At 41.3% G+C, this 115,343-nt stretch carries 113 protein-coding genes and 1 other annotated feature (2 of these 114 cut by a window edge); of the genes, 27 read left to right on the top strand and 86 right to left on the bottom strand.

Going from position 1 to position 115,343, the window contains the following annotated elements; translation table 11 throughout:
• From AJGP001_RS02640 to AJGP001_RS02620, 5 genes are all read right to left on the bottom strand, one after another.
• Positions 1-525, bottom strand: partial view of a UDP-N-acetylmuramoyl-tripeptide--D-alanyl-D-alanine ligase gene (locus AJGP001_RS02640; protein WP_078080118.1) — the 5' end (the start) only. It extends 834 nt beyond the left edge of the window; the window shows 525 of its 1,359 coding nt (coding positions 1-525); the start codon lies at positions 523-525; its stop codon lies beyond the left edge, outside the window.
• Positions 526-538: 13 nt separating this feature from the next.
• Complete coding sequence (locus AJGP001_RS02635; RefSeq protein ID WP_071153529.1) at positions 539-1,609, bottom strand: D-alanine--D-alanine ligase; 1,071 nt, start codon at positions 1,607-1,609, stop codon at positions 539-541.
• A 73-nt stretch (positions 1,610-1,682) separates the two neighbouring features.
• On the bottom strand, positions 1,683-2,000 hold the full coding sequence (locus tag AJGP001_RS02630; RefSeq protein ID WP_071153544.1) for a DMT family transporter: 318 nt from the start codon (positions 1,998-2,000) through the stop codon (positions 1,683-1,685).
• The gene (gene sugE / locus AJGP001_RS02625) at positions 2,000-2,347 is read right to left on the bottom strand and encodes a quaternary ammonium compound efflux SMR transporter SugE (RefSeq protein WP_071153528.1); all 348 of its coding nucleotides are present in this window, start codon (positions 2,345-2,347) and stop codon (positions 2,000-2,002) included. Before sugE ends, AJGP001_RS02630 begins: the two co-directional genes overlap by 1 nt.
• Before the next feature lie 79 nt (positions 2,348-2,426).
• Positions 2,427-3,197: a hypothetical protein gene (locus AJGP001_RS02620; RefSeq protein WP_058386387.1), complete on the bottom strand. Its 771-nt coding sequence runs from the start codon at positions 3,195-3,197 to the stop codon at positions 2,427-2,429.
• A 160-nt stretch (positions 3,198-3,357) separates the two neighbouring features.
• Here AJGP001_RS02620 and AJGP001_RS02615 point away from each other — a divergent pair, with 160 nt between their 5' ends.
• Positions 3,358-4,539 carry an FtsW/RodA/SpoVE family cell cycle protein gene (locus tag AJGP001_RS02615; protein ID WP_078080117.1) on the top strand — a complete coding sequence of 394 codons (1,182 nt, stop codon included), beginning with the start codon at positions 3,358-3,360 and terminating at the stop codon, positions 4,537-4,539.
• Between the two features lie 27 nt (positions 4,540-4,566).
• Here AJGP001_RS02615 and AJGP001_RS17445 read toward each other — a convergent pair whose 3' ends face one another.
• Positions 4,567-4,707: an Lmo0850 family protein gene (locus AJGP001_RS17445; RefSeq protein ID WP_169793164.1), complete on the bottom strand. Its 141-nt coding sequence runs from the start codon at positions 4,705-4,707 to the stop codon at positions 4,567-4,569.
• A gap of 231 nt (positions 4,708-4,938) precedes the next feature.
• On the opposite strand from AJGP001_RS17445, the gene AJGP001_RS02610 reads away from it, so the two are divergent.
• From AJGP001_RS02610 to AJGP001_RS02595, 4 genes are all read left to right on the top strand, one after another.
• Positions 4,939-5,262, top strand: a complete 324-nt coding sequence (locus AJGP001_RS02610; protein ID WP_058386389.1) for a metal-sensitive transcriptional regulator — start codon at positions 4,939-4,941, stop codon at positions 5,260-5,262.
• Between the two features lie 16 nt (positions 5,263-5,278).
• A complete protein-coding gene (gene copZ, locus AJGP001_RS02605) occupies positions 5,279-5,500 on the top strand; it encodes a copper chaperone CopZ (protein ID WP_071153527.1) in 222 nt (73 codons plus the stop codon).
• Between the two features lie 76 nt (positions 5,501-5,576).
• Positions 5,577-7,964: a heavy metal translocating P-type ATPase gene (locus AJGP001_RS02600; RefSeq protein WP_078080116.1), complete on the top strand. Its 2,388-nt coding sequence runs from the start codon at positions 5,577-5,579 to the stop codon at positions 7,962-7,964.
• 114 nt (positions 7,965-8,078) lie between these two features.
• A complete protein-coding gene (locus AJGP001_RS02595; protein WP_078080115.1) occupies positions 8,079-9,260 on the top strand; it encodes an MFS transporter in 1,182 nt (393 codons plus the stop codon).
• A gap of 67 nt (positions 9,261-9,327) precedes the next feature.
• On the opposite strand, the gene AJGP001_RS17760 is transcribed toward AJGP001_RS02595, so the two are convergent.
• The 3 genes from AJGP001_RS17760 to AJGP001_RS02585 all read right to left on the bottom strand — a co-directional run bounded on the left by AJGP001_RS17760 (position 9,328) and on the right by AJGP001_RS02585 (position 12,552).
• Positions 9,328-9,648, bottom strand: coding sequence for a DUF5658 family protein (locus tag AJGP001_RS17760; RefSeq protein ID WP_369678758.1), 321 nt, complete (start codon positions 9,646-9,648; stop codon positions 9,328-9,330).
• 215 nt (positions 9,649-9,863) lie between these two features.
• A complete protein-coding gene (locus AJGP001_RS02590; protein ID WP_078080114.1) occupies positions 9,864-11,420 on the bottom strand; it encodes a GNAT family N-acetyltransferase in 1,557 nt (518 codons plus the stop codon).
• Positions 11,421-11,436: 16 nt separating this feature from the next.
• Positions 11,437-12,552 carry an NAD(P)/FAD-dependent oxidoreductase gene (locus AJGP001_RS02585; protein WP_078080811.1) on the bottom strand — a complete coding sequence of 372 codons (1,116 nt, stop codon included), beginning with the start codon at positions 12,550-12,552 and terminating at the stop codon, positions 11,437-11,439.
• 167 nt (positions 12,553-12,719) lie between these two features.
• Here AJGP001_RS02585 and AJGP001_RS02580 point away from each other — a divergent pair, with 167 nt between their 5' ends.
• From AJGP001_RS02580 to cls, 5 genes are all read left to right on the top strand, one after another.
• Positions 12,720-13,565 carry an MBL fold metallo-hydrolase gene (locus tag AJGP001_RS02580; RefSeq protein ID WP_078080113.1) on the top strand — a complete coding sequence of 282 codons (846 nt, stop codon included), beginning with the start codon at positions 12,720-12,722 and terminating at the stop codon, positions 13,563-13,565.
• A gap of 157 nt (positions 13,566-13,722) precedes the next feature.
• On the top strand, positions 13,723-14,985 hold the full coding sequence (locus tag AJGP001_RS02575; protein ID WP_078080112.1) for a glycosyltransferase: 1,263 nt from the start codon (positions 13,723-13,725) through the stop codon (positions 14,983-14,985).
• Positions 14,930-15,649, top strand: a complete 720-nt coding sequence (locus tag AJGP001_RS02570; protein ID WP_078080111.1) for an HAD-IIB family hydrolase — start codon at positions 14,930-14,932, stop codon at positions 15,647-15,649. The genes AJGP001_RS02575 and AJGP001_RS02570 overlap by 56 nt, the downstream gene beginning before the upstream one ends.
• A gap of 182 nt (positions 15,650-15,831) precedes the next feature.
• Complete coding sequence (locus AJGP001_RS02565; protein ID WP_078080110.1) at positions 15,832-16,662, top strand: squalene/phytoene synthase family protein; 831 nt, start codon at positions 15,832-15,834, stop codon at positions 16,660-16,662.
• A gap of 153 nt (positions 16,663-16,815) precedes the next feature.
• Positions 16,816-18,270, top strand: coding sequence for a cardiolipin synthase (gene cls, locus AJGP001_RS02560; RefSeq protein WP_058386398.1), 1,455 nt, complete (start codon positions 16,816-16,818; stop codon positions 18,268-18,270).
• Positions 18,271-18,356: 86 nt separating this feature from the next.
• Here the strand turns inward: cls and AJGP001_RS02555 are convergent, their stop codons facing one another.
• From AJGP001_RS02555 to AJGP001_RS02535, 5 genes are all read right to left on the bottom strand, one after another.
• Positions 18,357-19,154, bottom strand: coding sequence for a M15 family metallopeptidase (locus tag AJGP001_RS02555; RefSeq protein ID WP_071153526.1), 798 nt, complete (start codon positions 19,152-19,154; stop codon positions 18,357-18,359).
• A 400-nt stretch (positions 19,155-19,554) separates the two neighbouring features.
• A complete protein-coding gene (locus AJGP001_RS02550; RefSeq protein WP_058386400.1) occupies positions 19,555-19,800 on the bottom strand; it encodes a hypothetical protein in 246 nt (81 codons plus the stop codon).
• A 53-nt stretch (positions 19,801-19,853) separates the two neighbouring features.
• Positions 19,854-20,633, bottom strand: coding sequence for a membrane protein insertase YidC (gene yidC / locus AJGP001_RS02545; RefSeq protein ID WP_058386401.1), 780 nt, complete (start codon positions 20,631-20,633; stop codon positions 19,854-19,856).
• 169 nt (positions 20,634-20,802) lie between these two features.
• Positions 20,803-21,588 (bottom strand): AraC family transcriptional regulator, encoded by a 786-nt coding sequence (locus tag AJGP001_RS02540; protein WP_058386402.1) that lies wholly within the window; start codon positions 21,586-21,588, stop codon positions 20,803-20,805.
• A 339-nt stretch (positions 21,589-21,927) separates the two neighbouring features.
• On the bottom strand, positions 21,928-22,824 hold the full coding sequence (locus tag AJGP001_RS02535; protein ID WP_058386403.1) for a diacylglycerol/lipid kinase family protein: 897 nt from the start codon (positions 22,822-22,824) through the stop codon (positions 21,928-21,930).
• 103 nt (positions 22,825-22,927) lie between these two features.
• On the opposite strand from AJGP001_RS02535, the gene AJGP001_RS02530 reads away from it, so the two are divergent.
• Positions 22,928-24,055 (top strand): MFS transporter, encoded by a 1,128-nt coding sequence (locus AJGP001_RS02530; RefSeq protein WP_078080109.1) that lies wholly within the window; start codon positions 22,928-22,930, stop codon positions 24,053-24,055.
• Positions 24,056-24,207: 152 nt separating this feature from the next.
• Here the strand turns inward: AJGP001_RS02530 and AJGP001_RS02525 are convergent, their stop codons facing one another.
• Both AJGP001_RS02525 and AJGP001_RS02520 read right to left on the bottom strand, forming a co-directional pair.
• Entirely contained in the window at positions 24,208-24,600 is a 393-nt protein-coding gene (locus AJGP001_RS02525) for a hypothetical protein (protein WP_071153525.1), read from the bottom strand.
• Positions 24,601-24,693: 93 nt separating this feature from the next.
• On the bottom strand, positions 24,694-25,140 hold the full coding sequence (locus AJGP001_RS02520) for a GNAT family N-acetyltransferase (RefSeq protein WP_058386406.1): 447 nt from the start codon (positions 25,138-25,140) through the stop codon (positions 24,694-24,696).
• A gap of 97 nt (positions 25,141-25,237) precedes the next feature.
• Here AJGP001_RS02520 and AJGP001_RS02515 point away from each other — a divergent pair, with 97 nt between their 5' ends.
• Complete coding sequence (locus AJGP001_RS02515) at positions 25,238-25,729, top strand: GNAT family N-acetyltransferase (protein ID WP_078080108.1); 492 nt, start codon at positions 25,238-25,240, stop codon at positions 25,727-25,729.
• Between the two features lie 81 nt (positions 25,730-25,810).
• On the opposite strand, the gene AJGP001_RS02510 is transcribed toward AJGP001_RS02515, so the two are convergent.
• The 5 genes from AJGP001_RS02510 to mntR all read right to left on the bottom strand — a co-directional run bounded on the left by AJGP001_RS02510 (position 25,811) and on the right by mntR (position 29,651).
• A complete protein-coding gene (locus tag AJGP001_RS02510; RefSeq protein ID WP_058386408.1) occupies positions 25,811-26,368 on the bottom strand; it encodes a DUF4064 domain-containing protein in 558 nt (185 codons plus the stop codon).
• 389 nt (positions 26,369-26,757) lie between these two features.
• Positions 26,758-27,039, bottom strand: a complete 282-nt coding sequence (locus tag AJGP001_RS02505) for a GNAT family N-acetyltransferase (protein WP_071153524.1) — start codon at positions 27,037-27,039, stop codon at positions 26,758-26,760.
• A 366-nt stretch (positions 27,040-27,405) separates the two neighbouring features.
• A complete protein-coding gene (locus AJGP001_RS02500) occupies positions 27,406-28,293 on the bottom strand; it encodes a DUF1002 domain-containing protein (protein ID WP_058386410.1) in 888 nt (295 codons plus the stop codon).
• A 53-nt stretch (positions 28,294-28,346) separates the two neighbouring features.
• Complete coding sequence (locus AJGP001_RS02495; RefSeq protein ID WP_058386411.1) at positions 28,347-29,207, bottom strand: CvfB family protein; 861 nt, start codon at positions 29,205-29,207, stop codon at positions 28,347-28,349.
• A gap of 12 nt (positions 29,208-29,219) precedes the next feature.
• Entirely contained in the window at positions 29,220-29,651 is a 432-nt protein-coding gene (gene mntR / locus AJGP001_RS02490; protein ID WP_058386412.1) for a transcriptional regulator MntR, read from the bottom strand.
• 172 nt (positions 29,652-29,823) lie between these two features.
• On the opposite strand from mntR, the gene AJGP001_RS17320 reads away from it, so the two are divergent.
• On the top strand, positions 29,824-29,979 hold the full coding sequence (locus AJGP001_RS17320) for a lmo0937 family membrane protein (RefSeq protein ID WP_143039509.1): 156 nt from the start codon (positions 29,824-29,826) through the stop codon (positions 29,977-29,979).
• A 137-nt stretch (positions 29,980-30,116) separates the two neighbouring features.
• Here the strand turns inward: AJGP001_RS17320 and AJGP001_RS02485 are convergent, their stop codons facing one another.
• Genes AJGP001_RS02485 through AJGP001_RS02475 form a run of 3 tightly spaced genes read right to left on the bottom strand, consistent with a single transcriptional unit; the run spans position 30,117 to position 33,675 of the window.
• Positions 30,117-31,235: a GNAT family N-acetyltransferase gene (locus AJGP001_RS02485; RefSeq protein WP_071153521.1), complete on the bottom strand. Its 1,119-nt coding sequence runs from the start codon at positions 31,233-31,235 to the stop codon at positions 30,117-30,119.
• A gap of 21 nt (positions 31,236-31,256) precedes the next feature.
• Positions 31,257-33,326 (bottom strand): heavy metal translocating P-type ATPase, encoded by a 2,070-nt coding sequence (locus AJGP001_RS02480; RefSeq protein ID WP_071153520.1) that lies wholly within the window; start codon positions 33,324-33,326, stop codon positions 31,257-31,259.
• Positions 33,319-33,675, bottom strand: coding sequence for an ArsR/SmtB family transcription factor (locus tag AJGP001_RS02475; protein WP_058386415.1), 357 nt, complete (start codon positions 33,673-33,675; stop codon positions 33,319-33,321). The genes AJGP001_RS02480 and AJGP001_RS02475 overlap by 8 nt, the downstream gene beginning before the upstream one ends.
• Before the next feature lie 321 nt (positions 33,676-33,996).
• On the opposite strand from AJGP001_RS02475, the gene AJGP001_RS02470 reads away from it, so the two are divergent.
• Together AJGP001_RS02470 and AJGP001_RS02465 are read left to right on the top strand one after the other, a co-directional pair.
• Entirely contained in the window at positions 33,997-35,463 is a 1,467-nt protein-coding gene (locus AJGP001_RS02470; protein WP_058386416.1) for a SulP family inorganic anion transporter, read from the top strand.
• Between the two features lie 12 nt (positions 35,464-35,475).
• Positions 35,476-35,895, top strand: a complete 420-nt coding sequence (locus AJGP001_RS02465) for a universal stress protein (RefSeq protein WP_058386417.1) — start codon at positions 35,476-35,478, stop codon at positions 35,893-35,895.
• Positions 35,896-35,945: 50 nt separating this feature from the next.
• On the opposite strand, the gene AJGP001_RS02460 is transcribed toward AJGP001_RS02465, so the two are convergent.
• From AJGP001_RS02460 to murB, 4 genes are all read right to left on the bottom strand, one after another.
• Positions 35,946-36,278 carry a fluoride efflux transporter FluC gene (locus tag AJGP001_RS02460; RefSeq protein WP_071153519.1) on the bottom strand — a complete coding sequence of 111 codons (333 nt, stop codon included), beginning with the start codon at positions 36,276-36,278 and terminating at the stop codon, positions 35,946-35,948.
• Positions 36,275-36,628 (bottom strand): fluoride efflux transporter FluC, encoded by a 354-nt coding sequence (locus AJGP001_RS02455; RefSeq protein ID WP_058386419.1) that lies wholly within the window; start codon positions 36,626-36,628, stop codon positions 36,275-36,277. Before AJGP001_RS02455 ends, AJGP001_RS02460 begins: the two co-directional genes overlap by 4 nt.
• Before the next feature lie 36 nt (positions 36,629-36,664).
• Entirely contained in the window at positions 36,665-39,031 is a 2,367-nt protein-coding gene (locus AJGP001_RS02450) for a penicillin acylase family protein (protein WP_078080107.1), read from the bottom strand.
• 163 nt (positions 39,032-39,194) lie between these two features.
• On the bottom strand, positions 39,195-40,112 hold the full coding sequence (gene murB / locus AJGP001_RS02445) for a UDP-N-acetylmuramate dehydrogenase (protein WP_078080106.1): 918 nt from the start codon (positions 40,110-40,112) through the stop codon (positions 39,195-39,197).
• Between the two features lie 201 nt (positions 40,113-40,313).
• Here murB and AJGP001_RS02440 point away from each other — a divergent pair, with 201 nt between their 5' ends.
• Positions 40,314-40,835 (top strand): YceI family protein, encoded by a 522-nt coding sequence (locus AJGP001_RS02440; RefSeq protein WP_078080105.1) that lies wholly within the window; start codon positions 40,314-40,316, stop codon positions 40,833-40,835.
• 201 nt (positions 40,836-41,036) lie between these two features.
• Here the strand turns inward: AJGP001_RS02440 and AJGP001_RS02435 are convergent, their stop codons facing one another.
• The 4 genes from AJGP001_RS02435 to AJGP001_RS02420 form a co-directional block, all read right to left on the bottom strand.
• Positions 41,037-42,593, bottom strand: a complete 1,557-nt coding sequence (locus tag AJGP001_RS02435; RefSeq protein WP_425439667.1) for an FAD-dependent oxidoreductase — start codon at positions 42,591-42,593, stop codon at positions 41,037-41,039.
• Between the two features lie 232 nt (positions 42,594-42,825).
• A complete protein-coding gene (locus AJGP001_RS02430) occupies positions 42,826-43,464 on the bottom strand; it encodes an FMN-dependent NADH-azoreductase (RefSeq protein ID WP_071153518.1) in 639 nt (212 codons plus the stop codon).
• 110 nt (positions 43,465-43,574) lie between these two features.
• The gene (locus AJGP001_RS02425) at positions 43,575-44,282 is read right to left on the bottom strand and encodes a DsbA family oxidoreductase (RefSeq protein WP_071153542.1); all 708 of its coding nucleotides are present in this window, start codon (positions 44,280-44,282) and stop codon (positions 43,575-43,577) included.
• Positions 44,283-44,494: 212 nt separating this feature from the next.
• Positions 44,495-45,421, bottom strand: a complete 927-nt coding sequence (locus AJGP001_RS02420) for a manganese-dependent inorganic pyrophosphatase (protein WP_071153517.1) — start codon at positions 45,419-45,421, stop codon at positions 44,495-44,497.
• Between the two features lie 208 nt (positions 45,422-45,629).
• On the opposite strand from AJGP001_RS02420, the gene AJGP001_RS02415 reads away from it, so the two are divergent.
• Positions 45,630-46,436, top strand: a complete 807-nt coding sequence (locus AJGP001_RS02415; protein WP_237150187.1) for a GNAT family N-acetyltransferase — start codon at positions 45,630-45,632, stop codon at positions 46,434-46,436.
• 43 nt (positions 46,437-46,479) lie between these two features.
• On the opposite strand, the gene AJGP001_RS02410 is transcribed toward AJGP001_RS02415, so the two are convergent.
• From AJGP001_RS02410 to AJGP001_RS02320, 19 genes are all read right to left on the bottom strand, one after another.
• Complete coding sequence (locus tag AJGP001_RS02410; RefSeq protein ID WP_071153516.1) at positions 46,480-47,775, bottom strand: arsenic transporter; 1,296 nt, start codon at positions 47,773-47,775, stop codon at positions 46,480-46,482.
• A 465-nt stretch (positions 47,776-48,240) separates the two neighbouring features.
• On the bottom strand, positions 48,241-48,762 hold the full coding sequence (locus AJGP001_RS02405) for a type 1 glutamine amidotransferase domain-containing protein (protein ID WP_071153515.1): 522 nt from the start codon (positions 48,760-48,762) through the stop codon (positions 48,241-48,243).
• Between the two features lie 68 nt (positions 48,763-48,830).
• Positions 48,831-49,421 carry a DNA-3-methyladenine glycosylase gene (locus tag AJGP001_RS02400; protein WP_071153514.1) on the bottom strand — a complete coding sequence of 197 codons (591 nt, stop codon included), beginning with the start codon at positions 49,419-49,421 and terminating at the stop codon, positions 48,831-48,833.
• Between the two features lie 20 nt (positions 49,422-49,441).
• On the bottom strand, positions 49,442-50,212 hold the full coding sequence (trpA, locus tag AJGP001_RS02395) for a tryptophan synthase subunit alpha (protein WP_058386430.1): 771 nt from the start codon (positions 50,210-50,212) through the stop codon (positions 49,442-49,444).
• The gene (gene trpB / locus AJGP001_RS02390; RefSeq protein ID WP_078080103.1) at positions 50,209-52,005 is read right to left on the bottom strand and encodes a tryptophan synthase subunit beta; all 1,797 of its coding nucleotides are present in this window, start codon (positions 52,003-52,005) and stop codon (positions 50,209-50,211) included. The genes trpA and trpB overlap by 4 nt, the downstream gene beginning before the upstream one ends.
• On the bottom strand, positions 52,002-52,775 hold the full coding sequence (trpC, locus tag AJGP001_RS02385; protein WP_071153513.1) for an indole-3-glycerol phosphate synthase TrpC: 774 nt from the start codon (positions 52,773-52,775) through the stop codon (positions 52,002-52,004). Before trpC ends, trpB begins: the two co-directional genes overlap by 4 nt.
• Complete coding sequence (trpD, locus tag AJGP001_RS02380; RefSeq protein ID WP_078080102.1) at positions 52,772-53,764, bottom strand: anthranilate phosphoribosyltransferase; 993 nt, start codon at positions 53,762-53,764, stop codon at positions 52,772-52,774. The genes trpC and trpD overlap by 4 nt, the downstream gene beginning before the upstream one ends.
• 61 nt (positions 53,765-53,825) lie before the next feature.
• Positions 53,826-54,062: a binding site (T-box leader), on the bottom strand.
• A gap of 231 nt (positions 54,063-54,293) precedes the next feature.
• The gene (locus AJGP001_RS02375; protein ID WP_078080101.1) at positions 54,294-55,910 is read right to left on the bottom strand and encodes a long-chain fatty acid--CoA ligase; all 1,617 of its coding nucleotides are present in this window, start codon (positions 55,908-55,910) and stop codon (positions 54,294-54,296) included.
• 93 nt (positions 55,911-56,003) lie between these two features.
• Positions 56,004-57,152: an acyl-CoA dehydrogenase family protein gene (locus tag AJGP001_RS02370; protein WP_058386434.1), complete on the bottom strand. Its 1,149-nt coding sequence runs from the start codon at positions 57,150-57,152 to the stop codon at positions 56,004-56,006.
• Positions 57,153-57,166: 14 nt separating this feature from the next.
• Positions 57,167-57,937, bottom strand: a complete 771-nt coding sequence (locus AJGP001_RS02365) for an SDR family NAD(P)-dependent oxidoreductase (protein ID WP_078080100.1) — start codon at positions 57,935-57,937, stop codon at positions 57,167-57,169.
• A 27-nt stretch (positions 57,938-57,964) separates the two neighbouring features.
• Positions 57,965-59,113, bottom strand: coding sequence for a thiolase family protein (locus AJGP001_RS02360; RefSeq protein ID WP_071153512.1), 1,149 nt, complete (start codon positions 59,111-59,113; stop codon positions 57,965-57,967).
• Between the two features lie 211 nt (positions 59,114-59,324).
• A complete protein-coding gene (locus AJGP001_RS02355) occupies positions 59,325-60,227 on the bottom strand; it encodes a glycine betaine ABC transporter substrate-binding protein (RefSeq protein ID WP_071153511.1) in 903 nt (300 codons plus the stop codon).
• An 11-nt stretch (positions 60,228-60,238) separates the two neighbouring features.
• A complete protein-coding gene (locus AJGP001_RS02350; protein ID WP_071153510.1) occupies positions 60,239-60,877 on the bottom strand; it encodes an ABC transporter permease in 639 nt (212 codons plus the stop codon).
• Positions 60,874-61,842, bottom strand: coding sequence for an ABC transporter ATP-binding protein (locus AJGP001_RS02345; protein ID WP_078080099.1), 969 nt, complete (start codon positions 61,840-61,842; stop codon positions 60,874-60,876). The genes AJGP001_RS02350 and AJGP001_RS02345 overlap by 4 nt, the downstream gene beginning before the upstream one ends.
• Before the next feature lie 87 nt (positions 61,843-61,929).
• Positions 61,930-62,775, bottom strand: coding sequence for a GNAT family N-acetyltransferase (locus AJGP001_RS02340; protein ID WP_071153509.1), 846 nt, complete (start codon positions 62,773-62,775; stop codon positions 61,930-61,932).
• Between the two features lie 138 nt (positions 62,776-62,913).
• On the bottom strand, positions 62,914-64,131 hold the full coding sequence (locus AJGP001_RS02335; RefSeq protein WP_071153508.1) for an MFS transporter: 1,218 nt from the start codon (positions 64,129-64,131) through the stop codon (positions 62,914-62,916).
• Between the two features lie 149 nt (positions 64,132-64,280).
• Positions 64,281-65,228: a DUF4003 family protein gene (locus AJGP001_RS02330; protein ID WP_078080098.1), complete on the bottom strand. Its 948-nt coding sequence runs from the start codon at positions 65,226-65,228 to the stop codon at positions 64,281-64,283.
• A gap of 55 nt (positions 65,229-65,283) precedes the next feature.
• Positions 65,284-66,093 carry a zinc transporter ZupT gene (gene zupT / locus AJGP001_RS02325; RefSeq protein WP_058386443.1) on the bottom strand — a complete coding sequence of 270 codons (810 nt, stop codon included), beginning with the start codon at positions 66,091-66,093 and terminating at the stop codon, positions 65,284-65,286.
• A gap of 94 nt (positions 66,094-66,187) precedes the next feature.
• Positions 66,188-66,832 (bottom strand): uracil-DNA glycosylase, encoded by a 645-nt coding sequence (locus AJGP001_RS02320; protein ID WP_071153506.1) that lies wholly within the window; start codon positions 66,830-66,832, stop codon positions 66,188-66,190.
• Positions 66,833-66,953: 121 nt separating this feature from the next.
• Between AJGP001_RS02320 and AJGP001_RS02315 the strand changes: the two genes are divergently transcribed.
• Both AJGP001_RS02315 and AJGP001_RS02310 read left to right on the top strand, forming a co-directional pair.
• Positions 66,954-67,295 carry a P-II family nitrogen regulator gene (locus AJGP001_RS02315; RefSeq protein WP_071153505.1) on the top strand — a complete coding sequence of 114 codons (342 nt, stop codon included), beginning with the start codon at positions 66,954-66,956 and terminating at the stop codon, positions 67,293-67,295.
• A gap of 12 nt (positions 67,296-67,307) precedes the next feature.
• On the top strand, positions 67,308-68,597 hold the full coding sequence (locus AJGP001_RS02310; RefSeq protein ID WP_071153504.1) for an ammonium transporter: 1,290 nt from the start codon (positions 67,308-67,310) through the stop codon (positions 68,595-68,597).
• 135 nt (positions 68,598-68,732) lie between these two features.
• Here AJGP001_RS02310 and AJGP001_RS02305 read toward each other — a convergent pair whose 3' ends face one another.
• The 7 genes from AJGP001_RS02305 to AJGP001_RS02275 all read right to left on the bottom strand — a co-directional run bounded on the left by AJGP001_RS02305 (position 68,733) and on the right by AJGP001_RS02275 (position 75,465).
• Positions 68,733-69,401, bottom strand: a complete 669-nt coding sequence (locus tag AJGP001_RS02305) for an ABC transporter ATP-binding protein (RefSeq protein WP_058386447.1) — start codon at positions 69,399-69,401, stop codon at positions 68,733-68,735.
• Between the two features lie 3 nt (positions 69,402-69,404).
• Positions 69,405-70,469, bottom strand: a complete 1,065-nt coding sequence (locus AJGP001_RS02300; protein ID WP_071153503.1) for an ABC transporter permease — start codon at positions 70,467-70,469, stop codon at positions 69,405-69,407.
• 220 nt (positions 70,470-70,689) lie between these two features.
• Positions 70,690-71,646: a siderophore ABC transporter substrate-binding protein gene (locus AJGP001_RS02295; protein ID WP_071153502.1), complete on the bottom strand. Its 957-nt coding sequence runs from the start codon at positions 71,644-71,646 to the stop codon at positions 70,690-70,692.
• A 21-nt stretch (positions 71,647-71,667) separates the two neighbouring features.
• Positions 71,668-72,429: an iron ABC transporter ATP-binding protein gene (locus tag AJGP001_RS02290; protein WP_071153501.1), complete on the bottom strand. Its 762-nt coding sequence runs from the start codon at positions 72,427-72,429 to the stop codon at positions 71,668-71,670.
• Positions 72,426-73,376, bottom strand: a complete 951-nt coding sequence (locus AJGP001_RS02285) for an iron chelate uptake ABC transporter family permease subunit (protein ID WP_071153500.1) — start codon at positions 73,374-73,376, stop codon at positions 72,426-72,428. Before AJGP001_RS02285 ends, AJGP001_RS02290 begins: the two co-directional genes overlap by 4 nt.
• Entirely contained in the window at positions 73,369-74,319 is a 951-nt protein-coding gene (locus AJGP001_RS02280) for an ABC transporter permease (RefSeq protein WP_078080097.1), read from the bottom strand. Before AJGP001_RS02280 ends, AJGP001_RS02285 begins: the two co-directional genes overlap by 8 nt.
• A gap of 282 nt (positions 74,320-74,601) precedes the next feature.
• Positions 74,602-75,465 carry a DUF6612 family protein gene (locus AJGP001_RS02275; protein ID WP_078080096.1) on the bottom strand — a complete coding sequence of 288 codons (864 nt, stop codon included), beginning with the start codon at positions 75,463-75,465 and terminating at the stop codon, positions 74,602-74,604.
• Positions 75,466-75,658: 193 nt separating this feature from the next.
• On the opposite strand from AJGP001_RS02275, the gene AJGP001_RS02270 reads away from it, so the two are divergent.
• Positions 75,659-77,377, top strand: a complete 1,719-nt coding sequence (locus AJGP001_RS02270) for an ABC transporter ATP-binding protein (RefSeq protein ID WP_071153498.1) — start codon at positions 75,659-75,661, stop codon at positions 77,375-77,377.
• A gap of 273 nt (positions 77,378-77,650) precedes the next feature.
• Here the strand turns inward: AJGP001_RS02270 and AJGP001_RS02265 are convergent, their stop codons facing one another.
• From AJGP001_RS02265 to putP, 4 genes are all read right to left on the bottom strand, one after another.
• Complete coding sequence (locus AJGP001_RS02265; protein ID WP_071153497.1) at positions 77,651-78,097, bottom strand: hypothetical protein; 447 nt, start codon at positions 78,095-78,097, stop codon at positions 77,651-77,653.
• A gap of 1,176 nt (positions 78,098-79,273) precedes the next feature.
• Positions 79,274-80,545 carry a GTPase HflX gene (gene hflX, locus AJGP001_RS02260; protein ID WP_078080095.1) on the bottom strand — a complete coding sequence of 424 codons (1,272 nt, stop codon included), beginning with the start codon at positions 80,543-80,545 and terminating at the stop codon, positions 79,274-79,276.
• Positions 80,546-80,623: 78 nt separating this feature from the next.
• Positions 80,624-81,337, bottom strand: coding sequence for a VOC family protein (locus AJGP001_RS02255; protein ID WP_071153496.1), 714 nt, complete (start codon positions 81,335-81,337; stop codon positions 80,624-80,626).
• A 218-nt stretch (positions 81,338-81,555) separates the two neighbouring features.
• On the bottom strand, positions 81,556-83,076 hold the full coding sequence (gene putP, locus AJGP001_RS02250; protein ID WP_078080094.1) for a sodium/proline symporter PutP: 1,521 nt from the start codon (positions 83,074-83,076) through the stop codon (positions 81,556-81,558).
• A gap of 112 nt (positions 83,077-83,188) precedes the next feature.
• Between putP and AJGP001_RS02245 the strand changes: the two genes are divergently transcribed.
• Positions 83,189-83,557, top strand: coding sequence for a DUF2188 domain-containing protein (locus AJGP001_RS02245; protein ID WP_071153495.1), 369 nt, complete (start codon positions 83,189-83,191; stop codon positions 83,555-83,557).
• Positions 83,558-83,593: 36 nt separating this feature from the next.
• Here AJGP001_RS02245 and AJGP001_RS02240 read toward each other — a convergent pair whose 3' ends face one another.
• From AJGP001_RS02240 to desA, 3 genes are all read right to left on the bottom strand, one after another.
• Positions 83,594-84,193, bottom strand: a complete 600-nt coding sequence (locus tag AJGP001_RS02240; RefSeq protein WP_058386459.1) for a response regulator transcription factor — start codon at positions 84,191-84,193, stop codon at positions 83,594-83,596.
• A complete protein-coding gene (locus tag AJGP001_RS02235) occupies positions 84,190-85,326 on the bottom strand; it encodes a sensor histidine kinase (RefSeq protein WP_058386460.1) in 1,137 nt (378 codons plus the stop codon). The genes AJGP001_RS02240 and AJGP001_RS02235 overlap by 4 nt, the downstream gene beginning before the upstream one ends.
• A 98-nt stretch (positions 85,327-85,424) precedes the next feature.
• Positions 85,425-86,444 carry a Delta(5) desaturase DesA gene (desA, locus tag AJGP001_RS02230; RefSeq protein ID WP_058386461.1) on the bottom strand — a complete coding sequence of 340 codons (1,020 nt, stop codon included), beginning with the start codon at positions 86,442-86,444 and terminating at the stop codon, positions 85,425-85,427.
• Between the two features lie 207 nt (positions 86,445-86,651).
• Here desA and AJGP001_RS02225 point away from each other — a divergent pair, with 207 nt between their 5' ends.
• Positions 86,652-86,882: a hypothetical protein gene (locus AJGP001_RS02225; RefSeq protein WP_071153494.1), complete on the top strand. Its 231-nt coding sequence runs from the start codon at positions 86,652-86,654 to the stop codon at positions 86,880-86,882.
• Between the two features lie 595 nt (positions 86,883-87,477).
• Here AJGP001_RS02225 and cydC read toward each other — a convergent pair.
• The 4 genes from cydC to AJGP001_RS02210 all read right to left on the bottom strand — a co-directional run bounded on the left by cydC (position 87,478) and on the right by AJGP001_RS02210 (position 93,180).
• A complete protein-coding gene (cydC, locus tag AJGP001_RS02220; RefSeq protein ID WP_078080093.1) occupies positions 87,478-89,184 on the bottom strand; it encodes a thiol reductant ABC exporter subunit CydC in 1,707 nt (568 codons plus the stop codon).
• Entirely contained in the window at positions 89,181-90,905 is a 1,725-nt protein-coding gene (gene cydD, locus AJGP001_RS02215; protein WP_071153492.1) for a thiol reductant ABC exporter subunit CydD, read from the bottom strand. Before cydD ends, cydC begins: the two co-directional genes overlap by 4 nt.
• Positions 90,906-91,078: 173 nt before the next feature.
• Entirely contained in the window at positions 91,079-91,252 is a 174-nt protein-coding gene (locus AJGP001_RS17440) for a hypothetical protein (RefSeq protein WP_169835251.1), read from the bottom strand.
• A 284-nt stretch (positions 91,253-91,536) separates the two neighbouring features.
• Positions 91,537-93,180, bottom strand: coding sequence for an AMP-binding protein (locus AJGP001_RS02210; protein WP_071153491.1), 1,644 nt, complete (start codon positions 93,178-93,180; stop codon positions 91,537-91,539).
• Positions 93,181-93,342: 162 nt separating this feature from the next.
• Here AJGP001_RS02210 and AJGP001_RS02205 point away from each other — a divergent pair, with 162 nt between their 5' ends.
• Positions 93,343-94,500, top strand: coding sequence for a class I SAM-dependent methyltransferase (locus tag AJGP001_RS02205; RefSeq protein ID WP_071153490.1), 1,158 nt, complete (start codon positions 93,343-93,345; stop codon positions 94,498-94,500).
• On the top strand, positions 94,497-94,751 hold the full coding sequence (locus AJGP001_RS02200; RefSeq protein WP_071153489.1) for a hypothetical protein: 255 nt from the start codon (positions 94,497-94,499) through the stop codon (positions 94,749-94,751). The genes AJGP001_RS02205 and AJGP001_RS02200 overlap by 4 nt, the downstream gene beginning before the upstream one ends.
• Before the next feature lie 46 nt (positions 94,752-94,797).
• On the opposite strand, the gene AJGP001_RS02195 is transcribed toward AJGP001_RS02200, so the two are convergent.
• Genes AJGP001_RS02195 through AJGP001_RS02185 form a run of 3 tightly spaced genes read right to left on the bottom strand, consistent with a single transcriptional unit; the run spans position 94,798 to position 96,939 of the window.
• On the bottom strand, positions 94,798-95,526 hold the full coding sequence (locus AJGP001_RS02195) for an alpha/beta hydrolase (protein WP_071153488.1): 729 nt from the start codon (positions 95,524-95,526) through the stop codon (positions 94,798-94,800).
• Between the two features lie 24 nt (positions 95,527-95,550).
• On the bottom strand, positions 95,551-96,165 hold the full coding sequence (locus tag AJGP001_RS02190) for an NAD(P)-dependent oxidoreductase (protein WP_071153487.1): 615 nt from the start codon (positions 96,163-96,165) through the stop codon (positions 95,551-95,553).
• A gap of 42 nt (positions 96,166-96,207) precedes the next feature.
• Positions 96,208-96,939: an NADPH-dependent oxidoreductase gene (locus AJGP001_RS02185; protein ID WP_071153486.1), complete on the bottom strand. Its 732-nt coding sequence runs from the start codon at positions 96,937-96,939 to the stop codon at positions 96,208-96,210.
• A 103-nt stretch (positions 96,940-97,042) separates the two neighbouring features.
• On the opposite strand from AJGP001_RS02185, the gene AJGP001_RS02180 reads away from it, so the two are divergent.
• Positions 97,043-97,597, top strand: coding sequence for a M15 family metallopeptidase (locus AJGP001_RS02180; RefSeq protein ID WP_071153485.1), 555 nt, complete (start codon positions 97,043-97,045; stop codon positions 97,595-97,597).
• 115 nt (positions 97,598-97,712) lie between these two features.
• Here AJGP001_RS02180 and AJGP001_RS02175 read toward each other — a convergent pair whose 3' ends face one another.
• Both AJGP001_RS02175 and AJGP001_RS02170 read right to left on the bottom strand, forming a co-directional pair.
• On the bottom strand, positions 97,713-98,708 hold the full coding sequence (locus tag AJGP001_RS02175; RefSeq protein WP_071153484.1) for a GNAT family N-acetyltransferase: 996 nt from the start codon (positions 98,706-98,708) through the stop codon (positions 97,713-97,715).
• A gap of 6 nt (positions 98,709-98,714) precedes the next feature.
• Positions 98,715-99,377, bottom strand: coding sequence for a Dph6-related ATP pyrophosphatase (locus tag AJGP001_RS02170; protein ID WP_071153483.1), 663 nt, complete (start codon positions 99,375-99,377; stop codon positions 98,715-98,717).
• Between the two features lie 226 nt (positions 99,378-99,603).
• On the opposite strand from AJGP001_RS02170, the gene aldA reads away from it, so the two are divergent.
• The gene (aldA, locus tag AJGP001_RS02165) at positions 99,604-101,052 is read left to right on the top strand and encodes an aldehyde dehydrogenase (RefSeq protein ID WP_071153482.1); all 1,449 of its coding nucleotides are present in this window, start codon (positions 99,604-99,606) and stop codon (positions 101,050-101,052) included.
• Positions 101,053-101,104: 52 nt separating this feature from the next.
• On the opposite strand, the gene fumC is transcribed toward aldA, so the two are convergent.
• The 6 genes from fumC to AJGP001_RS02135 form a co-directional block, all read right to left on the bottom strand.
• Positions 101,105-102,487 (bottom strand): class II fumarate hydratase, encoded by a 1,383-nt coding sequence (gene fumC, locus AJGP001_RS02160; RefSeq protein WP_071153481.1) that lies wholly within the window; start codon positions 102,485-102,487, stop codon positions 101,105-101,107.
• An 82-nt stretch (positions 102,488-102,569) separates the two neighbouring features.
• Complete coding sequence (locus AJGP001_RS02155) at positions 102,570-104,069, bottom strand: UDP-N-acetylmuramoyl-L-alanyl-D-glutamate--2,6-diaminopimelate ligase (protein ID WP_078080092.1); 1,500 nt, start codon at positions 104,067-104,069, stop codon at positions 102,570-102,572.
• 195 nt (positions 104,070-104,264) lie between these two features.
• Positions 104,265-105,794, bottom strand: coding sequence for a flotillin lipid rafts scaffold protein FloT (locus tag AJGP001_RS02150; RefSeq protein WP_058386477.1), 1,530 nt, complete (start codon positions 105,792-105,794; stop codon positions 104,265-104,267).
• 1 nt (position 105,795) lies between these two features.
• The gene (locus AJGP001_RS02145) at positions 105,796-106,353 is read right to left on the bottom strand and encodes an NfeD family membrane protein (protein ID WP_071153480.1); all 558 of its coding nucleotides are present in this window, start codon (positions 106,351-106,353) and stop codon (positions 105,796-105,798) included.
• Positions 106,354-106,461: 108 nt separating this feature from the next.
• Entirely contained in the window at positions 106,462-107,175 is a 714-nt protein-coding gene (locus AJGP001_RS02140) for a hypothetical protein (RefSeq protein WP_071153479.1), read from the bottom strand.
• A 99-nt stretch (positions 107,176-107,274) separates the two neighbouring features.
• Positions 107,275-107,814 (bottom strand): P-loop NTPase family protein, encoded by a 540-nt coding sequence (locus AJGP001_RS02135; RefSeq protein ID WP_071153478.1) that lies wholly within the window; start codon positions 107,812-107,814, stop codon positions 107,275-107,277.
• A 235-nt stretch (positions 107,815-108,049) separates the two neighbouring features.
• Here AJGP001_RS02135 and AJGP001_RS02130 point away from each other — a divergent pair, with 235 nt between their 5' ends.
• Positions 108,050-108,250 (top strand): cold-shock protein, encoded by a 201-nt coding sequence (locus AJGP001_RS02130; protein WP_006830093.1) that lies wholly within the window; start codon positions 108,050-108,052, stop codon positions 108,248-108,250.
• A gap of 297 nt (positions 108,251-108,547) precedes the next feature.
• Here AJGP001_RS02130 and AJGP001_RS02125 read toward each other — a convergent pair whose 3' ends face one another.
• The 6 genes from AJGP001_RS02125 to AJGP001_RS02100 form a co-directional block, all read right to left on the bottom strand.
• On the bottom strand, positions 108,548-110,197 hold the full coding sequence (locus AJGP001_RS02125) for a serine hydrolase (RefSeq protein WP_078080091.1): 1,650 nt from the start codon (positions 110,195-110,197) through the stop codon (positions 108,548-108,550).
• A 117-nt stretch (positions 110,198-110,314) separates the two neighbouring features.
• Positions 110,315-110,773, bottom strand: coding sequence for a GNAT family N-acetyltransferase (locus AJGP001_RS02120; RefSeq protein WP_071153476.1), 459 nt, complete (start codon positions 110,771-110,773; stop codon positions 110,315-110,317).
• On the bottom strand, positions 110,773-111,225 hold the full coding sequence (locus tag AJGP001_RS02115) for a hypothetical protein (protein WP_078080090.1): 453 nt from the start codon (positions 111,223-111,225) through the stop codon (positions 110,773-110,775). Before AJGP001_RS02115 ends, AJGP001_RS02120 begins: the two co-directional genes overlap by 1 nt.
• A 220-nt stretch (positions 111,226-111,445) precedes the next feature.
• Positions 111,446-114,064: an MMPL family transporter gene (locus tag AJGP001_RS02110; protein WP_071153474.1), complete on the bottom strand. Its 2,619-nt coding sequence runs from the start codon at positions 114,062-114,064 to the stop codon at positions 111,446-111,448.
• A gap of 3 nt (positions 114,065-114,067) precedes the next feature.
• Positions 114,068-114,511 (bottom strand): MarR family winged helix-turn-helix transcriptional regulator, encoded by a 444-nt coding sequence (locus AJGP001_RS02105; protein WP_058386484.1) that lies wholly within the window; start codon positions 114,509-114,511, stop codon positions 114,068-114,070.
• 112 nt (positions 114,512-114,623) lie between these two features.
• Positions 114,624-115,343 carry the 3' portion of an AI-2E family transporter gene (locus AJGP001_RS02100; protein ID WP_071153473.1) on the bottom strand. Its footprint extends 363 nt past the window's final position, so only the last 720 of its 1,083 coding nucleotides appear in the window; its start codon lies off the right edge, out of view; its stop codon occupies positions 114,624-114,626.

Genomic DNA, 115,343 nt, shown 5'->3' with positions numbered 1-115,343 from the left:
TAATTCTGACAAAAACTCAATTTGTCCTTTGCCGCTCATTCCCATTTCGAGGACAGCAACTTTCGTATCTTCTTCTAGAGACAAAATGGTTAGAGGCAAACCTAGCTGATTATTAAAGTTACCTGGCGTTTTCTGCACTTTAAAATAAGGCTTTAAGACACTTGCTACCAGATCCTTTGTCGAAGTTTTACCATTTGAACCGGTGATTCCAATCACAATCGCTGACAATTCATCGCGGTACGTACGAGCCATCTCTTGCAAAGCTACTTCGCAATCCTCCACAAATAGCAACGGTAAATCTTCTGGTGCTCCTGGCTCATCGCGCTGCCATAAAGAAGCTACCGCACCTAATTCGATAGCTGAACGGACGTACTTATGTCCATTTACTTTTTCTCCACGAAAAGGGATGAACAAATCACCCGGCTCGAGCGTTCTCGTGTTAATTGAGACCCCTGTAACGTCGAAGCCCTTTAAATTAGTTTTGATGTCTAGCCATTTGGCTACTTGTTCAATCTTTTTTTTCATTTGGTTTCTCCACTCAGTCTATTTTAACTTGCAGTAATTGTTTTTCTTCGTGCCGTTCGATTGCTAAAGCGATAAGGCGTTCAATTAACTTCGGATAAGGCAAACCAGTATGTTCCCACAGTAACGGGAACATACTGTAAGGTGTAAAGCCTGGTAATGTATTCACTTCGTTAATTAGAATTTCACTATCCACTGTGACAAAAAAATCTGCTCGGACAAGCCCAGAACAGTCCAGTATTTTAAAGGCTTTCTTAGCATCTGTTTCTAGTCTTGCATAAACCGATTCGTCTAATTCAGCCGGAATAATCATGGCTGTATTGCCGTCTTTGTACTTCGCCTGGTAATCATAAAAAGCTTTTAATGGCTTAATTTCACCTGCTACTGAACAAGCTGGTTCGTCATTTCCGAGAACGCCAACTTCGATTTCACGAGCTTCCACTCCTTGTTCAATGACGATTTTGCGATCAAATTTCAATGCTTCTTTTACGGCTAAAATTAGTTCTTCGCGATTGTCAGCCTTGCTGATTCCTACACTTGATCCTAAATTAGCAGGTTTCACAAAAAGCGGCCATACAAGTTCTGATTCTATTTTATCCAACCAAAAACCTTGGTTCTGATCCCAGTCTCTTCTTATAAAATACACATAAGGCGTTTGTTTTAAACCTGCCTGCTCAAATAATTGCTTCATTACGACTTTGTCCATACCTGCAGAAGATGCCAGTACACCATTCCCAACATATGGGATATTCATCACTTCAAGAAGACCTTGAACCGTTCCATCTTCGCCATTTGGTCCATGCAACAAGGGAATAATAACGTCCAGCACGTCACTACTTTGTGATGGAAGAAATCCAGAAATATCATTGGGTTTCGAAGATTCTCCAGGCAATTGAAGCTGTTCAATTGTTTTTACTGCGCCTTCAAGACGATCCCCTTTTCTCCACTCGCCGTCTTGCGTGATATAAATTGGGTAAATTTCATATGCTTCAAAATCTATTGCATTTGTAACTGCTAAGGCTGTAGACAGAGAAACTTCATGCTCTGCCGATTTGCCTCCATATAATAAACCGACTCGTTTTTTCATCCAAGAGACCTCATTTCGTTATCCATATTTCTTAGTTTATCACGAACCTGCAGTGACTAATATTTTTTTCATGTCAGCCACCGAAAATTTTCAGGCCAATGACTCCTGCTAAAATACAGGATAGAAAAAATATTTTTGCTAGTTGCTTGCTTTCTTTGAAAAATAGCATACCGACTAGAACGCTTCCTGCAGCACCGATGCCTGTCCATACAGCATAGCCTGTTCCAAGCGCAATTGTTGTTAACGCCAGTGACAGCAAATAAAAGCTAAGCGCGCCGCACAAAATCGTTAGCGCTGTGTACCGTTTTATCTTAAAGCCGTTGGATAGTTTCATAGTAGTGACAAACGCCACTTCAAACAATCCCGCAATTATTAATATCAGCCAATCCATCATGACTGCACGCCCTTACTCGAAGTTTCTTTCCCGTCTAAAACTTTTAACCCAATTATCCCAACTAGCAATAAACTTAAAAAGAACAGCTTTTCTAAACTAGCGTTTTCATTAAATAAAACGATACCTAAAATGGCTGTACCTGCAGCACCAATACCAGTAAATACTGCATAAGCCGTACCGATTGGAATTGTTTTCATCGCAATCGCAAACAACATAAAGCTGATGACGATAAAAACAAATGTTATAAGTGAAGGAACTAAGTTCGTAAAGCCTTCAGCAAACTTCAAGCCGATTGCCCATAAAATTTCTGTAATTCCCGCAATCATGAGATAAATCCAGGCCATGTAATTCCCTTCTTTCTTTTTACACTTGCTCAGTTGGAGTAGAGCATCGATTCAAAAAAATGATACCTGCTGACAGGTATCATTTCCACGTTTTTTGTTTTCTATCGTAGATAATCTTACGTGAAACCCCTTGTTTTGTATATTCTTCAATGTCGGACCAAAATTCATCCAAAAATGAAATCTCTTCTACTGGACGAATGTGCAATTCAATCGTGTTTTTCGTTTTTTCGGGGTCTGCCAATGAAATGAGTACGCCTTCACGATAATTCTTTTTCAAGGATTGAAGAATTTCAGCAGGCAACTCTGGGATTAAGTCTTTTGCTTTACGTCGCCAAAAGTTCTGTCCGTTCTCTTCTCGCCGAATTAAATACGTAAAGTAATTTCCGACCAGCTCATTCAGGCGCTCTAATTTGCGGAAGTAAATTTTTGTGGTTTCTTCTTCTTCACTCGATAAATAGACAAATTCATTTTGAAGAGTTGAATAAAACGGTGTCTTGAGCGGCTCTTTTTTGTGGCCAATATACAGCAATTCGGCTTGTTCTTGAGGCGTCAAAGAATTTAATTGCTTTTCACTCCTAAAATCAATCCAACAAAATTCACTTTTCTTATTTGCACGCGCTCTTCTCAACTGACCAAACTCTTCTTGTGTAGCAAACTCCATATGGGTATGCATATTAAAAGATGCATCTTCATAGGGATGCTTTAATAATAGAAGATTTTTAGGCAATTTCATAGCATCCAAAAAATGGGCAAAAGTCAGTCCGCTGAATAAGGCAAATTGATCAGATTCGTTCAAGTATATATATAAATGCTGTATGTAGACGTCCGCGTTCAACGGTTTTCTCTCCATTTCCTCCACTCCATTCCGTTTCTTATTATACGTTCAAAAAGAAGAAATATGAAACATACCTGCTTCGAAAGCGTCATTACTTTTATCATGCGCATATTGCAGTTATATACGTTATAATAGTTTTCGACTCACAATAATAAAAAGTACAGGTGAAAATACCATGCAAACTAACAAAAGCTTTACCGATCGAATCGACTGGTCGCTAGCTTTCATCTTATTTCTATTCTTCATCATCAGTCTAGTGGCCATTTCTTCTGCTCAGACTTCTGGTCAGTATTTAACGAACTTTGTTCCAAGACAAGCTTTATTTTATGTTGTTTCTGTCGTAATGATTGGGGTTTTGATGTATTTTGATCCTGAACAATACAAGAAGATGGCTTATTACTTATATGGTTTCGGTATTTTCTTGCTGATTCTACTTATGATTTCGCCTGATGGTGTTGGTCAGATAGCTGAGCCAGTCAACGGTGCCAAAGCTTGGTTTCACACACCATTTGTCAACATTCAGCCCGCTGAGTTTATGAAAACTTTCTATATATTAGCGCTGGCAAAAATGATTTCTACTCACCACGAACAAAATTTGATAAAATCCATCAAATCCGATTTTTTTCTTCTCGGAAAAATTGGTCTTTGTCTGGCTATCCCTCTTGGCTTTATCCTGCTTCAACCTGATTTAGGAACTGCTCTTGTTTTTATTGCTATCACTTTAGCCGTTGTGGTTGTGTCAGGAATTTCTTGGAAGATTATTGCGCCGAGTTTTGGTGGTGTCGCTGTTGTTGGCAGCATTTTACTATGGATGACTATTAATGCCCAAGATTTTCTGTCTAGCGCTTTTGGATTAAAACCATATATGTTCGAACGTATTTATACGTGGCTTGACCCGTATTCCTACGCAGAATCTGGCGGATATAATTTAATTGCTGCATTGAATGCTATCGGATCAGGAGAAGTATTCGGCAAAGGTTATCAAGGACGACAGGTTTACGTGCCAGAAAATCATACAGATTTTATCTTTACTGTGATCTCAGAAGATTTCGGATTTGTCGGAGCGAGTACTGTTATCATCTTGTTTTTCATGCTTATCTATCATTTGACCAAGATAACACTGCAATTCAAAGATATGTTCAGCACTTATGTGTGTGCAGGAATTATTGCGATGATTACATTTCACGTATTCCAGAACATCGGCATGACGATTCAACTTTTGCCAATTACGGGGATTCCGCTTCCCTTCATTAGTTACGGAGGTAGTTCGTTGATCGGGAATATGCTAGCACTCGGAATTGTCTTTAGTATGAAATTTCATCACAAGAACTATATGTTCGATAAAAACAAAAAATAAAAACTCCGGCGCAGTGCGCCGGAGTTTTTATTGTTGAGATTGCGCTTGGATTGGTTGCGGCAAGGCAATTGCTTTTATTAACTCGACTCGGGATTTTGTGATTTTTGCTTGGATTCCTAGTTTCGATAAATTTGAAACAATGTTGCGAACGTCTACGTTTTTCGCCATCCAGATCACCTCTTTGTATTTTTCGTTACCTATAAGGACGTATGTAAACTTGCTACGTTTCATAAGCAAGATGCAAATCGTTGACTTTTCTGTGTCTATGTATATAATACCATCATTTCAGAATTTTAAACTTATCATTTTGATGACAATTGCGAAGAAAATGTAAATCCTTTGATTTACATACCCCATAGAGGTATAATATAAGCAGATTCAGGAGAGGAGAATCTTCAGATGAGCGAATTAATTGAAAAACCCTTTGCACTGGATAACTCTTGTCGAAAAAGCCACCATCCCCTCTCTGTTAAAAGGGATTTGACCAACCGACTGAACCGCGTGGAAGGACAAGTCCGGGGTATAAAAGGTATGGTGGAGAAAGATGTTTATTGCGATGACATCATCACACAACTTGCGGCTACTCAGTCTGCACTAAACAGCGTTACTAAAGTTTTGTTAGAAGGCCATTTAAAAGGGTGCGTTAAAGATCGTCTCGAAAATGGTGAAGAAGAAGTATTAGATGAACTACTTATAACCATCCAAAAAATGATGCGGAAATAATAAGGAGGAAATTACGATGAAAGAACAAATTAATTTACAAGTAGGCGGCATGTCGTGCCAACATTGTGTGAAATCTGTAACAGAAAGTGTTATGGCTTTACCAGGAGTTGACAAAGTAAAGGTCTCTTTAGAAAACGCTACGGTTGATGTAGCTTATGACGCCTCAGCTATTGATGTGGCTCAAATTGCGGAAGCCATTGAAGATCAAGGATACGATGTTGCAGCTTTAAGTGAGTAACTGCGGAAACGCAGTTATTTTTTTCAAAACATTATACCCCCAATAGGTATATAATTTCAGGAAAGGTGGGAGAATCATGAGTACAAAAAAAACTGAAGTGGCGATTACTGGAATGACCTGTGCAGCGTGTGCAAATCGCGTCGAAAAAGGTCTTCAAAAATTGCCCGGCGTTTCACAAGCTACAGTCAACTTTGCCACCGAAAAAGCTTCGGTCGTCTATGACGATGAGCAAGCCTCTGCATCGGCAATGCAACATAAGATAGAACAATTAGGATACGGAGTGCGACAAGAAGAAATCGACTTTTCTATCCAAGGGATGACGTGTGCCAATTGTTCGGCGCGTATTGAAAAAGTATTGGGTAAAATGGAAGGTGTTCAATTAGCCAATGTCAATCTAGCCATGGAAACGGGACACATTTCGTATAATCCCAACGCTGTCAAGCCTGAGGATTTTGTCAAACGGATTCAATCACTCGGTTATGATGCGATTCTTAATCAGGAAAGCGATGAAGCCACCGACTACAAACAACAGGAGATCAAAAAGAAAACTCGTTTGTTCTGGATATCAGCCGCATTTTCCTTCCCTTTGCTGTGGACTATGTTTAGCCACTTCTCTTTCACGTCCTGGATGTATGTACCTGATATTTTGATGAATCCACTCGTCCAGTGGGGACTCGCAACGCCTGTTCAATTTTGGATTGGCGCTTCTTTCTATAAAGGTGCCTATTTTTCTTTGAAAAACAAATCAGCTAATATGGACGTTTTGGTCGCACTCGGCACATCGGCCGCTTACTTTTACAGTGTCTATTTAGTTCTTGCCAATTGGAATATGAGCCATAATATGGGGTTATACTTCGAAACGAGTGCGGTCTTAATCACGCTGATTATTTTAGGAAAAGTATTTGAAGCAAGAGCCAAGGGTCGTTCTTCAGATGCAATAAAAAAACTGATGAAGCTTCAGCCTCAACATGCATTGGTCGAGCGCGGAGACAAATTCGTCAGCTTGCCCATCTTAGAAGTTAAAACAGGCGATATTCTATTGATTAAACCAGGAGCATCGATTCCTGTCGATGCTGCTGTTCTTTCGGGCAATTCGGCCGTTGATGAATCCATGCTAACGGGTGAAAGTTTGCCGGTTGATAAAGAAACAGGCGACGCTGTGTTTGCGGCGACCGTCAATTCTAACGGCTCACTTCGCGTGCAGGCTGACAAGATTGGTAAAGATACCGTCTTATCGAATATTATTCGTGTCGTCGAACAAGCACAAGGATCTAAGGCGCCGATTCAGCGACTCGCTGACCAAATTTCCAGTATTTTTGTTCCTGTTGTCGTAGGAATCGCAGTCATTACGTTTATCATCTGGTATTTCCTAGTGTCACCAGGAAATTTTCCAGCTGCTCTCGAAAGTACCATTGCAGTACTCGTTATTGCCTGCCCTTGCGCACTTGGTCTGGCTACACCGACTTCCATTATGGCAGGGTCTGGACGTGCTGCTGAACAAGGTGTTCTTTTTAAAACAGCTGAGTCGCTAGAAAACACCAAACATATCGATACGATTGTCTTGGATAAAACAGGAACGATCACCAATGGGCGTCCTGTTGTAACAGACTTTATTCCAGTAGCTAATTTTGACTTAACGGATTTGAAAAATTTGGCGGCTAGCGCAGAAAGTCAATCTGAACACCCTGTGGCGCAAGCCATCTCTGATTTTGGTGACGCTAACCTAAACGTTAGTTCGTTTAAAGCGATACCAGGACACGGCATCCGCGCAATAGTAGCAAATCGCCAAGTCGTAATGGGCAATCGACGCTTGATGGAAGGAATCGCAATTGACGAATCTCAAGCAGAAATCTTTGAACGAGACGGCAAAACCGTTATGTTCATCGCAGTCGATGGCCAGTATGTTGGACTTGTTGCAGTAGCTGACACGGTTAAAGAAAATGCCAAACAGGCAATTCAGGAAATGCGCGGTATGGGTCTACATGTCGTCATGCTAACCGGAGATCAAGAACAAACAGCAATGGCGATTGCTAAACAAGTCGGCATTGATGAAGTATTTGCAGGCGTTTTACCTGCCGAAAAAGCAGATGTTATTTTAAAACTTCAAGAACAAGGCCGACGCGTTGCGATGGCTGGAGATGGATTGAACGATGCACCTGCTTTAGCTACTGCTGATGTTGGTATGGCAATGGGCACTGGAACAGCGATTGCGATGGAAGCTGCCGACATCACATTAATGCAAGGTGATTTGCTGAGAGTGGTCGACGCGATTCGAATGAGTCGCTTAACTGTCCGCAATATTAAACAGAATCTGTTTTGGGCACTCGCTTATAACACAATCGGCATTCCAATTGCAGCAGCTGGCTTCTTAGCTCCTTGGCTTGCTGGTGCAGCGATGGCTTTCAGTTCCGTATCAGTTGTGATGAATGCGTTGCGACTTCAACGTGTAAAACTAAATAAATAATTATTCATTTTTGAGAGAGTCATTTCTGGCTCTCTTTTTTTCGATCATTGTTCTATAGAAGAAACCAGGGTAAAATAAGGACACATTCTTTTCAGAAAGCGGGAATTTCTTATTATGAAAAAAACCATCTTACTATTGATGTCCGTTCAGTTTTTTGTTTACTTAGGTTTCGGCATTATTATCCCAATTTTACCCGAAGTAATCGTTCAACAAGGTTATTCAGAAATCCATGTCGGTGGACTCATCACAATCTATGCCCTATCTTCTTTTTTCACTGCACCACTATGGGGAAGACTTTCTGATCGAACCGGGCGCAAGAAACTGATCCTTGTCGGTTTAGCCGGCTTTAGCTTGAGTTTTTTCTTATTTTCACTATTTCTAGATCATTTAATGTTATTGTACTTTTCACGTATTGTCGGTGGTCTATTCTCTGGTGCACTTTATACGGCTGTCACAGGCTATGTAGCAGATATCACCACAAATGAAGATCGCAATAAATACATGGGCTTTCTTGGCATGTCGATCGGTCTTGGGTTTATTTTTGGACCTGCAATCGGAGGCTTGCTCGGTTCTGTGTCTCTTTCGTTACCGTTCACGGTTTCTGCAGTACTGGTTCTGCTATTGATGGGCTATGCAAGCCTCGTCTTAAAAGAGCCTGTTCGTAAAGGTGAAGCAACAAAACGCGCACTTTTGCCAAAAGGCTCTAGCACACTCTGGCAATTCCGTATCCGCTATTTATTTTTAATGTCCTTTATGGTTACCATTTTACTAGCGGGGTTAGAATCAACTTTTCAATTGTTTCAAATTGACCAAATTAGCATTACTCCACTTCAGCTTGGTTATTTGTTCATCGCTAGCGGACTGGTTGATGCCGCGATTCAAGGTGGCGTCGTCCGCCGCATAAAAGATGGTGCTGAAACAAAATGGATCATTGGTGCACAAGTCGTTACAGCTCTCGGCTTGGTTCTTCTCCCCTTTACCAACAATTTGATTTTCGCAGGTGTTGCACTAAGTATCTTTACTGCTGGGAATGCCCTTTCTCGTACTGCATTGGTATCACTGACATCAAAAGAATCAGGGGGTAAGTACGGTACAGCTGCTGGATTGACTTATTCAATGGACAACCTAGGTCGCATTATTGGTCCTTTGGCATTTACGTGGCTGCTCACCATGCAAGCAGGGGGAATTTATTATTTATCTGCAGCGTTGGCACTAGCTAGCATCTTGCTCATCCTACTGTTTAAAGCTTCTACTAAATCTTTAGCCACAACAAACAAAGCCAATGCTTCTGCGTAATTGGCGTTTCTACTTAGCATAAGCATCGCTGCTAGCGGTGCTTTTTTCGTAGTCGAATTTCTTCTAGCTACACAAACAAAATGATTAGCCACATTAAATGAAGTAGGAGAACGCCTGAATAAAGCAAGTTTGCGAAAAAAAGTGTATAACGCCATGTGCGGGATTGAATCTCGATGAATGGTGTAAAGAGAAAGCTGAAGAGACAACAAGACAATAAGATTTTGATGCCGAGGAGAGCTAAGGGAGATAATGACACTAACAATGGATTGGCTTCGTTTATAACACCAAATGAGAGACCTATATAGGTCAACATCCCATCAAAAAAATTCAAAATGACTAAGCACCAGACATATTTTTTTAACGGGTTACTTTGCTGATCAGAGCTCATGCTTTACACCCCATTTACTAGAAATACATGACCTTAGTAATGGGTTACCCTTATTTTTTAATTTTCAGACAATAAAAACAGGTATTTGTTCATATATTTTTTATACACTTAGGAATAACCGGTCGATTCTATTAAAACCAAGAAAGTTACTATGCATGCCCCATGTCATTGATTTACCAAGAACTTGGCGACAACAAACTCGCAAAAAAAGCCCATCACTCTTCATGATAGGCTTTTTCTTTTGTATGATAGCGCTGATAGACGTCGTGAAACTCGAGAAAATGCTGCCAATCCTTTTCGAACTCGGGTTGGATGCAAGAAACTTGGAACAACTGACGCACTTTCAAATAATTGCTGGCACAATGTAACTCAAATCCTGAAAGATGAGCATCTTCGACTAAAAATCGAGTCTCTTCTATTATTTTAAATGTGCGAGACGTCGGGTAGCCAGTAGCCAAGTTTGGCCAGTCTTTCGTATCTTCTTTCATTTGTATAAACCGTTGTTTTAAGCGTTCATAACGCGCAGGATACGCTTTTAATGCGCGATGCATGCTTTCTAATAAACTTGCAGAAAACGTAAACGGTACATCTGTTGCATAAAGCCCCAAATCCAAATAACTTGGCAAGTTGTCGTCTGGATCAATTTTGTGGCTACTAAAAACGATAGCGACTCCACTTAATGTTCCAAGTGCTTTGCCACTCGTTGCTGTCGCAAGCCACACATTTTCCAATGACAACGGTACGGCACCAAAACTGCTAATGCAATCTAAACACAATTTCACATTTCGCTGTTTACATGTATCAGCGAGTATACGAAAATCATTTAATTGACCGGTAGACGTTTCGCCATGAGCCATCAAAACCCAACTGACATTCTCTTGCTCCAGCTGACGCGCTATTTTTTCCATTTGAAAAGCTTGACCCCACGCTTCTTCAATTACTTCAAATTCCATGCTTAATCGCTGTGCTTGTTGAACTAACCGTTTGCCAAATTCACCATTTACTAAAATCAGCCCTTTGGAGTTTAGCCGCTTGATTTGCCCAAGCATTGCTTCGTTTGCTAAAGTACCACTCCCTGAAAGCAGATGTGGAGTCATTTCCGTCATTTCTTCGAGCATGCGGTCTACTTCTTGTCGAACTTCACGGAAAGCCGCGGACCTGTGAGAAATAGGTGGTTCTTGAAAAGGAGTAGCGAGTTCCGCAGTTAACGCCACAGGACCAGGTAAAAATAAGCGGCGCTTTGCTTGTAACCTCGCTGCGACAGAATCATTGTACTGATGACGTGTCGTGACCATTGGAACAAAGACAGCTGCGCCTGTCCCCATTGGTTCCGCAAATGCTCGAAAGCCCAGCTGTCCATACAGTTTCATCTGACGGACTGTTCCGGAAATCACTGCCGAGTCAAACCCTTGCTCGAGACAATAATCGGACAGGGCGCGTGCTAAAAGGAAAAAAACACGCCCATTACGATGTTCTTTTCGAACGGCCAGCAAACGGATTTCACAAACCTTACCGGCATCTGGTAGGAACTCTTCAATAGATCCAATTTTGAGATCCAACGAAAAAGGACGTTCAGAACGTAGCGCAATCATTCCAACTACCTCCACTCCTGACAACACAATCAAGTAGGTATTCTGTTTATGAAATAGATCCGTGCGCGTCCCACTGTCATTTGCTTGGTGTTGAGGAATTTCTTCCACAAAGGTTTCGTAGTTTAAACGCGCAATGTCCTTAAATTCCGCCTCGGTTCGAGCAACTTTGCACCAATACATGATCTTCCGCCTCCCTTCAGCTTCTAAATGCATCTTCTACTTGGTAAAGACTTAAATCGATATCAACAAGTTCCCCAAGTGCGAGTTTTGCTAGTTGCCCTCCCAAATAAGGACCTGCAGTCAGACCTGAAGCGCCAAGTCCGTTTGCCACATAGAAGTTTTCGTAGCCCGGAACTTGACCAATAAACGGCAATGCACTTGTGGTAGCTGGACGAAATCCGGTAGCAGCACCCGCCATTTCCGTTTGCCCAAGCCCAGGTGCTGCTTCTAATGTTTTATCTAGAATGTGATGAATACCGCCCGCCGTTAATTTGTCATCAAAGCCCACTCCGTTTTCATGGGTAGCTCCAGCGACAATTCTACCGTTCGCAAAAGGCACAATGTATTGACCATAAGGAACCATAGCAACTGGCCAATCGCCTGTACTCTGTTCATCTGCTTGCAACTGAAGAATTTGCGCTTTTTGTGGCACAATATCTAAATCTAATTCCAAGGGTTTGAACAAATCTGCAGCCCATGCGCCTCCTGTCGAGATGACTCGGTCTGCATAGATTTTTTGTCCTTCTACTAGAACGCCAACCACTTGTGAGTTTTCTACAAACAATTCAGCATCGCCGGTTAAACGCTCTGCTCCAAGTTTTACAGCCGAAGAAATCAAAGCGTCTCGAATGGCTTTTCCATCCACTCGAGCCGCTCCGCTGACCCAAAGCGCTCCATATTCCTCTGTCGCATACGGAAAAAGGGCTATTGTTTCTTTTGATGACAGTCTCTTGATGTCTCCCATTTCAGGTGCATCCACTCTTCGTTCATATGCTTTTTGCTCCATCTTATCTAGTTTGCTCTCTTCATGGATGCTAACGATGCCGACTTGTTTGTAACCCGTATCGGTTTCACCTAAAGCTTCAAGCTCACGAATCAATTCAGGATAATACTTGGCACCGCTTTTCGCTAGTCCGTACCATGCTTTGTTTCTCCGCTGCGAAATCCATGGACAAACGATACCCGCTGCCGCTCCCGTTGCTTGTCCTTTATCGCCTCTATCTATTAAAGTGACTGACGCTCCAGCTTTGGCTGCATGGTAGGCCGTAGAGGCTCCTAAAATTCCTGAACCAATAATAAGTAATGATTTCATATAAACACCCAGTTTCCAAAAGTCTTGTGTCTTCATTCTAATCCAGTCAGCCAAGAGACTCAAATCCATCTCATAGATTTAGCCTGATACGGATTCAAATTTAGAATTTCGGGTAAAGCTATTAGTAGTAATGTCAGCAGAAGTTTACCAGAGGAGGAACTATTCTTATGGAAAGAAGTCGATCAACTGAAAATCTATTGCCCATAACTTCTATTCAGAGCGGGTCTGGAGTCGAGATAGCTCCCGATGTATACTGCTATACGGTTCAAGTAGCGAATGTCTTCTTTATCGGCAATCCCACTACTAGTAACGAGTGGGTATTAATTGATGCAGGCATGCCACATGCTGCGAATAAAATCCTCGAGGCCGCAGAAAAACGCTTTGGACCTGAGCATCAGCTCAAAGCCATCATTCTAACACATGGTCATTTTGATCATGTGGGTAGTCTCATTGATATTTTAGAACAATACAAAGTGCCGGTTTATGCGCACCCCCTTGAATTCTCTTACTTAAAAGGCATCACTGATTATCCAAAGCCTGATACGACAGTCGAAGGCGGACTGTTGGCAAAAATGTCAGGCATTTTCCCAGTCAAAGCAATTGACATTTCTGCGCATCTTCATGAACTACCGTCAGATGGCAGCGTCCCAACAATGCCGGGGTGGCAATCGATTCATACACCAGGACATTCAGCGGGTCATGTCTCACTGTTCCGCGAACAAGATCGTCTTCTCATTGCGGGCGATGCTTTTGTTACGGTGAAACAAGATTCATTGTATAAAGTTCTGCGACAGAAAAAAGAAATACATGGTCCACCTGTTTATTTCACAACAGATTGGCGTGCCGCTTGGGAGTCTGTCTGTAAACTGGCTGACCTTAAGCCTTCAATCGCTGCAACAGGTCACGGCAAACCAATGACTGGTGCAGCTCTCGCTAAAGGATTGGTTGATTTGGCAGAGAATTTTCAAAAAACCGCGGTGCCTGCTCACGGTAAATACGTCCACACAAAATAACTACCATTTATCAGCAGAAACAGCTTTCTCGTTCCTGCTGATTCCCAAAAAGAATGACAATTCAAAATACAATGTTTAGAATTTTGTAGTGTGGGTAAATAACTATGATAACCTATTTTACTAAACGACCAATAACACGAAAAGGAGTTGAGTTTTTATGAGTAAGAAAGCATTATTTATTTCGGATCATGGCGATCCATTAGCTGAACTCGGTGGCAAACAAGCGGGTGGCCAAAATAATTACGTAAAGCAATTAGCACTCGCATTAGAAAACAAAGGATGGCAAGTAGACGTCGCAACTCATTGGTGCGATTCTTCAGCACCTCAAATAGAAACGTTTGGGGCAGCATGTCGAGTAATCAGACTGGAATCTGGACATAAAGGATTCGTGTCAAAAGATGAGATGTACACAATGCTTCCTGCCTTTTATGAAGAGCTAAAAAGCACAGTAAATCTGGAATCCTATGATATTGTCCATACTCATTATTGGTTATCTGGTTTAATCGGTAAAAAATTGAAGAAAGACTTTGGATTGCCTTATGTACACACCGCTCACTCACTCGCATGGGCAAAAGAAAAAGCAACAGGAGTTCATGATCAGCGCCGGATAAATGCAGAAGGAGCTATTTTAAAAAATGCAGACTATGTACTTGCTACTACTAATAACGAAAAACAATTGATCCAAACTTTTGTCAACTCTCCTTCTCCCATCAAAGTTATCCCCATCGGTGTAGACCAAGCATTTAAAGTACGTGGAAACCGATCACATTTACGTAAAAAATTCGGTTACCACAACCCTCTCTTTGTTTTTGCCGGAAGACTGGAAGTAACTAAAGGAATTTTTACGCTGCTAAAAGCTTTTCAATTACTAGTAGAAAAAACGGGTCCTACCGATACACCTTATTTGATTATTGCTGGTGGAGATGCTGAATCTATCGATTTGGAAACAAATTTACCTAAAGACAAAAAACTGCGTGAAGCCGTTCGCGGGATTGAACATCGCATCGAGTTCTTAGGTTCGCAGTCTCAAGAAGAGCTGGCATTATTATTTAACTCAGCTACAGCTACAATTGTACCAAGCTTTTATGAATCATTCGGAATGGTCGCCGCAGAAGCCCAGGCCTGTGGCAGTCCCGTTATTGCTTCAGATATTGGCGGATTGAAAAACGTTGTTCAAGACGGTATTACCGGTCTGTTAGTCGAAACAAAAAATGAAATTGACTTGGCGATTGCGATGGAGGTCTTGTCAGCAAACGCATTATTAACTGAACGATTAAGTCGTCAAGCCGTGCAAATTGCGCGCAAAGATTTTGACTGGGACTCTATTTCCAAACGCATAAATACATTGTACGAGGTGATTATCGATGAACAGAGCAACGCATTTGTTGGCAACAGATTTAGACGGAACGCTCGTCGGTGATCGCAATAGTTTAAAAAAATTGTTGGATTTTTATAATGCCCAAACTTATACAGTTTCGTTAATCTATATTACCGGGCGTCATTACCAATCTGCCCTATCTCTCATGTCAGAACAAAATTTACCGGTTCCCCACGTGCTTATTACAGACGTGGGAACCGGCATTTACATAGGCGATTCATTAAAGCCAGACCTTGAATGGTCTGCATTCTTGGAAAAGTCTTGGATGCCCCAACAAATAGATGCGATTGCAAGAGTGATTCCAGGTTTGGTTTCGCAAAATTTGCCAATTACTACACGCTGTTCTTACTTCGCTTCAGATTTAGCCATTGTAGAAGCTTTTCGTTCACAACTAAATAAAGCCGGCATTCCTCACAAGCTCATTTACAGTGGCGGTCGTGATGTCGATATACTTCCAGCTGGTAGCGGCAAAGGACAGGCTCTTCAATACATTTTGGATAAGTACAAGCTAAATACAGCTAAAGTGTTGGTTGCCGGCGATTCTGGAAATGATGTGGAGATGCTGACGCTGGGTTTTCCTTCAGTCATTGTTGGCAATGCACAGCCTGAACTACTCAAACAAACTGAGCACCCGTCTATTTACCGGGCCAAACAAGAATTTGCAGGCGGCATTCATGAAGCTTGGCGCTATTTTTATACAGATTGACCTTTTCCCTTTGAGCAGAAATTTGTTTGAAGGGGTTTTTTCTTCGAAATTTAAGGTTCTAGGGTAAAGGTTTGTTTTTTTATCTATATGGTTTATATTTAGTAGGAGATCATTTTGTAATCAGAAGGTTTGCCATATTTAAAGTCTGTGAATGTCAAACCACACAACAGGAGGAAATTGAGATGAGCAAAGTTTCGAATTTACAAAAAGAGTCCTTGGCTATGCTAAAAGAAACAAGCCGGACCTTTTTCATCCCAATCAGCTTTTTAGAACCTACGTTGAAGAAAACTGTTGGCTCAGCCTACCTTTGTATGCGCGCGATTGATGAAATTGAGGATCATCCCGAACTAGAAGATCAGATTAAAATTCAGTTACTGAGCACCATTCAACAAATGCTGGAAACAGATTTTAATGAGTCCCAATACTTGGAGCTTGTTGCTCCCTATGAAAATTTTCTTCCTCCCGTTACTATGCGTTTAGCTGACTGGATTAGTGTTTGTCCTGAGGAGATACGAGGGAAAGTAATGGAATCTACAGCCATTATGGCTGGTGGCATGTCCAAATGGGTAGAAAAAGATTGGGTCATTAAAACAAAAGAAGATTTAGATGAGTATACGTACTATGTGGCTGGACTCGTTGGCACAATGCTTTCAGACATCTGGTACTGGCATGATGGAACAATAACAGACCCAGATCACGCTATCGCTTTTGGCCGAGGATTACAGGCCGTCAACATGTTGCGAAATTACGATGAAGATTTCGAACGAGGTGTGACGTTTGTGCCGGAAGGTTGGACACGTGAAGACATGTTCAATTACGCCAAAAATAACTTGGCTAAAGCTGACCAGTATGTCAAACCCATAAAAAACAAGCGAATTCTCATGTTCTGCAAAGTTCCGTTAGCTTTAGCACATAGTACGCTAAAAGCGTTGAAGTCCGGAAAAGAAAAGATGAGCCGGATGGAAGTCGAAGGCATTGTAGAACAGTTAAAACAAGAAGAACATTTAAGCTAGCCTGCTCCAGCCTGCTGTTCCTAAAGAGGCTGGATTTTTTGAATCCGCGGCTATGGAAAAGCCTGTTTTTCTTTTAATTGCGTATTTTTAGACACAGGGATTAAAAAATTGTTGCATTTACTTGTGCAAGTTTTTAAAGTTAGGAGAATTCCAATGACAGTAACCATTATTAGTGTTCTCACGGCAGCCATTTTTGTATTAAACATTATGCTTGCAGCAGCGCTCGTATTTCTTGAACGACGAGATGCCTCTTCTACATGGGCTTGGCTACTGGTCTTATTTTTTATTCCGATTTTTGGTTTCTTCATTTATTTGTTTTTGGGCAGACGCTTGAGAAAAAAGACACTTTTCAAGTGGGAAGGCAACAAACGAATCGGTATCGAAAGCCTAATTGCTCATCAAATGAACGAATTGCACGATCACGAGTTTGAATTTAAAGATCCCAACACAAAAAAGTATTCCGATTTAATTTACTTACATTTAAGAAATAATGGTGCTTTGCTGACTCAAGACAACAGTGTTCAAATTTTTAATGATGGTCGTGAAAAATTTGATTCACTACTCAAGGACATCGCAACTGCCAAAAATCATATTCATATCCAATACTACATTTTCAGATTAGATGAACTAGGCACTCGGATTGTCGATGCTTTAACTGCTAAAGCAAAAGAAGGCGTGAAAGTGCGTTTACTTTATGACGATATGGGTTCACGTAGTTTAAGAAAACGGCATTTCAAAGAATTATTAGCAGCTGGAGGAGAAGTCGAAACTTTCTTCCCTTCAATTTTACCTATCATCAATCCGCGGTTAAATTATCGCAATCACCGAAAAATTGTCGTAATCGATGGCCAAGTTGGATATCTCGGTGGCTTTAACGTGGGCGATGAGTACATTGGATTAAGCCGAAAATTTGGGTACTGGCGTGACACTCATTTGCGTATTGAAGGCAGTGCCCTGCACCCTTTGCAAACACGCTTTATCCGTGATTGGAATCAGGCATCTGTACATCATGACATTGCATACGATGAATTTTTCTTTCCTGTTAAACCAGCGCAAGGAAATACGTCTATGCAAATCGTTTCTAGTGGTCCTGACGAAGATTGGGAACAGATAAAAGACGGGTACGTAAAGTTAATCAACTTGGCTAAAGATTATGTTTACGTACAAACACCTTATTTTATACCCGATGCTACTTTCTACGATGCGATTCGCATCGCAGCTTTATCAGGTATCGATGTCCGCATTATGATTCCAAATAAACCAGATCATCCATTTGTTTACTGGGCAACTTACTCTTATGTTGGACAAATGCTAAGAGCTGGCGCACGTGTTTTCACTTACGATAATGGCTTTTTGCATACAAAAATGATTGTCACAGACAATAAGGCGTCTACTGTTGGCACCGCCAATATTGATGTCCGAAGCTTTAAATTGAATTTTGAAGTAAATGCTTTTATTTACGACGAAAAGATATCGACTGACCTTGCGGAACTCTTCCATCGTGATATGAAGCTCTCGACTGAATTGACTTATGAAATGTATTTGGATCGTACACGAATGATTAAAACCAAAGAATCGATTGCCCGCCTGTTAGCACCTATTTTGTGATAAAAGTGATTCTTTTTATAACTTTTACGAATCTAAATTGGCTCATAAAAAAACGTCTCCGAAAAAAGGAGACGTTTTTTACTTTCTTAAATTCCTAAATATTCTTCTAATGTAATGTCTTGTTGATAGATTTCAGTCGCAATGTCTTTACCCACATATCGGAAATGCCAAGATTCATGCATATAGCCCGTGATGTGTTCGCTGCCTTCTGGATAGCGCAGAATAAATCCATACTGATGTGCGTTACTCGCTAGCCACTTGCCGCCTTCCGTATCACCAAACGATGCCGAAGCCCAGTGCTGTTCTTTTCCAGCTTCTCCAATATCAAACGTCAGACCTGTTTGATGCTCCGAATAGCCGGGACGTGCACTGTATCGATCTGCTGCTTGTTGACCATCCTTCGCTACATAGCTATCGTACAATTGCTTTTGTCGCGCAAAATCACGATATGTACTAAATCCGTGCAGATTGAGACCCGCTTCAGCCGCTGCTGCTTTCATTGTCTCAAAAGCCGATCGTGCTTCTGGTACTTCTCCAGGTGCATAAGTTTCGGGTAACGGATGCTGCTTGTTTGCCAATAGCACACCGTTAATAATGGTTGGCGCTTTCGGTAATTCAATGTCTTCTGGATAAACCGTAGCATCTGGCGCTTCTTCAGGTTTTTCAGGTTCAGTTGGTTTTGCAACTTCATCTTTCGGTGTTTCTACAGCAGACTCTTCCGTCGACACAGCGTCTGTCAATGCTTTCATGCTTTGCTCGACATCTAAGTCGTGCATATATAACCATACTGCCGCTAATGCAGCCATAATTGCTGACACACCAATCACCACCCATTTGATAGAGAACTTTTTATTTTTTTGATTTACGCGATTGATAAATTTCATACTAAGCCTTCCTTCTGTCGATTTCTATTTTATTCTATCATTCTTACTGACGAAATTCTTCGTTAACAAGTCGCTTTTTCTCTTTGTTTTTTAAAAATAACGATTTACTTCCAGAAGATGTGACAATGTCTTCTGAAAACTTTACTTTACTTGAGTTTCAAATGGATTTATTAGACAAAAAAAGACCTCATTAATATCAACAAAAAGACCCCCTTAAGTTTTTATCTCTTTTCGAATAACTATTTATAAACACTTAAGGAGCTGGAAGCATTGGATCAACTATCAGAACATGATATCCAGGCATTGATGAATCAATTAGATACACTACTTGAAGAACGCATGAAAGAAAAATATGATTATACAAAAAAAGCACAATCTCGTTAGTGAGATTGTGCTTTTTTTATAATAAGATCGTCCCTAGAACGACAAAGAACAATAGGCCGAACACGACGGACATGCCAAGCATCCATTTAGCTTCCCGGTGCATTCCTTGCGCTTTCATATGACGATAGCGAAAGCTGTTTGTTAGAACGAAGAGCAAAGTCATGAACAGCACAGCTACTTCTAAATAGCCGAACAGGAGAAAAGTCAATGCCGTGACACTCAAAAGTCCAATTGCTATTCCTTGTACAAGTTTCATATTCATATAAGTATCTCCCAAAAAAGAAAGCCGACAATAGTTGCCGGCTCTCTTTATTATTATTTTTTCTCTTCTACTGCTTCCAGTGCTTTTTCTGGATGATTCGAGTAGAACTTACGACCAATAAAGGTTTGGATAATCAGGAGAATCCCGCCGACTGTCCAGTATACCGGTAAAGCTGCCATCGATGTGAATGAAATGAACATAATCATAATTGGAGAAATGTAGACGAACAATTTCATTTGTTTTTGTTGTTGTTCAGGCATAGTCCATAAAGATACTTTTGCCTGGAAGAAATAGACCGCTCCGGCAATCAAAGTCATAATAACGTCCGGCGAACCTAGACTAAACCATAAGAATTCGTGGGCTTGAACATCCGGCGAATGCAGAATAGCAAAGTACAGACCCATGATGATTGGCATTTGGATAACGACAGGCAAGCATCCCATGTTTAACGGGTTTACTTCGTGTTTTTTGTAAAGCCCCATCATTTCCTGTTGCAATTTCATCTGTTCTTCCTTGTCTTTCGTTTCTTTCAAGCGCTTTTGAATGTCTTCCATTTCAGGACGCATAGCATCCATTTTCACTTTCATTCCCTGCTGGCGTTTGTATGTCCGCAGCATAAACGGCATTAATACTAAACGAATGATAACCGTAATCACAACAATTGCCAACCCGTAACTTCCACCAAACAAGTCACCCAAATAATTCAACGACACGTCAAACGGTTTAACAAAAACCGTATAAAACATACCTTCTTTGTTTTCTACCGCCGAACATCCACTCAATAAAACAACAGCGAACGCCATCATCATTAATAATGTAATTTTCTTTTTCAAATTAGTCACCTTCACCTTTTTTAACTACCTTGAAGTATAACGATAAGCACAACAAAATTCAATCCATGAACAGAACACGCGTGTAATTTTTAATTTTTGTGACAAAATTACGGCATTCTATTTGCTAAATTCATTTTAATGGCAAGAAAAAAAGGAGAATTTCTTCTCCTTACTTGGCATTTGGCAATGTATAGCGGAAATATGGAATGTGCTGGCTATCACGAAATTGCTTTGGTGTAACTTCCGTGTACTTCTTAAAAATTCGCGTGAAGTAACTTTGATTGCAAAAATGAAACTGCTTAGAAATTTCTGAAATGCCTTTATCGGAGTGACGAAGATAGTATTGAGACTCTTCTACACGACGAACGTTCAAATATTCAACTAATGTAATACCCGCATGTTCTCTAAATATACGTGACAAATGGCTTGTTGAAATACTAAAGTGTTTGGCAATGTCTTCAACCGATAAATCGCGTTCTACTTCATCATTAATGTAAATAACAACTTTGTTGACTGTTTGATGGCCAAAAGAAGGCTGTTTGCGCTCAGAGATAATGGATACAAAAAACTCAATTAACTCATCAGCTACGAACATGAACTCTGAATCATTCATATGTTTGTCGACCAATTCCACACAAGCAGAGTTAAATGCAAATGCTTTTTTAGGCGGCACACGCATTTCATACAGTTTTCGTGCCATAACAGAAGACAGGATAATGTAATAATTACGGATCGATCGGATAATATCTTTTTCGGAACGAAGTGAAAGCATGTCAATTAATTCTCTTAATGTTTCTTTAGCACGCTCTTTTTCAAGGTGGTGAATTTCATACATTAGCTGTGTTTCAATCTCAAAAAATTTATCCAATCCATCAATTTGGTTTAAACTTTCTGTTTCATTCATAAAGATCTTTGAAATAGTTTCTTGAATGGATGGTGCTGTGATAATATTCATCGTTTCCCCGTCTTTCTTTGTACAAGTTTTTGCGGCATTATCTCAACTATATACTGAAATAAACTAAAATAATAGAGTGAAGCTGCTATTTTTGTATTTTTTTTATGTAATTTGCTCTATATGTGAATTCTTTCTCTTATGCCTTCAGTAATGCTTTAATACAATTTTTATACTATATAAGACGATTTTACTCTTAATAAGTTTCATTTTTACTCACAAAACTTAATTTTAACAGGAATCCAGAGTAATCTATAGAAATCAGACTTACTGTAAATTCCTGTGTGGTCGTCATATCTGTTGTGCCATTACATTTTAACTAGCAGAATACAAATTCCGCTGTTATTCATCCTCGTTTGGTGGAATTAACGCACGGATATGGCGCGGTAATACTTCAATGATAAATGGAGTTGCGCAGCCTTCATCTCCATCAATATTACTAGATAACGGTTCATTTGTTTTAATCGATACTTTTGTTGTATGAATGACTTCTACTGCTGGATCTTCTTCTAACTTTCCTCTAAGTACTGAAGTTGCAATGCGGACAAAAGCTGGCAAAGCAGCATTTTTCACAATATATAGATGCAGTAGACCATCATCTGTTAAGGCGTCAGGCGCTAGTTTTTCAAATCCACCTACTGAATTCGTTAAAGCGACGAGCACTAATTTCGCTTCTCCAGACCATAGCCCATTATCATGTTCAACTTCGAAATAGGTTTCTGAGTCAGCCGCAATGGCCTTTACCCCTTCAATAAAATAGGCCAACGCCCCCAATTTGGTTTTTTTTGCTGGATCGATATCATAAGTGGACTCGGCAATGGCACCAATTGCCAGTATATTCATAAAGAACTGTTCTCCGACTTTAGCAATATCTACACGCTTTTCGTAACCCGTTTTAAGCGCTTCAATAGCGGACGGTGGGTCCAAGGAAATTCCCAAAGCTCGCGCAAAATCGTTGACCGTACCAAGTGGAATCAGCGAAAAAAGTGGCTCATGAGACTGTTCAGCTATTCCTGATACCGCCTCGTTAATCGTACCATCTCCGCCCATCGCCACGATGAAATCGTATTCTTTCTCACAGGCTTCTGCTGCAAAATGGGTAGCATCTTTTGCTTTTTTAGTTTCTCTTGTATCTACTTCGTATCCCATTGAGACGAGTGTCTTTTCAACTTGGTCGCGGTATTCAGAAGCTTGTTCTTTTCCGGAAGATGGATTTAATATAAACATTGCTTTTTTCATCATCAGACCTCCAATGGTATAATACACTTATAGTTGTCATGTGCCTTATGTCTGGGCAGACAAATTCTGAAAACTGTAATTGTTAAGGAAAGTAGGAACCGTCTTGCGTATTTTCATTTATGTGATTATCTTTTTTTCTTTCTTCGACTTGTTCGCCCAGCTACCTATCATGAGTACGTATGCGGTATCTCTAGGCGCTAGTCCTTTTATCGCCGGATTAGCAGTTGGTATGTATTCGTTATCGAATACGTTCGGAAATATTATTTCGGGCATTTTTTCCGATCGAAAAGGCCCATTTGCAATTTTAGTCGTTGGACTCTTGTCGACAAGTACCACATTATTCACCTACTCCTTAATTGGCGGGCCCTATAGTTTACTCGCCGTGCGATTTCTGCACGGCTTAGCAGCTGGACTTGTAGTTCCCGCGGCCTTCACGTACTTAGCCAATCGAACAGAAACAGCTAAGCGTGGAAAAGGAGCAGCCATATCAGGCGCCTTTATCGGTTTAGCTGCGATTGTCGGGCCAGCTTACGGCGCTGTCTATACAAGTCGAAACAATGTTCCTGAAACGATGCTTCTAACCGGAACGATGATTTTCCTTGTTGGCGTAGCGGCCTTTTTAGCCTTGCGTCGAACCGCCGTAACAAAACACAAAACTATCAAAAACTCTGCGTCTTTGATAGATATTCTAAAAAATATCGGATTGATTCGTTCTTTTTCAGGTGCCTTTTTCCTGATGTTCTCACAAGGTGTGCTGGCTTATATGTTGCCACTTAAAGTTGATAGCCTTGGATTCGATTCTCAACTTAGCGGCTTGTTGTTGAGCACCTTCGGAATTTCTGCAATCTTAGTATTTCTGCTCCCAACCAACCGAATTTTTGACATCGTTAAACCCATTTATACGTTAATCGCTGGATTTACCATCATGGGAGTTTCATTATTCTTTGTAAGTTTGGTGTCAACCGAACTGTTGCTTTATGTGGGTATGTGTTTTTATGGACTTGGATTTGCTTTGCTGTTTCCGTCCATCAATTCCATTTTAATCGATTCGACCAGCACTTCGTCTCGTGGAAGATCCTATGGTTACTTTTACGCCTTTTTCTCCGCTGGTGTCGTTGTCGGTTCTGGTATTACAGGGGCTTTAGCCCTCAATCCCAATCAAGGATTTATTGTCAGTGGCTCTTTATTAGTTGCTTCTGCTTTACTTAATGTGCTGACTTTAAAGAAATAATCGGTAGTAAAAGGGGCTGTCCCAAAAAGTCATGAAACATGACTTTTGACGACAGCCCTTTTGTCTTTTTGTTGCAAGAACAGCTGGAGAAGATTAGGTATGTTTTCTCCACTAATTTTGGTTTCAGAAACGTACGTGAAAGCCTCTTATCTTTATAAATTATCTGTATTAATTTTGGTTTCTGGAGTAGCTGACTTCGTGTTTTCAGCCTTTTCGCTACCAGCGTCGTTTGATGACAACTTCACATCACTAGTTTCGTTGTCTTTCTTTTTTTGTTGTTGTTCGTTGTAGTACTGGATGCTTGCGGCTGCTCCACCTTCTGCAACCATTTTTTCTTCTCGATCTTCTGTAGTGTCTGAGACATTATCATCATTTGCAGTTGAATGATCGTTTTTGTTCAAATTTTGTGATTCCATGTAAGAATTCACCTTCACTTTCGTATCATTAAAAGCCTTAGTGGCTTTTTCACGATTTTCAGGATTTTTAAAATATGCATATGCTCCAGCAGCTAAACCTGCTAATAAGAGACCTCTTCCTCTTGCCATTTACAGCACTCCTTTATCCGTTTTTTTCATTACTTACTATTTACCCCGCTTTTCACAAAGCTAATCCTAAATTAGATGTCAAAAGTATTACAGTTAATTACGCGTCCACTTCATGTCAACGTGCGGAATTCCATCTTCATCATAGCTTTCTGAAGTAGGCTGGAATCCAAAAGATTGATAAAACTCTTGCAAGTATACTTGTCCTTGCAATTGAATTGCCTGCGCCTGCCATTGTTCCGAAATATAGTCGATGCTCTTCTCGATCAATTGTTTGGCTAACCCGCGTCCTCTTGCCTCTTTGTGAACGATAACTCGACCAATTGACGGAAACTCATACTTGAGACCAGCCGGAACTAATCGCGCATAGGCCAATATCGCGTCATTTTCACTGTAAAGTAAATGAATAGCTTGCTGGTCCAAACCATCTATTTCTGGATAAGGACAGTTTTGTTCAACTACAAATACATCAACTCGCAACTTTAGCACATCATATAATGTGCGTGCTGATAAATCATCAAACTGATAGATTTTAAAATCCATATCTTAATAGTCACCCCTTTACTTCTATTATTCCACATTAGTGGCTATTCACCTTTATTTTTGATATGATTGCAGAAAGAATTTCAGAGGTGATTACATGATTCGTACCGGTACATCTGCAGATATCTCATCTGTTCAAGAGATCGCCAAAGTGAGTTGGAATGATACGTATGCAGGAATCATTCCCTCTACTGTTCAAGAAAGTTTTCTCGATAAATCCTATTCTACTCCGATGATGGAGATGCGTTTAAAAAGAACCATTTTATTACTGGCAGAACACGAAGGGCAGCCTGTCGGTTTTGCCAACTTCACGAAAGTCGATGAGGATGGCGATGCTGAGCTAATCGCTATTTACATGAAACCAGAATTTCAACGTTCCGGTTACGGTAAGCAATTATTTGACAGTGGCTTAAGTCATCTTGCCAATGGCCATCAGTTATTTGTCTACGTTGAAAGTGAAAATACAAAGGGTCGCAACTTCTATGAAACGAACGGCTTTAAGTTTTTGGAGGAATTCGAAGAATTATTCGAAGGACATCCTTTGCAAACTGCCAAATACGTTTACTACTTAAAAACAGCCGCCTTGTAGAGGTGGCTGTTTTTATAAATTCAATAAAAAAGACGTTCAGGCGATTTCAGCCTGAACGTCTTTTTTATTTGTGGAACACTCCTATAGCGGACGGTAAGGGGTGTCATCATCATTACGTATTTTTGTATCGTCGTTACGTAATGAATCTTCTTTGCGGTGCAACTGATCTTCTTGGTATTTAAAATCATCACCACGTAAATTCTGATTTGACTCTATCCGAGGTTTTCGGACAAAACACATAATGGCAGCGATGTAAAACAGAATAGACGTTAATGACAACAATCCTGCAAACAATCCTGCAATAATAAAGAATACGCCAGCAATCGATGCTTTCCCTTTTTTACGAAGATTGATTAGCGCCACAATCGCCAAAATTGTACTTAGCGCCAATAATGCAATCGTTACCCATCCCACAACATTAAAACCTGAAGACATCATATCTAGCATTAACTGTACATCCTCTGGATTTGTTATTGTCGGATCTGCTAACATTTCCTCTTCCATGAATTGTCGCATCTCTGGCATAGTCGAATAACTGACCATCGCAAAACCGATTAAAGCCATTGCTAAAATGTTAAAAACAATTCCAATAATACCCAATACTTTTTCACCCGCTCGATTCACGGTGTTCTGAATCATGCGATTCACCTCTTTCTTTTGAGTTCTTAAGCTAGTATACGTAATAATTGCAGAGTTTAGTTGCTTACTTTATGCTTTTCCCTTAATTAAATTAATAAAACCTGTTTAAACAGCTCTCTTCTGGGTATTTTATTAATAACAAAGATTTGAAAGGGGTTCTAAAAAATGGAAAAAAATCTAATTTTTAGTCAAGCAGATTTTATGTACGGAGTTGGTGGAGCATCAATTTTGACAGCCATTGTTCTTTTTATAACCAGCATTTAAATGGAGGTAATGAATGGAAAACTACATAGCAGACTATTAACAAAAAGCAATCCACTCATTTGAAAGAGGATTGCTTTTTGTATGCCTTTTTTGTTGGTATAGCTAATAGAACAGGGTATAATTTTTTATATTTTCACATCGTCGTATTCTTTGTAACGATCAAAAGCAGTTACTGCATAAGAACAAACGGGCTCTACTTTAAAATTATTTTCGCGAGCAAAGTTCACCGCCTGGTCTAATAATTTTTTAGCCAGACCTTTGTTGCGCATTGATTCATCGACAAAAGTATGTTCAATCACCATCACGTCAGCTAACTTCGTCCACGCAATTTCTGCTTTCATAACGCCTTCTACTTCCAGACGGTAAGCAAATTCATCACTGCCTAATTCAACCAATTTAAAATCCATTTTTCAGTCTCCTCCTATTCACTAATTCCTCTTCAACAGATAAAAACACGTCAATTTCAATATGTTCTGTTACTAAAATATCGAAAGTTACGAACGTTTGTTTATATGTATTTCGCCAAGCACACCTTTATCTCCTGTTAAAAACACCTAAATAGCTTGCTCTTCTTTACAGAGTAGCTATTCTTTGATTTTTTTCACTTGCGTTAGAAACCCAAATTAACGGCATATACCCCGATTTATGAAATTGTTCTTATCTCGAATTCAAGATAACAAACTTATCCTATCATTCACTTTTATTTCCTGCAAACCATTTGATTCAACAAAAAAACAGACACATTCTCGAAAGGAGAGTATGCCTGCTTCAAATTAGTTTATCCAACCGCTAACTGTATCGGCTATTTTTTTAAAGAAAGATTTCACACTTTCCCAGAAGCCTTCGTCATTAACGATTGTCGTAAGCTTATCCTCAATCGTCTTACTCAAGTCTTCCAATTGCGTTGACCACTTTGAAAAGTCAATATCCAATTGACGAATGCGGTCCATCAAATCTACTAATAATTGACGGTCTTCCGGACTCAACTCAATTTGAAGTTTGCTCAATTGTTCTTCAACAATTTGTTCTACTTCTTCGCGAGATGCAGGATTTTTTTCAGCAATTTGTTTTTTGATTTCAGTTAATAACTCACTGACTTTAGCATCTTCTATCCCGCCATCTGCAAGTTCAGTTGCCACAGTTAACTCATCATTGGCGACGTCTGTCCGTTCTGGATCCAACTTTTCACCATTTACTTCATAGGCTTTGTAGATTCCGACAAGTGCCGAATGGCCAGTTACCGCTTTTGGTGCCGCAACTTCTACTGTAGCGTTTTCGATACCCGCTGTCAGCATAGCATTTCCATACATTTCAGAAGTCACTTGTGTGATGTTTTCTGGTGTCACGATGTTAATGACTAATCCTGCGCCTTCATCTTTACGAGTAATTTTAGCAGATGAATACATATTGGCACGGGAATCTCCGTCTTTAATGTACTTGATCAAATCTTCACCGGTCACTTCAATTTCTTCTACATCTACTTCTTCTGCGACATCTAGGCTGTCAGCTACAGATGCTTTTTCATCAGCTGATAAATTCCCTCCATAGACGACGATTGGCAGACCGAATTTCTCGTTAATGCCGACATTTGCCGAACTGTATGACGGCAATACGACAGACAGTGTAAACAGTAATGCTATGACAGTCATTATTTTTTTCATGTTAACTTGCCCCTTTCTTCAAATTAATACGAAATTAACTTGAAAAGGTTCCTTTACTTAGTTGACTTAGTCCATCCTTCTTCTTGGATGATCTGCCGATTTTTATACAATTTACCAATAGCACGCTTAAAAGCAGCTTTGCTCATGCCGAAAATTTCTTGAATTTCGTCTGGAGAAGACTTGTCGGTAAATGGCATTTGTCCGCCTGACTCTTCTAGATAACGCATAATTTGTTCAGAATCGTCCAGTAAGCGTTCTTGTTTGCGCGGCAATAAAGAACCATTCAATGTTCCATCATCTTTTACGCCAATAATACGAACTGTTTTTTCTTCTCCTAAACGCGGCTCTTCTTGACGTTCAGTTTCATGGATGAAAATTCGGTGCATATCAGGTACAGATAGCATAAACGTACCGACTGGCAATAATCGATAAGCACGTGCCTGTAAGTTTTGGTTGAAAACTGTTTCCGGAGCTGGTTGCATCAATTCTAGTACTTTTTCTTCGGTTGCTAGACGTCCGTACAAATCACCGTGACGATCTGTTCGAAGTGTCATAAAAATATGATCACCTTGTTTTGGCCACAACTCCAAAATTTGTGGAAGGTCCGCAGGCAACAAATACACTTCACGTGTCGTGCCAATATCCACTACTGCACCTTCACGCTGAGATACTTTTAATACTTTAGCCCAGCCATACTCACTTGGCAGAATATGCGGAATCATCGGAGTTGCTGAAACGCCACCTTGTCGATTGCGGTAAAGAAAAACTTCAATTTCTTCTCCAATTTCCTGGCCTTCTTCTATTTCTGATTCGTTCATCATTACTTCATCGCCTGAGCCATCTGATAAAATCCATTGCGATGTCGAACGATCTTTCACTTGTAGTAATGCTTTTAATCCTGGGTGTAACGCCATAATTAGCTCCTCCTATTTCTGTTCACTATCTTTTCCTTCTTTTTTTAACTGTTCCAGTTTGTCCCTAAAATCCGGGCTTTCTTCAAGTAGTTGGACCAAATCGGTAATCCGATCGATTGAATTCCAGCTCAAGTGGTGTTCAATACCTTCAACATCTTCATAGATTCGTTCTTCATCTACACCGATCAATTGGAGAAATTGCTCGAGCAAGCCATGTCGTTCCAATAACCGTTTGCCAAGTTTCTGGCCTCTAGGCGTTAACACAAGGCCTCTATAGCGTTCGTATATCAAGTAGCCATCTTTATCCAGCTTCTGTACCATCTTAGTTACAGATGAAGGTAACACGGATAAGGCCTCCGCGATATCCGATACACGCGCATAGCCTTTTTGCTCAATTAAAGAATAAATGATTTCAATGTGGTCTTCCATACTTGGAGTAGGCAAAATTCTTTCCTCCCTCACGTAGCTATGTTCAGTTTACTATACCGCCATCATTGAAACAACTGGACTGAGTTCACCGTAAAACAATTCATTTTTCAGAAAGGTTTAAGGCAATTATCTTAGGGGTAAGTACTTAGTATAATAAATATTTAAGTAGAAAGGTTAGGTGAAAAAAATGGCACGTATTCTTTGGATTATTCTTGCAGTTATTATTGTAGTATGGCTTATCGGATTCTTAATGCAAGTTGGTGGCGGACTCATACACATTCTTTTAGTTATTGCTGCAATTATTCTAGTTATCAACTTAATTACCGGACGTAAGGGCTTATAACTGCCTTATTTATCACAAACAAAAGAGTTGTCTCAAAAGTCATCTTACCTGACTTTTGGTGGCAACTCTTTTTTGTTTATTCGTCTAATAGCAAAAGCAGGAGGAGAGAACATTCTCCTTACCTGCTTTTTTAAAGCTTATTGGTGGATTTTAGCATAAACACACGTATCGCGAAGTTTGTTTCCTACACGGGAAATCGTATCGTTGCGCAAAATGCCTTCTAACTCGAAATTTAACCGGTGTGCTACTGCACGGCTGCGAACATTGTCAGGATCACAGCGAATTTCGACACGATTAGCGCCCAGTTCCTCAAAAGCAAATCGCGTAATGCGCTCTACTGCCTCTGTAACAAACCCTTTCCCCTCAAAACGGCTATCGACCCAATAGCCAATTTCAAATTTCCGCACTTCCCAGTCAATCCGGTGAAGTCCCGTAGAGCCAATAAATTGCCCAGTTTCCTTCAAGAAAAAATGCAATCGCAAATCTTTACGCAATTTAAAATCTGCGGCAGCTTCAATTAACGTCGCTTCGGTTTGTGCCAGGTCGGGCTTTTGTTGCGCAAATGGCAGCCAAGGTCGGAATGCTTCTAGAGAATGCATAACAGCTTCGTAACTAGCTTGTGCATCTTCTCTTCTAGGTGCCCGTATGAGCAATCGCTCCGACTCAAACTCGTCGGGAAAAGCGAGTAGAACCGGATTGAAAGGTGATTCTTGCGTCTCGATTACGGTATCGTCCCACAAGACCGGCGTGGTAATTCCTGCCTGCCAGTCTTCACGGGTCATGCCATAAGTCACTGCATCGTAATAGCGGTTTTCCCGTGGAGAAAACCACGCTTGCCGCAAATGAGCTTCTTTGACAAAGCCTGTTCGTTCAAAAGCTTTACGCATCGCAAAATTATCGTGGCGCGTATTACCTTCTAGACGAATTTTCTTTTCTGATAATGAAAAAACAAAATCTGCAATCATTTTTAATGCTTTTGGACCATAGCCCTTGTTACGATAAGGATCCGCAATTCGCAAATCAAAAAGAGGAATGTCGTCTTGCAAATCAAATATTTTCACTAAGCCGACTTGTTGGTTTTCTTCGTCTTCAATCCAAAACGTCGTTACTTGATCTGACTTATAACCGCCTTCTTCAATTGTTTTCTCAATCAAAGCTCGGACTGGATGTTCATGACCATGAAAAGGCCACGAATTTGTTGTCATAAAATGAATTAGCTGTTCCTGCTCTTCCATTGTCCACTCAGTTAACTTCAATACAAAACCTCCAAACGTACCTCACTTCTGAACTTTCACAAGACGTAACGCATTCAAAATAACCAATAGCGTGGCACCCATGTCTGCAAAAATAGCAATCCATAAAGTTAACCAGCCTGGAATAATTAACAGCAATGCAATAATCTTGAGTCCTAACGCAAAGACGATGTTTTCTTTTATTATACGCAATGTCTTTCGGCTGAGTCGAATCGTGTAAGGAAGTTTTTCCAAATCGTCCGCCATCAATGCGATGTCCGCTGTTTCAAGTGCGGCATCTGTTCCTGCTCCGCCCATTGCAATACCAATACTTGAAGCCGCTAAAGCCGGTGCATCGTTAATGCCATCTCCGACCATTGCTACTCGCCTATACTGTTTTTGCAGTTCTTTAATTGCTGATAATTTATCTTCTGGCATTAATCCTGCTCGGACATCTGTGACGCCGATTTCTGCTGCAATGGCTGTTGCTGTTGCTGGATGATCTCCAGTCAACATGATAATTTGGTTGATGCCCATTCCTTTTAGTTTTTCGATAATCGAAGGGCTTTCTGTACGAATAGCGTCGGCTACCGCGATAATGCCGAGCAATACCGTTTCTGAAAATACAGCTGTCACAGATTTTCCACTCTCTTGCAGTTTACGCGCTTTTTCAGGAATACGTAAGCCTTTTTCTTCAGCCCAATTTAAACTACCGACGTAAAGAACTGTTTCATTAACAGTGGCATATGCACCTTTACCTGTAACGGAATTGAAGTTTTCAGAAGGATATGTGCTTGCTGCTTGTTTTGTGATAGCTCTAGCTAAGGGATGCTGCGACATTGCTTCTACGGATGCTGCAAGATTCAACAACTCTTGTCGTTCAATTGCGTCTTGCACTAAAACATCCGTCACTTCAGGATATCCTTTCGTTAACGTTCCCGTTTTGTCAAAAGCAACGGCATTAATCCGTCCGGTTTCCTCTAAATGAATACCGCCTTTAATGAGTACTCCTTGGCGTGCAGCATTGCCGATAGCTGTCACTATCGCAACGGGCGTAGAGACAACCAATGCGCACGGACATCCTACTACAAGTACGGCTAATCCTTGATACACCCAAATTTCCCAGTTACCCGTTAGAAATCCTGGAACTAATGCGACTAAAAAAGCGATGACAATGACTGCTGGTGTGTAGTACTTTGCAAACTGATCGATAAATTTCTGAGTCGGTGCTTTTTCAGCTTGTGCTTCTTCGACAAGATGAATGATTTTGGCGATGGTAGTATCTTCGACACGTTTTGTAACCGTGACTTCAAGTGCTCCTTCTTCATTCATCGTGCCTGCAAAAACTTCATCTCCGACTGTTTTGACTGCAGGAATTGACTCTCCTGTAATCGCTGCCTGATTAACGGCGGATTGTCCGCGTAGAACAGTTCCATCCATGGCGATCTTTTGTCCCGGTTTAACAATTAGCACGTCTCCTATGCGAATATCTTCTGTATCCAACTCCATCAGTTCGCCGCCGCGTTGAATGAATGCACGCGCTGGCGCTAAATCCATTAAGCTGCGAATCGACTGACGGGCTTTGTTCATAGAGAACGATTCTAACGCTTCACTGACAGCGAACAAAAAGACCACTACAGCACCTTCACGCCATTCGCCAATAATGACGGCACCAATGATTGCAATCGTCATTAAGGTTTTCATATCGAACTGGAAGCCACTGAGATTTTTCAGCCCAGTCCAAAACATATGATAACCACCTATTGCCATAGAACCCGCAAATAACGCAATCGACCAAGGATGCGTTTCGTCTAGTTGAAACGATACGATAATTCCAGCGATCAATAGCAGTAGTGATAGAACGGTCTCTATCGTCTGGCGTCGTTGGTAGAAAGGAACATGCTTGATCTTTTGTTTTTCAGGATAGACACGGATATGATCGAAAGCACCTGCTTTTTCAAGCGCTTCGATCGTTACATTCCCATCAATCGTTAGTTTAGACGCACCAAAATTCAAATTAACATTTTTGATTTCAGGCAAATTCAAGACGTTTTTTTCAAATTTAGCTGCACAGCTAGTACACGATAAATTTTCCAAACGATAGGTTTTAACCAATCTCCACACCTTCTTTCGTGTGTTCGTGAGCAATTGTCACCAATTGACGAACATGATCATCAGACAAGGAATAGTAAATTTGTTTTCCTTTGCGCTCAGATTTCGCCAATGCTCTTTCTCTTAAGTAACGCAAATGATGGGAAGCTGTTGCTGTAGAGGACCCAATGACCGCTGCAATATCACAGACGCACATTTCCTCTTCTATTGTTAAGGCGTATGCGATACTCAGTCTTGTTTCATCCGCCAGCGCTTTAAATAAGTTCGCTACATCGCTCAGGTCGGTCATACTTTCTTGTACACGATCAACAACTTCTGGATGGACCTTCGTCACTTCACACAATTCTTTCATACGGCACCTCTTTCATTCAAATAAATGTTTGATTGTTTCTTTCAGTATATTCGCTCTAGCAGCGACAGTCAAACGTCCATTTGAATGAATTGTATTTACATACTAAAAAAAAGGTGATACAGTTTTATAGCCTGTTAGTGAACAAATTCACTAACTAATACGTTGCTACCCGTTCTAAAGCTGTTAGACAATGAGTGATTTCTCATTAGTTTTCATAAAAAAGATGAGGTATGGAGTCAACCCACTAAGACTTTTAATAGAAACAGTTGATTTTCAACAGCCTGGATCAAGGAAAATTATAATAGAAGGAAGTGAACATTTTTGAATACACTATCTTATAAAGAACAATGGTTCGGCAATATCCGCGGAGACGTTTTGGCCGGAATTGTTGTCGCACTTGCACTTATTCCGGAAGCGATTGCTTTCTCAATCATCGCGGGTGTCGATCCGATGGTTGGTTTATACGCTTCGTTTTCAATTTCCGTCATCATCGCTTTTGTCGGTGGACGGCCAGGTATGATTTCGGCAGCAACGGGAGCTATGGCACTCGCTATGGTCTTGCTAGTTCGTGATCATGGTCTGGACTATTTACTAGCCGCCACCGTGCTAACGGGTGTGTTGCAGTTAATTTTTGGTCTTTTAAAAGTTGCCCGTTTTATGAAATTTATCCCACGGGCTGTCATGATTGGTTTTGTCAACTCGTTAGCGATTTTGATTTTCATGGCACAAGTACCGTTTATTTTCGGCATTAATGCGTTGACTTACGTTTTTGTTGGCGTTACGTTGGCGATTGTTTATATTTTGCCTCGTTTTTTCACAGCTATTCCAGCACCTTTGATTGCAATTCTTGTCTTGACAGGTGTTGTTATATACAGTGGAATCGATATGCAAAATGTCGGTAGTCTTGGTACCATTTCACAAACATTGCCAAGCTTCTTTATCCCGAGCGTACCATTTAATTTCGAAACTTTACAAATTATTTTCCCAACTGCCTTGGCACTTTCCGTTATCGGTTTGCTCGAGTCTTTATTAACTGCGTCGATTATTGATGATGCAACAGAAACTGGATCCGATAAAAACCAAGAAGCGCGGGGACAAGGCATTGCAAACATTATTACTGGCTTTTTCGGTGGAATGGCAGGTTGTGCGATGATCGGACAATCAGGCATTAACGTTCAGTCTGGAGGACGTGGACGATTGTCAAGCTTTGTTGCTGGGGCCTTCCTAATGTTCCTCATTATCGTTTTGGGCAATTGGGTTGTCCAAATTCCAATGCCTGTTCTAGCTGGCATTATGGTAATGGTTTGCATCGGTACTTTTGACTGGAGTTCGTTCAAGTATTTAGCGACAGCTCCAAAAGCTGATGCCATCGTTATGTTGTTAACAGTTGTAGTTGTTGTTTATACACATGATTTATCAAAAGGTGTATTTGCCGGTGTTATTTTAAGCGCTATGTTGTTTGCCGCTAAAATTTCTAAGGTCGAAGTGCGTAAAGAAGGATTAGAATCCAATGTGTCGAATAGATATACCATACATGGACAATTATTTTTCGCTTCTTCACAAGATTTTGTTTCTGCATTCGACAAAGTTGAAGCTTCTGAACAAGTTGTATTGGACTTTTCAGATGCAACGGTATGGGACGACTCAGGCGTTGGAGCAATCGACCGGGTCATGAACAAACTGCAAGCACAAGGACAGTCTGTTGAGATTGTCGGGTTAAATGCTTCAAGTCAAAAGCTTGTAGACAAACTAGCAACCTTCAGTACTGCAAGTAAAGGCACATCATAAGGAGGATGCTTTATGTATGAGAAAATTTTAGTGGCAGCAGATGGCTCGGATCATTCAAAACGAGCTGCTCATGAAGCCGTCAGAATGGCCAAAACTAATCCACAGGCTTTTGTCACTTTGCTTTATGTCATCGATTACGAAAAAGCACGGACAGAAATTCTTCATGGCCAAAGTAGCGACGAAGTTCATTTGGAACGTCGTAAGCATCTAGTACCACTCGAAGAAATCTTCCGGTCTGCTGGTATTAACTTTGAAACGAAGACGCTTCACGGTGTTCCTGGACCAACCATCGTCAAACATGCTAATGAGACTGGTTACGATGTCGTCTTGATCGGCAGCCGCGGATTAAACACATTGCAAGAAATGGTACTTGGCAGCGTCAGCCATAAAGTGGCTAAACGCGTTGAGGCACCCGTTATTATCGTCAAATAAATTTAGCTACTTAATAAAAGATCCCTTTGCGATTTTCGCAAAGGGATCTTTTAAAGCATGTAACCATAGCCTAAGCTAAACAGCACAACTCCACTGACTACAGTGAGTAAAACGTAGCCGCCGCCTGTTAACCATTTGCCGTCCTCTAAATCTTTTACAACATCCAAAGCCATCGTTGAAAACGTTGTAAAAGCTCCAAGAAATCCAGTAATCCAAAAAACCGACAAATTGCCGCTGCCTATAAATAGACCAAGTACCAATGAACCAATACTGTTAACTAGCCAAGTTGCAACTTTTGGCTGCCATAATCGACTTTCAACCAATAAGTAAAATACGTAACGCGTGATTGCTCCTAAAAATCCACCAATTGCGATACCGATCATGACGGTACTCCTTTTCGACCAGTCCACAGACCTGCTCCTGCTGCTGCAATGCACGCAACTGTCATCGTCATAGCAAAAACCAAGCCCCACCAGATAGACGACTCTAGCTGGTGGAACCAGTCAGCTGAAAATGCTGAAAACGTCGTAAACGACCCTAACAACCCGGTTGATATCAATAACCTCAGCTCTGCCGATTTCCGAGTTAATCGAACAGCCGCTAGTCCAATTAAAAAGCTACCCGCTATATTGACAAGCCAAAGACCCAATCCTTCTGCGACCGCCATGTATATGCTTGCACGCAAAAGCGATCCGATCATTCCGCCAAGCCCTACCGCCAGTATTCTTTTCATTTCAACCGCCTCGCATCTGTTTTCTTCCAGTATAACTTATTCAGCTTTTAATATTAATATCGATCCTTCCACGTCATCGATGATTTCGGTTTCGTGGAAATCCCCTTCAGCCCAATCGTCCACTTGGTTATGGAAGTAATCCGATTTCAAATGCCCACTCAGTCCAGGACCCACAATATGATAAGCGCTCGATAAATCCGCAAGATCTGCTACAAAACGCCACGATGCTCCGTGATCAACATTACCTTCTGGCGTAGATGCCGCAGCTTGCACGGTAATGTTAGAACCTCCAATTGGCACGGGATCTGGATTAAGAAATTCAGCGAAAATTGGAGATGCACTTGCTAGTGGATGTGGGAAAGTTAATTGATGTTGCTCTCCCCAGTTCCACTCAGCCAAGTCCGTCCCTTGTTCACCTTCAATTTCAGTAACCGCTGTCTCTAGTGAATCCACAAGCCATTTTTCCACACCACCGTATTCCGTTACCCAAACGCCTTCTTTCCCAGCAAATGCATTGCGCATCATTTCATCCGTGATGTGATTTTTTCCATCCAACATTTTAAAAACGTCTTTCGGAAACTCTTCGGCAAGCAAAGTCTCCGGTAATTGCTTAATCCATTTATGGAACACTAAAGGCGCAGCCTGTTCTTTACTATCAACTTGGTCCCACTCTTCGAGCATTGTCAATACTTCATCGTAGTCATCCGTTTTACTACGTACCGTAGCAATCATATCCACTAAAAATTCAGCGGCGTATAAATTCTTCTGATCCATCTGCAAATCCATCATATCCTGCGCTGTCAATTCATCTGATGCTTCTAGCACCTCCGCAATCCGTTCATAACGATACGGTTGCGCCCAGAAATCAGTAATGTGATAAGGATAAGCATTGTCAATCACTTCATTATTCGCTGTCGCAATAAACCCTTCTTCTGGATTGACCGATCGTGGCAGCTCATCAAAAGGTATATAGCCTTCCCAGCCGTAGTCAGCTGAATCTCCCGGAACTGGTAATTGTCCATCTCCTGATTTTCGGATAGGAATCCGACCATTTGCTTTATAGGCGATTGTTCCATCTGTGGAAGCGAAGACAAAGTTTTGCGCAGGTGCTTGAAAATCTTCTAGCGCCAGTTCGAATTCTTCCCAATTGGATGCTTTATTGAAATTTAGTACTGCTTGTAATTCAAGTGTCGGCTCAAGAGCTGTCCACTGCATGGAAAAGACCGCTCCTGCCTGTTCTTTGTCGTACAGTATATTCGAAACAACAGGACCATGCCTTGTCACCAACACTTCAAAGTCTTCCGTTTCTCCGTCTTTCACCTTGATGGGCTCTTTCCTTACTTCTGCTTGTTCCCATGCTCCTTCATAACGAAACTGTGTCGGATCTTCAGGATTGGGTGTTTCGATATAAAGGTCCTGAACATCCGGTCCAACATTAGTAACACCCCAAGCAATTTCTTCATTGTGACCAAGAATAATTCCAGGAATACCAGCAAAAATAACTCCACTTACATTTTGTTTAGGTGATTCTAAATGCATCTGGTACCAAATAGACGGAGTACTAAGACCAAGATGCGGATCATCTGCGAGCAAAGGTTTACCACTCGCTGTTTTGTCACCTGACACCACCCAGTTGTTGCTGCCGTTAAATTCAGGTGGAATCACAGAAGTGTCGAATTCACCTGCTACTTTGACTGACTGTTGTTTATTTGCCGCCAAAATTGCCGGTGCGTTTTCAGGGTATTGGATAAATAACTCGCGCGCTTTGTCTTCTGGAAATTCGTTCAATGCCCAGTGGCGAACAGCAAGTGTGTTCCAATGTCCTCCAAGATCATAAGCCATGAATTTGCCGATTGTCAGCGAATCTACTGTTGTCCACTCGGTAGGTTCATAACCGAGAAGCGCAAATTCAAAACTCAAATCACCATTTTCTTTTGCCTCTTCCATATAAGCATTGACGCCTTCTGTATACCATTCTAGTACTTGCTTAGCTTCTGCATCGTAGCCTTCCCAAGATTTTTCAGCAGCATCTCGCAAACTAAAAGTTCGGAAAAACTTATCAGTATCGACTGCATCTGCTCCGATTACTTCTGCCAATTGCCCACTCGCTTGTCTGCGCGATAAATCCATTTGGAACATCCGGTCCTGCGCCTGCACATACCCTTGCGCCCGGTAAAGATCTGCGTCTGTGTCTGCCTGTATATGAGGAACTCCAATTTCATCGCGTGTAACTGTTGCATCGGTATCCAATATAGCTACTGCCACTTGTCCTTCAATAACAGGCTTAGACTTGGTTATGTAAACGTTTACAAATATGAGTGCTGCTACCGCCACTGTGACAAGAACACCCAGAACACCTAAAAGCCATTTAAGCCACGTCTTTTTTTTCACTTTTTTCTCCATTAACTTTCCTCCTCTTTCTTATCGTACTTCATTCGACTAGCGAAGGAAAAATACCTTTTTTCTAAAAAATCCTGCGCTCAGTTACCCACTCTAAAGAGGCTGCGAAGTCTTTCTTGTATTTTACACCTAAAAAAAATGCCCCTTTTAAGGGACATCCGACAAATCAAGTTCGATCTTCTCCTACAATCTTCACTTCAAGTTCTAAATCAATACCGAATTTTTCCATAACAGTTGCTTTAACCATCTCAATTGTCTGGATATAATCGTTGGCTGAGGCATTGTCTTTATTAACAATAAACCCTGCATGTTTAGTAGAAACTTCCGCACCGCCAAACCCTCGTCCTTGCAAGCCGCTATCTTGAATTAACTTTCCTGCAAAATTACCAGGCGGTCGTTTAAAGACACTGCCTGCGGAAGGAAATTCCAACGGTTGTTTCGTTTCACGCTGATACGTCAATTCACTCATTTTGGCATCAATAACCGTTTGTTTACCCACCTCTAATTCAAACTCAGCAGACAACACGTAAAATCCTTCTTTTGTAATAATGCTCTTTCGATAACCAAGACCTAAATCGTCCTTAGACAACACCCGTTTTTCTCCTTCTTTCGAAAGAACTGTTGCTTGAACGATAATATCTTTAATTTCTCCGCCATAAGCACCGGCATTCATCGCCATGGCTCCACCGATAGAACCTGGGATTCCACAAGCAAATTCAAATCCTGTCAGTTGTTTTGCTGCAGCGGTTTTTGATACCTGTTTAATATTTGCTCCACCTTGAGCATAAACTTTCGTACCTTCTATATGGATCGTTTGTAAACTCTTTAAAGTTAGAACGATGCCACGAAACCCTCCATCTCGAACGACCATATTCGATCCATTTCCAAGAAGTAATAAAGGGATATTGTTTGTATATGCGTATTTCACTGTAAATGCAGTTTCATCTTCAGTCGTTGGTGCCACAAAGATATCAGCTGGCCCACCCATTTTAGTTAATGTATGAAGGTGTAGCGGTTCATCCATTTTAACGTGATCATCTGCTAAAAAAACACGCAAATCTACCAACCATTGTTCTTTCGTCATCTAAAGCAAATCCCTTCTAAACTTATAGCTTCTACTAGTATCTAATTTTCAGCCTGATTTGACAAGCAATATAACAAAGTTCAGGTCAAAAGTCCAATTAAACATTCTCTCGAATCTGAGACTTGTTCATCAAAAACGATTGACTTTGAAATTTGATGAGGCTATATTTAGGGTTGTAAGTCGGACCAGGAGGTAGTTGATTTGAAAAAGTGGACGATCGACGCAACACATTCAGAAATTAGCTTTTCTGTAAAACATATGATGATCTCGAATATAAAAGGTTCTTTCACTTCTTATGAAGCAAACGTTGAAGCCAATGAAGAAAATTTGCAGGGTGCATCAATCGACTTTAAAATCGATGTCACCAGCATCAACACCAATAACTCAGACCGCGACCAACATCTTCTTTCCGCTGACTTTTTCAACGCTGAGCAATTTCCATACATCACATTTACCGCTAATGACATTGTAAAAAAAGACAACAATTATGAATTAACTGGTGACTTCACCATGAAAAACATCACACGACCAACTACTTTCAAAGTAGCGTACGGCGGCAAAGGTACCAACTTATGGGGCAACGAAATAGTAGCATTTACCGTAGCCGGAAAAATAAATCGTCAAGACTTCGGTCTAACGTGGAACCAGGCGCTTGAAGCAGGTGGCGTGATGGTCGGTGAAGACATCAAAATCACACTGGAATTACAAGGCACTCCCGCTTAAAAAGCCCAGTAAAAAGCAGTGAGAGGATTTTTCCTCTCACTGCTTTTTACGTATTGGTGCTACACGGGCGCTTGCGCTTTTTTTGTCCAGACTCCTGCGCCCAACACCTCGGGTCATAAGTCATCCCGGCTGTGCGGCAAAATGCGCCGCTCTGCCAGTCTGTCTTATGCCTGTCGGTGCTACACGGGCGCTTGCGCTTTTCTATACTTCTTCGATCTTTTTCAATGGTTTAACCGCGGGTCCGTTTAGTACGTCTCCGGTATAGGAGAACCGCGAACCGTGACATGGGCAGTCCCAAGAACGCTCGGCGTCATTCCAAGCAACATCACATCCCATGTGGGTACATGCGGTATCGACGAGATGGACTTGACCGAATTCGTCCCGGTAACCGCCTGCTTTTTTCTTGCCGACTTTCACTAATGCCCCTTCGTCTTTGCCTAAGTCTTCAACTTTTCTTGATGGTCTTTTCAGCTTACCTGTAACCAATGCCTTAGCAACGGATGCGTTATCTTTCGCAAAATTCTTGGCGTCTTCTGTTTTGACTTTTGTGCGGGTTGGATTAAACAAAGCAGCATACCGATTTTCGATACCGAGCACTTGATCTGACAGCATCATACCTGCTAATGCGCCGTTCGACATGCCCCACTTATGAAAACCAGTCGCTACTAGAATATTGTCATAGCCCGCAGTAATTGTTCCGATGTAAGGGATTTTGTCGAGCGTCGTCATATCTTGAGACGACCAGCGATACGGAATCTCTTGAATTCCGAAATGCTCGTCGCCAAACTTCTCAAGATTATGATAATGCTCCATCGTCTGACTTGAGCTTTTACCTGTCGTATGGCCATCGCCACCAATTAGCAATAGTTTTTCGCCATTTTCATCTATTGCATAACGCAGAGAACGCGAAGGCAAATCTCCGCTAATGTACATATCATTTGGAACATTGCCGCTTACTTTAGCTGCAATGGCATACGAACGATTGACGGATAAACGCGAAAAATACAAACCGTCAAAATCATTGAATGGGTAATGGCTAGCAACAATCACTTTATTGCATGATAAATGTGAAAGATTTTCAGTTTGAATGACCGGATCGTTTTTGCTCAAAATTTTTATTGCACGTGTCTGTTCGTAAATTTTCCCGCCTAGTCGCTCAATTTCTTTCACCAGGCCTGCCAAAAATTTTACTGGATGAAACTGTGCTTGATTGCGCATGACTACCGCTTCTGTAATAGGAAACGGCAACTCCGCCTCTTCTTTTGCCAATTCGCCGTCAATGCCTAGTTGCCGATAGGCTTCCGCTTCTTTTTCAATCAGTTTTGCACCTGTAGCTGTATGCGCATAAACAAACGCATTGTGATGAGAAAAATCACAATCGATATCAAGTTCATGGGCAGTTCCTTCTATAAATTTCAACCCTTCCATGTTCGCCTGATAATAGAGTTTTGCTTGTTCTTGTCCGACTATGTTAATCAACGAATCATAATACAGGCCATGCTGCGCTGTTATTTTCGCCGTCGTACGCCCTGTTACGCCATCGACTAATTTCCCAGCTTCAATCAATGTCACTTTTCTACCAGCTTTTGCCAGCAAATAAGCACTAATGATCCCCACCATTCCTCCCCCTACAACCGCTATATCTGTAGACTCATTTTCTTGCAAAGCGGGGTAGTTTGGAATATCTTTGTATTCTCTCCAATAAGACTTTTGCTCTTCCGGAACTCGACTCTCGCCATTACTCTGCACTTGCGTCATTCCTCCTTAGAAAGCTTTTTATAGATGTCTACCCCTATTACAAATTCTTAATCAGCTTAGCTATTCGAAAAGCATCATTCTCCAATTATTTGGATATACTGTCGGAAAGAGCTCGAATACTGTCCAGATTTCAGAAATACTGTCCATTTCATCTCCTTTACTGTCCAATTCGCTGGATTTACTGTCTAAATTAAAAAATACGACCCGTTAAGGTCGTCTTTATCACTTTATATTATGCATTTACTTTAACTAATGAATTGGCAACTTGTTCTACACGCTGCATTCCCTCAGCTTTGATTTCTTCCGCGCGATCAGGGTACATATTGTGTCCCTCAATGATCACTTCTTCAATGTCAGTGATTCCGAAGAAGTCCATAATCAACCGAATGTAGTTGACACTCATTTCAGCTGGGGCCATTTCTGGTGTTGAATAAACTCCTCCACGTGCGTTCAAGATAATGACTTTCTTATTAGGCACAAGACCGACTGGGCCTTCAGCCGTATATTTGAATGTCACACCTGCACGGTAAACGTAGTCGATGAACGTCTGCAATGGCGCAGGAATTGTTTTATTCCATAATGGGAATGCAAAAACAACCACATCAGCTTCCATAAATGCATCCATTGCTTTGTTAGCCGCTGTCAAAATGCGCTGTTCTAGCTCAGTCATTTCTTCGGCCTTTGCTGATTTTTGCATTGCATCAAAAAAGTCCTGGCCGAAATACGGCATATCTTCTTTGAAAACGTCGAACGTATTGATATCAAGTTCTGTATCTGTGCCGATCGAATCCATAAACACTTCATACATTTTGCTCGATACCCCTTCAGATGATGGGCGATTATTTGCTTTTACTACTAAAACGTTTGTCATTAGTTTAAAACTCCTCTTGTCATCATATAAAAACTAGTACTATCGATTTGAAAATCTCATTAATTTTAATAAAAAAACAGAGTAAAAGTCAATTACTCTGCTCAGGTATTTTATAAGCCATCACACGAATCTCCTGTGCAATAGCTGGTTTTCTTACCAAGCGGTTTTAATTTAGGACGAATTCCTTCTTCTTCAGCAATTTGCTCTAACGCTTCCACAAAAGCTTCTACTGGCTGGGCTCCGGAAATGGCATACTTACGATTGACCACAAAAAATGGTACGCCTTGCACGCCGATTTGACCAGCTTCTGCAATGTCCAACTGGACCTGTCCCATAAACTGGTCCGATTCCAACACTTTTTCTGCTTCTTCACGCGGCAAATCAATCGTTTCTGCGAGTGTCAATAAAACCTCATAATTGCTGACATTTTTTGCTTCCACAAAATAATGATGCATTAGCTGTTCAGTCAGCTCTGCATCTTTCCCTTGTGTTTCAGCCCATTTCACTAAACGATGAGCAGCTAACGTGTTCGCTTCTACCATATTATCAAAATTGTATTCCAAACCAACAGAGCGGGCATGCTGCGCCACGCCTTCAGTCATTTCTTTCGCTTGTTCTATAGTCTGTCCATATTTTTTCGCTAAACTTTCATAAGTTGGAGTAGTGGAATTGATTGGCGCATCTGGATTCAATTGATAAGCCTTAAACGTAACTTCCGCCTGACTTTCAAAACCCGATTGAACCAGCGCTTTCTCTAAAGTCCTCTTGCCTATATAACAGAATGGGCACACATAATCTGACCAAACTTCAATTTTCATATCGTTCACCTCGACATTAACTATAGCAACGAAAACAACAGCACTCAATTTTTTTGCCTGTGACAAAGAAAAGCGCAAGCGATCGTACTAAACCTGACGGGCATAAGGCGCGGTGGCGAAGTGGTATCTTTTCAGCCACATAGAGAACAAGGAAAGTAGCTGAAGAGATTCTCAATTCTAGCTCAACTAAAAAACTGATCCCCATAAGGGAATCAGCTTAACGCTTCTGTAATTACAGGAACAATTTGCTTTTTGCGTGACACAACGCCCGGTAATAAGACACGGTGATCAACCACACTTGACTTAAATGCACTTTCGATGATGTCTGCTCTTTTACCAAGCACGATAGCCACTGAATTATTATTAAGGATATCCGTGACAACAAACATGAATAAATTTAATTTTTTTGTTAGAATAGCATTTGTCATTAATACTTCTAGTTCTTTTTGGCGAACCATAACTTCTTCTACATCAATTGCGTTAACTTGAGCAACTTCAAAACGGTGGTCGCCTGCTTCGAATTCTTTTGAATCCAATGAGATTAAGTCTTCTAACGTTTTATTGCTCAAATCAGCTCCAGCTTTCAATAAATCCAGACCATAGCTTTGTGCATCGACGCCAGCAATTTCTGCGAGTTCTGCAGCAGCCTTGACGTCTTGCTCAGTACAAGTCGGCGATTTAAAAAGAAGCGAGTCCGAAATAATGGCGGATAGCATCAAACCTGCTATATTAGAAGGGACTTCCACATTATTTTCTTTAAATAGTTTTAAGATGATGGTAGTTGTACAACCAACTGGCTCTGCACGGAAATAAAGAGGATCCATCGTTTCAAAATTGGCGATGCGGTGATGGTCCACCACTTCGATCACTTGAACATCTCCGATATCATCAGCACTTTGCTGACGTTCGTTGTGATCCACTAAAATTACTTGTGTAGCTTCCTTCGCAACTTGTGTCACCAATCTTGGCTCATCAAACTTAAAAGTGTTTAAAGCAAATAAAGTTTCGTTGTTTACTTCACCTAAACGAACTGGTTCAGCAAGCATGCCCATTTCATTTTTTAAATACGCATATGAAATAGCCGAACAAATTGAATCTGTGTCCGGATTTTTATGACCTAATACTAAAACGTTTGACATGAATAGTAGCCTCCTGAAATACTTAGTTTCTGTTTTTATTCTATCATATTAACAGCAATTGAAAAAATTAGACTTTATAAATAGTAAATACAACTAACAAACCATTAAGTTTATAGAATTATCAGTATTTTTAAAATTTATTATGTACTTTAGCATATGCCAATGGTATAATATGACTAACTAATCTAAAGTTAGGTGGAAGGAAGAGATGCCTGTGACTATTTTACTGGAAAAGAAATACATTCCTCTGGCTAATTATTTTTCCGGAGTGACAAATTCTTCAATACGATTAACATTTTCTGAAATCGAGCAAATTATGGGACAGAATTTACCTAATGCCGCCTACTTGAATAAAAGCTGGTGGAAAAAAGTAAAAGCACCAGCTAAACATTTTCATGCATGGGCAGATGCTGGTTATTTTGTTAGCGACGTCGAGCCAGATCGCTTTGTCGTCTTTGAAAGAATCGACTCTACAAATGGAACAGGCACAGACGATGATGAAGATCAGGATATTCTATTGATTCGAACAGCAGAGCATGGGGATGCGCGGTCTCTTGCCGCTCTACAAAAAGTTGTAGAATCTGAATCTGATTTCATGCTCTACGCTAAAGACGAACGTACACAATCCACACAAAAAGTTCGCAAACAAATTATCGAGTGGAAACAAAGTGGCTATTCGACTATTATCATTGCCATTCTCAATGGACAGCATGTGGGCTATTTGATGATTGTGGGCAATGACGCAAAACGTGCTGCACACCGCGCCTTCATCGATCTTGGTCTACAAAAAGATGCACAAGGGAAAGGAATCGCTAAATCCTTGCTTAAAAAAGCTGAAGAATGGTCTAAAGAAAAAGGCATTAGCCGGCTAGAAGTGACGGTCGTCGAAGAAAATGAATCGGCCCGTAACTTATATGAAAAAGCTGGTTTTAAATCTGAAGGCATTCGACAAAAATCCATGATAATAAACAACAAACCCCATAACGAAATTTATTTAGCTAAGTTTTTAGACTAGAAAAAAGGAGCAAGTCATTGGCATGCTCCTTTTTTCTATAAACTTAATTTAAAATCGTCAACCATAAGTACAGGCCAGTCAATGTGATAAACAAAGTCGGAACCGTCAAAATGATGCCGATTTTAAAATAATAACCCCAACTAATCTCTACCCCTTTTGTTTTTAATACATGAAGCCATAATAATGTTGCCAGTGAACCAATCGGTGTAATTTTTGGCCCTAAATCTGATCCAATCACATTCGCATAGATTAAAGCTTCTCTAACAACTCCAGTTGTCTCTGTTTCAGCAATTGCCAATGCATCAATCATAACAGTCGGCATATTATTCATAACCGATGACAAAATAGCAGCGATAAAGCCCATGCCAATTGTCGCTGCATACAGACCGTGACTCGCTGTCCACTCGATTGCGGTAGCCAACACCGATGTGAGACCCACATTTTTCAAGCCGTACACAACGACATACATACCGATTGAGAAAAAGACAACCGCCCAAGGAGCCCCTTTTAAAACTTTCATCGTTTCAACTGATTTACTCTTCCTCGCAATGGCTAGAAAAATAATAGCAATCGCTCCTGCAATAAAGGATACCGGAATATTTAAAGCCTCGCTACTGAAATAGCCAATTAGTAAAATTGCTAGCACTACCCAAGATAAACGGAAAATTCTCAAATCTTTTATTGCTGAAGCTGGTGTTTTTAATGCACTGTCATCAAAATGTTTTGGAATATCTTTTCGGAAATATAAATACAAGACCAACATACTTGCAGCTATGCTGAATAAGTTCGGTACAAGCATCCGGATTGCATATTCGGTAAAGCCAATATTAAAAAAATCAGCCGATACGATGTTGACTAAGTTGCTGACAACAAATGGCAAAGAGGCAGTATCAGCGATAAAGCCACTCGCCATAATAAATGGCAAGATCATTGCATCTTTGAATTTCAATGCACGAACCATTGCCAACACGATAGGTGTCAAAATTAGCGCTGCTCCGTCATTCGCAAACAACGCTGCGACAACCGCCCCTAGCATGGTAACTAAGAAAAACATCCGCAAGCCACTGCCTTTGGCAAAACGTGCCATATGTAAAGCTGCCCATTCGAAAAAACCAATTTCATCAAGAATCAACGAAATGATAATCAATGCAACAAACGTTAAGGTCGCATTCCAAACAATTCCCGTTACGTCCCAGACATCCCCAAAATCAACTACGCCAAACAGCAAGGCAACAATTGCCCCAGCAATAGCAGACCAGCCGATTGACAAGCCTTTTGGCTGCCAAATCACAAAAATCAATGTAACGATAAATATAAAACTTGCTAACCAAACATCCACTTTCACACAACTCCTTATTCACAATTTGCTGCTCTTTTTTCTACAATCAATAAACCACTGGCGCAAACTCTAACTAATCGAGTCATCATTAAATTCACACTGCACTTGCTCTATTTATCGCTACAGCACCCCCTCATTATATAAGCATTTACTTATGTATTCAAGAGACAATCTTAAAAGCTAATTTGGTTTATGTAATCTGTATGTTAGATTTTCCCTACATAAAAAGCCAAAGCAGTGTTTACAGATGAATCCATAGCGCAAATCTAGGACCGGTACACAATTGCCCTAGCAAGTGTCTTCCGTCCTATCAAGGGCAATCGTGCGCTTTAGAGATTTCACCTCCGAACCTCGAAAAAGTGCATATCAAGTTTGGCATTATGAGCCGCAATTTAAAAAAACAGACGGAGAAAAAGAGTTTCTTTTTCTCTGTCTGTTTTATGTTAGAGGGGCATTGACAGCTTTTTAAGCTAATTGCTCCAGTACACGTAATGATTCTCGGTTGAATGCCGGAATGTCATCAGGTTGACGACTAGTGACCAATTGATCTTGGCACACGACTACTTCTTCATCAAGGACCGTCGCACCTGCGTATTCCATATCGACTTGAATCGACTTATAACCTGTAGCTTTACGACCTTCTAACGCTTTGGCCGTAATTAATAATTGAGGTCCATGACAAATTGCGAAGACCGGTTTTTTCGCATCCATGAAAGTTTTTGCAAACTCCACAAATCGGCTATCTTCACGTAACAGATCCGGTGAAAATCCGCCAGGCAAGAACAAGGCATCAAAGTCATCTGGGCTAACATCATCAATGCTTTTATCAATGGTGACAACAGCCTCACCTTGTTTGCCAGTTACTTTTTTCCCCACTTCTTTTTCGATTGTGAAAACTTCATGACCTGCATCATTAAACGCTTTTGATGGATCTGTATATTCCACATCTTCAAACATATCTGTCAGTAAAGTTGCAATTTTCGCCACTATCTTTCACTCCTTCTGTCTATTCATTCTCTTTCAGTATTCCACCAAAAGATGAAGATAAACAACAATTAGCGAAATTTCGAGACGAAAGGGTTTCCTGTTTCCCAAAAGCGATAAGGATAGTCGACCGCTTCTAGTGAATTGCCGATACCTACACGAGGTCCAACCGATATTTCTTGAACCGGTTCTCCTTGAGCGATGTAAAGTGGCTTTTCCGAAAAATGATGACCGTAATAATCCATTGTAATCGCCATTGCTTTAGTCAATTTTCCCGGTCCACTAGTCCACTGTTTGATCGGCATGTGTCTGCCGCGCAGTTCTGCCATCAGTTCGATGCCTTCGACCGGTTCGACTGCACGTATCAAAATAGCTCGCGGTGTGTCTTCCGGTCCCGCGACGACATTGATCAATGTGTGAGTATGCATTTGATACGTATAGACAAGGCCAGGTTTACCAAACATGATTTCCGTACGTTTAGTCCGACGATTCCCGAAGCTATGTGCAGCGCGATCTTCTGCTCCCATATAAGCTTCAGTTTCAATAATCCGTCCAGCAACAATGCCTTCTGGCAATTCATGGACCAACATTTGACCAATCAAACTACGCGTAAGTTCCAATGTCGGCGCGTCAAAAAAATCTTCAGCCACTGGCGTAAACATAACATCTCCTCCTACCCATATTATACTGAGTGGGTGGCCGTCACTGCATGGATAAGCGGTTCGATTTCCTGAATTCGATCTTCGTTAAAGGCATCCACAATGGCACTTCCCACAATAAATCCATCCACATCGTCGCGCAACATATCGACATGGCTACTCTTCGAAATTCCGAATCCAGCATAAACCGGAACCGGGCTTTTCTCACGAACTTTGCGCATAAATGCTTTTACATCCTCTGACATCTCATCACGAGATCCCGTTATTCCTTTAACCGTAACCGCGTAAACAAAACCTTGTGCCTCCCGAAGAATACCGTCCAAGCGAACGTCCGTTGTCGTCAGTGTCACCAGTTGAATCAACTTAATGCCTTCTTTATCGACATAAGGTTGCACTAATTGTTTGTGTTCATATGGCAGGTCTGGAATGATGACGCCTGAAATTCCAGCTTTGCTGCATTCAGTAGCAAAGCGTTCTACACCAAACCTCATCACGGGATTTAAATAAGTCATTACGAGCAAAGGAATTGTAACCTCAAAGGTCCAACTTTTTAGTTCTTCCAATACTTTTTGCAGTGTGACACCATGCTTTAAAGCACGATTTCCAGCCGCTTCAATCGTCGGACCATCTGCGACCGGATCTGAAAAAGGAATGCCAATTTCGATAGCAGTTACTCCTGCCCCTTGCAAATACTGTACTTGATTTTTCAGACGGTCAAGACCGCCATCTCCAGCCATAATATAAGCAACAAAGGCTTTGTTTCCCGTTTTTTTTAGTTGCTCTAATCGATTCATGATAGCCCCTCCAGGTTCTCTGCGTATGTCGCCATATCTTTATCTCCACGACCGGACACACAAATAATCAGTATCTGGTCTTTGGTCATAGACTTTGCTTGTTTTTCTGCTTCTGCAATAGCATGCGCCGTTTCAAGTGCTGGAATAATTCCTTCAAGACGAGACATGCTGACAACTGCAGCCAGTGCTTCATCATCGGTAATTGACCGGTATTCAACACGACCAATATCTGCTAAATAAGCATGCTCTGGTCCAATGCCTGGATAATCAAGCCCCGCAGAAATCGAATGCGCTTCCTGCACTTGGCCTGCATCATCTTGCAATAACTTCATTAAGGCGCCGTGGAGCACACCTTCTGTTCCTTTCGTTAAGGTTGCAGCGTGTTTATCTGTATCCACACCTTGACCAGCTGCTTCAACGCCAATCAACTTGACTTCTTTATCTTGAATAAACGGATAAAACATACCGATCGCATTGCTGCCACCACCTACACACGCCAAAATAGCGTCAGGCAAACGCCCTTCTTTTTCAAGAATTTGACGTCTTGTTTCTACGCCAATCACACTTTGAAAATCACGGACCATCGTTGGAAACGGATGTGGACCGAGAGCCGAACCGATTAAGTAATGCGTATCTTCTACATTGGCAACCCAGTAACGCAAAGCTTCATTGACCGCATCTTTTAAGGTCGCACTGCCTTTTGTGACACTTTCCACACGTGCCCCTAAAAGCTTCATACGGAAAACGTTCAATTGCTGACGCTTAATGTCTTCTTCACCCATGAAAATAACACAATCCAAATCGAACAGTGCACAAATTGTCGCAGTCGCCACACCGTGCTGACCTGCTCCTGTTTCTGCTACAATTTTACGTTTTCCCATTCGCATCGCAAGTAGCGCCTGACCAATCGCGTTGTTTACTTTGTGCGCACCGGTATGATTCAAGTCTTCTCGTTTTAAGTAGATTTTTGGTCCACCATATGCTTCAGTCATGCGTTTTGCGAAGGTCAATGGCTGTTCACGACCCACATACTCCGATAAATAATGATGGTATTCCTTATGAAATTCCGGATCTTCTTTTACTTCATTATAAGCATCTTCTAATTCCTTAACGGCTTTCATTAATGTTTCTGGCACAAATTGCCCCCCGTATTTACCGAAAAAACCTACTTTTTCTATCGTCTGTTCCATCGAATCATCCTTTACCTGTTTAATAAATTTTTGTATTTTCGCTACATCTTTCTGGCGCTCTGTTTCAACTCCGCTAGAGACGTCTACCATGTAAGGTGTTGTTTGTTCGATTGCCGCACGGACATTTTCCGGTGTTAACCCACCCGCCACAATTAGGCGAGATGGATCGATGCCGGCTCCGTCTAGTAACGACCAATCAAACACATTACCGCTACCTCCGCGGTATTCCGTACCCGGAGCGTCCACTAAAATATAATTAGCTAAAGAATTTTTCAACTGCTCTACATCTTCTTTTGTGCGAATTGAGAAAGCCTGAATAACAGGGACACGAATAGCTTTCACCAACTCATCGGGTTCATCGCCGTGAAGCTGAACCATCGTTAGCGGAACACCTGCAACAGCGTCTTCAATTTCCTCTAATGAAGCATTAACAAAAACACCGATTTTATCGGTATCTGCTGGAATGTGTTTAGCCAGTTCAGCAGCTTGCGCAATTGTCACTTGACGTCTGCTCGGAGCAAATACGAAGCCGATAGCATCCGCACGACTTGCTGCGTCAACATGTCGCTGTTCTTGCAAGCCGCAAATTTTCACTTTTGTCATTTTACTGCCTCCTCGCTAGTCGCCTGACGAATCCAATTTCCTGGATTTTCAGATCGCATTAACGCTTCTCCCACTAAAATTCCAGAAGCTCCATTTGCGTAAGCAAATTGCGCATCTTCTTTTGTCTGCATGCCACTTTCGCTTATTAACACGCGCCCTTCGTCAAATGGGAAGTTTTTAGCTAATTGTGCTGTGCGTTCAATTGATACTTCAAAAGTTTTTAAATTACGATTATTGATACCAATTAGTTTTGCATCTAGCTCTAGTGCTATTTGCAGTTCCTGTTCATCATGAACTTCGATTAAAACTTCAAGTCCTTTTGAGAGCGCATAGTCGTTAAGACGTTTCAGCTGCTGCTTTTCCAGTGCAGCTACGATCAATAGAATAATGGTAGCTCCTGCATGTTGAGCACGATCAATTTGAATCTCACTAACCATAAAATCTTTGCACAAGACGGGAATCGATACGACTTTCGCTACTTCACACAAGTCATCAATTGATCCTTTAAAATACACTTCATCCGTAAGTACCGAAATTGCAGCCGCTCCAGCTTCTTCGTATTTTTTAGCTTGTGCAACAATATCTACTTCCACTTTGATGTCGCCTTTTGATGGAGAAGCGCGTTTAATCTCTGAGATGACGCCATTTCGTTCTTGTAGATGCCCCAGTAACGTTGTTTTTTCTGGAAAATCAATTGTATTTGGCCCAACTGGTTTATACATTTTTACCTCTTCGTATTTAGTCGCAATGATGTCATCCAATATTGTCATACAAATACCCCCGCCGCTAACCGATGCAAGTCAAAGACACGCGCGGTTTCGCCTGATTTGATTGAGGCTTTCGCCTGCTTTACGCCTTCTGTCACGTTTTCAGCTTTACCACTGACATACAGTACTACTCCTGCATTTAATGCGACTGTATCTAAATAAGGGCTATCTGTTCCGGATAAGACATCCATAAAAATTTCAGCGTTGCGCTTTGGATTGCCTCCGCGGATCGCTTCAATTGAGGCCACTTCTAAACCAACTTCATTTGGGTGAATGGTCATTTTTCGCTTACCTTGCTCATTGAAGATGATTAATTCATTCGCGCCTGCAAGTGACAGTTCATCCAAGCCACCTGCTCCGTGAACAAGCGCTCCTTTTTTTCGACCCAATCGAATTAACGCATCCGCCATTGGTTCTAGCATGTCACGACGGTAAACACCGGTCATTTGAATCGTAATTGGCAATGGATTCGCTAAAGGTCCTACTAAGTTAAAAATGGTTGGAGTTCCGATGTCTTTACGAATTTGGCGTAAGCCACCGAGTGCTGGATGGATAGCTGGTGCAAACAATAACGCAATCCCCGTCTGGTCAAGCATCATAGGAATCGAGGCAATATTCGTTTCCGTTGAAATACCAAGTGCCTCTAGCACATCGGAACTGCCTGTTTTGCTAGAAACACTGCGATTGCCATGCTTGGCAACTGTCATACCGCATCCTGCTAACACAAAAGCCGTCAACGTACTAATGTTAAAACTGTAAGAACGGTCACCACCGGTTCCACAAACATCAACAAGTTGTCCTTCGACTGTTGGAAGCGCTACTGCTTTTTCACGCATCGCTTTGACTAGTCCTACTAACTCGTCTGCCGTCTCTCCTTTTTCATGTAAATCGGACAAAAAATTCTTGATTTGTTGTTCATTTATATCGCCGTTCAACATTGCTAATGATTTTTCGTACATTCCTTGTTCACTCAAATTCTCTACTCTGCTCATACTCATCTCTCCTCGTCTCATTTTAAATACAAAAATCCCCGCAATCAGATTGTTATCTGATTGCGGGGACGGGTTAAAAACCGCGGTACCACCACGCATTAGCGCACCAAATTTCTGCGCTCACTTAAACAGGCTCTTCGCCTTTCCCTTTAACGCAGGGCTTACGTCTCCCTTACTCGCTTCCGCTTTCAGGCAAGCTCTCCTAAGTCCATTCGCGCAGATCACCTAATCAGCTCTCACCAGCCGCTGACTCTCTAAATAGATTTCCCTGCCTACTCGTCTCAATCCTCGATTTATACACTCTTCTATTCTCGTCTTCTCTAGGCTCTTCTCTCAAACAGACTTGCTTCCGTACAACAAGTTGTTCCCTATACTAAAAGGTTTTGTTTATTCTGTCAAGTAAAAGGAAAAGCGTAGGCAGCCATGTAGATTCGACGGGCATAAGATGCTCTGGCGAAGCGGCACTCTCTACTCAAAAAAAAGCGCAAGTGTCTATAGAACTCTAGACACTTACACCCGAAAATAAGACTTACTGATAATAGCCATCTAACTCTTTTCTTAAAGCAGCTTTAAGGAATTTACCAACCGACGTTTTTGGCACTTCTTTCAAAAATACCACGTCGTCTGGAACCCACCACTTGGCAAATTGGCTCTCCAAGTACGTCAGTAATATCGCTTTCGTGGCGTCGTCTTCCGCATGACCTTCTTTTAACACGACACAAGCAAGTGGACGCTCCATCCATTTCTCATGTGGAATGGCGACAACCGCCGCTTCGAACACAGCTTCATGCGTCATCAATGCATTTTCCAGATCAACAGAAGAAATCCATTCGCCACCGCTTTTAATTAAATCTTTCGTCCGGTCCATCAGTTTGATATAGCCATCGGACTCGATTACAGCAATATCTCCTGTATAAAGCCAACCCTCTTTAAACGCTTCTTCCGTACGCTCGTCTTTATAGTATTCATCAGCGATCCAGGCACCTTTAACGTTCAGCTCACCCATCGTTTCCCCATCCCACGGTGCTTCGCCGTTTTCATTGACGATTCGTACTTCGAGGCCCGGCATCGGTAAACCTGCCATTGAACGGCGTTCGATGCGCTCATCCATCGTCATATCGGTCATTGCAGAAGTAGTAATAGCCAAACTGACAAGCGGCGCAGTTTCCGTCATGCCATACCCTGTCACAAATGGCACATTGTATTTCTCTTCAAATGCGCGGATTAATCCTTTTGGTGATGCTGATCCCCCGCAAATAATCATCCGCAGCGTGTCGATATTGCGTGGATTTGCTTCTAATTCTTTCAACACACCCATCCAAATTGTCGGGACGCCTGCAGTTAACGTAACTTTTTCTGATTCAATTAAATCTAACAACATGCCAGGAGCAAAACCGGGTCCCGGCAACACTTGTGTAGTCCCAAACAAAACTCCAGCAAATGGCAGCCCCCAAGCATTGGCATGAAACATTGGCACAATCGATAAGGCAATATCTTGTTCTGACAAGCCCATTGCATCCGACATGCCGAGCGCGTAACTATGGAGCACAAGTCCTCTGTGCGTATAGACAACGCCTTTAGGATTGCCCGTTGTTGCGGAAGTGTAACACATGCCCGCTGGTGTATTTTCGTCCAGATCTTCAGGAAATTCGAAACTGTCATCTTCAGCAGCGAGTAATTGTTCATAAGAATAAACATTGCCAAGTGTCGTTTCTGGTAAATCCACTCCATCTTTCATGATGATAAAATGCTTAACGGATTTTAGCATAGGTGCTAATTTTTCAATCAATGGAAATAGATCGTGATCGACTACCAAAATTTCATCTTCGGCATGGTTGATGACATAGGCGATGTGCTCATGTGACAAGCGAATATTAATCATGTGTAAAATAGCACCAGCACCCGGCACACCAAAATACAACTCCAAGTGACGGTGATGGTTCCAGGCGAAACTTCCCACCTTTGTGCCACGCTTCATACCAAGTCCAGTTAAAGCAGCCGCTAGTTTGCGCGAACGTACCGCAAATTCTTTATAAGGAATCCGGTGAATCATATTTTCTCCGGTACGTGAAATGATCAGTTTTTCCGGAAAATAGCGCTCCGCTCTTTTTACGAAAGATGATAATAATAATGGCGAATCCATCATGTCACATCCGACTCCTTTTTCACTCTAATTTTATTATTATGAATGGGTGTCCCTATCAGGCAAGATTCGCCTTCTTTTCCGCTCGCCTTTCACTTACAGTCCCATTCGTTTGGCAACGATGGTTTTCATGATTTCGTTGGAACCGGCATATATCGCCGCCACTGGAATGTCCCTGTAGCGACGTGCAATTTTGTATTCTTCCATATAGCCATATCCACCGTGTAATTGCATGCACTCACCGGATATTTTCTTGGCGGTATCTGTCAGCCAAAATTTCGCCATCGATACTTTGGAAACAATGTCTTTTCCAGCCATATGATCTTCAATGAGCGATTCTAAAAACGAATGACCCAGTTCAATTTCTGTCGCCATCTCCACTAGTTTAAACTGAGAATTTTGGAACGAACCGATCGGCTTGCCAAAGGCTTTTCTTGATTTCACGTATTCCAACGTCATTTCTAACATATCTTCTGAAGCTACTTGCGCTGCCATTGCGACGACTAGTCGCTCTTGCTGCAGTTTTTCCATCAGATAAGTAAAGCCTTTATTTTCTTCGCCAATTAAGTTCGTTGCAGGGACGATGCAATCCTCAAAATACAGTTCGGATGTATCTTGAGCATGGAGACCTACCTTGTCGAGCTTACGCCCTTTCTGAAAACCTGGTGTCCCCTCTTCTACCATTAATAGCGAAATCCCACGATGCTTCGGTTGTGCTTTCGGATCGGTTTTTACAACAACTAACACCAATGTCGAGTTAATGCCATTCGTAATAAAAGTTTTCTGCCCATTAACAATATAATTGTCGCCGTCTCGAACTGCTGTAGTTGATATATTCGCAAGATCTGATCCTGCTCCAGGCTCTGTCATCGCAATCGCTGTAATATGATCTCCCGAAATACAACCCGGTAGCCAACGCTGTTTTTGTTCTTCATTTCCGTACGCTTCGATGTAAGGAACCGTAATGTCATTATGTAGGCCTACCCCCGTCAAACTGGCTCCTACGCGTTCCATTTCTTCTCCGATAACGACCGCATAACGAAAATCTAGACCAAGCCCCCCGTATTGTTCTTCTATTTGAGGACTCAGAAAACCCATATCTCCGAGCTTTTTCCAAAAAGATTTCGGAATAAGGCGATCTTTTTCCCATTGATCATAGTTTGGAACCGCTTCTTTTTCTAAAAACTTCCGCAAGGACTTCCGGAACATCACGTGTTCATCTTCTTCGAAACGGTATCTCCCCATCTTTTCCATCTCCCTTATTTCGGTTGCATGCGGATTGCTCCGTCGAGTCGTATCGTCTCCCCATTTAACATCGAATTTGTCGTAATGCTTTCTACTAGGTGTGCAAATTCAGCGGGTTTTCCAAGACGTGCTGGAAATGGTACGGCTGCAGATAATGAAGCAATTGCAGCATCTGGCAATCCTTCTACCATTGGTGTTTCCATTAATCCAGGCGCAATTGCCATAACTCGAATTCCATCTCTCGCTAATTCTCTAGCAATTGGCAACGTCATCGCGACAACTCCGCCTTTAGATGCGCTGTAAGCTGCTTGTCCAATTTGCCCTTCATAAGCCGCGACCGATGCTGTTGAAATAATCACCCCTCGCTCACCATCTTCAGTTGGTTCGTTTTTTTGCATAGCTGCTGCTGCAACACGAATAACATTAAAGCTACCAACCAAATTTACTTTGATGACTTTTTCAAATTGGTCTAGCGCAATTGGTTCGCCTTTGGATACTACTTTCCCTGGAGTACCAATCCCCGCACAATTGACTACTAAATTAATACCACCGAACTGTTCAAGCGTGTCGTTTATATTTTGTTCAACTTGTGATGCGTTAGTAACATCCGTCTCTTTATAAATGACCGAGCCTTCACCCAATTCTTCAATAAGCACTTTTGCACGTTCTGCATTCAAATCAAAAATAGCTGCTTTCCCGCCACTTTTTGCTATACGGCGTACTGTCGCTTCACCAAGCCCAGACGCTCCACCCGTGACTACTGCTTTTACTTGTGAAAATTCCATCTTCTTCCTCCTTAGTTTTCAATCCTGCTATAGCTTTTCAATAATAGTGGCGTTGGCCATTCCCATTCCTTCACAAATGGCTAACAATCCGTAACGGCCATCTGTTCGCTCTAATTCATGTAGTAACGACACTAATAATTTAGTACCTGTCGCACCAAGCGGATGACCAAGCGCAATTGCGCCTCCGTTAACATTCAGTTTTTCAGGATCTCCACCAATATCATGTAACCAAGCTAGCGGGACTGGCGCAAATGCTTCATTGACTTCGTAACGGTCCATCTCACTGATTTCAAGTCCTGCTTTGGCGAGAACTTTTTTAGTTGCTGCGATTGGCCCAGTCAGCATCAATGTCGGATCCGAACCGACTACTACACGTGCCACTATGCGCGCTTTCGGTTTCAATCCAAGCTCTTTCGCCTTGTCAGTAGACATTAAGAGAACAGCAGAAGCACCATCACTCATTTGACTCGCATTGCCTGCAGTAATCACACCCTTTTCATCAAAAGCTGTTTTTAATCCAGCTAGCACTTCTTCCGTCGTACCCGGACGCGGCCCTTCGTCTTCATCAATCATTCGCGTTTCGCCGTCTGGACCTTGTGTGCGAATCGGAATAATTTCACGTTTATAATGGCCTGCCCCAATAGCATGTTGTGCGCGTTCATGACTTTGTACTGCAAACGCGTCAAGCTGTTGCCGCGTAAATCCCCATTTCTTTGCGATACGTTCTGCCGATAACCCTTGATTGATAATTTCGTATTGATCTGTCAGTTTTTCGCTCAGCGCTGCACCTTGCATATTGGAAAACATCGGTACGCGTGTCATGCTTTCCACACCACCCGCAATGACAATATCCATATCTCCGGCCAGAATTGCTTGAGCACCGAAGTGCACAGCCTGCTGACTCGAACCGCATTGGCGATCAATTGTGACACCCGGTACATAATCTGGAAAACCTGCAATTAACGATGCTGTACGCGCAATATTGCCGCCTTGTTCTCCAGCCTGTGAAACACAACCTAAAATAATATCTTCTACTTCACTTTTGTCTACACCTGCACGCGAGACTAACTCTTCTAATACTAAAGCTGCTAATTCATCCGGACGCTGATCTGCAAACTGCCCTTTTCTTCTCCCAACAGCTGACCGTACACCTTCTATAATGACAACTTCTCTCATGCCCTTCACCCCACCGTGTATTATTTTTATGAGAACGTTCTCACTTAACTGAATTGAATGACTATTCACTCATTATTTACATTGTACAAGAATCCCTACTCAAATGCTACAAGAAAAGCGTATATTCATAGGCGAGTTAGACAGCTAGAAAAGCGCCAGATTCTCTGACTAAAATAAAAATGATTCCGCAGTCGAAACCGCGGAATCATTTTTATTCTTCAATTAATCCTTTGTCAATTAGGAATTCGCGAGCGACATCAGCTGCAATTTCTTGGTCAACATCAATGCGAGAATTCATTGCTAACATTTCTTCCTCGCTGATTTGTCCAGCCAGCCCGCTCAGTACTTCTTCAAGTTCCGGGTACTCTTCGAGTGTTTCCATCCGCACAACAGGAGCTGCGTCGTATTTCGGGAAAAACGACAGATCGTCTTCTGTCGTTTCAAGATCAAATAATTCAATGCGGCTATCTGTAGTGAACGCTGGAATAACTTCTACTTCTCCACTCTTAACAGCTTCATACATAATTGCTGGGTCAAAACTTTCAGTTGCTGAAAACTTAAATGGATACGTGGCGATCAAGTCCTCGTAGCCATCTCCTTTGCGTTCATAGAAAGGATGTGGTGCTCCGAAACGCATTTCTTCTGATTGCGAAATTTCCGCTAAATCTGAATAGGTTTTTGCATCATAGCCGCTATCTTTTGAATACGCCAACGTATAACCATTCTCAAAGCCAAGTGGTTCTAGCCAAGTCGCACCCAGTGTATCTTCGTAACCTATTCTTACAATATCTAATACCTCTTCCGAAGATTGACCCGGAACAGACTCTTTCTTCAATACGTCCTTCATGCCGGTACCGGTATACTCCACGTACATATCAATATCGCCTTTTTCTAAAGCAGGAGTTAAAATCGACACTTCTCCTAATCCCTCTTCATATTCCACAGTATAGTCCGAATTGGCTTCAATATACTGACCGAGAATATGTGGCAGGATATATTGTTCTGTCCACGGCTTACCACCAATGACGATTGGATCTAATTCATCTCCACCTGATCCGCATCCTGCAATGACTGTAGTTGCAGCCAAAAAAACTCCTAATGTCGTTTTTTTCATCTTGTTCCCCCCTATGGTTTCAAACCTTTTGGTGTCGCTCTTTTTTCAATCCATTTTAAAATTTGATCAAAACCAATTGCCAGTAGAGCAACTGGCAAGGCACCAGCCAAGACTAATGAATTGTTATAAGACTGCAATCCTCGGTAGATGATATCACCCAAACCACCAGCTCCAACAAATGTCGCAAGTGTGGCGATACCTACAGTTAATACAGTAGCCGTACGTATACCCGCCATGATAAACGGTAACGCTAGCGGCAATTCAATTTGTCGTAAAATCTGTGTCCGCGTCATTCCCATGCCACGTCCTGCTTCGATCGTGGAACTATCGACTCCTACAATTCCTGCATACGTATTTCGCAAAATCGGTAATAAAGCATAGATAATAAGTGCAATTAATGCAGTAGGTGAACCAATTCCTAAAATAGGTACCAAAAAGCCGAATAGCGCTAGACTTGGAATCGTTTGAAAAACAGCCGTTACCCCAATAATTGATTCAGCGTAGCGCCGATAGCGTGTAATGAGAATTCCTAGTGGCAGCGCAATTGCGATACCAATTGCGACGGCTACAAATGATAAATACATATGTTCTAAAAGCGCACCAATAATCATATCCTGACGGCTAACGAGGGTGTCTAGGAAGTTTTTCATGCCGTTGCCCCCGTTTCTTTAGCAAGTGCCGCTTTCAATAAGTCTCGGTCATTAGCATAAGCCACGACCTGCGCCCCTTGAACGATTGCCAAGTAATTTTTTGTGCTTTTATCCAGTTGCAAAAAAGCGTTCTCGATCGTTTGTTCAGCAGAAATTTCCTCAGTATCCCCAGCCCATTCTTCTGTAAAAAGATCCAGAAATTCGAGCAATTTTCTGTCTCCAAATGTGCGCTTTTGATTGATGCGCTCTATACCAATAAAGCTGCGAACAAATTCGTTTGCAGGGTTATCAATAAGTTGCTGGGGGGTGCCTACTTGTTCAACTTGCCCATCGCGCATAAGAATAACAGAATCAGCAATTTTCAACGCCTCATCCATATCATGGGTAACAAAAACGATGGTTTTATTGATGGTTTGTTGAAGGTTTCGAAGTTCGTCTTGCAACTGTTCTCGACTAATAGGATCAAGTGCTGAAAAGGGTTCGTCCATTAAAACAATATTGGGATCTCCCGCTAACGCCCGAACCACTCCTACACGCTGCTGCTGTCCCCCACTCAACTCGAGTGGGTAACGCTCCATATAAACTTCAGGATCTAAACCAACAAGCTGAAGCAATTCACGTACACGTTGTTCTTTTTTGTCTTTTGTCCAGTCCAGCAATTTAGGTACAAGCGCCACATTATCTGAAATGGTCATATGAGGAAATAATCCAATACGTTGAATCACATAACCAATTGAACGTCTTAATTGGACTTCATCCATTCCATTGATGGGTTTTTCATCAATGAAAATACTTCCTTCAGTTGGTTTTTCTAGTTTATTAATCATTTTCATTAATGTCGTTTTACCACAGCCACTAGGACCGATGATGGCAGTCAATTCATTTGTCGGTAGAACGAGTGAAATGTCTTTTAATGCTTCCGTTCCATCTGGAAAGCGTTTTGTAACATTTTCAAATCGAATCATAGACTTTCCTCCCCGCTGCTTCTTTCAACCTACCTTTTTATACCCTCTAGAGTTGCTCTTTACTCCTACAGCCTGTTTAGCTAAAAATTATTTTTCCACAAAAATTAAGTGAACGGGATTGGCGATTTGCTCATAGCCAATTTCTCTATAAATTTTGTTTGAAGTCGGATTTGTAAGGTCTGTATAAAGCATAACAAAATCATACTCCAGCAGTAATTCGTTCGTGACTTCTGCTACCAGTGTTTGAGCATATCCATTTCTTCGCTGAGCATTTGGCGTAAAGACAAAAGATACGGTAATTCCGTTTTTTGAAGGGCGTTTTTTTTGCATACAAGAGACCACTCGCTCATCTACTTCCCAGACGTAAACTTCTTTTCTTTCTAGAAATCCAGCGATTTTATGCGAAATTTGTGTTTGAGTAGAGCGGCCAATTCCTGTTTCTTCTTCAAAAAGCCGATACCATTCTTCCAATATTATCGCATCTTTCTTACTAGCAATCCGCCAAGAACCCCGGCTCTTTCGTAAGCCTTTATTGACTGCTTCAATTCGGTAAAGACCTTGATCCATTAGTATATTTACTTGTTCTCCCGTCCGCTCTATCCAAGCCTCTGCAAACAAGCGCGAAGTGGTTTGTTCACCGACTATTCCACTCACCTCAATTCCTAAATTTTGCAGATGTCCAACAATCTCTCGTTCAATTTGAGGAAAGGTTTGAAAAACTATCAATTGCAAAGCATGTGGCGGTGTCATTAAACAAGCTGCTACAATTTCATCATCCGTTTCGACGAGTGCTAAAAAATAGCCTTCGTATTGATTCGCATGTATTTGTCCGAGAACACCTAGGAATAAACTATGAATGTCCTCTTTTTTATACAGTAGAGGTGATACTTTTTCTAAGAACACGGCTGAGTCCGAATAAATAATCATTTCCATTTCTTCACTTCCACTCCCGTCTTAACTTTTTCTATTACTACAGTATTGGCTATATTATGGAAAAAACCCTTTATTTATCCTTCAGGTTGCTAAAAAACGCATCCTGAAGAGTCAGGATACGTTTTTCATTGAGTTATACTATTCCAACTCCAATTGTTTTGTTTCCTTGCCGAGAAATGCTACAGCCAGCGCTCCAATAAGGATGGAGACACAGAAAATCCCGAAGATTACATTGAGATTCGCACCAGCTGTTAACAGCGTACCGACTAGAAGCGGCCCAAGAACTCCACCTATACGACCAAAAGCAGCCGCCATTCCTGTACCTGTACCGCGAATAACTGTTGGGTATTGCTCTGGGGAATAGGCATATAACGCACCCCAAGCACCCAAGTTAAAGAACGATAAGAAAGCACCCGAAACGATTAACAACGTAATAGTGTCCGCATTACCAAAAGCCAACGCACTAATTGCTGTACCGATTAAGTAAGTGACCAACACAAATTTCCGACCTGCCCGTTCGATAAGCCAAGCAGCTGAAAAGTAGCCTGGCAATTGGGCCAAAGTCATAATTAATACATATTGGAAGCTTTTGATTAACGTAAATCCTTTTAACACCATGACACTTGGGAGCCACAAGAACATGCCGTAATATGAAAATACTACTGTGAACCAGACAATCCATAGCATTAAAGTTGGACGTCTGTATTTCTCTGACCAAACGTCTTTAATATTCGTCGAAATTGATCGCAACACATCTTTTTTCGCAGAAAACTGTGGTGAATCTGGTAGATTGATACGCAAATATAAGGCATAAACTGCTGGCAACGCAGTCAATAACAGCGCAACCCGCCAACCAAAAGATGGAATGATGAAATACGAAATAACAGCAGCGACTAGCCAACCTGCGGCCCAAAAACTTTCTAATAGAACGATCACACGTCCCCGCTCTTTTGCTGGTACACTTTCAGACACCAGAGTAGAAGCTACCGGTAGCTCACCACCTAATCCCATTCCCACAAAAAACCGTAAAATCATAAATGCCGCGAGTGTTGTTGCAAAAGCAGAAATTCCGCTAGCAATTGAAAACAACAGCAAGGTAATAATGAATATTTTCTTTCGGCCTACACGATCTGCATAAATCCCGAAAACAAATGCACCAACCGCCATTCCAATTGAGTTGACGCTACCAATCCACCCCATCTGACTGGACGTCAATCCCCAATCTTCATGCAATGCCGCAATAACGAAAGCCAAAATACCGACGTCCATTGCGTCAAAAAGCCACCCCAGTCCCGCAATTCCTAACAATCTATTTCTTGAAATAGGACCTGTTTTTTTCTCAGCTATCGTCGCCATTGTCATTCTCCTGTCTTTACACATGCATAGTAACATCTTTACACAACTATACGCTTTAGACAGATTAGTGACAAGCACAATAAAAAAGTCTCTCTTTTCAGATAATTACACTTTTATAAATCTCTTCAGTCCATACGTTATCTCCACTTTCAACTAGAAGAAGTGTTTGATGACGAGATAATGGCTGCATTAATACTGACCATCATCGCTGCCTGCTGTGCTTGCATTAAAGTTTCCAATGAAGTAGCAAAAGTCATAGTCGCGACATCTCGTACTTCTATATTGTCAGCCATTGCCTGTTGGACAGCTGTTGAAAAAGCCATATCTTTGTACCAACGAAAGATTTTATTTTTTTCTAATTCACGTGTATTTTCCACAACTCCCTCTAAAGCTTTACCGTCGATTTCTGTCACCGCTAAAAATCCAAGAATAGGATATTGCGCTAGGCTGATATTGATTTTTTCTTCTTTGAAAAATTGGTGAATCGCCAAAACCTTACCGACTATTTTCGCGTCGTAAACAGGTGAATCAAAGGTCATAATTTGAGACAGCCATTGAAGATTATTCCCCATAGTGAAGCCTTGTTCGCGGAGGTCACGGTAATACCTATTCATCGTTGCCGCTCGTTCTTCAAGCGACCCTTCCCGGCTACCCAATAAAGCGGCATATGGAATATCTTCATTCGACGTTAGAAATTTATGATGCTTTTTCATTTCTTTGTACAACGCTCTTGCCTGTTCTGCTTCCTCCGGTTTTTTCATTAGCAATGCAGCTAAATAGGTATAGGAAGTTTTCCAAAAACCTACATCGTTAAGTGCTTTTTGATTTTGATTGGCTAGCTTTAATGAACTTTCTACAGCCTCTTCTTTCATAACCATAAAAGCTGCTGCTACATGAAGCAGATGCGAGCGCAAAGGTGAAGTCCACCCCTCATTCTTTTTAATCACTTCGACAGCCGCTTCATGCTTTTCTGCATCAAAAGCCTGGTCCTGAGACAAATATACGTTAGTGACAGCTAACGCAATCCGCTTGTCTACAGCCCACCCTGTTGTTTTTGACACGTCCAAGAAAGTTTGTTCAATGCGTTTAATATCCATAGAAAAAGCCTCCTTTTCTCTTTACTACGAGAAGAGGAGGCAGAAAGTTTCAAAATCAGACGATCAATACCAGACTGACAGCCATAACGGCCATGCCAGCTACTAACCCGTAGATGGATAGATGGGCTTCGTCATAGCGTTTTGCAGCAGGCAATAACTCGTCAAGCGAAATAAAGACCATAATACCCGCTACACCCGCAAATATAATGCCAAACAACGTGTCGCTGAGAAATGGCATTAAGAAGAGCCACGCTGCAATCGCTCCAACAGGTTCTGAAATACCCGATAAAAAGCTGTATTTAAGTGCTTTTTTTCGACTTCCAGTTGCATAGTAAATTGGTACTGAGACGGCAATCCCCTCCGGAATATTATGAATGGCTACTGCAATTGCGATAGCGATTCCAAGAGCCGGATCTTGTATTGCCGACATAAACGTGGCAATCCCCTCCGGAAAATTATGAATGCCGATTGCTAATGCTGTAAAAATACCCATTTTCCGTAGCCGAGCATATTCGTCGTTGGTCGGTCCATCGTCCATGTCCTCTACCGTTTTGACTTCATGTGGATTTCCCAATTGCGGAAGAATACGATCTACTAATGCCATAAAAACCATTCCGCCGAAAAAGCCAGCGAGTGTCAGCCAGTAGCCAGTAACCTCTCCCTGTGCGTTTGTTAAAGCATCTTTTGCTTTAAAAAAGATTTCAATCATCGAAACGTAAATCATCACTCCTGCTGAAAACCCTAATGAAATTGATAGAAATTTTGTATTCGTACGGGATGCAAAAAATGCGATCAAACTGCCAATCCCTGTGGCCAGTCCAGCAAAAAGAGTCAATCCAAGCGCAAATAAAACTGTATTATCCATAACCATGCCTCGCTTCTAAATTCCAGTGAATAAAGTTATTATACGTTAAAAACGCTCAAAATGAGGAGTTTTTCAACCAAGTAAAATCCATCTTTCATTTCGCTCCCCCGAGAAGTTCTTTTAACTTCTGCCAATCTGCATCTTTCAACAGACGAACTGACGGATTATAAAAAACACTGGCTGGATGAAATGTAGGGAAAATATGATAGACCTCTGTTGTTTCTTTAAAGCAACTCTCTTCTTCGTTCCAATAGAGAATCGGTGTTTCCATTAGCACACCGTGAAGTTCCGTGACCTTCGCCTTCGAACCGACCAACCGTTGCAATCCGACATTTCCCAATGTCACAATTATCGGCGGCTGAACAGCTTGAATCTCCGTATCCAATATCGGCGCATGCGCAATGATTTCTTTTTTCGTCGGTGCCCGGTTGTATTTTCTGTCGATGGTTTCTCCGTTACGTTTCTTTTTAGTTCCCCATTTATAAGGTCTACTTCGAACCGCACTCGTAATATAAACATCTTCTCTAGCTAAACCTACACTCTCAAGAGAAGCCATCAATTCTTTTCCTGCTCTTCCCGTAAACGGTATTCCCGTTTCTAACTCGTTCTCTCCAGGTGCTTCTCCCACCAGCATAATCACTGGATTTTCAGGTCCACTTCCCCATACAAAACCTTCAACCGGAAACCCCTCTATCCTTTGCATTCCCAGTTCAGCCAGTTTTTCCGAAATTCTATACATACGAATCCACTCCCATTTATTCTCATGTAACTAAAACTAACATCAAATAAAATAAACTCTTGATTTATCAGAAAATATAAACTATTATGTTAACAAACCTAACATAAAGGAGGAGAAATTGATGAAAAAAATTGAAACGATTATTCGATCTTCCGTTTTTGCAGATGTGCGACAGGCTTTAGCACTTGAAGGAATAGACGGTTTGAGTGTAACTGAAATTGCTGGAATCGGAAAGCAAGAAGGACGAGTGGGCTTATTTCGCGGGAACGCCTATACAATGGAATTTTCTCCAAAACTGAAATTGGAGATGGTTGTGGATGATCATAAAGTTGAAGATATCATCCAAGCTTTACTGGAATACGCTTCAACCGGCCAAGTCGGGGATGGTAAAATTTTCATTTTCTCTGTCGAAGAAGCGATACGAATCAGAACCAAAGAACGCGGCACAGTCGCAATTGGATAAGGAGGAGATTGGATGGAAGCAGTTCAAAGTTCAGTAGATATGATATGGGTCATGCTCGGAGCAATGTTGGTATTTTTTATGCACGCAGGATTCGCTATGGTGGAATCCGGTTTTACACGATCTAAAAACACCTTGAATATTTTAATGAAGAACATGATCACTGTTTCACTCGGCTCCATTCTTTACTTTATCGTTGGATACGCCCTTATGTTTGGCCCTTCATCTTTCGGCTTGATCGGCACACAAGGATTTGCATTAACTGGCGTTGAAGATATCGGATTCTTTGTATTCCAAGCTGTTTTTGCCGCAACTTGCGCAACCATCATTTCTGGGGCTGTAGCAGAACGAATGAACTTATCTGCCTATATTCTATTGACTATCGCCATGACTGCAGTCATTTATCCGGTCGTAGGGCACTGGGTATGGGGCGGCGGTTGGTTGTCACAAATCGGCTTTATTGATTTTGCAGGCTCAACGGTCGTTCACTTAACTGGGGCAGTAGCTGCATTTATCGCCGCTTGGAAAATAGGTCCTCGCATCGGCAAGTATAGCGGAAAATCAGTTAACACGATTCCAGGGCATAGTTTACCACTAGGTGCATTAGGTGTTTTTATCCTATGGCTTGGGTGGTTCGGCTTTAACGGGGGCAGTACTTTGGCAGCGGACCCGACTCTCGTGCCGCCAGTAATTGCCAATACATTACTAGCAGCTTCCGCTGGGATTATTGCGACTGCTGGATACACCCGCTTTCGCTATGGACGCATTGACGCTTCTTTAACAATGAACGGTGCTCTTGCCGGTCTTGTCGGCATTACTGCAGGTGCAGCAAACGTATCATTTTTTGGCGCTATGATGATCGGGTTACTGGCCGGGGTTATTATGACTGAAGCTATTCGCTTACTGGATTCAAAAATTCGGGTTGACGATCCCGTTGGCGCGATTTCCGTCCACGGAATTGCAGGCATTTGGGGGACGCTCGCAGTCGGTTTGTTTGACACTACTAATGGTTTGTTTTACGGAGGTGGAACAGAAATTCTTGGCCTCCAGGCTGTCGGCGTGCTAGCGGTAATTGCATGGGCTTCTCTATCAACTGGTATCGTCTTATTCGCTATCGGCAGGATCGTGCCACTCCGAGTTACCGCTGAAGACGAAGAAGCTGGCCTAGACTTTTCAGAGCATGGCTCACAAGCTTACTCAATGCAAGACGTCCTTCACGGTTCGCCGTTCGGTCGCAATGATTCATTTGCACAGCGACTAAACCAACTAGGTGAGGAACCCTCTCCGCAAAAAACCATTTCCTGATTTAACCGAAAAGAAGAGGAATCCCTCGATATTCTAGGGATTCCTCTTCTTTTAATGTGGCATTTGCTTCTTCACAGTCGAAACAAATGATTACGTCGAATTACTGATGCACGTGCAGTTCGAACATCGTTTAGTTTACTGCAGCTCTAGCACACCATCGACCATTTTATACACCTTGTCGCAATAATCAACGAGTCGAATATCATGGGTCACTACAATGGTTGTCGTTTTCTTATTTTTTGTTTCCGCCTTCAATAACTCCATCACTTCATAAGCACGATCAGAGTCTAGAGAAGCTGTCGGCTCATCCGCCAAAATGATGGACGGATTACTGTATAAGGCTTTTGCAATGGCCACTCGTTGACGTTCTCCTCCCGACAAATCTGAAGGATACTTACTACGAAGGTCACCAATTCCCAAATCTTTGTAAAGCTGCTCAAGTTGTTCTTTGTTCATATTGTCTTTTTTAACTTTGTCTAATAGCTTTAATTGTTTTTCCACTGTTAGAAACGGCACCAAGTTTGAAGCTTGCAAAATAAAACCTATTTCCTTTAAACGAATTTTGGAAAGCTGTTTTTCATTTAACGAGGAGATATTCGTATCGTTGATTAGAATATCTCCTCCTGTTGGAGATAAAAGACCACCAGCAATCGTCAGAAACGTACTTTTTCCGGAACCCGAAGGCCCAATTACCGCAATCAGTTCTCCTTGTTCTGCTTGAAAATTCGTTTCTTTTAACGCATCCACTTTCTTATGACCTGTACCAAATGATTTTTTTACTCGATTCAATTCTAATACTGCCATGACTCAACCTCCAATCGCTTTTAATGGATCAATTTTCACTATCGTCAACACAGAGAATACAGCTCCTAAAATAGCGACCGCAATGAGTACCACTCCGTAAATCAGCATCGTCGGAATATCAAATGCTACCGGAACGGCACTTGGTAGAAAAGCTCCAGTGAAGAGCGTCAAACCAAGTCCTACCGCAACACCAATCGCTGCCAAAATCGCTGTTTGCGCAACAACTGAACGCGCCAGATAGCCACTCGGAATTCCTTGCGCTTTCATAACACCGAACATACTAATTTTTTGAACCGTCAAGACATAAAGGAATATCGCGACGATTACTGACGAAATGACAAATAAGAAGTAAATCATAAAATTCAACGTTAGACTTTGTTCAGTATATCCAGGAAGACTTTCAATAAAAGTTTCTGTTTCGATTGTTGCCAAGCCGTTCTCATCTGTAGTGGCGGAAACATCTTCTGTCCGTACAACAATCGCACTAATTTGACTGTCGTTTTCTGCTGTTTCACCGAACTTTACAAGCTGAAGTGTTTCTAGGGTGGTATAAAGAACTGGCGCCGCGTTAAAACGCGCCTGGTCTGTAAAACCGACTATCTTCAAAGTTTCTTTTGTTGAAGATAAACTGAGCGTGTCACCCAATTTAAAGCCTTCATCTTTCAGTGCATCTCCTGCAATTACTTCATTAGCATCAGTAAATTCTTCGCCTTCTATCACTTCCGGCATAATAAATTCGTCGCTGTTGATTCCAAAAATAGAGACGCCTGCTTTTAAATCTCCGGTTTGTGCAATGGCATTAAGTTGACCTAAAACAGCTGTCTCATCCGCCTGAATTTCGTCAACTGCATCAATTGAAAGAGACGATTGTGTCAAACTTTGATCCGATTCCTCAGTCAGCACGATAGCGTCCGCATCCCACTTATCGACAGCTTCCCTATTCAAACTTGCTAAGCCATTCGCCAATCCTGATAAGAAAAACACCAAGTATGCAACCAGCATCAAGACACCGATGATCAGTGTAAAGCGCAATTTGTTTTTGATAATTTCGTTCCATGCTAAAAACATGCAATCACTTCCATCTCTTCAATATGTATTCGTCGCTAACCTGACTATCTCACTATATCAACTATACAAAACCTATACAAACATCATATACTATGATCCATTTTTTCACTCTTACTTATTCAACAAAAAAAGGCGAACCCGTGACAGGCCCACCTTTTTCTTACCGCAACAATATAATAGGTATTTTGCAGAGACTCTACTAATGATTTCGTTTCTTCAGTTAGTTTTGTTCAAATGCAGACTGCACGTCAGTTACCATTTGAGTAACAGACTGTAATCCCCCACCTGACAAGTACCAGAAATCTGGATCCAAGTAGATGATTTTATCATTTTGATAAGCATTCGTTTTTTGAACCAATTCGTTTTCAAGAGAATCTGCTGCATTGGTTCCATTTCCAACAACTGCATTACGGTCAACAACGAACATCATATCCGGATTTGTTTCTAAAATATATTCGTAAGAAATACTTTGTCCGTGAGTCGAAGCTTCAATGCCTTCATCTGCTTGTTTAACACCGAATACGTCATGGATCAAACCAAAACGTGAAGCTGCGCCATATGCACTTACTTTGCCTTCATTGGCAAGAATGATTAATGCTTTTTCAGCAGAACCACTTACCGTTTCTTTTACTTCTTCTATTTTTGTATCAATCGCTGCAAGTTCTTCAGTGATTTGATCTTCTTTTCCAAAGATTTCTCCAAGAGTCGTCATGTTTTCTTTAAATGATCCCATATAATCTTCTGTATCTACAGCCATATGAATTGTTGGCGCGATTTCAGAAAATTCATCGTACATATCTGCTTGACGACCTGAAATAATGATTAAGTCCGGCTTCATTGCGTTAATCGCTTCAAAATCCGCTTCTTTTAAAGTGCCCACATTTTCGTATTTCTCGGCATCCTCATACTTCTCAAGGTACGCCGGAATATTAGCTTGTGGAACACCTGCAACAGCTTCAATACCTAGTTTGTCCATTGAATCTAGAACACCAAAATCGAATACTACTACTTTTTCAGGATTTTTGTTAAAAGTCGTTTCACCAAGTTCATGAGTCACTGTCATTTCTTCTGATTCTGCAGTCGCTGTGTCAGACTCCGTCGTTTTTTCAGTTGACCCACACGCGGCTAAAAACGCGACCATCATTAATGTTACTGCTGCTACTATCCATTTTTTCATTCTATTTCGAACTCCTCTTTTTTAAGAATTAAAGTACACACAAATCCGGCAATCATTCATCTGCTGAATCGGAATATCCATATCGTAGATTTCTTTTAATGCAGCACTTTGGATAATTTCTTCGGTCGTTCCGTCTTTTACGACACGACCGTTTTTCAGTGCCACGATGCGATCTGAATACACAGAAGCAAAGTTAATATCATGCAACACAATGACCACTGTTTTGCCAAGATCATCGACTAAGCGACGCAAGATTTTCATAATTTGAACAGAGTGTTTCATATCCAAGTTATTTAACGGTTCGTCCAATAAGACATAGTCAGTGTCTTGCGCAATCACCATCGCAATAAATGCACGCTGACGCTGACCACCTGACAGTTCGTCTAGATAAGAGTTTTCCATTTCTTTCAAATCCATGTAATCAATAGATTGATCAACCATTTTTTCATCCTCATCGTTGAGGCGACCTTTTGAGTAAGGAAAGCGCCCAAAAGAAACAAGCTCGCGAATGGTCAAACGGACATTCATAAAGTTAGATTGCTTTAAGATTGATACACGTTTCGAGAACTCATTGGATTTCAACTTCTTGGTATTGGTTGAATCAATAAGCACCTCACCGGTATCCGCATCCAACAGGCGACTGACCATTGACAATAACGTGGACTTACCCGCGCCGTTCGGTCCGATAAAGGACGTAATCTGACCGCGTTGGATATTAACAGTGACGTTTTCCACGACCGTTTTTTTCCCGTATAACTTTGTCAATTCGCGAACTTGGATCATTTAGATCGACTCTCCTTTAATAGTAGATAGATGAAATATATTCCACCGATAAAATTGATAATAACGCTCAATGTTGTATTAAAAGTGAAAATCCGCTCCACTACCCACTGGCCACTAACCAAGGCCACTACACTGATGACAATGGATCCGGTTAACAAGACCGAATGTTTATAGGACGTAAAGAATTGATACGATAAATTTGCGACAATTAAACCAAAAAAGGTAATCGGTCCAACAAGCGCTGTAGCAACCGCAATCAAAACAGCAGACAACACGAGCATTTGCTTTACTAATGCATCGTAATTCACACCCAGATTGATGGCTGTATCACGCCCTAAAGTTAGAACATCTAAAGACGAATTTTGTTTCCAAGCAAAGGCAATCAACAGCGTGATGATGACGAGGGAGGTCCACACCAAATCTGAATTGACGTTATTAAAGCTCGCAAACATTCGGTCTTGGATGATTGAAAATTCATTCGGATCAATTAAGACTTGCAGGAATGTCGTGATACTGCCGAAAAACGTTCCACAAATGATTCCGACCAACAGGAGAAAGTAAATCGGTCGATCATTCTTTTTAAAAAGTAAGCGGTAGAACAACAAGGCGAAGATGACCATGACGGCAATCGACAACAAAAAGTTCACTTGCTTATTGACGATTGTGACATGATCTGAACCAAGGAAAAAGATCAGCACCGTCTGAAGCAGCATATACAGTGAATCCAAGCCCATAATACTCGGTGTCAATATCCGGTTATGGGTAATGGTCTGAAAGACAACTGTTGCATAAGCTATCGCGACTCCTGTTAAGACCATGGCAAACACTTTAACACCACGTCTTGGCAGCGCATAATCGAAACTGCCATTCAAGTCTTGAAATAAATATAAACTACAAGCCGCTAAAGCCAAGCCGACAAGTATAAGCATTTTATGTAGATCACGCATACGTTTTCCTCCTAAACAACAAGAAGAGGAAAATAAAGCTTCCGATAACGCCGACCATCAAGCTGATGGAAATCTCATACGGGTAAATCATCACTCTTCCCAAGATATCGCACACCAGCAAGAAAATAGCGCCAAGCATCGCTGTATGCGGCAATGTTTTTTGTAGATGATCTCCTTTGAAGATCGATACGATGTTCGGAATGATCAACCCAAGAAATGGGATAACCCCTACCGTCAAGACAACCGTCGCTGTAATTAAGGCCACGAGCACCAAACCGATGTTGACGACGCTCCGGTATTTCATTCCCAAATTTTTAGAGAAGTCTTCACCCATACCCGCGACCGTAAACCGGTTGGCGTACAGATAGGCGATGACAAAGACCGGAACGCTGATGTAGAGGAGTTCATAACTCCCCTTCATAACCATCGAAAAGTCACCTTGCAGCCAAGCGGACATATTCTGGATAACATCCGCCCGGTAAGCGAAAAACGTTGTGATGGAAGACAGGATGTTCCCGAACATCAAACCGACCAAAGGAATGAATATGGCATCTTTAAATTTGATGCGGTTTAGAATTTGCATGAAAAGGAAGGTACCGGCAAGCGCAAATGCGAAAGCCACTGCCATTTTTTCCAGCATCGATGCGTTTGCGAACATCAGCATCGACACCAGAATCCCAAGCCGTGTGGCGTCTAATGTACCTGCCGTTGTCGGAGACACGAACTTATTGCGGCTTAACTGCTGCATGATGAGTCCTGCCATACTCATCCCTGCACCTGCCAGCAAAATCGCGACCAACCTTGGCAGTCGGCTGATCAAGAATATCTGTGTCTCTTCCGATTGGAAATCAAGCAAATCAGCTACACTGATACTGCTCACTCCGACAAACAAGGAAATGATCGACAGTATGATTAATGTTGGTATTAAGTAACGCTTCTTCACGACTGTCCCTCATCTGTCTTCAATAACTAATTATTGATTATTCGGTAGTGATAATCATTATCACTGACTTACGTATTTTAGTATAGCATGCTAGAAAGACGAGTCAATAGTTAATTGAGAATAATTTTCATTTACATAACACAGTATCGAATTATAAAAAATTGTAATTCGGGCAAATATAAAAAGAGCATGCCACTTCGGCACGCTCTTCTGTACTTACAGAAAATCTTATTGACAGACTGTGTTCTTCTCTAGTAACTTGAAATTTTTGATTTTATTCGATTAACCTGCGATTTCCTGCGCTTGCTCTACTACTTCAGCTGGTACAGTAATGGCTTGAATTTCATTGAATCTGCTGTAGTCAGCTTGCATATCAGATTTGATGTTCATCATTTCATCTTCAATATTCATGTCCATATCCATTTTCATATCTATTCCTGTCGTTAAAAAGGATTCTTTATCTACATAGATCACATAATTAACAGCATGAATTGTCATGTCTTCTAGTGCCATTTGTGCTTCAAGTTCCATTTGCCCTAACGTTTTCTCTAGTTGTTGATCCATTAATTCGTTAAATTTCTCGCCAGAGGCATCAAGCGTTAAAATGTACTCAGCTTCAGTTTGTTTAAATGTGAAATCATCTTTAAACTCCGCTAGTTCTTCAAGCTGTTGAGAAGGATTGGCCGTTTGCTGATCAGCGAGTGCTTTTAAATCTTCAATGCTTGCATCCGGCATCTTTAACCAAGTCGCCATCGTTTCTTCGTACATGTACATGCCTTGCTCGGTGAAGTACATTTCCATGCTCATCGGATTGCTGTTGTCGATGTCCTCAGACACAACGGAAGTTTCTGCTTTTTGGTAGAACGCTACCGGATCAATGGTCATATCCATAGAAGAACTCACTGTCATATCCATTTCCATGCCATCGCCCTGCATCGCGATTGTTTGATCGGTTACAATATCTGCATGTACACTCGTAATGTCTTCAGATGCCTCTACTGACTTCTCATAGACCTCTTGTACGGTTAACTTGCTGTCTTCTCCTTTTGTCGTTTCATCACCAGATGCCGGTTCTGCAGTTTCGCTGCATGCAGAAAGGCCGATAGCTAAAGTAGCTGTACTCATAAATAAGATCCATTTTTTCAAAATAATCTTCCCCTCTCAAATTATCGTAAGCTTCTCTTTGATTCACTGACAAACTTCGCTAAATTGTATCTGTTTGTATTTACGAATTAAACTAAAAATAGTTTCATATTTCTTGTTTATCCAATTTCCAGTCGTTTATTTCTTCGACTTCGACTATACTTTTCATTATGAGAAAAAGAAGAGGTGGGATTTTTTGAGATTAAAACAATTTTTCACATATTATAGACCTCATAAGCGGCTGTTTATCATTGATTTTTCTAGCGCTGTTTTTGTTGCTATTTTAGAACTCGCATTTCCAGTGGCTGTTCAGTGGTTTATCGATGACTTGCTGCCGAGTGGTAATTGGGGAACCATCACTACAGTTAGCTTCTTGCTACTTGCGATCTTTTTGTTAAGTACGTTCTTACAGTATATCGTTAGCTATCTCGGTCACAAATTAGGAATCAATATCGAAACAGATATGAGAGAAGAGCTGTTCACTCATGTCCAGCGACAATCCTTCCGCTTTTTTGACAATACCAAAACTGGTCATATTATGAGCCGTGTCACGAATGATTTGTTCGACATTGGTGAACTTGCCCATCATGGACCTGAAGACTTCTTTATTGCCATCATGACGTTTTTCGGAGCATTTGGTATTATGTTTTGGATTAACCCAAAACTAGCGCTAGTTACACTCATTGTGATTCCGTTTCTAGTCTGGCTTATCACGTTTTGTAACATCAAAATGAACCAAGCTTGGGGCAGTATGTATGGCAAAATCGCGGATGTTAATGGACGTGTAGAAGACAGCGTTTCAGGAGCACGCGTCGTTCAATCTTTTACGAATGAAGAGTTTGAAATCGAACGCTTTAAAACGGATAACGACCGTTTCCGTCTAGCAAAAATGGTTGCTTATAAAGTCATGGCGGCAACACATTCCAGTATATATATGATGACCCGTCTATTAACTTTAGTCGTACTGGTTTACGGGGCATGGCTCAACTTCCAAGGTGAATTATCGTACGGAGAACTTGTCAGTTTCGTGTTGTTCTTGAACGTTTTGATTAAACCTATTGATAAAATTAGCGCATTGTTAGAACTTTATCCGAAAGGCATGGCTGGCTTTAGCCGTTTCCGGGATTTAATTGAACAAGCACCTGACATCAACGACCGGAAAGACGCCGTAGCTGTCGAAAAATTAACTGGAGATATCCGATTCGAAAATGTCTCTTTTGGCTATGACGATCATAAATTGGTCTTGTCAGGAATCGATTTGAACTTACGTGCAGGTGAAACGATTGCATTCGTCGGTCCATCAGGTGCTGGAAAAACGACGATTTGTTCGTTAATCCCTCGTTTCTATGATATCCAACATGGGTCGATTTCGATTGATGGTCTCGATATTCGCGACATGACCAAGCATTCATTGCGTTCACAAATTGGGATTGTTCAACAAGATGTCTTCCTGTTTACTGGAACGATTCGCGAGAACATCGCTTACGGCAAACGTCATGCCAGTGAAGAAGAAATTTTAATCGCTGCAAAAAAAGCGCATTTAGAAGACTTTGTTCGAAAATTACCTCAGGGCTACGATACACAAATCGGAGAACGCGGACTCAAATTATCAGGTGGGCAAAAACAACGTTTAGCCATTGCTCGAATGTTCCTGAAAAATCCACCTATCCTCATCTTGGATGAAGCTACCTCTGCACTTGATACGCAAACAGAGCGCGTTATTCAAGAGGCCTTGACTGAACTAGCAGAAAACCGCACAACGTTGATTATCGCCCATCGCCTCGCGACAATACGTGACGCTGATCGGGTCATTGTCGTAACGGAAGACGGTATCGCAGAACAAGGTGAATACGACGAATTGCTCCAAGCTGAGGGCATCTTCGCGAACCTTCACCGCATTCAGTTTCAACAATAAAAAAGATATTAAATAAGCCATAACCTTTACACAAAAAATTTAGACTATCAGGTTTTTGCATATTCAGTTGATTATCCTTTAAATTCATCGATTTGAAATGAGCATATAATGGTTTTCTTCACCTAATTCAAATTGCTTTGACAGTATTCGCACAAAGTAAAAAACTATCCACAAAATGATACAGAGATAATTTTTTCCATCCTAAAAGACCATAGACGAACTCGAATTATCCGAGCTCGTCTATGGTCTAAAAATTATTCATCATCCACTATATTATTGAGATTTCACACTTACAACCTGGTATAGATGGTACGTATCTTTATTGTTCAATTGTCTATGTTTTACAATAGTTACACCTTTCCCACTACTGTTGGCTGATTTAATTGATTTAGCCAAATTCTTTTGCCCTGTTGTATTTAATTTAAATATAATTTGAAAAGGTGCTTTAAGTAATTTAGGTACTTTCGTCTTATTAATTATTTGTTCTATTTTTTTAGATGTAAGAGCATTTTTTTCTATAGACGTTTGTAATTCTTTTGCGGTACATGAATCTAACTTAAGTGTCACTATCTCTGTAAGCATCCCATTAATTCTTTTGTTAACACTGCTTGATGTATTTGTCCCTTTACAAGTTGCTGCTTCAACTGAATTGTCATGTGTTGCAAAAGTAATAACTGACAAAGTCAAAATAAAAGCTAAAAATAATTTGAATCTTTTCATCTTTTCTCCTCCTTCTTCTACTATCTATATACTCCTATTTCTTATAAAAAATGTCAACCATAATATTTTGAACTTTCATGTTAATTAATTAAAATTATTTTTCTGACTAATTAAAAAACAATATTTTATATGTATACTATATTCGTGACTCACTAACTATAAAAAGAGCTGCTTATACGGAACAAAACACCTCTTATCAAAACATCTTCTAAAATTTTGAGGTATATAAGCTACACACGTAAAATTTCTAATAGTGGAATACAAATAGAAGGACTGACATCACAACGATGACGTTTAAGTTTTAATGAATTCGATGGAAATTCAAAGTACGAAAAAATTAGACTATCTGCTGTTGAAACAAATCTTTGACTTGTCTACCAATAAAAGCAGTCAAACAGTAGTCAACTTCAAGTTGGCTATGGGTAGATTCCTTAATTTTCAAAAGCTAAGTTATGCCTAATAGGATAAAATGCACAGTTGTTAGCTTGGCAAAAAATGTAATCCAGAATGTACTTGCCGAAATTCATATGTCGGAAGATGGTATTGCATTTTTCCTAGCACATGTCAATCAGTTCGAAGAATATTTTCGTATCTTCTTGATCGATTGTAGTAACCAACTTTGACTGAATGTCATAGAAGGAAATCACATAGTTCCTTTTAAGGTTCAATCAGATCTTGAATTATACTACGCCCTTTAAGGTATACATGAGATACTTTCTGCTTTAGATTAAATTGAAAATTCTCATAGTATAACTCTGTTCAGATTCCACCTATAGAAGCAACGAAACGTCCTACTTCTTTATATAGGACTTTCACCTGTTCATACATAAACTAAAAGTCAAGTTTAGCTTTCATTTTAAGGATGGATAGCTCCATGGTATTAAATGATCTAAGATCACTATCCTAATTTGATGTCTATGAGTATGTTTCTTTACCATTTTCCTTACCTCATATTTTTTGCGCATCTATTGCTATTGGAAATATCTTGAGTAAGAGAATATTTTTATATTCATCGAAATCTTTAACAAACCTCTATCGAAGATACTTCTCCTTCTAGGAGTCATTTCAAAGCGATTGTGGCAGCTATACTCCACAAATAAAAGAAGACTGCAGACAAACTCAAATGGTTTGAGATTGTCTACAGTCTTTGCGCATTTCTAACTTGAGATACTTTTTTTAATTTCCGACAACAAACTGCTGGTAGCGGTCATAGTCTGCATGACTTAACTCCACTTTAAGTAACGTGCCTTCTTCTTCGTATACGGTTTCATGAATACTGGCATGCTCATTAAGATATGCGACGATGTCACCGCGGTCGAACGGAATAACCATTCGACAAGTAACATAATCTGCAAAAATTAGTTTTTTAATAACTTCTAGCAACTCATCTAGACCTTTGCCTTCTTTTGCTGAAATCCATAAACCGTCGCCGTTTGCATTAGGGTAATGAACTCCTGCTAAATCTGCTTTGTTGTAAATATAAAGCGTAGGTACATTTTCTACCCCAACAGCTTGCAGAGTTAAATTCGTTACTTCCATCATATAATGGTGTTCTTCGTTAGAAACATCGACTACGTGCAGCAACAAGTCTGCATTACGGGCTTCCTCCAATGTAGAACGGAACGCTTTTACCAGATGATGTGGCAATTTGCTGACAAAACCAACTGTATCTGTCAGTAAGAAGCTTTTGTTGTCTTCCAAGCGAATTTGCCGAACAGACGTCTCCAACGTAGCGAAAAGCATGTCTTTTTCAAACACTTGCTTTTCTTCGTTTTGTCCCGTTTTTGCTAGCAGTCCATTCATCACTGTTGATTTTCCGGCGTTCGTATAACCGACTAATGAGACGACAGGCACACCTTTTTTGGTGCGCTGCTTGCGTTGTGTCACGCGCTGGTCTCTAATATGCTCGAGTTCTTTATGAAGCTTTGAAATTTGCTCTTCAATTTTCCGGCGATCCAGTTCAAGTTTGGTTTCTCCAGCTCCGCGGTTAGCTACGCCACCACTACTACCGCCACCTTGTCGACCAAGCGACGCACGCAGTCCTACTAAGCGCGGTAGCATGTACTGAAGTTGCGCAAGTTCTACTTGAACCTGTGCTTCACGTGTTTTTGCGCGTCGTGAAAAGATATCCAAAATCAGCATAGTACGATCAATCACTTTGCATTCCAAATCCTCTTCTAGGTTTCGGATTTGCGAAGGTGATAGCTCGTCATTGAAGATGACCAAATTGGCATCTGCCTCATCATAAAAAGCTTTAATTTCCTCTACCTTTCCGCTTCCGACATAGTGAGAAGGGTTGATACGATCTAAGTTTTGTGTGATTTCCCCGACCACTTCCACATTGCAAGCTTCTGCTAAATTATGAAGCTCGTCCATTCCGTAAACGAAATGAAGATCTTTTTGAAGTTGCACACCAACGATGACTGCTTTTTCTTGTAACTCATCCATTTATATTGTCCTCCTATTTCAGGAAAGGAAAATTCCCATTCGATATCTCTATTTTACCACAGTTTCTTTGCTATCCTCTTACAAGCGAGGTAGCCTGTACTGCCCTTGTTCAAATTCAAACTTATTTATACCCTCTTCAAAACAAACTTTTTCCAGACGTTCTTTTGGATGACTTGTTTTTCTGAATTCAATCAGACAATTATCTAATTGTAAGCTGCCACCTAAAATCGTCTTCCATGCAGTGGTCGCTTTTTCTATATCCCGAACCCCAAATACACAACGTTCGATCGTCAAGGTTTCGTTTAACGCTTGTATAGCGCCGTTATCTCTTAGCTTTTGATAGCGCTGAGCGTCTGTTTTTTGCCATTCGATAAAAAATGGAGCAGGCAATTTATCCGAGACTTGTTCTTTGATGAATAGCATTTTCCATTTGATCAGCTCTCCACTTTCAGTTTGACGTTTGGCTGTCAACACTCCAGAAGTATCCATTCCCTGTTTTCTCAAATCGTCATTTAAAACCTGAATATTATCCGTGCGCAAACAAATTGTTCCAAAACCAACTTGGTCATAGAGCAGTTGGTGCGTAAGCGGATGATCCGCTTGCAGAGCCACTTCTTCTTTTTCGATTGACAGCCACTCAATGTAACAATCTTTCAAATACAAGAGGACATTTTCCGTTCCCCAGTTTAAATGTCGCCCACCTTTTGCTGCATGAATTCCTTTTTCCTGCCAATAGGTTACGGTTTCTTGTGGATTTTCACGAACAAAATGAACAATATGATCTAACTTCATAAAGCACCTCACTTTTTCTGTCATGCTACCTCGTTCGCCATGGGTGTCCTAATTTCCTTTAAGTGCTAAAAAGTTAAATTACGGTATATCAAATTAAGTGGCCCGGTTACGAATTTAATTTCATATTAAGCTATCAATAATTTACATGCAGTAGCATTAAATCAAAAAAGACGTACAGCTTTTCCCGTAAGGAAATGCTGTACGCCTTTTGATTTTTCTTACTTGTCTTCGTTGATTAATCGAACCGTTTCATCAAACTCTTTCTCAATCTCTGCATCTGGTTTGTAAGTAACGAGACTCACAAGCCATGTCACGAGTAAGCACAAGAAGAAACCAGGAATGATTTCATAAACACTGCCTATGAAATTCGTCATTTCAGTAGCTCCAGGATCTTCTGGTTTTGTACCAACTAATTTCCAAACGATAACTGTTACAGCGCCGACAATCATTCCTGCCAATGCACCTTTTGAAGTTAGCTTGCGCCAGAATAGTGACAACAAAATGATTGGTCCAAAAGCAGCACCAAACCCTGCCCATGCGTAAGCAACTAGATCTAAAATAGTATTATTTTGTTTCCATGCTAGAGCGGCTGCAATGATGGCAATCGCTGCAACAGCCATTCTGCCAAGTGATACATATCCTTTAGCTGATGCTTCTTTTTTAAAGAAAACTTTGTATAAATCTTCAATAAGCGCTGAAGAACTTACAATAAGCTGAGAAGAAATCGTACTCATAATAGCTGCTAAAACTGCAGCCAATACAAATCCAGCCACTAATGGATGAAACAAAATTTGGCTCAAGTCGAGAAACACAGATTCAGGATCTACTAACGTCGCTGAAGGATTTTGTTGGAAATAAGCAATCCCGATAAGCGCTGTTGCAGTTGCTCCGAGAAGACTGAAAATCATCCAACTCATCCCAATGCGGCGCGCTACACGAACTTCCTTCAACGTTTTAATCGCCATAAAACGAACAATGATATGGGGTTGGCCGAAGTAACCAAGGCCCCAAGCAACTGCAGAAATAACGCCGATTGTCGAAGCGCCAGAAACCAAGCTCAACATATTCGGATCTACCTCGCGAATACTTGCAGCGGTTTCACCAAATCCACCTGTAGCAAAGATACCTACTACTGGTACGGCAATTAGCGCCAGAACCATCATAATTCCTTGTACAAAGTCTGTGTAGCTGACTGCCAGAAATCCGCCAAACAAGGTATAGGCGACCACGACAATCGAACCTAAGACAAGCCCTAAATGATAGTCCATTCCGAATGAACTCTGGAAAAATAAGCCTGAAGCTACCATTCCGGACGAAACGTAAAATGTGAAAAAGATCAAAATAATAATACCCGAAGCAATTCGTAACAACCGTGATTTGTCTTTCAGACGATTTTCCAAGAAACTTGGAATCGTGATGGAGTCGTTTGTGACAAACGAATAGATTCGCAGTCGCGGCGCAACAAAATACCAGTTCAAAAAGGCACCGATTGTCAATCCAATCGCGATCCAAACCTTAACCAGTCCACCTACATAAATGGCACCCGGTAAGCCAAGTAACAGCCATCCAGACATATCCGATGCACCGGCACTAAGTGCGGCTACTGCTGGTCCAAGACCCCTGCCACCAAGCATATAGTCGGATAAGTTGGCAGTTTTTCGGTAAGCATACCAGCCAATGTATAGCATGGCACCTAGATAAACAGATAAAGCAATGATTTGATAAGTTGCATCTGTCATTTTATCCCCTCCTTATTTAACAGTGTAACATTATTGTCACTTATTAAAAGTCCTCTTTTTCGGTTTTGCAGCAAATTCAAGGGGGAATTACAAGGACAAGGAGGCGATTTTAATGCCATGGAACGAAGATAATTATCCAGAATCATTTAAAAATCTTGATAGTGCTGTTCGTCATAAAGCAATAGAAATTGCCAATGCACTGCTTCGCGATGGTTACACAGAAAGTCGCGCGATTCCAATTGCCTTAGACCAAGCCCAAAAAACTGAAATGGGCGCTGAAGAACGACCTGTCTACGAAATCAGAAAACATGAAGATGGTTGGCAATTAAAGAAAAAAGACAGTAAAAGAGCGATTCTGATTGAAGAAACGAAAGATAGTCTAATGGGAGAAGCAAAGCGCTATGTTACAAAAAATCACGGAGAACTTCACATCTATGCAGCAGACGGATCACTGTCTGAAACTCTGTACGAATCATCCTAAAACAGTAAAAAGCCGCTGTCGACTGACAGCAGCTTTTTACTTGAACCAGCCTTTCTCTTTAAGCCGTGAAATGGCTTCAATTCGATTTCCTACTTCTAACTTGTCCAATATTGTTGAAATGTAATTCCGTACAGTACCTGTTGTAATGAACAGCTCTTTAGCAATTTCTTTTGTACTACGTCCTTCAGCAATCAATTCCATCACCTGTTTTTCCCGATCAGTCAATGGGTTTTCGTCAGCATAAGCTAAGTCCACTAGTTCAGGAGCATAAATTCTGCGGCCATCCATAATTGTTCGAATGGATGTGGCCAAGTCTTCACTTGGACTATCTTTTAGCAAATAACCGCTAACTCCAGCTTTTCTAGCACGTTCAAAATAGCCTGAACGTGCAAATGTAGTCAAAATAATAATTTTACACGGCTTGTCTTTTAAAATTTCCGCTGCATCCAATCCGCTTTTCAATGGCATTTCAATATCCATGATGCAAATTTCTGGTTGCAGTTTTTCCACAAGCTCGATTGCCTCTTCTCCATTCGATGCTTTACCGACCACTTCCATGTCCTCTTCTAAATCCAACAGTGACCCTAAAGCCCCGAGCATCATTCGCTGATCTTCAGCTAATACGATTCGAATCATTTTACTGCCTCCTTTGAACTATAAAGAATTACGTTCGGCACCCGGATGTTCAAGGTCGTGCCTTCCATCACTTTAATTCCTACCGAACCATTTACAAACTCCAATCGTTCGCGCATACCAGCCAATCCGTTTCCTTGCAGAGAAGTATTTCCTTCTGGAAATCCTTGTCCGTCATCTTGCACTTGCACCAGAATTTCTTCGGGATTTTGCTTGATCAATACGCTGCAACGCGCTGCACCACTATGCTTCACGACATTCGTCACTGCTTCTTTTAAGCACATACTTAGAACATTTTCTACTAACAAGGGGGTGTTCGTCAGCTGCGGTGAACCGTAGAACACAAAATCAATTTCAGCAGCTTTTAAAATTTGCTGCACCCGCAAAATTTCTTCATCCAGTTTGGTGCCCCGCATATTAGACACTAACTCACGCACTTCTTTTAAAGCTGTACGTGCTGTTTGTCGAACATCGTTTATTTCATTTAAAGCAGACTCTGGATTCCGGTAAATCAATTTACCTGCTAAATCACTTTTTAAGCCAATTAAAGATAATTTTTGCCCCAACGTATCATGCAAATCACGAGCAATTCGTTCACGTTCTTCGATAATCACCAGTTGAGAAATTCGTTTGTTCGCATCTTCTAGCTGACCTTCTAATTTTTCTCGTTTGTTTCGGTTATACGTATTAAACGGCAATAAAATAACACCTAGTACACTAAGCACAATAAATGGTAGCTGAGAGATATACAATTCACTATGGTCAAAAAAGCCAAATACAATAGCTGCAATGGTCATGCCAATATGAAGGCCATAAATAATGAAAAATCCTACTTTATTGCGTAAATTACCGATAAAAAAGGCCACAAAAATAGACAGATATACATACCCAAACAAGAAAATCATTCCAATATTAATCGCCATTTCAAAACTTACCCAAACATACACAAAGCCAGTTCTTGAATTAAAAGACAACCGGTACGCAAGGAAAAACAACAACAAGAGCAAAATACCGAAAATAATTTCAGGTAATGAGGAAGATCGAAAGATAAAGAAGAATGGCAAAATACAAAAGATCACCCAAGCATAGAGACTCAGCCAAGGATTTTTAGGGAATATTTGATACCAGCTTTGCATAAGGGCCTCCTGTTCATTTCTATGTGATTTCATCATAGCAAATAATAAGCAAAAGAAAAAACCATTCCGCTAAGAATGGTTTTTTTCTAATTACTTTCTTATTGTTCAGCCGTTTTCGAATCAGCTAACAAGTGCTTGATTTCACCAAATGTAACGAATGTTTTATTTGGTGCATCGTATAATTTGTAGCTCAATGATTTAAGACTAGATTTAATATCAATTGTTGTTGCCTGTTGAAGTGGCGGTGTCGATTCATGTGCTTTTTCCAAGTTATAGTTTGGAACTCGAGGGCTCAAGTGATGCACATGGTGGAAGCCGATGTTGCCAGTTACCCACTGCAATACTTTTGGAAGTTGGTAATACGAACTTCCTTCGATGGCTGCTTTTACGTAATCCCACTCATTTTCGTCTTCAAAGTATGAATCCTCAAATGTGTGTTGAACATAGAATAACCAAATTCCAAGTGCTCCTGCGATGAACATCGTTGTTCCTTGCACGATTACAAATGCCTGCCAACCAATTGCTAAGATTAACAGCGTGTAAATGACCACAAGTGAAATATTGATCAAATACGTATTGTTGCGTTCTTTTTTGCGTGCATCTTTACGATTAAAACGACTTGAAATTAAGACTAGGAATAATGGTCCAAATCCGAACATAACCAAAGGATTACGATACATACGGTATTTAAAACGTTCCCATTTTGAAGCTTCTACATATTCTTCAATCGTCATAACCCAAATGTCGCCGACTCCGCGCTTATCAAGATTACCACTTGAAGCATGGTGAATCGAATGTTCTCGTTTCCACTTTTCATAAGCGAAAAGCGTCATGATCCCTGTTAGCGTACCAACAACGGCATTTGCTTTTTTGTTTTTGAAGAACGATCCGTGTGTGCAATCATGGAAAATGATAAACGTACGGATGACAAATGCTGCAGCTACTGCTGACAATGCAATTGTTAGCCAAATTGAGACATCAAGTGCTTGGTAAGCCAAGAACCATGCCAAGATAAAAGGTGGAATTGTATTTAATAATTGTCTAACACTCGATTTTACATCTGCTTTTTCGAAAGGGGCAACAAATTTGCGTAACTGTGCTGTTTTTTCTCTGCTCATGTTTTCAAATTCCTCCTTAAACGGACTTTTTCGGTCCGGATAACTTATTAATCATATCTTAACTGGAAATCCTCGGGCGAATAAGACACAAACGTCTATATTTCTATATGACAGTTGTCATGTATTTTAAGAAATCTACTCTTTTAAAATTACAAGCGATATGTGTATACTATAAATAGACAGAAAAATCAGAACGGAGTGAAGCATATGACTGGACTAGTCGCCGTCATTATGGTCTTTTCGATTCCACTGGCAGGTATTATTACTTCTCACCTTCAAACACAAACGAAGCTTAAAGGGAAAATGATCAGTGAGCAATTAGAGTTAGAAAAACTAAAGCATGAAAACTTCGTTATTGAAACACAGAAAATGCGCCTTGAGTTAGAGCAGTTAAAATTAGAGGATGCTAAAAAAGATAATAACCTGTTATTAAAATAGCAAGCGTGAAAAAGACGAAGCTTTTTCATTAGCCTCTAAAAAATGCAAGCTTCGGAACGCTCGATTGCACTCGAGAGAACCAAACACATTTTCTCCGTTAATTTTGCATGTGCCGTGGATTTGCGTCATCGTTTCATCTTAAAGAACTGCTTTAACCTTGCTTTCATTTTAGAGCCACGGACGATTTTTTGTATTTTTTCAGATTCAAAATGGCTGATGACAATGGAGACGGCTGTGCCCGCAGAAAGCGTTCGTCTGGATGGAGGACATCAGCCTGTTCTTTAACATGCAAAAAAAGGCTACACTCAATAGGTCGTTTTGATGACCTGTTGAGTGTAGCCTTTTTTGTTCGTCTCTATTAAAACTCCAGCGCCCAGATTCTCGGGTCATAAGCCTACCCGACTGTGTGGCAAAAAGCGCCACACTGCCGGTCTGTCTTATGCCCGTCGAATCTACATGGGCGCTTGCGCTTTTCTATGTCTAGGCTCCAGCGCCCAGATTCTCGGGTCATAAGCCTACCCGGCTGTGTGGCAAAGAGCGCCACACTGCCGGTCTGTCTTATGCCCGTCGAATCTACATGGGCGCTTGCGCTTTTCTATGCAAATACGCTGTTTTCTATTTGTTTTAATTGATAGAAATAAGCTTTTCTTTCCATCAGTTCTTGGTAGGTTCCACTTTCCTGGATACGCCCATTTTCCATAACGATAATCTGATCCATTTGTTCGAGTCCCGCTAAGTCATGACTAATAATGACGAACAAATCTTTGTCCCCTTGTCGGAATAGTTCTTGGTAAATGGCGTGAGCTGTTAAGTTATCGACGGAAGAAACTGGTTCATCAAGAAGCCACAGCGATTTGCCTCTTAGGATTGCCCGCGCAATAGCCAGTCGTTGCTTTTGTCCACCAGACAAATTCTGTCCCTTTTCTTCCACTGTCGTTGTCAAAGGAAACAATTCTAACTGAACTCTAGCCAATGCTTTTTTCATCTGCTCATCGCTTGCCAATGGATTGGCAAGCAATAAGTTGCTACGAATTGTACCGTAAAAAAAATGATTTTCCTGCAATACGATATTCATTTCCTGCCAAACAGCTTCTTGTTCAAGCATCTCTACTGGCTTTCCACCGATTGACAATTGACCTTGTTCAACAGGAAAAACATTCAGTAGTAATTGCAAAAGCGTTGACTTACCTGAACCACTTGGTCCGACAATCGCTGTTTTCGTGCCTGGCTTTAAATGGAGTGAGACATCATCAATCGCTAAGCTTTTTTCCCCAGGATAGCTAAAAGAAGCTCCCGTAAGTTTAATATCAAGCGGTCCGCTCGGAATTCCCTCTGCTCCTTGTAACACGGCGTCCTCAGAAACAACTTCTTGTAATCTTACTGCGGCTTTTCGGCTTTCTTCAAAATAAGTAGGAAACGCGGCCATAGGTGCTACGTTTTCAAAAGCGGCAATGGAAATCATCACGAGCATGGCCAAGTACAAGCCATTTAATTCACCTGCTGCTACAAAATACGCACCAACAGCTAACACAAAAAACGACACTAGTAATGCCACAAGCGCATTACTAGACTGCGCTAGGTTTTCCTCTAAGCCTTCTCTCCGCTGACCTTCGTTATATTGAGCCGCATCACTTTTCAACTGTTGCTCTTTTACACCAAGCTGCTGATAGATTTTCAGATCACGAAACCCATAAAGAAACTCCGTAGCTTCGATGGCTAAATTTCCTCGTTGTACTCTGACTTGTCCATCTGTACGACGCTTTCTACTAGAGAAAAGCGCTGGCACTGCCACAATTGTTAGCAGCATTCCGACCACCATCACGCTAGCAATTCCCATAGAGAAAAACGCACTAAAGAAAATGGTGCTTAAAAAGACGATGCCTAATACGACTGGCGGATAAAAAACGCGCAGCAGAAAGTTCTGTAGGCTTTCAACATCTCCAACAATTCGGGACAGCAAATCCCCACTCCGGTACTTACCGAATATTCCGGGAGCGAGTGGCGACAAACGTTCAAAAAATGACACTCTTAAGTGGCTCAGCATGGTAAAGGTTGCTCGGTGAGAATACAAACGCTCCCCGTAACGGCTCAACGCTGAAGCAAAGCCGAACAGTTTCAGACATGCTGCCATAACAACGAGTGTCGTCATCTGCGAGGTCAATGCCGCCTTCGAAATCAAATACCCACTTGAACCCATCAATGCTACGCTAGCAATTCCTGCTAAAAATCCGAAGGAAATCGCAATCGAGACATCCTTCTTCTCGATAAATGTTAGTTTTAGAATATGTTTTAATTCATTCATCGCTGGCTACCTCCCTGCTGCGCTGCGAGCATCTCTTCGTAAGGGCTATAGTTTTGCAGCAGTTCGTCGTGGCTTCCTGCAGCATCCAGATTTCCATTATCTAAGAAGAAAATCAGATCGGCTTGTTTAATCGTATGGAGTCGGTGCGCAACTGTAATAACGGTTGACGTCTTTTGCAACTCGCGAAGCGACTCTTGCAAAATTTGTTCCGTACGCAAATCCAGACCAGTCGTCGGCTCATCAAATAAAATAAGAGACGGTTTTTTTAGAAAGGCACGAGCCAGCGCAATCCGCTGTTTCTCTCCTCCCGACAAGCCACGTCCTGCTTCTCCGATTAACGTTTCAAAGCCCTGCTCAAGTGCGAAAATCATCTCTGCGATTCCAGCCTTTTTAGCTGCTGCGCGTACTTCTTCGTCGCTGACTTTCCGATTGGCTCCTATCTCCATGTTCTCTCGGATTGTCCCCGCAAAAAGATACGGATTTTGCGAGATATAACTTAATTGATCAAACCATGATTTTTCGCTAATAGCCTCTCTTGGAATGCCGTTAACAATCAGTTCGCCTTCGGTTTGCGGCAACAATCCAGCAAGTAACTGCATGAGTGTCGTTTTTCCTGAACCGCTCTTGCCGACAATCGCAACTTGGCTATAAGGCGGAATTTCTGCGCGCAGTGGATTCAAAGCAAAGCCCTCTCCGTATTGAAAAGACAATCCCTCTAATGACAAATGAGGCGGTTCTTGTGCCAGAACTTCATCTCCCCATATCAATACAGAATGTTTTTTCTCAAGCTCAGCACTTAATTGATTGGCTGCTGATACACTGCCACGTGCTGTATGAAAAGCACTACCAAAATCCTTTAACAAATTAAAAAAATCTGGCACTAAAATTAAGATAAAGAACGCTGTGAAAAAGCTAATACTGTCAAACACAACAAGACGCAAGCCAATTTCTAATGCGATTATGCCAATACTCAACATCGAAATATACTCCAGCATTAAAGAAGAAAGAAATGCAGACTTCAACACGTCCATCGTGGAGTCACGGAAACTCAGGCTACTTTTTCGAATTTCTTGCTGTTGTTTTTCAGCTTGACCAAATAACTTAAGCGTCGAAAGACCTTGCAGAATATCCAAAAAAGTACCAGAAAATCGGTTAAGCTGTTCCATTTTTTCGTCGGCTTTCTTCTTCGTTCCTTTTCCGACCATTGCCATGAACACAGGAATAAACGGTGCCGTAATTAAAATGATGATACCTGTTGTCCAGTTTTGAGTAAAAATAACCCCTAACAACAGTAAGGGAATGATATATGTTTGCACGAGTTGCGGAATGTATTTACTGAAAAAGCCATCTACTTCGTCTACTGAGTCCATTAGCAAGCTAACTTTTTGACCAGACTGACCTTGAGCCGCAGACAATAACGGATTTTCAGCAAAAGACTTTATCAGATCTTTTCGAAATTCACTTTTTACATCAGCAGCGAGATCGACTCCTGCCCTGCCAATTGCATAACCCGCTCCTGCACGCAATAAAATCGCCACAAACAAGCCACCAAACAATGGAAATAAACTCTCAAAAGCAGCATTTTGAAGAAAAACACGATCTGCAATGAAAACGAAAAAGAAAGCTTGTCCAATTGTAGCAATGCCTTTTAAAAGCGATGCCACTACCAGAAAAACCATTTTATTTTTTCGTTGAAATGCCAGTCGTTTTAAATCATTCATGCCATTCGCCCCTCTACTTTATCTCCTTCTATTATAAGGCATCCTTACCCGAAACCCCCGTCAGTTGCCCATAATAACTGGATTTCTGAAGACCTTTGTTACAGTGCTGTTCACAAATTTAGTGTTTTTGGGCAGATAAAAACCTCCAGGCAACCTTCCCTGCAGGTTTCGAGTTACTCGTTTTCAATTGTTTGCGTGCAAGGGTCCTCAGCAACGATGGCCATCTTTAACCAAGTCACGTCTGCTTGTATTTTTAGTTTCAAGGATTGATCAACGCATCTTCGGGATTCATTTGTGAGTTTGGTCAGTTCAGACTTAAAAACGGATAATTCTTCTGCTGTAATCACTGGAAACACCCTCTAAGTAAGGCTTTGATAACTTATGCTCGTTCAATGCAATAAAACATTATTCTCAAGCAAATCATCCATCCCCTCCTTTTACTGTACGAATGCTGAGCAGCAAATTTTCACTCAGCTATAACTACTATTTCAACTTAAATAATCCTTCTTTTTACTTATGTCCCCTTAGTTGCAGAAGTGTAAACTAAGGGGATAATTCATGAGTAGTTCTTCAGTAGCCCACGCAAAAAAGCGCCTCGAAAGACGCCTTGTATCTACATGATTTTATCTCTTTAAACTTCTGCTTTTTGGCTATTTAGAATGGATAATTCACGCAGCTTAAATTTTTGTATTTTTCCTGAAGCTGTCATCGGGTATTCTTTCGTAAACTCGATGTACCGCGGAATTTTATGATGAGAAATTTTGTCCTTGCAGTACGTTTTCAGTTCCGCCACAGTTAATTGCTCATCTTCTTTCAAGATAACCCAAGCCATCAATTCTTCTCCGTATTTCGGATCTGGCACACCAACCACTTGAACATCTTGAATAGCAGGATGCTGATAAAGAAATTCTTCAATTTCACGCGGATAAATATTTTCGCCTCCACGAATCACCATGTCTTTAATGCGTCCTGTGATGGCGATATAACCAGCTTCATCTTCCACCGCGATGTCCCCGGTGTGAAGCCAGCCTTCTCGATCAATGGCCACTTTTGTTGCTTCTTCATTATTATAATAGCCTTTCATAACATGATAGCCCCTCGTACAAAGTTCTCCAGGCATACCTGTCACGACTCCTTCTCCAGTCGCTGGATCAATAATTTTCACTTCTACTCCGGTATGTGGCTTACCGACTGTTGATACTCTTTTTTCAATATCATCATCCGCCCGTGTTTGCGTAATTACTGGAGATGACTCTGTTTGTCCGTAAGCAATGGTAATTTCAGACGCTCCCATATCCGTGATCACTTTCTTCATCACTTCAATCGGACAAGAGGATCCTGCCATAATACCTGTCCGCAGTGTAGAAGTATCGAATGATGAGAACTCAGGATGATTTAATTCTGCGATAAACATCGTGGGCACTCCGTGAAGCCCCGTACATTTCTCATCTTGCACCATCTGCAGCACGCGTTTGGCTTCAAACTGCTCTGCAATGACCATCGTCGTAGAATGGGTCACTGCCGCCATTGTCCCAAGAACACAGCCAAAGCAGTGGAAAAATGGCACTGGAATACATAGCCGATCGTTTTCCGTAAGACTCATCGTGTCGCCCACTAACTTGCCATTATTGACAACATTGAGATGTGTCAGCATGACTCCTTTTGGAAATCCGGTCGTGCCGGATGTGTATTGAATATTAATAACGTCATCAGGGTCCATCGAGTGGAAGCGCTCTTCAAGTTCCGAGTCGCTAACTTTTTTAGCAAAAGCCTCAAACTCTTGCCACGTGTAAATTCCCGGATACTTGTTATTGCTCATGACAATAACTCGTTTGAAATGAGGCAACTTAGCGTTTGTGATGTGTCCTTTATCAGCTGTTTTCAACTCCGGGCAAATCTTGTTTAATATATCTATATAACTCGTTCCTTTAAATTCTTCGCCCACTATTAAAGTTGTTGCGTCCGACTGCTCTAATAAATATTCAAGCTCACTCGACTGATAGCTCGTATTAACCGTCACTAAAACACCGCCCATTTTGCCGGTAGCAAATTGGCTTAAAAGCCATTCACGTTTATTGTCTGACCAAATGGCAACGTGCTCTCCTTTTTCAATGCCAATCCCGATAAATGCCTTTGCAAGAAGATCTGTTTCTTCATCAAACTCCTTGTAAGTTTTTCGGATTCCATGCTCTGGATAAACATACGCCTCAGTTTCCGGATTTCGTGCGGCTTGTTCTTTAACTATTTGACCAACCGTTTTTTGTAAAACAACCATTTTCCATCCTCCTAATTGAAAACGTTTTCAGTCTACTCTATATTATCACAAAATTCCAAAATAACAGAAGGGGCCTGCGCCTTAAACTAAAACGGACAGTTCGCCCTTTTTATACGCTGCATGATAAACTAAACCTATTACATGCAACGGAAGGGACTCATTATGGAATTACAAACCATGCAAGACCAACTCACTGAACGTCTGTTACAGCAACAACTGGTTTCAGCGACGATTAGCCAACCTAGACTAAAATCAAACGATATTAAGCGCATTAAACTAAAACCCGTTGAAATAAAAAAGGAATACTTGATTCAATTTGAATTTCAGCACGAACACGTCTTAAAGCATGAAAATTTACCAGTAGAAAAAGCTGCTGAGAAATTGGCTTTTCTTTTTACTGACTTTCGTCAGGCGCTGTTCCAATTTACAGATGAGCAAGTACAAATCCAGCTTTCTAAGAAGTTCAAAGTCAACTGGAAAGCCCAACAAACCGGCGAAAAGAAAGCTGAGCTATCCCATAATCGCAAAAAGCAGTATTTATTAGAAGACGGCATTGTCTATCCGTTTCTCGTACGCCTGGGTGTGCAAAGTCCAGATGGCAAAGTTAAAAAGCAGAAATACGATAAATTCCGGCAAATCAATCGCTTTATCGAATTTATTGATGATACGCTCGCTTACTTGCCACAAGACCGCACTGTTCGCATCCTCGACTTTGGTTCTGGAAAATCGTATTTAACCTTTGCGTTATATCATTATTTGCGTATTGAAAAAGGGTTAGACCTTCGCGTTACCGGACTTGATTTGAAAAAAGAAGTCATCGAAGAATGTCAGCAAATTGCGGCAGATCTTCGCTATGAACAACTTGAGTTTCTAGTCGGTGACATTAACGATTACAATAATGAAACGGCAGTGGATATGGTCGTTACGTTACACGCTTGTGACGTGGCAACCGACATGGCTTTAGCGCGTGCTGTTAAATGGGATGCCAAAGTGATTTTAAGTGTTCCGTGTTGCCAACACGAATTAAATAGCCAAATCGGTGCACCTGAACTCGGCATCATGCTGCAACACGGCTTGATTAAAGAGCGCTTCAGTGCTTTAGCGACAGATGCTATTCGAGCTGAATTGCTATCTCTTGTTGGGTACGAAACACAATTAATGGAATTTATTGATATGGAGCATACGCCTAAGAACATCTTGATTCGCGCTTATAAAACCGGTAAAAAACCAGTTGCTGGTCAATTTGATCGCTACCGCCAATTCACTAGCCTGTTATCGGCTAAACCATTTTTAGAAAACGAATTAAAGGAGTATCTATGAAACAAAAAAACTTGGTAAACGGCATCATTTTAGCTTTTTCGGTCGTATTGATCCGATTTATCGATGTCCAGATTTATGACATGAACTTGGTTGTGACATTGCTTATCTTAGTCGCTCTTATCTACGGTGCTATGCGATTTGTTGAACGCTTCCCGTCGCTTGATCAACCTGTTAGTAAACGTGCAGCCTTCACTGTTAATACGCTGGTGATTGTCGCTATCTTCTTGACGTTCTTTATTTTTAAACTATGACGAGCAAAAAAACGGTAGCTGAATAGCAGCTACCGTTTTTTGTCGATTAAGGAGAATTTTTGTTTATCCACTCTGTTAACGCTTTTACTACTTGGTCTTGTTGCTCAATCGCAGGTATTTCGGCTGCATTGTCACCTTTTTGCTCTCCGTATAAACCAAATTGTGCGTGGTTGCCACCTTTGATTTCCACAAAGACACTGTCATCAGAGAACAGCTTACGACTTTCTTCAATATCAGTAACTGTAGATAAGCCATCGCGTTCCGCATAAATCGACAACATGGGCAATCTGCTGTCCGAAAAGTCACCCGCTGGATAAGCACCCAGAAAATAAAGTCCGGAAAGTTTCGCTGATGAGTCTTCTGCATAAAAAGAAGCAGCTACGCCACCTAGAGAATGTCCTCCAAGAAACCATTCTTCGACTTCCGAATGCTCTTCGATGATGTCATGTGCTGTTCCAGAACCAAGAATCCCAAAATTCAAGGGCAGTTGAGGAATCGACACGACAAAGCCTTGTTCACTTAAGGATTGGCCAAGATAGGCATAAGCTTCCTTTTCAACTTTAGCCCCTTGATAGAGAATCACGCCTTTACCATTCGGCGTTGCTGGCTGAAAAATTAGTCCTTCTGCGTCACTTTCAAGTGCAGACAAATCTACTTTTTCAGTTAAGATTTCACTAGGTCCATAATCGAACTGAGCGTAAACAACAAAACCTGCAACTGCAATCACCAATAGCACAAAGACTGCTACTGCACTACGCAACAACCACTTTTTCATCGGAACACCTTCTATCTGAGTCTATTAATAAGCCAAGCCTACACGTCGCTGAACAAATTCTGTTGATTCAAGCTGATGATAAGCAAATTCTGCCGTATCGCCAACTGTAATTTCTTTGCCTTCTTCGGGCAGCAGATCCTTTTCTGCCCGGTAGTTCCCGCGTACCTCACCATCTGGTAAGTATGTAGGACAAACAATCGTCCACTCAAGCTCAGTCTTTTCGAATAAGCGATAAACCGCTTCATGCTCTTCAGCAGCAAAAGTCAGCTTGCGCTTAGAATCTCCACCCTCGTAACGAAGCAGTCCAGGGCTCAGTCGGCTATCTAAAATTCCAGCTGTACCAATTGTTATCACTCGTTTGATGTGATGACTTTCCATAGATTTTACAATCAAAGGTGCCGCTTCAGACAAAGTTGTCGTTCGATCTGTACCCACAGCGCTGAAAACTACTGTAGTTTCTGCGATTGTTTTTTCAATATCTTCTGCGTTTCGTATATCCCCTAGAATAATTTCCAAATTCGGATGGGTTTCTAATTTTTCTGAACGAACCAAAGCTTTCACGTGATGACCATCAGCGAGAGCTCGCTTGAGAATTTCGCCTCCAACGCGGCCTGTCGCTCCGAATAGCGCTAGCTTCATAGCTTTTCCTCCTAGTAGTTAACTTCAATATCAGTCTAATTTTTATTTAAAATGATAGCCTTTTTTCGCCAATACTTCTTTTAAATCTTGGCGATGTGGCTTACCTAGAAAATCAGCCATCTGCTTTGTCCACGTCGCGCTTTTTTGATTTGAATCGCGGCTTGCGTAATAGGCTTGAATTGTGCTGTCGTATTCCGGCAGGAGGATTTCGTATTTTGCTTCATCGTAGTTATTTTCATGCAAAATAGCATGAACTGGCAAACGTGGCTTTACGCCATTCGCTTCGTTCGGAACACCAATCGTCAAACCGTAAACTGGGAAGACGCCTTCTGGTAAACCGATCAACTCGCTAATTGCTTCCATATTGTTGCGGACACCACCGATATAACAAATACCATAGCCTTTTGACTCGGCTGCGAGTACAAGATTTTGCGCGAGTAACCCAACATCGGTTACAGCCACAATCATATTTTCAGCACGATCAAAGACGATTTCTTGTTGATGCAATTTCCCGGCATGTTGCAAGCGGTTATAATCGGCACACATTAAGAAAACAGCTCCTGCACCTTCCATTTGCTTAGCATTTTTAGATAACTCGCCTAGCTTTTTACGTTTCTCAGGATCTGTCACCCAAACAATCGAGTAAGCTTGGACGAAATGGGAAGTAGCCGCATATTGTGCAGCTTCAATCAGTTCGCTAACTTCCTCCCGTGATAATTGCTTTTCTTTATAGTCCCGAACAGATGCATGTGCTTTCATTAATTCGATAACCATTAATTAGCTCCCCTCTCTGACTGTTTCTCTTATCGTACCAAATTCTTTGTCGTGTTACTGTTTTCGTGATTTTGCTACAATAGAATGGATAGAGGTGAAAGATTTGAAACACACAAAAACTGCTTTCTCAATTTTTTCCTTATTAATTCTTGGTAGTTTTTTATTTATATGGCTCGAAAACGAATTAGCCTTTCGAGAACAATTAAAAGAACGTTCTTTACCTTCCGGGCTGCATCCTATCGTCGAAGAAAAGCGAGATTTATTGGTCAATCAAGCTGCTGAAATTGGGATTAACATTTTAATTACAGACGGTTACCGTTCGCCCGAAGAACAGGATGGATTGCACAGTCAAGGTCGCAATACCCCTGGTTCTGTCGTTACCCATGCACAAGCTGGAGAATCCTATCACAACTATGGATTAGCTATCGATTACGCATTACGCCTTGATGATGGTTCAGTCGTGTGGGATACGACACGTGATGGCAATGGCAACGGGGAAAGTGATTGGTTTGAAGTTGCCGCCATCGGAAAAGGGCTAGGCTTTGACTGGGGAGGCGACTGGCAGCGCTTTAAAGACTACCCTCACCTCGAAATGACTTTCGGCTTGTCGATTCGCGAGTTGCAACAAGGATGGCGGCCAGAAGATAAAATGGAGTAAACAAGGGAACTTCAGAAACCCCTATAAACAACGAATGAAAATCAATTTAAAAACACACAAATCAAAAAGCCGATGACTCTCTATCTCGAGAGTCATCGGCTTTTTAACTCTTTTTCTATAACTCCCCGTGTGCCCAAGCAATACGGGGATCAATCTTTCTCGTCATCCTCACCATGATTGGTTGAAAGCCCATTCGCGGCCAGAAATAAGAAGCCAGTTGATTTGCGGTGTTCCAGTCCGCAACAAGATAGTCAAATCCTTGCTTTTTCATTTCACTGAAACAATGATTGGCTAATGCTTTTCCGACCCCTCGTCCGCGAAGATCCGGATTTGTCGAGGCAGCAGGAAGTTCTGCACAGTTCTCAGGTGTCACTAAACTCATCGGCTCTTCTTTCCTGAAATATACATGGAATCCAGCGATTCGATTGCCTTGCTCGGCCATCCATAAATAGGCATCTTCATTTTCCGTCAAAGCTTCATAGTTTTCCTTAACATCTTCCAATGTTTCTCGTGTGATGGGTAACCAAGAAGGAGCAGTTGCTTGGTGAATGCTATTCCACATAGCCATTTTCTTTAGTAGCGGCGAGTCTTCTCGATCCCCTTTTCGAAACTCTAGCTTGGGAATAGAGCCAGTTTTCGGTTTGAAATCATCAAGTGACAGAACTCCATATTTTTGATCAAAGCTAAACGATTGGTCTAGCCATTGATCAATGACCAGCTCGTTGCCAAGAGGCGCTAACAACATATGATGGAAATAACCGTTCTTTATCCATTCAGCTCCTGCGTTTGCATATAATAGCCTCAACAACCGGGGATGTTCATGTCCACTGATTGCGATAGATTCATAATCCATCCAGACGAAACGTCCATTTTTAGCATCTTCTTTAAATTCATAAAGCAAGTAGCCAATAACGTCAATTCCCCTCACTGCAACAATGCCATTGATAAATGGCCGTTCTAATAGCTTTCGCAGGACTGTTTCTGCATCATCGATTTCTTCAAATCGTTCAGGTAGAAAATTAAAGATTTTACGTTCTTGTTCATGCCGTTTTGACAACAGCGTAGACATTTGGCGAATATGCTTTTCTTCCATCCCTGTAATTTGAATCATCCACAATCACTCCTCTGAATGAAGTTTCACTTCTAGTATCCCATAATTACCAGCTTTCACCTTGTCACCAAACTGAACAGGAATCGGTTCTACAAAGATTGGGCCATCCACAATCATCGTATGGAATTCTCCTTCTTCTCCGCAGGCATCAATCCCCGCAGCTTCTAGTTCATCAATTAACTCATGTGTAAATTCACGTCCTAAAAAGCGTTCATCCAGCCGTGTCGTATCTACAACTGTAATAACAGCCCGAAATCCTTCATCCACCAATTCTTTCAACAGGTTTTTTCGCGGCTCTTGCCATAGTGGATGATGAACATCAATTTGTGCTTCGGCGCTAACTTTTTGCACCCACTCTAAATGATCTTGCAAATCAATATCGCCATAGACCCCCATATTGATACCTTGTGCTTTGAACTTTTTTAAGTGTTCGATAAATTCTTTTTCATATCCAGACCAACTAGCTTTTCCAATGACCAACGGCAAGCCCATACGTTCAGCTTGTGCTTCCATCACTTCAATCGGCAGGCCATGCGATCGTGATTTGGTACCATCTTCTTCGAACATAGTAAATAATGCGAGTGGCATATGCCCCTCTAGCACTGCGCGATAATAGGCAAGTGCGGAATCTTTTCCGCCACTCCACGACATAATAAATGATTTTTGCATAACACACCTCTTCTTTGTAATTCTTTGTTAGTGTAACTAATTCGCCACAGTTTGGTTAAAACCCTTCTGCATAGAGTCTTTTGAAGTTCTAAAATAATAAAAAAATGAGTAATACGCAGGGAAAAGATTGTCTTCATCTCGGCAATTTACCATTAGACATCGCTCTTTCTGTTTAGCACAGTAAAGCACAGGGAAAACTTTAAGCAGAGACAAAGGAGGCATACACATGCAACAGCATAAAATATATATAAATGGGGAGTACAAAGAATCTACAGGAACCGAGTGGATCGATATCATAAATCCTTCGACTGAAGAAATCATTTCACAAACACCTAAAGGAACTAAAGAAGATGTGGATCGTGCAGTAGAAGCCGCTTTTCAAGCACAAAAAGCATGGGAACTCACACCTAACATCGAGCGCGGCAAAATCGTTCGCAAGCTTGGCGACAAAATTGCTGAAAAACGTGATACATTTATCGATTTATTGCAGGAAGAACAAGGAAAAAGCTATGAATTGGCCAGCGGCGAAGTTGATCTCGCCATTGATTATTTCCACTATATGTCTGAATGGGCACGACGCATCGAAGGAGAGATTCTACCAAGCGATCGTCCAAATGAAAACATTTTTATCTATAAAAAACCAATTGGTGTTGTAGCTGGCATTATTCCTTGGAATTTCCCAGTCTTCATACTTGCCAGAAAAGTAGCAACAGCGCTTGTAACCGGCTGTACAATTGTTATCAAACCCAGCCAACAAACACCAAACACTGCCATGGAATTCACAAAAATCATCCATGCGATGGATGAGGTTCCAGCAGGTGTCTACAATGTTGTAACCGGAACTGGCTCTGAAATCGGCAACGCCTTGGCGTCACATGAAAAAGTGCAACTGGTTACCTTAACCGGTAGTGTTCCAGCAGGCACCAAAGTAATGGAGGCAGCTGCCAAAAATATCACAAAAGTCAATTTGGAATTAGGCGGTAAGGCACCAGCAATCGTCACTCAAAACGCAGATCTCGACTTGGCAGCTGAAGCGATCGCCACTTCTCGTTTAGCCAATAATGGACAAGCCTGCACAAACGCTGAACGTGTTTATGTGCATGACAGTGTTGCAGATGAATTCACAAACAAAATTATTTCACTGTTCGAATCGAAAGTTATGGGGGACCCGCGCCAGAATAAAGAAGCTGACATGGGACCACTTGTCAGCCAGGAGCGTCTCGACACCGTAGACGACATGGTCAAACAAGCAGTAACAGAAGGTGCCACTGTGGCAATTGGCGGAGCACGTGACAGTAGCCGCTCTGGCTTTTTCTACAAACCCACCATCTTGACAAATGTTGAACACGATTCAGCTATTATCCGAGATGAAATTTTTGGTCCAGTGTTGCCAATCACCACTTACAGCACCTTAGAAGAAGCGATTGAAAAAGCCAACGATACAGAATTCGGCTTGTCTTCTTCCATCTACACAGACGATATAAACGAAGCTATGCAAGTTATCAATGAACTGAAGTTCGGTGAAACCTACGTAAACCGCGAAAATTTTGAAGCAATCCAAGGCTATCACGCCGGTATGCGTAAATCTGGACTTGGCGGAGCAGACGGCAAACATGGCATGGAAGATTTTCTAGTCACACAAGTCGTTTACATGCAGTATAAAAATAGTAAATAACTAAAAGCAACAAAAAAAGCGGCTGGGATTTTCCCAGCCGCTTTTCATCTTGTTATTTTCCTACCATGTTCTCTGGTTTTACCCATTCGTCAAACTGATCAGCAGTCAAATGTCCACTGTTTACGGCAGATTCTTTTAATGTCGTACCGTCTTTATGTGCTTGTTTAGCAATGGCAGCTGCATTTTCATAACCGATATGCGGGTTCAATGCTGTCACCAACATCAATGAATTGCTGACGTGGTTTTGGATAACATCCAAATTAGCTTCGATGCCTACTGCACAATGATCATTAAAGCTGATCAAGCTGTCCGTTAGAAGACGCACAGACTGCAAGAAGTTGTAAGCGATAACTGGCTTGAAAACATTCAATTCAAAGTTCCCTTGACTTGCCGAAAAGCCGATGGTTGCATCATTACCCATGACTTGAGCTGCAACCATGGTTAATGCTTCACTTTGTGTTGGGTTTACTTTACCTGGCATAATCGAACTACCCGGCTCGTTTGCAGGAATCGTGATTTCGCCGATTCCGCTACGTGGACCGCTTGCCAACCAACGTACGTCGTTGGCAATTTTCATTGCGTCTGCAGCTAATGCTTTAATCGCCCCGTGCGTGTAAACCATTTCGTCATGGCTTGTTAATGCATGGAATTTGTTTTCTGCAGAAGTAAAGTTAGTACCTACTGCTTCGCTAATGAATTCAGCAACTGAAGGGCCAAATGTTGGATCAGCGTTAATGCCTGTCCCTACTGCAGTTCCTCCGATTGCCAATTCGCGCATATACTCAACACTTTCGCGAATCATGCGTTCGCTTTTCTCAAGCATGTGTCTCCAACCGCTGATTTCTTGCCCAAGCGTTAGTGGTGTGGCATCCTGTAAATGAGTGCGTCCGATTTTGATCACTTCGTCAAACTTCTTCGCTTTTTCATCCAATGTTGCTTTCAGCTTTTGAACAGCTGGTACAAGGTTTTCTGTTACAGCTAAAACGCCTGCAACGTGCATAGCCGTTGGATACGTATCGTTAGAGCTTTGAGACATGTTCACATCATCATTGGGATGAAGTTTTTCAGCTGAATTTTGTTCTGCTAAAATTTCATTTCCGCGACGAGCAAGAACTTCGTTCATGTTCATATTCGACTGCGTACCGCTGCCTGTCTGCCATACCACTAATGGGAAATGCTCGTTCCACTTGCCTTCAATGACTTCGTTTGCAGCAAGTTCAACAGCTTTCATCTTAGCTTCTGACAATTTCCCAAGTTTATGGTTTGCTTTAGCTGTCGCTTTTTTCAACTGGGCAAAAGCCATAACCACTTCATGCGGCATACGCTCTGTACCGATTGCAAAGTTTTGTACACTGCGCTGCGTTTGCGCGCCCCACATTTTATCTGCTTCAACTTGAATTTCACCAATGGTATCTTTTTCTGTACGATATTGCATTCCATTCACTCCAATTCTGTTGTCTATGACTTCTTCTCTTCTATTATAACCACATTTGGCCGCCAAAAAGCGACCTTTCGAGTTAAAAGTCGCTGGTTTTGCTACTGAAAAATTCTTCTATAATTGCTTCATCAGAATGCGGAATATATTTTCCTTTGACGATTTGCGCTCCGTTGATTGAGCCACTGGATAGCAGTACTAAATCATCCGGTCCACTTTCTTGAAGAGCTGCTAGAACCGCCTCACGCCTCGACTCCGCTGTCACTACGCGTTGCTTGTAAGGTACTGTAAAGCCTTTTAACACCGCATCAATTACTAAGCTGGGCTCATGAGAACCAGGATGATCCACAGTTACCACAAGAACATCCGCTTTGCCTTCAGCTGCTTTGGCCATCTTCGGCATTTTCGAAAAATCCCGTATACCAATACCTGCGATAAGTGCAATCAGTCGATTATGCGATAATTTCTTAACTTCTTGCAAGACGGCCGACAAGGCGACAGGTGTATGGGCATAATCCAAGATGATTTTCCGATTTTCAGGACCTTGGATTACTTGAAAGCGCCCTTCCACTTGAGACATCTTCGGCAAAACCGCCAAAATCTCTTCTATACGGACGCCCGATAAAAGAGCCGCACCAATCGCCGCCGTTAAATTGGCCGCATTGTATTCGCCGAAAAGAGGTACGTGAATTGGCCAACACTCCTCTTCGTAATATAAATCAAATTTCAAGCCCGTGTCTGAAGATTCACAAGCCGTCCAAATCAAATCGGCACTAGAATCCATTTGGTTGCTGTATGTTAAATGAGGATAGTGAACAACCTCCAAAATCTCTTTAGCCATGCCTTCGTCATCCATGTTGATTACAGCCGCTTTAGACTGTTTAAACAACATTAATTTGGATTGAAGGTAATGATCAAATGTCTTATGATATTCCAAATGCTCTTCCGAAATGTTGGTATGAATCGCTACATCAAAACGAATCCCTTCGACGCGTTTTTGATCTAATGCAATAGAAGTGACTTCCATTGCTACTGCACGATCTTTTTCCAATACAAAACGCGCAAAAATTTTATGGAGATCAGAAGAAATTGGCGTCGTGGGAGTGCTTTTAAAAAAAGGAATCTTGCCATCCGTTCTTAAAATTCCGGTCGTCCCGATAAATCCACTGGAAATGCCAAGAAGATTGAACAAATCGTAGACATAAGTAGCTGTAGTTGTTTTACCATTAGTTCCCGTAACAGCAACCTTGATTAAATCTTCTTGAGGCGAGTGATAAAAAAAATCAGACATATAGGCAAGTGCCATCCGAACGTCCGCAACTACCGCGAAAGATAGATTGGGTTGTTTTTTTGCATGTTCAGTTAGTAACAGTTTATCGGATCCTATAATTGTTGTGGCTCCTCCAGCAATGGCCTCGTTGATATATAAATGTCCATCTGTGTGTTCGCCAAGCACGCAAAAGAAAGCACAACCTGGAGTAACTAATGTGGAATTGTACTCAATCGAGCTGATTGTTGATTTTTCAGGTCCAAATTGCATAAGGATCGGAAAAGAAGGAATTGTGCAAAGTTGTATATCCATTAAAAGGCTCCTCAAGGAAAATTCAAGTCAAATACCTATGGTTTCACAGGGATATGTATCATTATTCTATCATTTCCGTCTTGCATCGCAAACAGTTTTAATTTAACTTTTCTGAAATGAAGTTATTTTCTATCATTTCACAGAAATCAAAAAAGCCTTTACTCAAAACAATTCGAGTAAAGGTTTTTCTGCTTTTTACACTTCTATTTTCTTTGCAGGTTGCTCTTTTTCAGCCAGTTCATACCGTAGCTGTTCAATTGTTTGTGCATATTCCGATTTCCCTGTTAAGTTCTCCAACATTTCTCGCACATCAATTCCGGAAGATTCTTTTAGCGTTTCTTGCAATGTGGACATTAAGTTGGTTGCATACGAAGTTACTTTATTGGCACCGCCACCTTCACCGCTACCCGTATCCACAACCGTAATCTTATCAATATTGGCGAGTGGGCTAGCGATTTCTCGGGCATATTCCGGTAACATTTTGACAATCATATCTAGTGTCGCTGCCTGGCCATACATTTCAAAAGCTTCAGCAATTTTCCGTTTCGCTTCAGCTTCTGCTAACCCACGTAAGCGGATGATGTCCGCTTCTGATTCTCCTTGCGCGCGCTGGGAATCTGCTCGCGCTTGGCCATCTAAGCGGATTTTCTCTGCATCGGCTTTTGCCATTGCTTCCACGCGGTATTTCTGGGCGTCTGCATCTGCCAATTGCTTAGACTTTTCTGCTTCTGCCGCTTGTTCAACCGAATAGCGGTCCGCATCTGCTTTTTTCTTTACTTCAGAATCGTATTGTCGTTCACGACGCTGAATTTCTTTTTCTTCTAATTCAATCTGTTTTTGTCGTTCGATAATTTGAATTTGCATCTCCTGTTCGACAACTTCCTGCTTGGCTTTTGCCGTTTCAAGTTCGTACGCTTGATCGGCACGAGCTTTTGCGATATCTTGCTCCCGTCGATATTCAGCTACTTTTAGCAAATTTTCTTTTTCTGCTTCGGCAATTTCTGTTGCCCGTTCAATTTCAGCACGCTGAGCATCTTTCCCTGCTTCAGCACGTTTAATGCGCGTCTGCATTTCAGACTCTGCTGTTGAAATATCGGCATCTCGTTTTACTTGGGCGATTCGTGCTTTCCCCAACGAATCCAAATAACCGTTTTTATCTCGAACGTCTTTGATTGTAAACGAAACGATAATAAGGCCCATTTTTGCTAAGTCATGCGACGCGACACGCTGCACTTCTTGTGAAAACTTATCGCGGTTTTTATAAATCTCTTCAACTGTCATTGAACCAAGTATCGAACGTAAATGACCTTCTAGCACTTCTTTTGCTTCGTTTTCTCGGTCTTCTTTTGATTTTCCAAGAAATTGCTCAGCAGCTGTTGCTATTTCTGAGATAGAACCGCCGATTTTAATGATTGCAGTTCCATCCGCCATAACCGGCACGCCTTGCTCTGTATAAACTTCAGGTGTTGTTACTTCCAACTTGCTAGACAATAAGCTCAAAGGAGCCGCTTGCTGGAATACCGGTAACAGGAACGTCCCTCCTCCGCGTATAATCTTGATTCGATTTCCTGAATCGTCGGTATGCACATTCTTCGACCCCAAATAACTACCTGTCACAATCAGCGCTTCATCCGGCCCTACAGTCTTGTATTTAGTAATATAAACTCCGACAATCGCCAATAAAACAAAGCCAGCAACTCCCAATGCGATCAAGCCCATCTCCATTTCAAATCCCCCTAGCCATTTTTGTTTTCTTTCCAAAATTTACTGGCACGTAAGCTCGAACGTATAAAGTGCCGTCATTTACTTCAACAATCAGTACTTTCTCGTCTTGACCAATGGCTTCATTGTCATAGCCCGCTGCACGCTTTGAAATCATTCCCGCGTAGGTTTCTAGGACTACTTCGCCGTAACCATCGACAGGAATTGGAGTGATGACATTGGCCACTTGACCAGGTAACGAATCTTCTGAATAAGCAATAGATGATTCGGCAGAAGACAATGGCAATAAAATAAAAAAATAAAGTAAAAGATCTAATAACACTGCCGCTACTACAGCAATTCCTAATACTGACCATTCGTCAAATGTGGTCGCCGTTTCTAACAAAAAGCCGATTGCGGAGCCCATCGTCACAAATGCAAGAATCACAATTGGATTAAACACCGGAAATCCTTCTCCAAATTCGGCGACTTCGCCAAAAAAAACACATAAAACAGTTAATGCACCGGCTGCAAGCAGAATGTACATATAGAGTTGTTCCATCGGAAAACCAAAAACCTCCATTCCAAAACCTCCCATTCAAGTAAAATGATTTCCACATTACTTAGTAGTACGAATAATACAGGAAGAAGTTTCAGAATCATTTGAAATACACAAAAAAACCCGTTCTTTTTACAGAACGGGTTTTGCAAACTGAAGTTCATAAAAGCCGTGCACTAGCTGAAAATCAATGCCTACGTATCCTTCGTCAAGCAATTGTTGTTGCTTTTTCAGATCATCTAACTTTACCGTGACATGGCTGGTATAGTGAGCGACTGGGTTTTCTAAATCTTTCACCAGGATATAGCGAACCAATCCTGCATACTTTTCTTTTAAGGCAGCTATATACATTGCCTGTGTAAACTTGTCTTTCAAACTTGGAATATTCATTGGCGCAACCGTACAGCAAATATAGCGAAACTCATCTTCAAGATTAGGCAATTCTTTCATGATAACTTCGGCCAATTTTTGCTGCAAGCGGTTACCGCGGTATTCAGGCATCACCACAGAAATTTCTTGGTAAATCACTTTCGGCAACTCCTCTGGTGATAGACCAATATCCCATCCCAAATGCTCCTCGTCAATTTCTGGAATTAGTAATGCTCTAAAACCAATCAACTCATTCTCGACAAATGCCCCTATCAGCAAACCTTTCTGATTGAGGATAAACAAGAACTCTTCGGTAGTTAAAGCTTGAAGCGTAGCCTTTTCGGAAAGCGATTCCATTACTTTTGCTTGAACCTGTTCGATCACAGGTAAATCTTCCAAGTATAGGCGCTTCATTGAAAAAGGAAGTTTTTTATGAAGCACTTGGTTTGTTATTGTGCCTTCATGCAGCAACTTCATTAGCCATTCCCCTCCATCTATTTAGATAGCTTTAGAATACCACTTCCACCTGTTAACGTCTGCACATTTTCTTATTAACTCATTGAGCAGAAAATTTTTCTAGGAATCTAAAATAGACATTGTGGCTTTCTCTTTTAAAAATTCGTCAATATCTTGTTGATTGCGCAAAAAAAAGACGCTGTTCTGAGGACTTTCTTCTATAAACTGTGCTAGCCGTTTTCTCATTTTCACTTTTCTCGCACGATACGTAGAAATAATAAACGTAAAAAATCCTCTATCTAGTTTTTCTGGACAGCCACTTGCCATATCCGGGCGATTTTTTCCGTGGTACATGATTCTTCGCTTAACTACACGATACAGACAAACAGCAAGAGGACGCTCCAAATAGATGATTGTATCTGCTCGTTTCCGACGAATGTCATAGGTGGTCGAGTAGTTGCCTTCAATAATCCAGCATTGCTGGTCAACTAAGTTCTTTTGATTTTCACTAAATTCTTCATGACTACTTTCCACCCACCCCGGCTTCCAAAAATACGTATCTAAGTGATAGACGGGTATTGCTAATTGTTCAGCCAACCTTCTTGCAAAGCTTGATTTGCCAACACCAGATGAAACGCCGAGCACTATAATTCTCTCCATACTGCATCCTCCTCACTACTTTTTTCTTTGACTTTTCATTATCATACACAAGGAATCTAGACTGTAGCAAAAAGAATATTTCATAATCACTTGCAATATATGTAACCCCGTGTTATTCTAAGGAAGAATTATTTTTGTTCGGATAACTTTTTACGAAGTGTCAGATGTTCATCTGCAAGATTTGAGCAAGGATAGTAATACAATGTATGCTCACGCATACGAGGAGGAAATACACATGGAACAAGGTAAAGTAAAATGGTTTAACTCAGAAAAAGGATTTGGCTTCATCGAACGCGAAGGCGGCGACGATGTATTCGTACATTTCTCTGCAATCCAAAGCGAAGGCTTTAAATCACTTGACGAAGGTCAAGAAGTAACGTTTGATATCGAGCAAGGCCAACGCGGTCTTCAAGCTACTAACGTTCAAAAAGCTTAATTTAACTTATCAATGAACTCTTCTTCGGAAGAGTTCATTTTTTATTATTATTTTTAAAGGGGCTGTCCCACAAGGTTATGAACAATGACGTTGTGGGACAGCCCCTTTTGCATACAATCCAAAAAACAGTCGAAGAAAAAGAGACTCTTTTTCTTCGACTGTTTTATATGAAAGACTTACAGGATATTCTTTTTTCAATTCAACCAAAAATAAAGTTGAAAGATCCCAAAAATTAAAATGCTTAATCCAACTGTGCTGAAAACGATTCCAAGCACCAACTTTTTTCCAGTCATCTCTTCACTCCTTTTCAATCTTCAACTCTTCAATGGTTTTGATGATGTCGCGCGCTCCCGAGTTTTTATTCGATAAGACTGTTAACACGCTCGCTTCTTCCGGGTAAAATGCTGAATGAAAACTGACACCAGGATCATAGCCCATAATATGGTATTTTGAAACACTATTCGCACGGCCTTGAATCCAGATTCCGTAGCCATAATCCCCGTTTTCTCCAGATGCATGAACTTGAAGCATTGCGCTCAGCATTTCTCTGCTCAACAAGGTTCCATCCATCAAACACTTCCAAAAATTCGCCATATCGCCTGCAGTGACGTATGCTCCACCGTCAGCGCCTCCACGGATTGGTAGGGCGTATTGATTGGTACGCCAAAAATCCGCTTCTTCTACATAGCCAATAGCCGTGTGAGCGGGCAATCGGTCCAAATAGAAGTAACCTGAACGCTTCATCTGTGCAGGAGCAAAAATCCGTTCTTCTACGACTTCAACAAATTCTTGTCCAGTAACTTTTTCAATAATCAAACCAAGTGCAATAAATCCCGCATTGTTGTAGTGAAACCTTTCACCAGGCTCAAACATCACGGGCAAATTTTTAAATAAAGGAATAAAATCTGAAGCAGTTTGCATCAAATACATCGGTTGTTTCTTCCATAAATCCTCGAAATCACCTTCTATCTGTTCATCAAAATAATCGGGCATACCCGATGTATGCGTCAATAATTGATGAATGGTGACATCGAATTGCGGAAAATCGTGCGGCAGTAATTCAGATAATGTATTGCTGAAATCGAGCTTTCCTTCGCCCACCAATTGGCACACTACAACAGCGGTAAACAGTTTGCTGCCAGAAGCTATACCGAACCTTGTATCCACGGCATTTGGCCGTTCATCAGCACGATTGGCAAAGCCTCTTGCGGCTGTCCACATTTGCTCTTTTTGTAGATAAACGACACCTGAAAAATCGATTTCTTCCATCTTGCCCATAATCGGGTTGTCCGGCTTTTCTTGCTGGAATCGCCCTTCCTCTGTCATGCTAATTTGACGACCATCACGCAATTCGATTGCTAACGGATGGGTTTCGCTTTTTTGTTTAGAGAAATACCAAGTGCGTTTTGGTGCTACGAGAATGATAAAGGCATGCCCGCTTCCGAGAAAGTTCAACGACTTCGCATCAATGCCTTTGTTACCACGAACTGGAATGTCCATTTGCTCGATTAGCTCACCAACTTCTTCAACATACGGCGTAGTCATGCTTACTTCGCTAATATCGAGCAGAGAGTCTACTGTAAAATTACCCATACGATCAACGCTACGCCGCGCAATAAATTCGACGACGTTACCCGCAGGATCTTGAAAATAAAATGCATCTGCATCAAAATTAGCGTAGAACACTTCGTCCATGCCTTCTTGACGATTTAAAGTGACCCGTTCACTGGCCCAGTGTTTAGCAAGCGTATACTGATTGCCTGGTATGTTCAGTGCAAAGTGATAGATAGCTGGTCTTTCTGATTCCTGAAAAACTAATTGAGATTCCCCAATTGACAAAGTAAAGCTCGTTTCATTTTCTTCAACAATTCGAAAGCCTAATTGGTATTCATAGAATCCTTTCATATCCACTAACTGATTTGTGTATAAGGTCACTTTTTTGAACATGTTCTCACCCCTTCTCTTTAGCATACCGAAAAACCTAATTTTTTACCTCTAATTTGCCATAAAAAAGAAGAGCACAAGGCTCTTCTTTTTATGGCTGACTGAATACCTAAAGCGTGGTTAGTTGTTTATCGTATAACGAAGCCTAATCATATCCCGACATTCGATACCATTTTCAAAAATAGGTTCCGGATAATTCCGTATGAAAAAATCTGAATCGATGGCATGGAAGCGAAATCCACATTTTTGATAAAATGCAAGCTGGTCCATACTTGAATTACCCGTTCCAATTTCTACAAACTGAAAATTACGGTGTAGCGCTTCTGCTAAAGCATGCTGCAAAAGCCTCCGTCCATAGCCTTGGCCGCGAAAACTTTCCGCCACTGCTAGATTCTTGATTTCAATCGTGCTATCCGATAGAACGAGCAGAACGCACACGCCAATCACGGAACCTTCTTGTTCTCCAATCATGCACCAGCCAACTGCACAATAGGCACGAACCAATCTTTCTGAAGGATCCGCTTCTAGCAATAACTCCATCGGCAGCGGTTCATAAGCCTGCAGTAGACGGAATTCCATTATTTCTTTTCTTTAAAGCCTTGATCGATTAGGTAGTCTTCAGCATTATCAAAAGTCCCGAAGCTTTCTTCTAAGTTTTTACCTGTGTAGATATTCCAGAAAGGCTCTTCGTAAACCAAGTCTAGTTTCTCATTATCGCGGTTCACCCACGTCTTGTCGTATGGCGGTTCTGGCTCTAAAGAAAGGTAATCCAAGGAATCTGCTAATATGCTGCGCAGTTCCTTTTCAGAAAAATCACGAACATTAACAAAGCCTTTTTTGTCAGCATCGTAATGCGGCAAGTTGCCGACATAAACAAAACCGTTGCCTGTTGGATGCAAGTGATAAACAGCAATTTTCTTGTCGTATAGGCTTTCTTCATAATGAAAGTTCACGCGCTTCATCGACACATCTTTTCTTGTTAGTCCCGGAAAAGATTCAATGATTTCTAATTTTTGTTCAAATGTTAACAATCTCATTACCTCGTTTCTTAGTTTCACTTTGTTCAGCAAAAATCTTAGAAAGATCTAAGACATAAATCCACTTTCTTCTCATGAAGCCTGCAGACATATATAGTTACACCTATACATTTTTAATTACCACTCAGTATAACACGCTGAGCGTAATCCTACATCCATAGAAAAAAGCTGCGCGAACGCAGCTTTTGTTTTAGCAACACTAAGACTTACTTAATTACTTTTTCTTGCCAAACGGCCACCAAACTCCGCGGTCAAAGGATACTGAAATCGCGGGTATTAACAATGGCAAGACAATCAGTCCGTACAATAATAATCCTGTAATAACGATTGTCGCGATTTGTACGAGACTCAAAACACCAGACGGCATCATGGCACCGAACGTACCTGCAAGGATGATGGCAGCTGTAATAATGACTGTCCCCATCTTCGCCATTGATGTACGCATTGCGTCGCGAACCGTAACACCATTCGAGGATTCTTCACGGAAACGGTCGAGTAAGAAAATTGAATAGTCGACTCCTAACGCCACTAACATAACAAAACCAAAGAATGGTACTGCCCAGCTAATTCCGTCAAAGCCGAGACCATTGACAAAGATCAATTCCGCAATGGAAATTGATGTGTAATACGTCAACAATAAAGATCCGATCATATATAACGGCATAATCAATGAACGGAACAAAATGGCTAGGACAACAAACAAGCTGATTAACATGATAATGACTGTATTCGTAAAGTCACTAGATGAAACTTCTTCTAAGTCACTATTGATGCTCGAAATTCCGCTAAATGCGATTTCCGCGTCTTCAAGCGGCGTTCCTGCCACTGTACGTGCTACTGTTTCTTTAATTTCAGCCGTAATATCAATTGCCTCATGAGAGTAAGGATCTTCTGACAAGATGACTTCCATCATCATTCCTGTGCCATCTGCAAAAGAATAGCGATCCAATACTTGCTCAAAGTCTTCGCCTTCGAGTGTTCCTTCTGGAATGAATAAGCCGGTGTCACGCACCGATTCACTATCACTCATTTCTTGCATCATGTCGACTGCTTCTGTTAAACCAGTTTCAATTTCAGCAAGTCCAGCGTTTGAAGCGCCAACACCTTCTGCTAACTGTGTTAATCCTGCACTAAGTTCGGCAGTTTGACCAGCTGCTCCAGTCAAGCCTTGTTGAATCTCTGTTAATCCTCCACTGATTTGCGTTAACGCACCGATAGTTTGAGGAATATTGCCTGTTAACTGAAGTCCTTGTGACACTTGACCTAGTTGTTGATTGATTTGGCCAAGCCCTGCAGCTGCCTCAGTCAAGCCTGCGGAATTTCCCGCTTGTTCGCTAATAGCCGTTAGATTGGTTTGAACTTCTGTCAGCCCTGTTTGTACTTCACCAAGTCCATCACGCGCTTCACCAAGTCCATCAGCCAATAAGCCAAGTTGCTCGTCTACGTAAAGTTCGTCAATTACCTCACCGGTAGGGCGAGTAATCGATCGTACTGTTTCAACGCCATCAATTTTTTCAATCTCTGCACTTAATGATTCAAAATAAGGAACAGTTGATCGTTCTGTTAACGAATCAGCTGATTTGACAATGACTTGAACTGGCAATGAATCCCCTTTGCCAAAGCCTTCTTCAATTGCACGCAAGCCTTTCACCGACTCATATTCCGAACCGATTTCGTCCACCGTGTTAAACGATAAAGAATTATCGTACGTAAATAATAACGGGACTGTGATCAAAGCCACTACTAGCATTGACAGCAATGGTCGGTTAATCGACAGTTTACTCATGGTGATCCAGAGCTTACTATCGCTATGAGAAGCAGATTTTTTCGCTGGCCAGAATAATTTTTCTTTCAGTAAAGACATGAAAAACGGAACAATCGTGTACAGCACAAGTAATAGAACAAATATACCAACCGCGACCGCTACTGCTGATTTGAAGATTGGAAATTCAGCAAAGCCAATGGCGAAAAATCCGATAAATACGGCAATTCCACTAATCAACAAAGTTCTTCCGGCTGTTTTATACGTATTAATAATGGATTGTTCCACACCGTGTCCAGCCGATAATTCCTCTTTGTAGCGGCTCAACAACAAAATACAGTAATCTGTTCCGATACCGAATAAAATCGCTACGAGGAATATTTGTGTATAGTTAGAAACCGGAAATCCGAACCAGTCGATGAAAAATGCCACAATCGATTGACTCAATAAATACGAGATTCCGACTGCCACAAGTGGAATGAACGGTGTCACAATCGAGCGGAACACTGCCAGCAATAAACCAAAAATCAAAACAACCGTAATGATTTCTGTACGCTTCAAGCCTTCTTGTGCGCTAATATTGACATCATTACCAATGATTGCTTCACCTGTTATATAAGCAGTCAAATCTTTAGGAATGATGGTTTCTCTAATTGTATCAGCAACTGCGTTTACTTCTTCGTTCGTACCATCAACCATAATCGGCATTAAAACCGTTTGCCCATCTTCTGAAATCAATTGTTCTTCCAACTCTTTACTTTCAACAGGATTTAATACACTGGTTATGGGCTCACCTAATGCTTCGATGTCCGTCACCATTTGTTCCAGTGTTTGTCGAGTGGCATCTGTTATCTTGTTTTCTAATGGGATAACAAGCGAAATGGTTTGTTCCGCAGCATCCGCGTCGCTCAAAATTTTTGAAGCAAGTTGCGATGATGCTTCATCCGATAATTGAAACGATCCTGCATCTTCTGCTTGCTTTGTTAAGTTCGGTGCCAATAAGAACAAGACCACCGTCAATACAATTAAGCCTATCGTAATTGGCCATTTAAATTTTAATACATTGTGCACGTATTACACCCCATCCATTTTTATAATTGTTTTTAGTTTTCGGAAAATCGTCAGAAACTGGTCTATTTCTTCGTCTGCGATGTTCTCAGACATCAACTTCTCAATGTAATCTGTTAGCACTTGATCCAACTCCAAAATAAGTGCTTGCCCCTTATCTGTCAGTTCCAACAACTTCTCGCGTTTATCTGCAGTTTGAACAACTTGAATCACTTCTTTTTGCAACAATTTTTTAATACGACTGGATATTGCACTTTTATGCACAGCTTGCAGCACAGCTAGTCTCGATGAAGTAATCTGCTGTTCTGTACCAATCAGCTTTAACATTTGGATTTGCTCAGGTGAATATTCTTTCCACAAAGGGTGATCGACCGACTTAATCACTCGCTCTGTTCCATAAACCAGCACTTCCTGAAAAAGATCAACCGCTTCTTTTATTCGTCCATCCAAAATAGTTTACCCCCTCAACCATTATTAATAGTTTAGGGGGTAAACCTTTTAGCGTCAAGGCAGATATTCTATTCTATAGAAAAAACCTGTGAACAAAGTTCACAGGTTCGCATTATTCAATATCACGCGTAGCAGTGTTACGAATTTCATTGCGCCTTGCATACACATTTTTGGCAATGGTTTTGATAACCGCGTATACCGGGATCGCTAAAATGATTCCCCATAAACCAGCAATGTTTCCTGCTGCAAGGATTAATGTAATGACCGTCAATGGATGAACGTCCAGTGATTTACCCATCACGTTCGGTGTGATGAAATTACTTTCAACTTGCTGTGCAATGAGCATAATGATGGCTACATAAACGGCCATAATCGGTTCTTGCACAAGGGCAATGAGTATTGCCGGAATAACCGCAATGTAAGGCCCTAAAAATGGAATGACGTTCGTTGCCATACCGATTAAAGCTAATAGCAGTGCATAGTCTAAACCGATGATCAAATAACCAATTAATAGCATGAGACCAACGAGGAAGCTGACAAACAATTGACCTTGGATATAGGCTTGTAAGGTATCATCGATATCCTGTAAAGTTTTACGAACCCATCTTTTGCGCTCTCCAGAAAAAAAGCCCGAAATAAACGGTACAAATTTCTTATGGTCGACCAAGAGGTAGACTAAGAAAAAGGGCACTAAGACTAAAGTGATGACACCTGAGACGAAGCTACCGATAAAGGACACAATCCATCCACCAATATCACCAAGACGGTCACCGATTTGGCTCGTCATCCCGGTTAACTGCTCTTCAATGGAATCCGGAAGACGTTCTCGCTG

Origin of the sequence: Planococcus faecalis (assembly GCF_002009235.1) — a bacterium.
Lineage (GTDB): Bacteria > Bacillota > Bacilli > Bacillales_A > Planococcaceae > Planococcus > Planococcus kocurii.
This window is presented reverse-complemented; position numbering and strand designations above follow the sequence as displayed.

Excerpts from the sequence above, each read along its gene's own strand:
- AJGP001_RS02635 (WP_071153529.1), bottom strand. The coding sequence starts at position 1,609 with ATGAAAAAACGAGTCGGTTTATTATATGGAGGCAAATCGGCAGAGCAT.
- AJGP001_RS02630 (WP_071153544.1), bottom strand. The coding sequence starts at position 2,000 with ATGGATTGGCTGATATTAATAATTGCGGGATTGTTTGAAGTGGCGTTT.
- sugE (WP_071153528.1), bottom strand. The coding sequence starts at position 2,347 with ATGGCCTGGATTTATCTCATGATTGCGGGAATTACAGAAATTTTATGG.
- AJGP001_RS02620 (WP_058386387.1), bottom strand. The coding sequence starts at position 3,197 with ATGGAGAGAAAACCGTTGAACGCGGACGTCTACATACAGCATTTATAT.
- AJGP001_RS02615 (WP_078080117.1), top strand. The coding sequence starts at position 3,358 with ATGCAAACTAACAAAAGCTTTACCGATCGAATCGACTGGTCGCTAGCT.
- AJGP001_RS17445 (WP_169793164.1), bottom strand. The coding sequence starts at position 4,707 with ATGGCGAAAAACGTAGACGTTCGCAACATTGTTTCAAATTTATCGAAA.
- AJGP001_RS02610 (WP_058386389.1), top strand. The coding sequence starts at position 4,939 with ATGAGCGAATTAATTGAAAAACCCTTTGCACTGGATAACTCTTGTCGA.
- copZ (WP_071153527.1), top strand. The coding sequence starts at position 5,279 with ATGAAAGAACAAATTAATTTACAAGTAGGCGGCATGTCGTGCCAACAT.
- AJGP001_RS02600 (WP_078080116.1), top strand. The coding sequence starts at position 5,577 with ATGAGTACAAAAAAAACTGAAGTGGCGATTACTGGAATGACCTGTGCA.
- AJGP001_RS02595 (WP_078080115.1), top strand. The coding sequence starts at position 8,079 with ATGAAAAAAACCATCTTACTATTGATGTCCGTTCAGTTTTTTGTTTAC.
- AJGP001_RS17760 (WP_369678758.1), bottom strand. The coding sequence starts at position 9,648 with ATGAGCTCTGATCAGCAAAGTAACCCGTTAAAAAAATATGTCTGGTGC.
- AJGP001_RS02590 (WP_078080114.1), bottom strand. The coding sequence starts at position 11,420 with ATGTATTGGTGCAAAGTTGCTCGAACCGAGGCGGAATTTAAGGACATT.
- AJGP001_RS02585 (WP_078080811.1), bottom strand. The coding sequence starts at position 12,552 with ATGAAATCATTACTTATTATTGGTTCAGGAATTTTAGGAGCCTCTACG.
- AJGP001_RS02580 (WP_078080113.1), top strand. The coding sequence starts at position 12,720 with ATGGAAAGAAGTCGATCAACTGAAAATCTATTGCCCATAACTTCTATT.
- AJGP001_RS02575 (WP_078080112.1), top strand. The coding sequence starts at position 13,723 with ATGAGTAAGAAAGCATTATTTATTTCGGATCATGGCGATCCATTAGCT.
- AJGP001_RS02570 (WP_078080111.1), top strand. The coding sequence starts at position 14,930 with ATGAACAGAGCAACGCATTTGTTGGCAACAGATTTAGACGGAACGCTC.
- AJGP001_RS02565 (WP_078080110.1), top strand. The coding sequence starts at position 15,832 with ATGAGCAAAGTTTCGAATTTACAAAAAGAGTCCTTGGCTATGCTAAAA.
- cls (WP_058386398.1), top strand. The coding sequence starts at position 16,816 with ATGACAGTAACCATTATTAGTGTTCTCACGGCAGCCATTTTTGTATTA.
- AJGP001_RS02555 (WP_071153526.1), bottom strand. The coding sequence starts at position 19,154 with ATGAAATTTATCAATCGCGTAAATCAAAAAAATAAAAAGTTCTCTATC.
- AJGP001_RS02550 (WP_058386400.1), bottom strand. The coding sequence starts at position 19,800 with ATGAATATGAAACTTGTACAAGGAATAGCAATTGGACTTTTGAGTGTC.
- AJGP001_RS02540 (WP_058386402.1), bottom strand. The coding sequence starts at position 21,588 with ATGAATATTATCACAGCACCATCCATTCAAGAAACTATTTCAAAGATC.
- AJGP001_RS02535 (WP_058386403.1), bottom strand. The coding sequence starts at position 22,824 with ATGAAAAAAGCAATGTTTATATTAAATCCATCTTCCGGAAAAGAACAA.
- AJGP001_RS02525 (WP_071153525.1), bottom strand. The coding sequence starts at position 24,600 with ATGGCAAGAGGAAGAGGTCTCTTATTAGCAGGTTTAGCTGCTGGAGCA.
- AJGP001_RS02520 (WP_058386406.1), bottom strand. The coding sequence starts at position 25,140 with ATGGATTTTAAAATCTATCAGTTTGATGATTTATCAGCACGCACATTA.
- AJGP001_RS02515 (WP_078080108.1), top strand. The coding sequence starts at position 25,238 with ATGATTCGTACCGGTACATCTGCAGATATCTCATCTGTTCAAGAGATC.
- AJGP001_RS02510 (WP_058386408.1), bottom strand. The coding sequence starts at position 26,368 with ATGATTCAGAACACCGTGAATCGAGCGGGTGAAAAAGTATTGGGTATT.
- AJGP001_RS02505 (WP_071153524.1), bottom strand. The coding sequence starts at position 27,039 with ATGGATTTTAAATTGGTTGAATTAGGCAGTGATGAATTTGCTTACCGT.
- AJGP001_RS02500 (WP_058386410.1), bottom strand. The coding sequence starts at position 28,293 with ATGAAAAAAATAATGACTGTCATAGCATTACTGTTTACACTGTCTGTC.
- AJGP001_RS02495 (WP_058386411.1), bottom strand. The coding sequence starts at position 29,207 with ATGGCGTTACACCCAGGATTAAAAGCATTACTACAAGTGAAAGATCGT.
- AJGP001_RS17320 (WP_143039509.1), top strand. The coding sequence starts at position 29,824 with ATGGCACGTATTCTTTGGATTATTCTTGCAGTTATTATTGTAGTATGG.
- AJGP001_RS02475 (WP_058386415.1), bottom strand. The coding sequence starts at position 33,675 with ATGAAAGAATTGTGTGAAGTGACGAAGGTCCATCCAGAAGTTGTTGAT.
- AJGP001_RS02465 (WP_058386417.1), top strand. The coding sequence starts at position 35,476 with ATGTATGAGAAAATTTTAGTGGCAGCAGATGGCTCGGATCATTCAAAA.
- AJGP001_RS02460 (WP_071153519.1), bottom strand. The coding sequence starts at position 36,278 with ATGATCGGTATCGCAATTGGTGGATTTTTAGGAGCAATCACGCGTTAC.
- AJGP001_RS02455 (WP_058386419.1), bottom strand. The coding sequence starts at position 36,628 with ATGAAAAGAATACTGGCGGTAGGGCTTGGCGGAATGATCGGATCGCTT.
- AJGP001_RS02450 (WP_078080107.1), bottom strand. The coding sequence starts at position 39,031 with ATGGAGAAAAAAGTGAAAAAAAAGACGTGGCTTAAATGGCTTTTAGGT.
- murB (WP_078080106.1), bottom strand. The coding sequence starts at position 40,112 with ATGACGAAAGAACAATGGTTGGTAGATTTGCGTGTTTTTTTAGCAGAT.
- AJGP001_RS02435 (WP_425439667.1), bottom strand. The coding sequence starts at position 42,593 with ATGACGCAAGTGCAGAGTAATGGCGAGAGTCGAGTTCCGGAAGAGCAA.
- AJGP001_RS02430 (WP_071153518.1), bottom strand. The coding sequence starts at position 43,464 with ATGACAAACGTTTTAGTAGTAAAAGCAAATAATCGCCCATCATCTGAA.
- AJGP001_RS02425 (WP_071153542.1), bottom strand. The coding sequence starts at position 44,282 with ATGAAAATTGAAGTTTGGTCAGATTATGTGTGCCCATTCTGTTATATA.
- AJGP001_RS02420 (WP_071153517.1), bottom strand. The coding sequence starts at position 45,421 with ATGTCAAACGTTTTAGTATTAGGTCATAAAAATCCGGACACAGATTCA.
- AJGP001_RS02415 (WP_237150187.1), top strand. The coding sequence starts at position 45,630 with ATGCCTGTGACTATTTTACTGGAAAAGAAATACATTCCTCTGGCTAAT.
- AJGP001_RS02400 (WP_071153514.1), bottom strand. The coding sequence starts at position 49,421 with ATGTTTACGCCAGTGGCTGAAGATTTTTTTGACGCGCCGACATTGGAA.
- trpA (WP_058386430.1), bottom strand. The coding sequence starts at position 50,212 with ATGAATCGATTAGAGCAACTAAAAAAAACGGGAAACAAAGCCTTTGTT.
- trpB (WP_078080103.1), bottom strand. The coding sequence starts at position 52,005 with ATGACAAAAGTGAAAATTTGCGGCTTGCAAGAACAGCGACATGTTGAC.
- trpC (WP_071153513.1), bottom strand. The coding sequence starts at position 52,775 with ATGACAATATTGGATGACATCATTGCGACTAAATACGAAGAGGTAAAA.
- trpD (WP_078080102.1), bottom strand. The coding sequence starts at position 53,764 with ATGAGCAGAGTAGAGAATTTGAGTGAACAAGGAATGTACGAAAAATCA.
- AJGP001_RS02375 (WP_078080101.1), bottom strand. The coding sequence starts at position 55,910 with ATGATGGATTCGCCATTATTATTATCATCTTTCGTAAAAAGAGCGGAG.
- AJGP001_RS02370 (WP_058386434.1), bottom strand. The coding sequence starts at position 57,152 with ATGGGGAGATACCGTTTCGAAGAAGATGAACACGTGATGTTCCGGAAG.
- AJGP001_RS02365 (WP_078080100.1), bottom strand. The coding sequence starts at position 57,937 with ATGGAATTTTCACAAGTAAAAGCAGTAGTCACGGGTGGAGCGTCTGGG.
- AJGP001_RS02360 (WP_071153512.1), bottom strand. The coding sequence starts at position 59,113 with ATGAGAGAAGTTGTCATTATAGAAGGTGTACGGTCAGCTGTTGGGAGA.
- AJGP001_RS02355 (WP_071153511.1), bottom strand. The coding sequence starts at position 60,227 with ATGAAAAAAACGACATTAGGAGTTTTTTTGGCTGCAACTACAGTCATT.
- AJGP001_RS02350 (WP_071153510.1), bottom strand. The coding sequence starts at position 60,877 with ATGAAAAACTTCCTAGACACCCTCGTTAGCCGTCAGGATATGATTATT.
- AJGP001_RS02345 (WP_078080099.1), bottom strand. The coding sequence starts at position 61,842 with ATGATTCGATTTGAAAATGTTACAAAACGCTTTCCAGATGGAACGGAA.
- AJGP001_RS02340 (WP_071153509.1), bottom strand. The coding sequence starts at position 62,775 with ATGGAAATGATTATTTATTCGGACTCAGCCGTGTTCTTAGAAAAAGTA.
- AJGP001_RS02335 (WP_071153508.1), bottom strand. The coding sequence starts at position 64,131 with ATGGCGACGATAGCTGAGAAAAAAACAGGTCCTATTTCAAGAAATAGA.
- AJGP001_RS02330 (WP_078080098.1), bottom strand. The coding sequence starts at position 65,228 with ATGGATATTAAACGCATTGAACAAACTTTCTTGGACGTGTCAAAAACA.
- zupT (WP_058386443.1), bottom strand. The coding sequence starts at position 66,093 with ATGGATAATACAGTTTTATTTGCGCTTGGATTGACTCTTTTTGCTGGA.
- AJGP001_RS02320 (WP_071153506.1), bottom strand. The coding sequence starts at position 66,832 with ATGTATAGAATTTCGGAAAAACTGGCTGAACTGGGAATGCAAAGGATA.
- AJGP001_RS02315 (WP_071153505.1), top strand. The coding sequence starts at position 66,954 with ATGAAAAAAATTGAAACGATTATTCGATCTTCCGTTTTTGCAGATGTG.
- AJGP001_RS02310 (WP_071153504.1), top strand. The coding sequence starts at position 67,308 with ATGGAAGCAGTTCAAAGTTCAGTAGATATGATATGGGTCATGCTCGGA.
- AJGP001_RS02305 (WP_058386447.1), bottom strand. The coding sequence starts at position 69,401 with ATGGCAGTATTAGAATTGAATCGAGTAAAAAAATCATTTGGTACAGGT.
- AJGP001_RS02300 (WP_071153503.1), bottom strand. The coding sequence starts at position 70,469 with ATGTTTTTAGCATGGAACGAAATTATCAAAAACAAATTGCGCTTTACA.
- AJGP001_RS02295 (WP_071153502.1), bottom strand. The coding sequence starts at position 71,646 with ATGAAAAAATGGATAGTAGCAGCAGTAACATTAATGATGGTCGCGTTT.
- AJGP001_RS02290 (WP_071153501.1), bottom strand. The coding sequence starts at position 72,429 with ATGATCCAAGTTCGCGAATTGACAAAGTTATACGGGAAAAAAACGGTC.
- AJGP001_RS02285 (WP_071153500.1), bottom strand. The coding sequence starts at position 73,376 with ATGCGTGATCTACATAAAATGCTTATACTTGTCGGCTTGGCTTTAGCG.
- AJGP001_RS02265 (WP_071153497.1), bottom strand. The coding sequence starts at position 78,097 with ATGAAAAGATTCAAATTATTTTTAGCTTTTATTTTGACTTTGTCAGTT.
- hflX (WP_078080095.1), bottom strand. The coding sequence starts at position 80,545 with ATGGATGAGTTACAAGAAAAAGCAGTCATCGTTGGTGTGCAACTTCAA.
- AJGP001_RS02255 (WP_071153496.1), bottom strand. The coding sequence starts at position 81,337 with ATGAAGTTAGATCATATTGTTCATTTTGTTCGTGAAAATCCACAAGAA.
- putP (WP_078080094.1), bottom strand. The coding sequence starts at position 83,076 with ATGACAGATGCAACTTATCAAATCATTGCTTTATCTGTTTATCTAGGT.
- AJGP001_RS02245 (WP_071153495.1), top strand. The coding sequence starts at position 83,189 with ATGCCATGGAACGAAGATAATTATCCAGAATCATTTAAAAATCTTGAT.
- AJGP001_RS02240 (WP_058386459.1), bottom strand. The coding sequence starts at position 84,193 with ATGATTCGAATCGTATTAGCTGAAGATCAGCGAATGATGCTCGGGGCT.
- AJGP001_RS02235 (WP_058386460.1), bottom strand. The coding sequence starts at position 85,326 with ATGCAAAGCTGGTATCAAATATTCCCTAAAAATCCTTGGCTGAGTCTC.
- desA (WP_058386461.1), bottom strand. The coding sequence starts at position 86,444 with ATGAGCAGAGAAAAAACAGCACAGTTACGCAAATTTGTTGCCCCTTTC.
- AJGP001_RS02225 (WP_071153494.1), top strand. The coding sequence starts at position 86,652 with ATGACTGGACTAGTCGCCGTCATTATGGTCTTTTCGATTCCACTGGCA.
- cydC (WP_078080093.1), bottom strand. The coding sequence starts at position 89,184 with ATGAATGAATTAAAACATATTCTAAAACTAACATTTATCGAGAAGAAG.
- cydD (WP_071153492.1), bottom strand. The coding sequence starts at position 90,905 with ATGAATGATTTAAAACGACTGGCATTTCAACGAAAAAATAAAATGGTT.
- AJGP001_RS02210 (WP_071153491.1), bottom strand. The coding sequence starts at position 93,180 with ATGGTTGTTTTACAAAAAACGGTTGGTCAAATAGTTAAAGAACAAGCC.
- AJGP001_RS02205 (WP_071153490.1), top strand. The coding sequence starts at position 93,343 with ATGGAATTACAAACCATGCAAGACCAACTCACTGAACGTCTGTTACAG.
- AJGP001_RS02200 (WP_071153489.1), top strand. The coding sequence starts at position 94,497 with ATGAAACAAAAAAACTTGGTAAACGGCATCATTTTAGCTTTTTCGGTC.
- AJGP001_RS02195 (WP_071153488.1), bottom strand. The coding sequence starts at position 95,526 with ATGAAAAAGTGGTTGTTGCGTAGTGCAGTAGCAGTCTTTGTGCTATTG.
- AJGP001_RS02190 (WP_071153487.1), bottom strand. The coding sequence starts at position 96,165 with ATGAAGCTAGCGCTATTCGGAGCGACAGGCCGCGTTGGAGGCGAAATT.
- AJGP001_RS02185 (WP_071153486.1), bottom strand. The coding sequence starts at position 96,939 with ATGGTTATCGAATTAATGAAAGCACATGCATCTGTTCGGGACTATAAA.
- AJGP001_RS02175 (WP_071153484.1), bottom strand. The coding sequence starts at position 98,708 with ATGATTCAAATTACAGGGATGGAAGAAAAGCATATTCGCCAAATGTCT.
- AJGP001_RS02170 (WP_071153483.1), bottom strand. The coding sequence starts at position 99,377 with ATGCAAAAATCATTTATTATGTCGTGGAGTGGCGGAAAAGATTCCGCA.
- aldA (WP_071153482.1), top strand. The coding sequence starts at position 99,604 with ATGCAACAGCATAAAATATATATAAATGGGGAGTACAAAGAATCTACA.
- fumC (WP_071153481.1), bottom strand. The coding sequence starts at position 102,487 with ATGCAATATCGTACAGAAAAAGATACCATTGGTGAAATTCAAGTTGAA.
- AJGP001_RS02155 (WP_078080092.1), bottom strand. The coding sequence starts at position 104,069 with ATGGATATACAACTTTGCACAATTCCTTCTTTTCCGATCCTTATGCAA.
- AJGP001_RS02150 (WP_058386477.1), bottom strand. The coding sequence starts at position 105,794 with ATGGAGATGGGCTTGATCGCATTGGGAGTTGCTGGCTTTGTTTTATTG.
- AJGP001_RS02145 (WP_071153480.1), bottom strand. The coding sequence starts at position 106,353 with ATGGAGGTTTTTGGTTTTCCGATGGAACAACTCTATATGTACATTCTG.
- AJGP001_RS02140 (WP_071153479.1), bottom strand. The coding sequence starts at position 107,175 with ATGAAGTTGCTGCATGAAGGCACAATAACAAACCAAGTGCTTCATAAA.
- AJGP001_RS02135 (WP_071153478.1), bottom strand. The coding sequence starts at position 107,814 with ATGGAGAGAATTATAGTGCTCGGCGTTTCATCTGGTGTTGGCAAATCA.
- AJGP001_RS02130 (WP_006830093.1), top strand. The coding sequence starts at position 108,050 with ATGGAACAAGGTAAAGTAAAATGGTTTAACTCAGAAAAAGGATTTGGC.
- AJGP001_RS02125 (WP_078080091.1), bottom strand. The coding sequence starts at position 110,197 with ATGTTCAAAAAAGTGACCTTATACACAAATCAGTTAGTGGATATGAAA.
- AJGP001_RS02120 (WP_071153476.1), bottom strand. The coding sequence starts at position 110,773 with ATGGAATTCCGTCTACTGCAGGCTTATGAACCGCTGCCGATGGAGTTA.